Source organism: Thermoplasma sp. (assembly GCF_008709555.1).
Classification (GTDB): Archaea; Thermoplasmatota; Thermoplasmata; order Thermoplasmatales; family Thermoplasmataceae; genus Thermoplasma.
The window spans coordinates 24,809-140,151 of sequence record NZ_VYIJ01000001.1; the positions used below are offsets into that span (position 1 = coordinate 24,809).

Annotated in this window: 114 protein-coding genes, 1 tRNA gene and 1 pseudogene (1 of these 116 cut by a window edge); 68 read left to right on the forward strand and 48 right to left on the reverse strand. The window is 46.3% G+C overall.

The genetic code is table 11. The features are described from left to right. Positions 1 to 247: 247 nt before the first annotated feature. The 3 genes from F6Q11_RS00130 to F6Q11_RS00140 form a co-directional block, all read right to left on the reverse strand. Positions 248 to 1,618, reverse strand: a complete 1,371-nt coding sequence (locus tag F6Q11_RS00130; protein WP_297025650.1) for a signal recognition particle protein Srp54 — start codon at positions 1,616 to 1,618, stop codon at positions 248 to 250. Positions 1,619 to 1,766: 148 nt separating this feature from the next. After that, the gene (locus tag F6Q11_RS00135) at positions 1,767 to 2,555 is read right to left on the reverse strand and encodes a biotin/lipoate A/B protein ligase family protein (RefSeq protein ID WP_297025652.1); all 789 of its coding nucleotides are present in this window, start codon (positions 2,553 to 2,555) and stop codon (positions 1,767 to 1,769) included. Beyond that, entirely contained in the window at positions 2,555 to 2,815 is a 261-nt protein-coding gene (locus tag F6Q11_RS00140) for a lipoate protein ligase C-terminal domain-containing protein (protein WP_297025654.1), read from the reverse strand. The genes F6Q11_RS00135 and F6Q11_RS00140 overlap by 1 nt, the downstream gene beginning before the upstream one ends. A 476-nt stretch (positions 2,816 to 3,291) precedes the next feature. Here F6Q11_RS00140 and F6Q11_RS00145 point away from each other — a divergent pair, with 476 nt between their 5' ends. Continuing rightward, positions 3,292 to 4,290: a tyrosine--tRNA ligase gene (locus tag F6Q11_RS00145; RefSeq protein ID WP_297025655.1), complete on the forward strand. Its 999-nt coding sequence runs from the start codon at positions 3,292 to 3,294 to the stop codon at positions 4,288 to 4,290. Between the two features lies 1 nt (position 4,291). Here F6Q11_RS00145 and F6Q11_RS00150 read toward each other — a convergent pair whose 3' ends face one another. Continuing rightward, positions 4,292 to 4,438, reverse strand: coding sequence for an AbrB/MazE/SpoVT family DNA-binding domain-containing protein (locus F6Q11_RS00150; protein WP_297025657.1), 147 nt, complete (start codon positions 4,436 to 4,438; stop codon positions 4,292 to 4,294). A 191-nt stretch (positions 4,439 to 4,629) separates the two neighbouring features. On the opposite strand from F6Q11_RS00150, the gene F6Q11_RS00155 reads away from it, so the two are divergent. From F6Q11_RS00155 to F6Q11_RS00175, 5 genes are all read left to right on the forward strand, one after another. Then, a complete protein-coding gene (locus F6Q11_RS00155) occupies positions 4,630 to 5,802 on the forward strand; it encodes an MFS transporter (RefSeq protein WP_297025659.1) in 1,173 nt (390 codons plus the stop codon). Positions 5,803 to 5,831: 29 nt separating this feature from the next. Continuing rightward, positions 5,832 to 6,407, forward strand: a complete 576-nt coding sequence (locus tag F6Q11_RS00160) for a hypothetical protein (protein ID WP_297025660.1) — start codon at positions 5,832 to 5,834, stop codon at positions 6,405 to 6,407. Continuing rightward, entirely contained in the window at positions 6,400 to 6,951 is a 552-nt protein-coding gene (locus F6Q11_RS00165) for a hypothetical protein (protein WP_297025662.1), read from the forward strand. The genes F6Q11_RS00160 and F6Q11_RS00165 overlap by 8 nt, the downstream gene beginning before the upstream one ends. Before the next feature lie 152 nt (positions 6,952 to 7,103). Continuing rightward, positions 7,104 to 8,141 carry a cell division protein FtsZ gene (gene ftsZ / locus F6Q11_RS00170; RefSeq protein ID WP_297025664.1) on the forward strand — a complete coding sequence of 346 codons (1,038 nt, stop codon included), beginning with the start codon at positions 7,104 to 7,106 and terminating at the stop codon, positions 8,139 to 8,141. 37 nt (positions 8,142 to 8,178) lie between these two features. After that, on the forward strand, positions 8,179 to 8,853 hold the full coding sequence (locus F6Q11_RS00175; RefSeq protein ID WP_297025665.1) for a chlorite dismutase family protein: 675 nt from the start codon (positions 8,179 to 8,181) through the stop codon (positions 8,851 to 8,853). Here the strand turns inward: F6Q11_RS00175 and F6Q11_RS00180 are convergent. Continuing rightward, positions 8,803 to 10,248: a THUMP domain-containing protein gene (locus F6Q11_RS00180; protein WP_297025666.1), complete on the reverse strand. Its 1,446-nt coding sequence runs from the start codon at positions 10,246 to 10,248 to the stop codon at positions 8,803 to 8,805. The two genes, F6Q11_RS00175 and F6Q11_RS00180, sit on opposite strands and share 51 nt — an antisense overlap. Continuing rightward, the gene (locus F6Q11_RS00185) at positions 10,245 to 11,315 is read right to left on the reverse strand and encodes a hypothetical protein (RefSeq protein ID WP_297025667.1); all 1,071 of its coding nucleotides are present in this window, start codon (positions 11,313 to 11,315) and stop codon (positions 10,245 to 10,247) included. Before F6Q11_RS00185 ends, F6Q11_RS00180 begins: the two co-directional genes overlap by 4 nt. 58 nt (positions 11,316 to 11,373) lie before the next feature. Between F6Q11_RS00185 and F6Q11_RS00190 the strand changes: the two genes are divergently transcribed. Both F6Q11_RS00190 and F6Q11_RS00195 read left to right on the forward strand, forming a co-directional pair. Beyond that, positions 11,374 to 11,817 (forward strand): hypothetical protein, encoded by a 444-nt coding sequence (locus tag F6Q11_RS00190; protein ID WP_297025668.1) that lies wholly within the window; start codon positions 11,374 to 11,376, stop codon positions 11,815 to 11,817. After that, positions 11,789 to 13,624: an APC family permease gene (locus tag F6Q11_RS00195; RefSeq protein WP_297025670.1), complete on the forward strand. Its 1,836-nt coding sequence runs from the start codon at positions 11,789 to 11,791 to the stop codon at positions 13,622 to 13,624. Before F6Q11_RS00190 ends, F6Q11_RS00195 begins: the two co-directional genes overlap by 29 nt. Positions 13,625 to 13,653: 29 nt before the next feature. On the opposite strand, the gene F6Q11_RS00200 is transcribed toward F6Q11_RS00195, so the two are convergent. The 3 genes from F6Q11_RS00200 to F6Q11_RS00210 are packed head-to-tail and all read right to left on the reverse strand — an operon-like array spanning position 13,654 to position 16,101. Further along, a complete protein-coding gene (locus F6Q11_RS00200; RefSeq protein ID WP_297025672.1) occupies positions 13,654 to 14,064 on the reverse strand; it encodes a hypothetical protein in 411 nt (136 codons plus the stop codon). A gap of 28 nt (positions 14,065 to 14,092) precedes the next feature. Beyond that, entirely contained in the window at positions 14,093 to 14,590 is a 498-nt protein-coding gene (locus F6Q11_RS00205; protein ID WP_297025674.1) for a TIGR00725 family protein, read from the reverse strand. A gap of 8 nt (positions 14,591 to 14,598) precedes the next feature. Continuing rightward, complete coding sequence (locus F6Q11_RS00210) at positions 14,599 to 16,101, reverse strand: thiamine pyrophosphate-binding protein (RefSeq protein ID WP_297025675.1); 1,503 nt, start codon at positions 16,099 to 16,101, stop codon at positions 14,599 to 14,601. A gap of 208 nt (positions 16,102 to 16,309) precedes the next feature. On the opposite strand from F6Q11_RS00210, the gene F6Q11_RS00215 reads away from it, so the two are divergent. Next, positions 16,310 to 17,023 carry an alanyl-tRNA editing protein gene (locus F6Q11_RS00215; protein ID WP_297025677.1) on the forward strand — a complete coding sequence of 238 codons (714 nt, stop codon included), beginning with the start codon at positions 16,310 to 16,312 and terminating at the stop codon, positions 17,021 to 17,023. 148 nt (positions 17,024 to 17,171) lie between these two features. Here F6Q11_RS00215 and F6Q11_RS00220 read toward each other — a convergent pair whose 3' ends face one another. Together F6Q11_RS00220 and F6Q11_RS00225 are read right to left on the reverse strand one after the other, a co-directional pair. Beyond that, positions 17,172 to 17,351, reverse strand: a complete 180-nt coding sequence (locus F6Q11_RS00220) for a DUF1059 domain-containing protein (RefSeq protein WP_297025679.1) — start codon at positions 17,349 to 17,351, stop codon at positions 17,172 to 17,174. Between the two features lie 113 nt (positions 17,352 to 17,464). Then, complete coding sequence (locus F6Q11_RS00225; RefSeq protein WP_297025681.1) at positions 17,465 to 18,574, reverse strand: hypothetical protein; 1,110 nt, start codon at positions 18,572 to 18,574, stop codon at positions 17,465 to 17,467. 106 nt (positions 18,575 to 18,680) lie between these two features. Between F6Q11_RS00225 and F6Q11_RS00230 the strand changes: the two genes are divergently transcribed. Together F6Q11_RS00230 and F6Q11_RS00235 are read left to right on the forward strand one after the other, a co-directional pair. Beyond that, entirely contained in the window at positions 18,681 to 19,139 is a 459-nt protein-coding gene (locus F6Q11_RS00230; RefSeq protein WP_297025683.1) for an archaellin/type IV pilin N-terminal domain-containing protein, read from the forward strand. A 60-nt stretch (positions 19,140 to 19,199) separates the two neighbouring features. Beyond that, entirely contained in the window at positions 19,200 to 20,204 is a 1,005-nt protein-coding gene (locus tag F6Q11_RS00235; RefSeq protein ID WP_297025685.1) for a pyridoxal-phosphate dependent enzyme, read from the forward strand. On the opposite strand, the gene F6Q11_RS00240 is transcribed toward F6Q11_RS00235, so the two are convergent. Continuing rightward, on the reverse strand, positions 20,170 to 20,553 hold the full coding sequence (locus F6Q11_RS00240; protein WP_297025687.1) for a winged helix-turn-helix domain-containing protein: 384 nt from the start codon (positions 20,551 to 20,553) through the stop codon (positions 20,170 to 20,172). The genes F6Q11_RS00235 and F6Q11_RS00240 overlap by 35 nt on opposite strands. A gap of 231 nt (positions 20,554 to 20,784) precedes the next feature. Next, positions 20,785 to 21,294, reverse strand: a complete 510-nt coding sequence (locus tag F6Q11_RS00245) for a MogA/MoaB family molybdenum cofactor biosynthesis protein (RefSeq protein WP_297025689.1) — start codon at positions 21,292 to 21,294, stop codon at positions 20,785 to 20,787. 66 nt (positions 21,295 to 21,360) lie between these two features. Here F6Q11_RS00245 and moaC point away from each other — a divergent pair, with 66 nt between their 5' ends. From moaC to F6Q11_RS00265, 4 genes are all read left to right on the forward strand, one after another. Beyond that, positions 21,361 to 21,792, forward strand: coding sequence for a cyclic pyranopterin monophosphate synthase MoaC (gene moaC / locus F6Q11_RS00250; protein WP_297025691.1), 432 nt, complete (start codon positions 21,361 to 21,363; stop codon positions 21,790 to 21,792). Positions 21,793 to 21,945: 153 nt separating this feature from the next. Continuing rightward, complete coding sequence (locus F6Q11_RS00255) at positions 21,946 to 23,535, forward strand: B12-binding domain-containing radical SAM protein (protein ID WP_297025693.1); 1,590 nt, start codon at positions 21,946 to 21,948, stop codon at positions 23,533 to 23,535. Between the two features lie 39 nt (positions 23,536 to 23,574). After that, the gene (locus F6Q11_RS00260; protein WP_297025695.1) at positions 23,575 to 24,408 is read left to right on the forward strand and encodes a vWA domain-containing protein; all 834 of its coding nucleotides are present in this window, start codon (positions 23,575 to 23,577) and stop codon (positions 24,406 to 24,408) included. 4 nt (positions 24,409 to 24,412) lie between these two features. After that, positions 24,413 to 25,108 carry a hypothetical protein gene (locus F6Q11_RS00265; protein WP_297025697.1) on the forward strand — a complete coding sequence of 232 codons (696 nt, stop codon included), beginning with the start codon at positions 24,413 to 24,415 and terminating at the stop codon, positions 25,106 to 25,108. Here the strand turns inward: F6Q11_RS00265 and F6Q11_RS00270 are convergent. From F6Q11_RS00270 to pyrH, 3 genes are all read right to left on the reverse strand, one after another. After that, positions 25,092 to 26,321 carry an RIO1 family regulatory kinase/ATPase gene (locus tag F6Q11_RS00270; RefSeq protein WP_297025700.1) on the reverse strand — a complete coding sequence of 410 codons (1,230 nt, stop codon included), beginning with the start codon at positions 26,319 to 26,321 and terminating at the stop codon, positions 25,092 to 25,094. The two genes, F6Q11_RS00265 and F6Q11_RS00270, sit on opposite strands and share 17 nt — an antisense overlap. Before the next feature lie 32 nt (positions 26,322 to 26,353). Beyond that, positions 26,354 to 27,124 carry a nicotinamide mononucleotide deamidase-related protein gene (locus F6Q11_RS00275; protein ID WP_297025702.1) on the reverse strand — a complete coding sequence of 257 codons (771 nt, stop codon included), beginning with the start codon at positions 27,122 to 27,124 and terminating at the stop codon, positions 26,354 to 26,356. 282 nt (positions 27,125 to 27,406) lie between these two features. After that, complete coding sequence (gene pyrH / locus F6Q11_RS00280) at positions 27,407 to 28,096, reverse strand: UMP kinase (protein ID WP_297025704.1); 690 nt, start codon at positions 28,094 to 28,096, stop codon at positions 27,407 to 27,409. A 261-nt stretch (positions 28,097 to 28,357) separates the two neighbouring features. Between pyrH and F6Q11_RS00285 the strand changes: the two genes are divergently transcribed. Both F6Q11_RS00285 and F6Q11_RS00290 read left to right on the forward strand, forming a co-directional pair. Next, a complete protein-coding gene (locus F6Q11_RS00285) occupies positions 28,358 to 28,984 on the forward strand; it encodes a hypothetical protein (protein WP_297025705.1) in 627 nt (208 codons plus the stop codon). Then, a complete protein-coding gene (locus F6Q11_RS00290) occupies positions 28,981 to 30,513 on the forward strand; it encodes a glycosyltransferase family 2 protein (protein ID WP_297025707.1) in 1,533 nt (510 codons plus the stop codon). Before F6Q11_RS00285 ends, F6Q11_RS00290 begins: the two co-directional genes overlap by 4 nt. 96 nt (positions 30,514 to 30,609) lie before the next feature. Here F6Q11_RS00290 and F6Q11_RS00295 read toward each other — a convergent pair. Then, a tRNA-Pro gene (locus F6Q11_RS00295) sits at positions 30,610 to 30,682 on the reverse strand. A 362-nt stretch (positions 30,683 to 31,044) separates the two neighbouring features. Here F6Q11_RS00295 and prf1 point away from each other — a divergent pair. The 3 genes from prf1 to F6Q11_RS00310 all read left to right on the forward strand — a co-directional run bounded on the left by prf1 (position 31,045) and on the right by F6Q11_RS00310 (position 34,491). Further along, the gene (prf1, locus tag F6Q11_RS00300; RefSeq protein ID WP_297025710.1) at positions 31,045 to 32,289 is read left to right on the forward strand and encodes a peptide chain release factor aRF-1; all 1,245 of its coding nucleotides are present in this window, start codon (positions 31,045 to 31,047) and stop codon (positions 32,287 to 32,289) included. A 4-nt stretch (positions 32,290 to 32,293) separates the two neighbouring features. Then, positions 32,294 to 33,187: a PLP-dependent cysteine synthase family protein gene (locus tag F6Q11_RS00305; protein ID WP_297025711.1), complete on the forward strand. Its 894-nt coding sequence runs from the start codon at positions 32,294 to 32,296 to the stop codon at positions 33,185 to 33,187. Between the two features lie 74 nt (positions 33,188 to 33,261). Continuing rightward, the gene (locus F6Q11_RS00310; protein ID WP_297025713.1) at positions 33,262 to 34,491 is read left to right on the forward strand and encodes a glutamyl-tRNA reductase; all 1,230 of its coding nucleotides are present in this window, start codon (positions 33,262 to 33,264) and stop codon (positions 34,489 to 34,491) included. Here the strand turns inward: F6Q11_RS00310 and F6Q11_RS00315 are convergent. From F6Q11_RS00315 to F6Q11_RS00335, 5 genes are all read right to left on the reverse strand, one after another. After that, the gene (locus F6Q11_RS00315) at positions 34,394 to 35,143 is read right to left on the reverse strand and encodes a metallophosphoesterase (RefSeq protein WP_297025715.1); all 750 of its coding nucleotides are present in this window, start codon (positions 35,141 to 35,143) and stop codon (positions 34,394 to 34,396) included. The genes F6Q11_RS00310 and F6Q11_RS00315 overlap by 98 nt on opposite strands. An 80-nt stretch (positions 35,144 to 35,223) precedes the next feature. After that, positions 35,224 to 36,363, reverse strand: a complete 1,140-nt coding sequence (locus tag F6Q11_RS00320; RefSeq protein ID WP_297025717.1) for an LUD domain-containing protein — start codon at positions 36,361 to 36,363, stop codon at positions 35,224 to 35,226. Further along, positions 36,360 to 37,262, reverse strand: a complete 903-nt coding sequence (locus F6Q11_RS00325) for a (Fe-S)-binding protein (RefSeq protein ID WP_297025718.1) — start codon at positions 37,260 to 37,262, stop codon at positions 36,360 to 36,362. The genes F6Q11_RS00320 and F6Q11_RS00325 overlap by 4 nt, the downstream gene beginning before the upstream one ends. Before the next feature lie 127 nt (positions 37,263 to 37,389). Next, entirely contained in the window at positions 37,390 to 38,544 is a 1,155-nt protein-coding gene (locus F6Q11_RS00330) for a (Fe-S)-binding protein (RefSeq protein WP_297025828.1), read from the reverse strand. Further along, complete coding sequence (locus tag F6Q11_RS00335; RefSeq protein WP_297025719.1) at positions 38,525 to 39,925, reverse strand: FAD-binding oxidoreductase; 1,401 nt, start codon at positions 39,923 to 39,925, stop codon at positions 38,525 to 38,527. The genes F6Q11_RS00330 and F6Q11_RS00335 overlap by 20 nt, the downstream gene beginning before the upstream one ends. A 233-nt stretch (positions 39,926 to 40,158) precedes the next feature. Here F6Q11_RS00335 and F6Q11_RS00340 point away from each other — a divergent pair, with 233 nt between their 5' ends. Together F6Q11_RS00340 and F6Q11_RS00345 are read left to right on the forward strand one after the other, a co-directional pair. Continuing rightward, positions 40,159 to 43,527 carry a hypothetical protein gene (locus F6Q11_RS00340; protein ID WP_297025720.1) on the forward strand — a complete coding sequence of 1,123 codons (3,369 nt, stop codon included), beginning with the start codon at positions 40,159 to 40,161 and terminating at the stop codon, positions 43,525 to 43,527. Between the two features lie 121 nt (positions 43,528 to 43,648). Beyond that, entirely contained in the window at positions 43,649 to 44,122 is a 474-nt protein-coding gene (locus tag F6Q11_RS00345) for an HAD family hydrolase (RefSeq protein ID WP_297025721.1), read from the forward strand. On the opposite strand, the gene F6Q11_RS00350 is transcribed toward F6Q11_RS00345, so the two are convergent. From F6Q11_RS00350 to F6Q11_RS00360, 3 genes are all read right to left on the reverse strand, one after another. After that, positions 44,096 to 45,418 (reverse strand): tRNA(Ile)(2)-agmatinylcytidine synthase, encoded by a 1,323-nt coding sequence (locus F6Q11_RS00350; protein ID WP_297025722.1) that lies wholly within the window; start codon positions 45,416 to 45,418, stop codon positions 44,096 to 44,098. The two genes, F6Q11_RS00345 and F6Q11_RS00350, sit on opposite strands and share 27 nt — an antisense overlap. 3 nt (positions 45,419 to 45,421) lie before the next feature. Continuing rightward, positions 45,422 to 46,198 (reverse strand): polyprenyl diphosphate synthase, encoded by a 777-nt coding sequence (gene uppS / locus F6Q11_RS00355; protein WP_297025723.1) that lies wholly within the window; start codon positions 46,196 to 46,198, stop codon positions 45,422 to 45,424. Between the two features lie 65 nt (positions 46,199 to 46,263). Next, positions 46,264 to 46,725 (reverse strand): hypothetical protein, encoded by a 462-nt coding sequence (locus tag F6Q11_RS00360; RefSeq protein ID WP_297025724.1) that lies wholly within the window; start codon positions 46,723 to 46,725, stop codon positions 46,264 to 46,266. A 103-nt stretch (positions 46,726 to 46,828) separates the two neighbouring features. Between F6Q11_RS00360 and F6Q11_RS00365 the strand changes: the two genes are divergently transcribed. Genes F6Q11_RS00365 through pheT form a run of 4 tightly spaced genes read left to right on the forward strand, consistent with a single transcriptional unit; the run spans position 46,829 to position 50,266 of the window. Then, positions 46,829 to 47,224, forward strand: a complete 396-nt coding sequence (locus F6Q11_RS00365; RefSeq protein ID WP_297025725.1) for a hypothetical protein — start codon at positions 46,829 to 46,831, stop codon at positions 47,222 to 47,224. Further along, the gene (locus tag F6Q11_RS00370; protein WP_297025726.1) at positions 47,224 to 48,204 is read left to right on the forward strand and encodes a MarR family transcriptional regulator; all 981 of its coding nucleotides are present in this window, start codon (positions 47,224 to 47,226) and stop codon (positions 48,202 to 48,204) included. Before F6Q11_RS00365 ends, F6Q11_RS00370 begins: the two co-directional genes overlap by 1 nt. Positions 48,205 to 48,255: 51 nt before the next feature. Next, positions 48,256 to 48,612, forward strand: a complete 357-nt coding sequence (locus F6Q11_RS00375) for a type II toxin-antitoxin system ParD family antitoxin (protein ID WP_297025727.1) — start codon at positions 48,256 to 48,258, stop codon at positions 48,610 to 48,612. Between the two features lie 22 nt (positions 48,613 to 48,634). Beyond that, on the forward strand, positions 48,635 to 50,266 hold the full coding sequence (gene pheT, locus F6Q11_RS00380; protein ID WP_297025728.1) for a phenylalanine--tRNA ligase subunit beta: 1,632 nt from the start codon (positions 48,635 to 48,637) through the stop codon (positions 50,264 to 50,266). Here the strand turns inward: pheT and F6Q11_RS00385 are convergent. After that, entirely contained in the window at positions 50,251 to 50,769 is a 519-nt protein-coding gene (locus tag F6Q11_RS00385) for a gamma carbonic anhydrase family protein (RefSeq protein WP_394349631.1), read from the reverse strand. The genes pheT and F6Q11_RS00385 overlap by 16 nt on opposite strands. A gap of 105 nt (positions 50,770 to 50,874) precedes the next feature. On the opposite strand from F6Q11_RS00385, the gene F6Q11_RS00390 reads away from it, so the two are divergent. From F6Q11_RS00390 to F6Q11_RS00435, 10 genes are all read left to right on the forward strand, one after another. Then, a complete protein-coding gene (locus tag F6Q11_RS00390; RefSeq protein ID WP_297025730.1) occupies positions 50,875 to 51,618 on the forward strand; it encodes a flagellin in 744 nt (247 codons plus the stop codon). Between the two features lie 65 nt (positions 51,619 to 51,683). Further along, entirely contained in the window at positions 51,684 to 52,121 is a 438-nt protein-coding gene (locus F6Q11_RS00395; RefSeq protein ID WP_297025731.1) for a flagella accessory protein C, read from the forward strand. Then, positions 52,118 to 52,780, forward strand: coding sequence for a FlaD/FlaE family flagellar protein (locus tag F6Q11_RS00400; RefSeq protein WP_297025732.1), 663 nt, complete (start codon positions 52,118 to 52,120; stop codon positions 52,778 to 52,780). Before F6Q11_RS00395 ends, F6Q11_RS00400 begins: the two co-directional genes overlap by 4 nt. A gap of 151 nt (positions 52,781 to 52,931) precedes the next feature. Then, a complete protein-coding gene (locus F6Q11_RS00405; protein ID WP_297025733.1) occupies positions 52,932 to 53,183 on the forward strand; it encodes a hypothetical protein in 252 nt (83 codons plus the stop codon). Next, positions 53,183 to 53,626, forward strand: a complete 444-nt coding sequence (locus F6Q11_RS00410; protein WP_297025734.1) for a flagellar protein G — start codon at positions 53,183 to 53,185, stop codon at positions 53,624 to 53,626. Before F6Q11_RS00405 ends, F6Q11_RS00410 begins: the two co-directional genes overlap by 1 nt. A gap of 4 nt (positions 53,627 to 53,630) precedes the next feature. After that, positions 53,631 to 54,302 carry an ATPase domain-containing protein gene (locus tag F6Q11_RS00415; RefSeq protein WP_297025735.1) on the forward strand — a complete coding sequence of 224 codons (672 nt, stop codon included), beginning with the start codon at positions 53,631 to 53,633 and terminating at the stop codon, positions 54,300 to 54,302. A 5-nt stretch (positions 54,303 to 54,307) separates the two neighbouring features. Next, the gene (locus F6Q11_RS00420; protein ID WP_297025736.1) at positions 54,308 to 55,915 is read left to right on the forward strand and encodes a type II/IV secretion system ATPase subunit; all 1,608 of its coding nucleotides are present in this window, start codon (positions 54,308 to 54,310) and stop codon (positions 55,913 to 55,915) included. After that, complete coding sequence (gene flaJ / locus F6Q11_RS00425; RefSeq protein ID WP_297025737.1) at positions 55,905 to 57,560, forward strand: archaellar assembly protein FlaJ; 1,656 nt, start codon at positions 55,905 to 55,907, stop codon at positions 57,558 to 57,560. The genes F6Q11_RS00420 and flaJ overlap by 11 nt, the downstream gene beginning before the upstream one ends. Before the next feature lie 96 nt (positions 57,561 to 57,656). Then, positions 57,657 to 61,259: a lipopolysaccharide assembly protein LapB gene (locus F6Q11_RS00430; protein ID WP_297025738.1), complete on the forward strand. Its 3,603-nt coding sequence runs from the start codon at positions 57,657 to 57,659 to the stop codon at positions 61,257 to 61,259. After that, positions 61,246 to 61,824, forward strand: a complete 579-nt coding sequence (locus F6Q11_RS00435) for a site-2 protease family protein (protein ID WP_297025739.1) — start codon at positions 61,246 to 61,248, stop codon at positions 61,822 to 61,824. The genes F6Q11_RS00430 and F6Q11_RS00435 overlap by 14 nt, the downstream gene beginning before the upstream one ends. 10 nt (positions 61,825 to 61,834) lie before the next feature. Here the strand turns inward: F6Q11_RS00435 and F6Q11_RS00440 are convergent, their stop codons facing one another. From F6Q11_RS00440 to F6Q11_RS00450, 3 genes are read right to left on the reverse strand one after another with little or no spacing between them, the layout of a single operon-like run. Next, positions 61,835 to 62,902: a glycosyltransferase family 2 protein gene (locus F6Q11_RS00440; RefSeq protein ID WP_297025740.1), complete on the reverse strand. Its 1,068-nt coding sequence runs from the start codon at positions 62,900 to 62,902 to the stop codon at positions 61,835 to 61,837. Beyond that, positions 62,899 to 63,165 carry an elongation factor 1-beta gene (locus tag F6Q11_RS00445; RefSeq protein ID WP_297025741.1) on the reverse strand — a complete coding sequence of 89 codons (267 nt, stop codon included), beginning with the start codon at positions 63,163 to 63,165 and terminating at the stop codon, positions 62,899 to 62,901. Before F6Q11_RS00445 ends, F6Q11_RS00440 begins: the two co-directional genes overlap by 4 nt. 5 nt (positions 63,166 to 63,170) lie before the next feature. Continuing rightward, entirely contained in the window at positions 63,171 to 63,338 is a 168-nt protein-coding gene (locus F6Q11_RS00450; protein ID WP_297025742.1) for a zinc finger domain-containing protein, read from the reverse strand. A 184-nt stretch (positions 63,339 to 63,522) separates the two neighbouring features. Here F6Q11_RS00450 and glmM point away from each other — a divergent pair, with 184 nt between their 5' ends. Beyond that, positions 63,523 to 64,866: a phosphoglucosamine mutase gene (gene glmM, locus F6Q11_RS00455; RefSeq protein ID WP_297025743.1), complete on the forward strand. Its 1,344-nt coding sequence runs from the start codon at positions 63,523 to 63,525 to the stop codon at positions 64,864 to 64,866. Positions 64,867 to 64,871: 5 nt separating this feature from the next. Here glmM and F6Q11_RS00460 read toward each other — a convergent pair whose 3' ends face one another. Then, positions 64,872 to 65,477, reverse strand: coding sequence for a CDP-alcohol phosphatidyltransferase family protein (locus tag F6Q11_RS00460; RefSeq protein ID WP_297025744.1), 606 nt, complete (start codon positions 65,475 to 65,477; stop codon positions 64,872 to 64,874). A 105-nt stretch (positions 65,478 to 65,582) separates the two neighbouring features. Then, positions 65,583 to 66,050 carry an adenylate kinase family protein gene (locus tag F6Q11_RS00465; protein ID WP_297025745.1) on the reverse strand — a complete coding sequence of 156 codons (468 nt, stop codon included), beginning with the start codon at positions 66,048 to 66,050 and terminating at the stop codon, positions 65,583 to 65,585. Between the two features lie 34 nt (positions 66,051 to 66,084). Between F6Q11_RS00465 and F6Q11_RS00470 the strand changes: the two genes are divergently transcribed. From F6Q11_RS00470 to F6Q11_RS00485, 4 genes are all read left to right on the forward strand, one after another. Continuing rightward, entirely contained in the window at positions 66,085 to 66,216 is a 132-nt protein-coding gene (locus F6Q11_RS00470; protein WP_297025746.1) for a hypothetical protein, read from the forward strand. Positions 66,217 to 66,492: 276 nt separating this feature from the next. After that, on the forward strand, positions 66,493 to 67,758 hold the full coding sequence (hemL, locus tag F6Q11_RS00475) for a glutamate-1-semialdehyde 2,1-aminomutase (protein ID WP_297025747.1): 1,266 nt from the start codon (positions 66,493 to 66,495) through the stop codon (positions 67,756 to 67,758). Continuing rightward, entirely contained in the window at positions 67,755 to 68,642 is an 888-nt protein-coding gene (gene hemC, locus F6Q11_RS00480; RefSeq protein WP_297025748.1) for a hydroxymethylbilane synthase, read from the forward strand. Before hemL ends, hemC begins: the two co-directional genes overlap by 4 nt. Beyond that, positions 68,639 to 69,310 (forward strand): uroporphyrinogen-III synthase, encoded by a 672-nt coding sequence (locus tag F6Q11_RS00485; protein ID WP_297025749.1) that lies wholly within the window; start codon positions 68,639 to 68,641, stop codon positions 69,308 to 69,310. The genes hemC and F6Q11_RS00485 overlap by 4 nt, the downstream gene beginning before the upstream one ends. Positions 69,311 to 69,312: 2 nt before the next feature. Here the strand turns inward: F6Q11_RS00485 and pyrI are convergent, their stop codons facing one another. Genes pyrI through F6Q11_RS00500 form a run of 3 tightly spaced genes read right to left on the reverse strand, consistent with a single transcriptional unit; the run spans position 69,313 to position 72,587 of the window. Then, positions 69,313 to 69,768 carry an aspartate carbamoyltransferase regulatory subunit gene (pyrI, locus tag F6Q11_RS00490; RefSeq protein ID WP_297025750.1) on the reverse strand — a complete coding sequence of 152 codons (456 nt, stop codon included), beginning with the start codon at positions 69,766 to 69,768 and terminating at the stop codon, positions 69,313 to 69,315. 1 nt (position 69,769) lies between these two features. Beyond that, on the reverse strand, positions 69,770 to 70,687 hold the full coding sequence (gene pyrB, locus F6Q11_RS00495; RefSeq protein WP_297025751.1) for an aspartate carbamoyltransferase: 918 nt from the start codon (positions 70,685 to 70,687) through the stop codon (positions 69,770 to 69,772). Positions 70,688 to 70,742: 55 nt separating this feature from the next. Next, complete coding sequence (locus F6Q11_RS00500; protein ID WP_297025752.1) at positions 70,743 to 72,587, reverse strand: magnesium chelatase subunit D family protein; 1,845 nt, start codon at positions 72,585 to 72,587, stop codon at positions 70,743 to 70,745. Between the two features lie 254 nt (positions 72,588 to 72,841). On the opposite strand from F6Q11_RS00500, the gene F6Q11_RS00505 reads away from it, so the two are divergent. Continuing rightward, complete coding sequence (locus tag F6Q11_RS00505; RefSeq protein WP_297025753.1) at positions 72,842 to 74,095, forward strand: FAD-binding oxidoreductase; 1,254 nt, start codon at positions 72,842 to 72,844, stop codon at positions 74,093 to 74,095. Between the two features lie 75 nt (positions 74,096 to 74,170). After that, positions 74,171 to 74,938 (forward strand): DedA family protein, encoded by a 768-nt coding sequence (locus F6Q11_RS00510; protein ID WP_297025754.1) that lies wholly within the window; start codon positions 74,171 to 74,173, stop codon positions 74,936 to 74,938. Here the strand turns inward: F6Q11_RS00510 and F6Q11_RS00515 are convergent. Then, entirely contained in the window at positions 74,930 to 75,226 is a 297-nt protein-coding gene (locus F6Q11_RS00515; protein ID WP_297025755.1) for an antibiotic biosynthesis monooxygenase, read from the reverse strand. The two genes, F6Q11_RS00510 and F6Q11_RS00515, sit on opposite strands and share 9 nt — an antisense overlap. Before the next feature lie 204 nt (positions 75,227 to 75,430). Between F6Q11_RS00515 and F6Q11_RS00520 the strand changes: the two genes are divergently transcribed. Continuing rightward, entirely contained in the window at positions 75,431 to 76,117 is a 687-nt protein-coding gene (locus F6Q11_RS00520; protein WP_297025756.1) for a bifunctional 2-polyprenyl-6-hydroxyphenol methylase/3-demethylubiquinol 3-O-methyltransferase UbiG, read from the forward strand. Between the two features lie 46 nt (positions 76,118 to 76,163). Here the strand turns inward: F6Q11_RS00520 and F6Q11_RS00525 are convergent, their stop codons facing one another. Both F6Q11_RS00525 and F6Q11_RS00530 read right to left on the reverse strand, forming a co-directional pair. Continuing rightward, a complete protein-coding gene (locus F6Q11_RS00525; RefSeq protein ID WP_297025757.1) occupies positions 76,164 to 77,411 on the reverse strand; it encodes an MFS transporter in 1,248 nt (415 codons plus the stop codon). Positions 77,412 to 77,618: 207 nt separating this feature from the next. Beyond that, positions 77,619 to 78,785, reverse strand: a complete 1,167-nt coding sequence (locus F6Q11_RS00530; RefSeq protein ID WP_297025758.1) for an acetyl-CoA C-acetyltransferase — start codon at positions 78,783 to 78,785, stop codon at positions 77,619 to 77,621. 335 nt (positions 78,786 to 79,120) lie between these two features. Here F6Q11_RS00530 and F6Q11_RS00535 point away from each other — a divergent pair, with 335 nt between their 5' ends. From F6Q11_RS00535 to F6Q11_RS00575, 9 genes are all read left to right on the forward strand, one after another. Further along, on the forward strand, positions 79,121 to 80,101 hold the full coding sequence (locus tag F6Q11_RS00535; protein WP_297025759.1) for an actin-like protein: 981 nt from the start codon (positions 79,121 to 79,123) through the stop codon (positions 80,099 to 80,101). Positions 80,102 to 80,108: 7 nt separating this feature from the next. Further along, positions 80,109 to 80,417 (forward strand): hypothetical protein, encoded by a 309-nt coding sequence (locus F6Q11_RS00540; protein ID WP_297025760.1) that lies wholly within the window; start codon positions 80,109 to 80,111, stop codon positions 80,415 to 80,417. A 179-nt stretch (positions 80,418 to 80,596) separates the two neighbouring features. After that, a complete protein-coding gene (locus F6Q11_RS00545; protein ID WP_297025761.1) occupies positions 80,597 to 80,944 on the forward strand; it encodes a DsrE family protein in 348 nt (115 codons plus the stop codon). Positions 80,945 to 80,954: 10 nt separating this feature from the next. Further along, positions 80,955 to 81,782 carry a sulfite exporter TauE/SafE family protein gene (locus tag F6Q11_RS00550; RefSeq protein WP_297025762.1) on the forward strand — a complete coding sequence of 276 codons (828 nt, stop codon included), beginning with the start codon at positions 80,955 to 80,957 and terminating at the stop codon, positions 81,780 to 81,782. A 359-nt stretch (positions 81,783 to 82,141) separates the two neighbouring features. Further along, positions 82,142 to 87,214 (forward strand): ATP-dependent helicase, encoded by a 5,073-nt coding sequence (locus F6Q11_RS00555; RefSeq protein WP_297025763.1) that lies wholly within the window; start codon positions 82,142 to 82,144, stop codon positions 87,212 to 87,214. Between the two features lie 146 nt (positions 87,215 to 87,360). Next, positions 87,361 to 87,804 carry a universal stress protein gene (locus F6Q11_RS00560; RefSeq protein ID WP_297025764.1) on the forward strand — a complete coding sequence of 148 codons (444 nt, stop codon included), beginning with the start codon at positions 87,361 to 87,363 and terminating at the stop codon, positions 87,802 to 87,804. A 30-nt stretch (positions 87,805 to 87,834) separates the two neighbouring features. Continuing rightward, on the forward strand, positions 87,835 to 88,062 hold the full coding sequence (locus F6Q11_RS00565; RefSeq protein ID WP_297025765.1) for a 30S ribosomal protein S17e: 228 nt from the start codon (positions 87,835 to 87,837) through the stop codon (positions 88,060 to 88,062). 43 nt (positions 88,063 to 88,105) lie between these two features. Beyond that, positions 88,106 to 88,495, forward strand: coding sequence for a hypothetical protein (locus F6Q11_RS00570; protein ID WP_297025766.1), 390 nt, complete (start codon positions 88,106 to 88,108; stop codon positions 88,493 to 88,495). 97 nt (positions 88,496 to 88,592) lie between these two features. Further along, positions 88,593 to 88,784, forward strand: coding sequence for a hypothetical protein (locus tag F6Q11_RS00575; RefSeq protein WP_297025767.1), 192 nt, complete (start codon positions 88,593 to 88,595; stop codon positions 88,782 to 88,784). Positions 88,785 to 88,804: 20 nt separating this feature from the next. Here F6Q11_RS00575 and F6Q11_RS00580 read toward each other — a convergent pair whose 3' ends face one another. From F6Q11_RS00580 to F6Q11_RS00600, 5 genes are all read right to left on the reverse strand, one after another. Beyond that, a complete protein-coding gene (locus tag F6Q11_RS00580; RefSeq protein WP_297025768.1) occupies positions 88,805 to 90,718 on the reverse strand; it encodes a helicase HerA domain-containing protein in 1,914 nt (637 codons plus the stop codon). After that, entirely contained in the window at positions 90,715 to 91,644 is a 930-nt protein-coding gene (locus tag F6Q11_RS00585) for a hypothetical protein (RefSeq protein WP_297025769.1), read from the reverse strand. Before F6Q11_RS00585 ends, F6Q11_RS00580 begins: the two co-directional genes overlap by 4 nt. Continuing rightward, entirely contained in the window at positions 91,641 to 91,916 is a 276-nt protein-coding gene (locus F6Q11_RS00590; RefSeq protein WP_297025770.1) for a hypothetical protein, read from the reverse strand. The genes F6Q11_RS00585 and F6Q11_RS00590 overlap by 4 nt, the downstream gene beginning before the upstream one ends. A 77-nt stretch (positions 91,917 to 91,993) precedes the next feature. Then, on the reverse strand, positions 91,994 to 93,328 hold the full coding sequence (purD, locus tag F6Q11_RS00595) for a phosphoribosylamine--glycine ligase (RefSeq protein ID WP_297025771.1): 1,335 nt from the start codon (positions 93,326 to 93,328) through the stop codon (positions 91,994 to 91,996). A gap of 121 nt (positions 93,329 to 93,449) precedes the next feature. After that, entirely contained in the window at positions 93,450 to 94,001 is a 552-nt protein-coding gene (locus F6Q11_RS00600; protein ID WP_297025772.1) for an SMC-Scp complex subunit ScpB, read from the reverse strand. Positions 94,002 to 94,312: 311 nt separating this feature from the next. Between F6Q11_RS00600 and F6Q11_RS00605 the strand changes: the two genes are divergently transcribed. The 8 genes from F6Q11_RS00605 to F6Q11_RS00640 all read left to right on the forward strand — a co-directional run bounded on the left by F6Q11_RS00605 (position 94,313) and on the right by F6Q11_RS00640 (position 103,871). Then, entirely contained in the window at positions 94,313 to 95,677 is a 1,365-nt protein-coding gene (locus F6Q11_RS00605) for a cytosine permease (protein ID WP_297025773.1), read from the forward strand. 76 nt (positions 95,678 to 95,753) lie between these two features. Then, a complete protein-coding gene (gene dcd, locus F6Q11_RS00610) occupies positions 95,754 to 96,257 on the forward strand; it encodes a dCTP deaminase (RefSeq protein ID WP_297025774.1) in 504 nt (167 codons plus the stop codon). A gap of 517 nt (positions 96,258 to 96,774) precedes the next feature. After that, entirely contained in the window at positions 96,775 to 97,272 is a 498-nt protein-coding gene (locus F6Q11_RS00615; protein ID WP_297025775.1) for an acyl-CoA thioesterase, read from the forward strand. A gap of 209 nt (positions 97,273 to 97,481) precedes the next feature. Continuing rightward, complete coding sequence (locus tag F6Q11_RS00620; RefSeq protein WP_297025776.1) at positions 97,482 to 97,739, forward strand: UPF0147 family protein; 258 nt, start codon at positions 97,482 to 97,484, stop codon at positions 97,737 to 97,739. A 378-nt stretch (positions 97,740 to 98,117) separates the two neighbouring features. Beyond that, positions 98,118 to 98,480 carry an ArsR family transcriptional regulator gene (locus tag F6Q11_RS00625; RefSeq protein WP_297025777.1) on the forward strand — a complete coding sequence of 121 codons (363 nt, stop codon included), beginning with the start codon at positions 98,118 to 98,120 and terminating at the stop codon, positions 98,478 to 98,480. A gap of 124 nt (positions 98,481 to 98,604) precedes the next feature. After that, positions 98,605 to 100,602 (forward strand): hypothetical protein, encoded by a 1,998-nt coding sequence (locus tag F6Q11_RS00630; RefSeq protein WP_297025778.1) that lies wholly within the window; start codon positions 98,605 to 98,607, stop codon positions 100,600 to 100,602. A gap of 148 nt (positions 100,603 to 100,750) precedes the next feature. After that, entirely contained in the window at positions 100,751 to 102,298 is a 1,548-nt protein-coding gene (locus F6Q11_RS00635; RefSeq protein ID WP_297025779.1) for an aldehyde dehydrogenase family protein, read from the forward strand. A 43-nt stretch (positions 102,299 to 102,341) separates the two neighbouring features. Then, positions 102,342 to 103,871 (forward strand): oligosaccharide flippase family protein, encoded by a 1,530-nt coding sequence (locus F6Q11_RS00640; RefSeq protein WP_297025780.1) that lies wholly within the window; start codon positions 102,342 to 102,344, stop codon positions 103,869 to 103,871. 27 nt (positions 103,872 to 103,898) lie between these two features. Here F6Q11_RS00640 and F6Q11_RS00645 read toward each other — a convergent pair whose 3' ends face one another. Continuing rightward, entirely contained in the window at positions 103,899 to 104,528 is a 630-nt protein-coding gene (locus F6Q11_RS00645) for a translation initiation factor IF-2 subunit beta (RefSeq protein WP_297025781.1), read from the reverse strand. A gap of 178 nt (positions 104,529 to 104,706) precedes the next feature. Between F6Q11_RS00645 and F6Q11_RS00650 the strand changes: the two genes are divergently transcribed. The 3 genes and pseudogenes from F6Q11_RS00650 to tnpA all read left to right on the forward strand — a co-directional run. Beyond that, positions 104,707 to 105,117, forward strand: a complete 411-nt coding sequence (locus tag F6Q11_RS00650; RefSeq protein WP_297025782.1) for a ribbon-helix-helix domain-containing protein — start codon at positions 104,707 to 104,709, stop codon at positions 105,115 to 105,117. A gap of 38 nt (positions 105,118 to 105,155) precedes the next feature. After that, on the forward strand, positions 105,156 to 105,860 hold the full coding sequence (locus F6Q11_RS00655) for a hypothetical protein (RefSeq protein ID WP_297025783.1): 705 nt from the start codon (positions 105,156 to 105,158) through the stop codon (positions 105,858 to 105,860). Positions 105,861 to 106,053: 193 nt separating this feature from the next. Then, positions 106,054 to 106,314: pseudogene (tnpA, locus tag F6Q11_RS00660) on the forward strand (IS200/IS605 family transposase); the annotation flags it as partial. Positions 106,315 to 106,430: 116 nt separating this feature from the next. Here the strand turns inward: tnpA and F6Q11_RS00665 are convergent. Beyond that, positions 106,431 to 106,862, reverse strand: coding sequence for an Lrp/AsnC family transcriptional regulator (locus F6Q11_RS00665; protein WP_297025784.1), 432 nt, complete (start codon positions 106,860 to 106,862; stop codon positions 106,431 to 106,433). A 132-nt stretch (positions 106,863 to 106,994) separates the two neighbouring features. Between F6Q11_RS00665 and F6Q11_RS00670 the strand changes: the two genes are divergently transcribed. Continuing rightward, the gene (locus F6Q11_RS00670) at positions 106,995 to 107,939 is read left to right on the forward strand and encodes an asparagine synthetase A (RefSeq protein ID WP_297025785.1); all 945 of its coding nucleotides are present in this window, start codon (positions 106,995 to 106,997) and stop codon (positions 107,937 to 107,939) included. Positions 107,940 to 107,948: 9 nt separating this feature from the next. Here the strand turns inward: F6Q11_RS00670 and F6Q11_RS00675 are convergent, their stop codons facing one another. Together F6Q11_RS00675 and F6Q11_RS00680 are read right to left on the reverse strand one after the other, a co-directional pair. Next, positions 107,949 to 109,349, reverse strand: a complete 1,401-nt coding sequence (locus F6Q11_RS00675; RefSeq protein ID WP_297025786.1) for an MFS transporter — start codon at positions 109,347 to 109,349, stop codon at positions 107,949 to 107,951. 7 nt (positions 109,350 to 109,356) lie between these two features. Next, positions 109,357 to 109,779 carry a cyclic nucleotide-binding/CBS domain-containing protein gene (locus F6Q11_RS00680; protein ID WP_297025787.1) on the reverse strand — a complete coding sequence of 141 codons (423 nt, stop codon included), beginning with the start codon at positions 109,777 to 109,779 and terminating at the stop codon, positions 109,357 to 109,359. Between the two features lie 225 nt (positions 109,780 to 110,004). On the opposite strand from F6Q11_RS00680, the gene psmB reads away from it, so the two are divergent. The 3 genes from psmB to F6Q11_RS00695 are packed head-to-tail and all read left to right on the forward strand — an operon-like array spanning position 110,005 to position 114,302. Continuing rightward, the gene (gene psmB, locus F6Q11_RS00685) at positions 110,005 to 110,640 is read left to right on the forward strand and encodes an archaeal proteasome endopeptidase complex subunit beta (protein WP_297025788.1); all 636 of its coding nucleotides are present in this window, start codon (positions 110,005 to 110,007) and stop codon (positions 110,638 to 110,640) included. Positions 110,641 to 110,681: 41 nt separating this feature from the next. Beyond that, the gene (locus F6Q11_RS00690) at positions 110,682 to 112,601 is read left to right on the forward strand and encodes a beta-CASP ribonuclease aCPSF1 (protein ID WP_297025789.1); all 1,920 of its coding nucleotides are present in this window, start codon (positions 110,682 to 110,684) and stop codon (positions 112,599 to 112,601) included. Between the two features lie 39 nt (positions 112,602 to 112,640). Further along, entirely contained in the window at positions 112,641 to 114,302 is a 1,662-nt protein-coding gene (locus tag F6Q11_RS00695) for a hypothetical protein (RefSeq protein ID WP_297025790.1), read from the forward strand. A 19-nt stretch (positions 114,303 to 114,321) separates the two neighbouring features. On the opposite strand, the gene fsa is transcribed toward F6Q11_RS00695, so the two are convergent. Both fsa and F6Q11_RS00705 read right to left on the reverse strand, forming a co-directional pair. Beyond that, positions 114,322 to 114,993 carry a fructose-6-phosphate aldolase gene (gene fsa, locus F6Q11_RS00700; protein WP_297025791.1) on the reverse strand — a complete coding sequence of 224 codons (672 nt, stop codon included), beginning with the start codon at positions 114,991 to 114,993 and terminating at the stop codon, positions 114,322 to 114,324. Beyond that, positions 114,977 to 115,343: the 3' portion of a transketolase family protein gene (locus tag F6Q11_RS00705; RefSeq protein ID WP_297025792.1), read on the reverse strand. 584 nt of this gene lie beyond the right edge of the window; the window shows 367 of its 951 coding nt (coding positions 585-951); its start codon lies off the right edge, out of view; it ends in the stop codon at positions 114,977 to 114,979. The genes fsa and F6Q11_RS00705 overlap by 17 nt, the downstream gene beginning before the upstream one ends.

Sequence of the window (115,343 nt, forward strand, 5' to 3'; positions counted from 1 at the left end):
CGAGCAGGTCCTAACAACGATATCGGTGGAGGCAATACTCAAGGCCATAGCTGAAAAATATCCAGAGGTCGTGAAGGAACTGGAAGACCTCATCTAGGTTTTTAAAAATTTTAAGAATCAAGCGAAGAACATTTCCATTATTTTCTGAGTATTTTTCAACTCAATATCCTGCATTTACATTATCCTTCGGTTTTCTCACAGCGATGATCCTATGTACGTTGATGATTATGGTTGGCCTTTCCAGGGATCATTCCTTTATACCAAGATCCTCCAGTCCGAAGTTTCCCGATCTGAAATTGGACTGCAGCATCTTTTTCAGGCCACGGTTCCCCTTCATCATCTTCATGTTGTTCTTCATGGCCTTGAACTCCTTGAGCAGCATTCTCACATCTTCCTCTCTAACTCCTGCTCCCCTGGCAATCCTCGTTATCCTCTTGGCATTGATTATCTCTGGGTTTTCGAGCTCCTCAAATGTCATGGAATCCATTATAACCCTGTACATTCTGAGCTTATCCTCGGCGCTCTGTATCTTCGAATCATCAATCTTCTGTGAACCAGGTATCCTTGCAAGCGGTAGCGCATCAACGAGCTTCTTCATGAGCCCGGGCTTGGAGAATTTCTCCCAGACATCGTACATGTCCTTAAGGTTGAATTTGCCGGTCATCAATTTTTCAAAGGATTCTTGTGCCTCCTCTTCGGTTATTTCAGCCTCCTGAACCGTTTCGAACAGGGATTCTAGATCGCCCAAGCCAAGAAGCCTGGACAGGAATTTCTTTGGATCGAATACCTCCAGATCATCCATGTGTTCGCCTGTACCTATGAAGTATATTGGCACATGTATCTCAGCCACGGCGCTTAGGGCTCCACCTCCCTTGGCTGTCCCATCCATCTTTGTTATTACTATGCCCGTTACGCCGATCGCATCATTGAACGCCTTGGCCTCTGGGCCAGCCTGCTGCCCCATGGTGGCATCTATTATCATAAGCACTTCGTCTGGGGCGATCGCATTCTTTATTCTCTTGATCTCGTCAAAGAGTTCGGCATCCATGGAGTCTCTTCCGCTGGTATCTATGATCTTAACGGGCACATCTTTTAGCTGTTCAAGACCGCGCTTTATCAGCTTCACAGGATCCTTTTCGTTCTGGTCCCCATAGAATTTCGCATTGACCTCCGACGCGATCTGTTTAAGCTGATCATAGGCCGCATACCTGTGAACGTCCGCAGCTATCAAACCTGAGTTCAACCCCTTCTTGGCGAAGAAGCGGGCGAGCTTGCCGGCTGTCGTTGTCTTACCGTTTCCGTAGAGACCAACGAGCATTATCGTTTGAGGCTTCAGCTTCACGTTTGATGGTTCTCCCAGTATCTTCAGCAGCTCTTCATATATTATCCGGACCATGTAGTCCTGATGGGCCATCCCAGCAGGTGGCTTCTCCTCAAGAGCACGTCTTTCAAGTTCTTTGGTAACCTGAATGACCGTCTTTACGTTTACATCGGCCTTAAGAAGAATGCGTTGCAGATCCTTCGATACCTCCTTTACGGTATCCTTATCGATATAGGTAGATCCCGTGATCTTTCTTATCGTTTCACGCAGAGAGGCCGAGAAACTTTCAAGAACCATATGTATCCATATCGATCTTTGAATATTTAAGTTATCCATCCCTGTTCATAATGATGCTGGAAATGCGTTTGGGCCATTTCCAACAAACATCAATACGGTTATATCCCCATAAATATATTGGAGAAAAAATCATCGTTATTGGGGCAGATCAGACTACCTCTTTCCTTACAAGTCCCATGTTCCATTCTTCTGTGCTGTATTTTCTGTTGAAGAGATCATGTGCCATCCTTTCCTCACTTTCCGATATGGTGTCCTCAACGAAATCTATGTGGAGTGTTTCTGAAAATCCTTTTATAAGGGCATCTCTGACGTCATCTATAGATACATCCACGAAATCCGTTATGTTTGCCACTCTTTCTCTGGTGCTCTTGGCGATCTTGTCCCTGAATTTCTCGTCCGGCACCTTTAGGACAGCCGATAACATATCCAGATTCGTGTGGACAAGCATAGCCGCATGCCACAGTTTGGCTCCCTTCCTCATGGCTCCAGCTGCACCCATTATCTTTTTCTCGCCAGCCATTATGTCGGTCTTCTTGTTGACAGGGATCGATACGTCGTTGAGTTCGCCGGGCCTTGCGTCCAGGCCTATGATCTTAAGGGACTTCACGACGGCCTCGTTCATCATCCTGAACATGGATGTTATATCCATATCGTCGCTGGAACGTACGACTGAGAAGTTTAGATCTCCGAGATCGTGATAAACCGCACCTCCACCTGTGTAGCGTCTGGCCAGCATTATCCCATTCTTCCTCATGTAGTCAAGATCAACCTCCTCCTCCGCGACCTGGAAATATCCTATTATGACTGATCGATCATGCCTGTAGAACCTCAGTATGGGCTTATCACCATACTGGAAGCTCCGGTATATCGCTTCATCATAGGCTAGGCTCATTCGCGTATTGCCTAGGGTTTCAAGTAAAAGAAGTCTGCCCTCCATCACATCACCTTCAGTGCCTGAACAAAGTCCTCGGGATCAACCCCCGGGGTTATAACACCCAGATCATAAAACCTCTTTACGACCTCCTGTATATCTTTGATGCTCGTTCCTCTCAGCATATCTTCAAGGCTGGTTATGGAATCCTCAGGGAACATGAAAAAATCACCTGATATATGAATATCCGTTATCCTGTCTCCATCCACGTCCATCGTGACTCTTATGAGTCCCTTCTTTGCCTTCCAGTTCTTGCTGTATCTCATACGTTGAACTGAATCGCGTTTCATTTATTACTGTTTCGACACCCGTTGAGATACAGCTTGTGAATACATGTGATCTACTCCTCAGCTGAAGCTTCGGATTTTCCTGCTTCAGCGATCAAACTCGATGTCCATACAAAAAGATCGCAGTTTTCCGTCATTGGAAACCTTATTTGGATCCACATCTGGAAGCAGGGTTACGGATGTTGCGATCTCCGCAGGCGTTGATTCGGATTTTACCGATCCTACTTATGTATCACACCACTTGGTCTTCGTGGAGGATACAAGAAAAGGTAGATACATACTTTATGAATATTTCCGTTGAGGGGAGTCCGTGCATCTCAGACCGAGGAGAGTTTTACTGCCTTCCTCAAACCCATAACCCTTCTATAAATTATAGGTAGGCGTTAAGGCGGATGGCGTCTGCGCATCTCTGGATCATGTAACATTTATTAACGGCACCAGCGATAACCGATGTGATGCATTTAATCGATAAGATCAGCAAAAATACCCGTGAGATCGTTACGAGGGATGATGCGGAGAAACTTGAAGAGAAGAGGGGGATAAAGTCATACATAGGTATAGAACCTTCCGGGATTCCGCATATTGCCACGGCTGTGATGTGGCCAAGGAAACTAGCGGAGATCCAGCATGACATGAAGATCACGGTTCTGCTTGCAGACTGGCACGCGATGATAAACAACAAGCTGCATGGAGATCTCGAACTCATCAGGAAGGGTGGTGAAATTCTCAGGAGAACCTTCATGGCGGAGGGCTTGACGGAAGCTGATTATGTCTGGGCATCGGATCTTGTGAGTTCATCTGAATACTGGAGGATGTTCATAAATACGGCCAAGAAGAGCACCCTCAAGCGCGTCATAAGGGCCCTTCCCATAATGGGCCGTAGCGAGACGGATGCCGAAAAGGATTTCAGCATGTACCTTTATCCGATAATGCAGGTTACTGATATATTCTATTTAGACGTCGACGTGGCCTTTGGCGGTATGGATCAAAGGCATGCACACATGCTGGCAAGGGATATCGCGGAGAAGATGAAGAGGAAGAAAGTAGTATCAGTCCACGGTTTTCTGCTCAGCAGCCTCAAGGGAAACACCAGGATGGATAATTTCGTAAAGATGTCAAAGAGCGATCCGAATTCAGCGATACTTGTTACCGATGATCTCGAACATATTGAGAAGAAGATAAACGCTGCCTACTGCCCACCACAGCAGGTCGAAGGAAATCCTGTTGCCGAGATAATGAAATACATAATCATACCATACTATGAAAAGGATATAGAGATATCTGGAGCAAACGGAAAGATCCAGGTTGATGGTGTGGAAATGTTTGAAGGATCGTACCAGAAGGGCGATATTCAACCGCCGGAATTGAAGCACACAGTTTCCACTATACTTGATGAGATGATTGATCCTGCAAGGAAATCCTTAGAAGGGATAGATCTGTCAGAATTCCAGTGACTCATTCTATCTTTTCTATCGTGACCCTTCCGTCGTCATCGAAAAAGCCTATGATATCCTCTGGCTTGATATCGAGCCTCTGTATGACCTTCTTTGGTATGGTTATTCGGAGGGACGAACCCCTGCTCGACACATGCGAAACATCCATTAATTTTTTTACCGTAATTAGATATCAAAGTCTTAATATTAAGATTTTTTCATTTCTGTAAAAATTCAATATTTGAAAAAAATGGAATAATTGTTAAAATACAACTTTACCCACGAATTAAAATGTTTTAATAACGTAATTACATATTATGGCAGCAAACGATATATCTACACGCTGCATAACCTACCGCATTGAGGAGGCACTCTGATAACAGTAATTTTGGCGCAGTGATGCGGGACAGGAACGCCAGTCTCATAGGTATTATAGAGGGGATGCGAACCTTCTCCGCCTTCCTGCCTATCCCTGTGTTTTCACTATATGCATTCAGATACACAAACTCTGGAATTCTAGCCGGTATTGCACTTGGAATTTATGGAATCGCGATGATCTTTTCTCAGATATTCATGGGAACGTTATCTGATACGATTGGGCGGAAGAATGTATCCATTATTTCATCAATTCTGTTTTCGATCGGAAATCTCATATCATGGCATCCGATGGATATTCAGATCTTGATATTTTCCAGGTTTCTGGCAGGGCTTGGTGCCATAAGCTCTCCATTGATGGCGCTCCTGAATGAACGTGCAAGCCCTGAAAGAAGGACGGCATATATGGCCTTTGTAGGTACATTCTCAGGTATCGGCATCGTCATTGGCGTGATAGCAGGTCCTGAGCTTTCTAATTCTCTTGGAATCAATGCTATATTTCTCATATCTACGGTTCTCGGTTTAGTTTCTATACTTCCAATATGGTTGCTGTGCGAAGGTGATCCTGTGATTAATAGGCACCTCAGAATGAGAGGCGATTTGCCTTTCACATTCTCTTCATTTGTTTCATCATTTTTGCTCTTTGCCATATTTTTCTTCCTTCCGATTTACTGGAGTTCAGGAACACGGGTTATATCATATGGATCTTTCATTATATTATCCCTCATCCCAGCTGGCCTGATAGGTATATTCATCAGCATCAGAGCTGGAATGAGAGTGCGTATAGCGACAGTCACGCTGATACTTTTTGCCATATCCGCTGTATCAATGTTTTATTTCAGTGGATTTCTGTATTCCGTGATGATCGGTTTCTTTGTATTTGCCATCGCATACACCATATTCGAGATATCCTTCATTCCCCTTCTGATCAGGGATCAAAGTGGTGATTACGGCTCGATCATAGGCTTCTTCAACGGAGGAAGATACGCTGGAGAATTTGCTGGATCTCTGGCCATGGGCACTCTATTCGTTAACTCTAGAATTTTTCATGGTATGCATGCACTTCTTCTTGTAATTATGCTTATGATTGCATTTTCAATATTATTACTGAATGTTAGATATTCCAAATATGGCAATGTGTTCAATATACACAATTAAATTTAAATAGCCACCTATGATCAAGTTCTATGAATTACAAGAAATTAATTCCTCTCATAGCGGTTGCGCTCCTTCTTCCGACGGTCGCAACGGCCGCCGTGATAGTTTCAGATAGCTATAGCGTAAGCATTAACACGACGACTAATGGGCTTTATCTTGCTCCAGGGCCAAATTATGATACCGCAAAAAATGCAGGATACATTTATGCACCGGTAATCGGATCTGGCAATACCGCTAATATAACCAGCGGATCCCAGATAATGTTGAATTACACAAAGTACTCTGGAACTGACTTCCTGATGAACGTGCTTGAGATAAAGGATCTCGGTGTCAACGGTGTGCTGTACCTCAATGGCAGCCTTCCATCTGGAATATCGATCTATGTAAGCAACAACAGTCAGTCTCACCTTTCATGGAGCAGCGAAGGTTATTCGGTGGTGAATGCCACAACTGGTGCTAGCTCTCATGAATCCCCCTATGCTCCTGGCGATCAAATTACACTGAGTGCTGGTCATGTCTATTACATAAGCTTCGTCATAAATGTGATTGGAATATCTTCCTCATCAACGTCTTCAACACTGTATCTGAACTACGCCTATGATTAGATATCTTCTCGTGGCCATCATAGCAATCTCTTTGATGGCCCTTTCCATTTCCGGGGCGATGCCGCCGATAGCTGTATCTAATGAATACGAGATGCCAGTCAATGCCCTTTCGGGGAAGGTCTATCTGACGTATGGCCAGAACATAGCAATATTTGGAAACATATCGGTGAACAATACCGCAAATTCATCAACTATAGGCAGTGGTTCCACAATATATCTGAACGCTTTTCATTTTTTTGGTTCCTCTATACTTTACGTGTTTGATGCTCTTCAGGTGAACGACTCCTTGCCCACAGCATATCAGGCTGTTCTTTGGATAAATGGATCTATACCATCGGACATCTTCATATTTGCCCAGAATAATACCTCAACTTACATACTTTCAGGAAATAACAGCTTCAATCTTTCAGTAAATGCCACAGTATTTTTCAGTTTTTATGCCATATCTACCAATGCTGCTCCCCAGAACTTCACTCTCTATTTCAGTTATATAATAGATGGTGAAATAGTAATCGAATACACCTATAACTTCGTAATGGATTGAATGATTTCTGATCTGGCAGTTTCTCGCCGACACGACCAGAATGAAAGAGAAAATCGAACATATGATGAATGGATACATTATTATATGGGTATGAATGCAGGATTTTCATTTTCAGCAAAAGAATTATTTACATAAGGGATTATAGTAGCCATATGGTCGACCAGAACGAAAGCACTGAGGACATCTGGACGAAGGACGAAGACCTCACAAGGATAATCGAAGACCGCAATTTCAGGATAAAGGTATTTGGGTTCGGAGGTTCAGGTTCGAATACGATCAACAGGCTCATGAGGGAAAATCTTGTCGGAGTAAAGCTCATCGCATGCAATACAGATGCTGCGCATCTTCTCCGTATAAGATCTCATGCGAAGATCCTTCTCGGAAAGAATCTGACAAGGGGCCTCGGCGCGGGTGCAGATCCAACCATAGGTGAAATGGCAGCGAAGGAGTCAGAGAGTGAGATCCTCAGGCACATAGACGAAACAAGTATTGTGTTCATAACGGCCGGCTTCGGTGGTGGTACCGGCACGGGTGCAGCTCCGTACGTTGCCAAGCTTGCAAAAGATCGTGGCGCCCTTACCATAGCCTTCGCTACCTTGCCATTCAGTTCAGAGGGTTATGTGAGAATGAAGAATGCAGCAGAGGGCATAAGGAAACTGGTCAAGAACAGCGATGCCGCCATCGTCATACCCAACGACAAGCTCATAGAGAAGTATAATGATGTACCCGTGTACAAGGCATTCAAGTTCGAAGATGAAGTGATAGCCACTGGAATAAAAGGTATAACGGATCTCATAATGAACACGGGCACCATAAACCTCGACTTCAACGATCTGCGGAAGGTCATGAAGGATGCTGGCTATGCTGCGATAGGAATGGGATCATCGAATCAGGCGGTCAACGACAGGATTGTTGAGGCGCTTGAGAGAGCCCTGGATTCTCCGTTCATGGATTATGATATATCGCATGCAAAGGGCGCAATAGTAAACGTTACAGGTGGTAGGGATCTGCAGCTTCAGGAGGCCCAGCAGGCTGCCGACATGCTCAGGAAGAAGATATCCAGGGACGCCACCATAATGTGGGGTACGGTTATAGACGAGAATATGCGCAGCGGTGTTCGTATTCTCATAATAGTCTCCGGCATAAGGCCCAACTTCAAATTAGATCAGGATCTAGAGGAGGTAAGATGATAGGTTAATGATAATTACTATAATGTAATATCCATTCATGTCTGAAATATACACATCTGTTGTTTCCTACCGCCTTCTCGAAGGGAGGGAATACAAGGAGGCAACGGTCAGATTCATAGATAAGGGCATAAGATCGATTGCTGAATTCTTTTCTGCAGATCCCGGCTTTATAAATTTCCACCTATACCGATCCTACAGGACCGATTCCGACATAATATTCTGGTACTCAAGCAGGGATCCGGATCTCATGATTCTGGCAAAGGACAGGGTGCAGTCCATCATGCGTCAATTTGCATCTCCGGCGTACTCTTCCATATCCATATATGATGAAAGCCCATACAATGCCATGAACAAGAAGCTCGAGGACAGCCTCAAGCTTCCTCCATTGAGGTATTTCGTGGCCTATCCCATGTCCAAGACACCGGACTGGTATCTTCTGGACTTCGATACGAGGAAGGATATAATGCACGAGCACGTCAAGATGGCTCTGAACCATCCCGATGAGAAGGGAATAAGATCATACACGACGTATTCATTCGGAATAGGAGATCAGGAGTTCGTTGTTTTATACGAGGTACCTGACATAGCTGCGTGGTCCAGGGTGACCGAAAAACTGAGGGAGGCCAGGGCAAGGAAATGGATAGTTAAGGAAACACCGATACTACTTGGCAGGCTGGTCGATGCCGCCGAGTTTACCGGATTCATTTTCTGATACCATCTTTTTTATATCTCTGAACGTGGAATAGTAGGCTTTTATACCGTGGTTCCTTAGTACGGAAGCCACGTAGGCGCTCTGAAGGCCCATACTGCAGTAGATCACATATGTCCTGTCTTTATCGCTGATGTCCATGGCTTCACGGATCGTCATGTTAATAGAATCAGGTACGTGTTCCTTATCATACGCGGATCTAGGCCTAAGATCGATGACAACCGCATCTTTAGGCAGCGATCCCTTCAGCGAAAGGTCTGAACCGACCATCCCGGTGAGTCCATCAATATCGTAGGATCTTATGCTGCTGAACAGATCCTCCATGTCTATGGCCTTCATATCCTCGTCGATGTCCTCTGGCCTGGATCTTATTATTGGATGGGATGCAAATAGGGAGCAGAACTCTCCCATATTGACCTCCGGGAACGTTCCTATTCTTCTCGCGATATCGACAACTTCGTCCTTGTCCATGCCTATGAGGGGGCGGATAACAGGAACGCTGATACCGTTCTCTATGGATCTGAGATTCTCAGCGGTCTGCGATGAGACCTGCCCCAGAGACTCTCCTGTGACTATCCCGTTGTACCCATTCTCAAGTGCAAGCTTCTCCGCAAGCCTGTATATTACCCTCTTGAATGTGACGTTGGAGTACCGTGTCTTTCCCTCAACCACCATGGTGCGTATGAGCGACCTGCAGTCCGCAATGAATATCCTTGGTTTTTTGTATGGGGCCCACCTTTCCACAAGCTTCTTCACAACATCCACGAATGCCTTGAGATCCACAGGATAAGAGAGCGAGCAGAACAGGATATCGCAGGGTGATCCGCGTTTCATCACCATCCACGTTGCAACCGGAGAGTCGATGCCACCAGATACCAGTGCGATGTATTTGCCCTCGGATCCCAGGGGCAAGCCTCCAGGTCCAGGTATCACGTCATGATAGAAGAAGACGTCCTTTCCGAGGATATCGGCGTGTATCCATATGTCAGGATTCCTGAGGTTGACGCCCGCAGATTTATCGTAAAGTGCATCGCCTATGGATCTCTCAACATCAAGCGAGGTGAAGCTGTGTGTGCCTGTTCGGTTGCATCTTACTCCGAACGTCTTTCCACCGACCTTTTCTCCATAGAGATCTGAAGCGATTTTCCTTATGTCTTCAAGGGTTTCAAAGCGAAAACGATTCACAGGAGAATACGATTTTATGCCCATGATGTGGCGCAGAGGCCCATCGTCTTCCGCATCTACAAGGATATGGCCGGACATCAACCTGCAGTTTGATCTCATCCCTCCTATCTCGTAGTATCTCGTTATATTACTCATGAGGATATTTTCCATCCTCTTTCTTTCTCTCTCGCCCTTGAGTCCTATCTCCGAGTATCTGACCATGTAGAGGGTCATTGCGTTACACCAGCTGATACCATGAGATCCTGGATTATGCCCGGATTCACGTTGGCCAGCCTCGTCTTGAGATCCTCTATTGAAATGTGTCCATCTGAGATCAGGCCCTTGACAAGGTAAGAATATTTCTGGAAGACGTATTTGACAAGGGGCAGTAAATCGCTCTTCTCAAGCAGATTAGTGTCGCCTATGATCAGGGAAGTAACGGTCTTCTTTCTGGCCATGAGGTTCTGCATTATTCCCGTAATGTATGATGATATTGATCTTATGGTCTTGTAATCAATGTACTTGGACAGGATGGGATCGCCGTCGACATTCACCTTACCAGAGTCATCCTTGTAGTCTATGCGTATCATATCCGGATTATCCACGGGATAGAAGAACGATATCTGAGAGAGCGTATCCTCGTTCTCTATCATGACGCTTATGTACTTAGGACTGTACTCCACATACGATAATATGTACTTGTCCAGTTTTTCGTAGTCCACCGATACCTCAGAACTCATCAGGGATCTCCCCTTTCTGACCGGTATGCGTATTCCTTTGGTTATGGACGACATATATACGGTATCCTTAAGCTCCGGCACAAGGCTGCAGTTCAGCGAGAACTCATAGGATATGTTGTCGTCGCACCTGTATACGGCCCTGGCCTGATAGGAACCGCTTACATGGTTAAGGTAAACTGTGTAATCTATTATGTGGAACGGATCCTGTATCATGAACAGGCTCAGGCTTCCGATGGATCTGTTAAGATCCCCATCCATCTTCTGTTTTATGGCGTTCTGATCGTCCCTGGCCCTGGCCTCTATCTTCTCCTTTATCTGGGATACGGCAAGCGAAGCGAATTCTATTATCTTATTCTTAACATCTGATGCGTCAACTCCGGTCTGCGAGAAATCGAAGTTCTGAACCGTGTTCTTTATTTCAAGTACGAAGTTATCCGCTATCTTCTTTCTGTTATCAACGAGGATGCTGAAATTTTCATAATCTCCCTTACCCTTCCTGTAGTTCTCCATGTATACGAGGGCATCTATGAGGTTTGATATTGATTCTGCAGTTATAGCCATGACAGTCAGTTTATTCAAAAGTATTATAAAGCAATATCTCAATAATGAAGGGATCTTTATGGCAGACACACTTGACAAGGCGATAGATGACACGATCCTGCAGATAAAGGCGCTCATGCTCATCGCTGGAAATGACAGATCTGCACAGGCAAGGATAAGGGACAGCATATCCAACAGCAGGGATCAGTCGGTCATGGAGTTCAGGCAGATCGTCGGACAGGAAACCCCGGGTAGAGAATACCTGTATGCTGCCATAGGTGAATTCATCATATCCTCATTCCTCATACTCCTCTCCGCCATGATAATGACCCCAGCTCTGGCCTCATTCGTGAACGCAAATCTTGTATCTAAATATCTCAACAGCATCGCCGTGAACATAGTGGCACTGGATGCCGTGGGATACGCTGAGGTGATCGCGATGCTGCTCTTGGCATTCTTCATACTATTCCTCGGTCTGCACACCATAAGGTTAGGTGCAGAGAAGACAGCAAGGATATGGTGAACCGATGTTCAGGAGATACCGGAAGATCACCTTATTCACAAAGGCATTCTCGACAGCAGTTGGCGTCTTCTTCCTCTACTCGACCATATTCTATCTGATAACCTCGAACCCTCTGCTTCATTTTTCTTTTGGATACATCGTCGTCTTCTTTGCAGTAATAGCTTCCCTCGTGCTTTCATCCATACTGATAGCAGAGCTACCATCGGTATACAGAATAAAATTCCGAAAGCCGTCGCTGAAGGAGACAGGAACTCCGGTATACGGTTTCTTCACGCTCTTCGCCATCGGGCTTGGCACTACGATAGGATCTCCGCTTTTCATACTCATACCCGAAAATATCTATGAATACTTCATAGTGTCAATAGCTTCTCTCATTCTGGCGGTGATCATGTCGTACCTTCTCGCCTACCTTTACGACAAGATGCATATCTATTCCCTGGAGCACGACCTGAATGCGCTTGGTGGGCCTTCATTCATAAGGACAGCCTACGGAAGACAGAGCCTGAGATACTTCATATCAAGGTTTTCCATGTGGATAGCCAATACTTCGCTGGCGGCATTCTCAGTCATCTATTTTGTAGAGTTCACATTCAACGTCATCTCTCCACTCCTTTCAGAGTTGGGTCTGCCGCCCTTATTCAGGGATGCGTCGGTTGCCGCCGCCATCCTTTTCATGATCGTATGGTTCATCATAAATGCGTTCTACGGCAAGAAGTATATGAAGGGCATCGGAGTCGCTCAGATAGTGTTCCTGATCATAATGGTATCCATAATATTCATCGATGCGATCGATCTTGGGTTCAGGCATTCATGGAACCTCACCGGGCTCCTTGTGTTGCATGCCGGTGCTCCGGAGCTCATACTGATAAACACGGGCTATCTCTTCATACTTTTTTTCGGATTTCAGGAGATACAGGTTATGGTTCGCGATTCAAAGGATGTCTCCAGAATACCAGTCATATCAGCTATAACAAAGAAATCCTATCCAAAGAAGAGATACATGCCCTATTCGATGTATGCCACCATAGCCGGCGCTGGCTCCATACAGGTGTTGTACGCTCTTGCTGTATTCTCCATACACGCCCCTTACTCTGCTGTTGAAACAGCAGTCATACCCGCAATATACATTGCTTCAGTGTTCCAGAACAACCTATGGGCGCTGGCCATGGCAATATCATTCCTTCTGGCAACCGTGACAACGTTCGTCCCAGCGTTCATGGCCGCCTCCAGGCATCTAAGATCGCTTGCAGAGGACGGCATATTCCCACAGTCCTTCTCAACACTGTCATGGGTTTTCACCTTCGTGCTGATACTCTTCATGAGTCTCGGTGGTACGGGGTTCCTCGTAAACATAACGGACTTCATGGTGCTCATTGCGCTCTCGATCATAGCCCTCTCCGCGATAGCGCTTCGCGACAGACACCGCTTTGACCATGTTGCCGGAATATCCATCCTTACGTTCATCATGTTCATGGTTGGCGCAGTTAGCATATACTTCAACGACAAGTCGGTGGTCATTCTTGGGATAATGGCTATCGTTGCAGCTTATCTCCTGTACGATATACTGAGGCTATCCTTGACAGGGATGGAGATCTTTGGCTTCACCCTGGGCATCATGTCCCTCCTGCCTCTGCTTATATTCAGGACAGAGGCCTCGCCAACCGTCAGGATAATAGGTAACATCATCATAAGATCTCCATACAACCTTATATACATTCAGCTGTCTCTTCTGACAATGACTGCGGTGCTCATCCTGAACTTTGTGCTTCGTATACGTCTGCAGTCAAAAAATATTAACCTCACATGAACACTGATCGATCTAGAAGGAAAATCTGATCAACCAGATCCGGATTCACCACGCCGTTTCTCCGTTGAAGAGAGAAAGTAGAGCGAGACAGCCAGTGAGACTATTACTATTGCCAGTGCGGAAAGCGAGAAGATATCCTTGATCCCTGTGGATATGTCAACAATTATTTCCCTTATTATGTATGATAATCCTGCCTCCACCACATGTCTGAGGCCAGAAGGGCTTCTCACAACGAAATCGTGGGCACCGAGGTACAGCTCCAGGAGAACCAGCGCAAAGAACGCATTCTCCACCAGCGAATAAGAGAGCGCCTCAAGTCCATCCATTCTCATCAAATATATGTCATATATTGCATAACCAACATCGAGAATGATGCTGAAGACAAGCAGGGCTTCTATTATATAACCGAATACCTTTATGATGATCGGAGTGACATCCACGTTGGATCATCTGCAATTCGATTATAAATTATCTTTCGTTGCTCTCGTCGATCTGTTGCCATTTCTCTCCGAGTGAGATCGCAAGATCCACGGCCTTCTGCGGATCTGGCTCCACGTAAACATGGCCTTCCTTTTCCTTGGTTCTTGGTATGTTCAGCGGATAGATGGAGACAACATCCTTGCCTTCAGATATGGCGAATGAGGCTTCAGAAAGGGTTCCAGCGGATCCGTCGATGGCTATTATTGCCTGTGAAGCCCTGATGATCAGGAAATTCCTCATGTACCCCATGCCCGTGGGCAGCGGTATGCTTATGTACCTGTTTGCCTCGGAGGCATCGTAACCCGGAAGTATGCCAACAACTGTACCGCCCCCATCACGGACGCCGTGGGATGCGCACTCCATTACGCCGGTCAGGCCTCCGCAGATCACTATCACGCCTCTCTGGGCCAGTATCCTCCCCACATTATAGGCAACTTCACACACATCGTCATGCACGCGGCTTCCACCTATCACACCTATGTTCATGCTATCACTCAGAAGAGATCGGGAATTTCGTTATCCACATCAAGCACAAGAACCTTTGGGACATCACCGTTGGAGATCCATTCAAGATCCCTCTCGTCTGAATAGTTCCGCACCTCTGCACCGAATCCCTCGGCCGTTTTCTCTATGCTGAAATTGAACCTGAGAAAATCCCGGTTTTCTACCCCATATCCGAATGTTCTGGAATAGCTCCTCAGTATGTTGTATCCATTGTTCCTCAACACTATGAACTTAGCAGGTATGTGGTATCTGAAAGCCGTCCAAAGGCTCTGTGGCGTGTACATGAAGGCACCATCACCTATTATCCCAACGGTCTTCCTGTTTGCTATGGCCACAGATACCGTTGCCGCATCGCCCCAACCAAGGGGCCCGCCGCGGGAGGTGTAATAGGTTTTTGGGCCATCGGCAAAGAACTTCCTCACGGAACCTGAAGCCGTAACAGCTTCATCAACTACAGTGTACCCTTTGAGATGGCCATGTATCGTGGCTATGATGTCCTCGTATACGAGTTTCTCATTCAGAACATCGGGAACAAATTTTTTCTTCTTCTTCGCATACTTTACTGCCATAGAGAGAAAGGATTTGGGATCGGATACGTATGTTTCGCCTATGTAATGACCTGATCTGGTAGATATGAAGATGGATCTGTCCATAAACGATGGATCCTCTCCAGTGTATGGGTAAACGAAGATATCAGATCCTACGAAGATTATCAGGTCGTATGGCTTGAGTATCCTGTTCATTGCGGAAAACGCAGACGGAAGGTCCTGTACATAAAGATCGTCCTTGTAGTATGACGAGGATTGGGCCCATGGCTCAACATAAACCGGTACGTTGAGGGCATGAGCGAATTTCCGCGCCTCCTCCATGGCACCGTACATATCTATTTCAGATCCGAACACGATTGCGGCCCTTTCGGCTGAGTTCACGCGATCCATTATTTCCCTTATCTCGTCATCCCCAATGCTCACCACCGGATGCGCCTTCACCGATGACCATATTGGATCAGCCTCCTCGTCCATTACGTCCATGGGGAATGAAATAAAGGTGGGCCCGAAGGGCGGCGTCATGGATATCTCGTAGGCCCTCTTCATTGCCAGAGGTATCTCTTCCGGCCTTCTCACCTCATAGGCATATTTGACGTAGTTGGACACGAGGCTGATCTGATCCCCGGACAGCAGTGGATCGTAGTAGAGATGCCTTCTGTCCTGCTGCCCCGCCGTCACTATGACTGGTGAATTGTTTTTCATGGCTGAAATTATGAAGGCCATGGAATTCGATATACCAGGAAGTGAATGCAGATTCACTATGGATGGCCGTCCGGTGTACTGGGCATATGCATCGGCCATGGCCACGGAGATCGAGTCATGAAGCGTGAGCATATAATCATCAACATAGGAAAGCATGGGTATCTCGGTTGTCCCTGGATTCCCGAACAGTGGATGCAGGCCATTCCTTTTCAGGAACTCTGAAAATATCTGTGAAGCCTTCATATCTATGCTTATGTTTTTTATCTCATATTCTTTTTGTGATAGACTGTATATATCATTCATGTAAAATATCGTCATGCCATCAACATGCCGCTCATGCCTTCATGATCCTGAGAATAAATTATAGATATTTCATCCGTAATGGTATGCAAGTCCATTTTTTTAAAGCATGAAACAGATAATATTTAAACAGAAAGCTATAACGGAACCTATGAAGACAAAGGCGTTATACCTGGACGATTCATACGCAGTGGAGGGTACGGGAACTGCAATCTTCGTTGAGTTTACTGATATGAAGGTTGATCAATCAATCTTCTATCCAACAACTTTCGGAGAACCGAACGATACCGGTAAGGTGTTAATCGATAACAAGGAATACCAGATAGTGGATACGATCTACGATGGTGAATACGTCCACCTGATCTCCATGGATACGTATCCGCAGGACATCGCAGGCAAAACCGTGAAGCAGAAGATCGATTGGGAAAGGCGTTACATACACATGAGGTTCAGGACAGCGCTAAGGATAATCTCCGGCCTCGCGTATCAGAAATGGAAGGTGCCATGCCGCGTGAACGAGACGTACGATGACAGAGCCTGGATAGACATAGAAAAGCCGGATATAACGGAAGAGGAGATAAATGAAGTCATGGCTGAAGCCAACGAGATTGTTAAAAGGAACCTTGATGTAAGGTTCAGATATATTGGAATAGACGAATTCAACAGGAACGAGGACCTCAAAAAGATGTCCGTGCATGATGCATACGATGAGGACAGGATCCGGATAATGACCATAGATGGACTTCCAGATCAGCCTGAGTTCGGAGTCAACGTCAAAAAGACTGGAGAGGTCGGGCAGATCAACTACAAGACCACGAAGCTCAAGGGAAAAGTTTCCAACAGGATAAACATAACGCTTCAATGAATCAATGCTACTTCATTGGTTAGGACTGCCAGCTTCCACGTTTGCATAGGAAAATAACTCAATTTTGGAGATTCCCTTTTCGAATCAAAATCAAGAAATTATCAATATGGGATATTCTGGTCTATCTGCAAAAAATAAACATCACTTTTTAGGGCTTTTCCTTCACTACCTCAAGTATCTTGTTCTTAATATCATCCGTGAAATCGTAGATGTTGTGTGCATATCGGAAGTGCATCTTCACCATTGGTGGTATGTCCTCCTTCCTCTCCTCCTCGAGCGTGTAGCTGCAGTCGAAGCCATAATCCCTGCATCTGAATATGTACGTCATATCCTGAACATCCCCTGTGAATAATTAATTCTTTTGTTTGAGATCGTCCAACGATGATGGAATGCCATGGACTTCTTCCGGGATATCTAAGATCATGGACAATACCATAAATCTCAGTATGTGTCGCTGCCGGGATAATGATCGTGAACCCTCCCATAGATGTCGATCTTAATATTGAAGGGACCCACATCATCTGCGGCAACAACGTGGTGGCAATGGTCGCATTCGAGATTCATGTTATCCCTAACATGAAAGACTATACCACCGCACTCAGGGCACGAGCTCCTTATGAAGAGATCTTCAGGTTTAAGTAAAGGTACATGAACTTCCCTTCTCATCTCCTGGGAAGACCTTTCCTTTTCCTGTTCAGATCTCTGCTGCCTTATCCTCCTCTGCCTTGACTCGTTCTCCAGGAAGAGATAATATATTCCAACGGAGGCCCATGCGAACAGGAATATTGTGAGAAGCAGCGAATAATCAGGCACTCTGGATGCAAGGACGCTCAGGAAACTCACCATGCTCATTATGAAGTTTGTCAGAATTGCCCTCATCAGTCCAAATTTCAGGTAGATTATCGAAACCATGAATGTTGTGACGTAGGCCGATATCACGTAGTATATGTTCTGGCCAAGGATAAGGTAAATTATGGCAGCATACGTCGCAGTTCCTATGGATATGGCGCCAACAATGTTCCAGTTCAGATCCTCGCTTCTTATCAATACCCTAAGCTTCTTTGAGGCGAAGCCATAGATGAGAAGAATAATTGAGATGGGTATTATCGAGAAGATAAGCGTTTCTCCAGGTACTGAAACAAGGTAGTAGTACACCTGAATGAAGTCTGGCAATTTGTTTATGCTTGTGATGCCGTAAGACGGGTATATACTGGATATTATGAATGACAGGATGAGATCCACAAGAACGTATATTGCCAGATACCAGAAGTATCTGCCATTCGCTTTCTTCGAGAATGACGTAGTGTAATCCCTGCTGAAACTAATGAGTGAGACCATGCTGGCAAACACGAGTATGATGGAAACTGCGATCATGAAGAGGAAGAAGGGGGCCGTGGCATGGAATGAAATGAAGGCGTAATCCGAAACAGGCACCGCAGATAGATCCGGAATTTTGCGTATCATGTCCGGCAGATAGTAAAACGTGAAAGCCAGTGCAATGGCTATGCCAGCACCACCGAATATCAGGCCCGGCAGATCCTTTCTATCCATGATATATCGTATATTGGAAATTCGCATTAAGATTTATCGGAATCAGTAACTGCGAAATTCGGATCAAGCGAAGCAATGATTTTAAACACACGGTCAATCTGAAAACATGCATGATAAGGCCGTTTCCCCGATCATAGCAACGATACTCCTGATCGCGATAACGGTCACGCTTGCGGCTACCTTTTACACCGAGGTGACACCATACTTTACACAGAATCAGTATTTCACCCCTCAGGCACAGATTCAAGTGATCAGCGAAAACCATACATCTGATTACAGGTATTACATATACGTGTCATACTTTCCGGAGTCGCTTCCAATCCGTGAGGTCGATATAAGTATCATATCTAACGGCACAGACATATCAACAAATCTTGCTTCTATTTACCCTTCCTCTGTTTTTAACACATCTGGAATAAGCATGAATATGACCATATACACCGAAGGCCAGGAATTCAACGCAGGATCTTACATATTTATAAACATATCAAGTCCAATTTCGTATCTGGCATTCGTCGATGTGGCCACAGGATCGAATATAGTTACGTTTTCGTCCGGACAATGATTCGGACGACATTTATCTATTATGTTTCTATGACTTCATATGGATGTGCCTGCATATTGCATGGTTTGCGGAAATAAGAGGAGTGGGGAAGAGCTGAGATGCAACAGATGCGGATCGCCCTTTGAGATCCGCACGGAATTCCGTTACAGGGACAGGATTGCTGACAACTTTCCCTACATAAAAAGCATCGTTTCACTTGGAGAATGCGAAACGCCGGTGTTTCATGCCGATGGTTTTGACATGAAGATCGATTACATGCTTCCAACATTCTCATACAAGGATAGGGGCAGCAGGGTCCTTATCTCACATATAGCTGACATCAGGGATTCCGAGGGTATCACGAGGATATCTGAAGATTCATCTGGGAACGCCGGTGCCTCGATAGCCGCATACGGATCGGCTGCAGGACTGGCCGTTGACATATATGTTCCAGAGACCGTGGCCGGTAAAAAATTCTCGCAGATACAAGCATACGGGGCACACGTCATAAGGGTCAACGGCAGCAGGGAGGACGTACAGGCCGCTGCAGAGAGATCGGGCTCCTTCTACGCAAGCCATGTCCTCAGGCCAGAATTCAGGGACGGCATAAGAACGCTGGCCTATGAAATATTCAGGCAATTCGATCGGATGCCTGAGAACATATACATTCCTGTTTCGGCGGGCACGCTGCTGCTTGGGCTGTACTCCGGATTGAAGCACCTCATGGATTCTGGGGAGATAGACCATTTGCCGCGCATAATCGCCGTTCAGACCGAAGCTGTATCTCCATTGTGTGCAAGGATCAATGGGAAAACGTACGATCCAGACAACAAGCTCTCTTCGATAGCTGACGCACTTGTCTCCAGAAGGCCGATCCTCATTGAAAAGATGCATCAGGTGATCTCCGATCACGGTAGATGCATAACCGTAGATGATGACGAGATAATGGATGCAAGAAATAAGCTTGCAAGAAAGGGTTTCCTGGTGGAATACAGCTCAGCCACTGTATATGCTGCATTCAGGAAAAAACCTTTGGAAAAAAGCCTGCTGGTTATGACTGGGTCGGGGCTGAAGAACGATTCTTGACCTGTTCTTTCTTCTCCTTCTTCAGTTTCTCTATTCTCTCCTTTTCCTCTCTCACTCTTATGGCCTGCCCCACGAATTCTCCCTCGTTGGTGAGAATTATCTTCTCACCGAGCCTCTCCTTATCCTCCATTGCAAAACCATAATCAAAGAGGTTCTTCAGAACAGCCTCAGGATCCTTAACGCCGCTCTCATTTTTGACCCTGTACAGTGGAACCTTTCCGCCATGGTTCTTTATGAACATAAGAAGCTTGACCTCATCATCGGTCATATCGTAGTTGTTCTCCAGTTTACCCTTTATGACTGGCTTGTTGAAGGGAGAACCCTTAACCAGCACCTTAGACTCCGCCACCTCACACACCTCCTTCGATCCTTGATCGATCATGCATATCGGCAGAGGCCGAAAATCGCATGATATATATATCAAATTTTCTTCTAAAGCCTTAAAGTTATGGATATCAGAATTGATATCGTTCGATCAAGTATTAATCTTTGCCTGTTATCAGACAGCCATATCAAAGGCATCAAAAAGAGTATATCATCTCCACATCCATCATCGTTGAAATTCAATGTTATTTTTAGTTCATTCCTTTCTCGTTTCATATATTATATGATCTATCATATCAAGTATGATGTCCGCCCCGATATCCTGGGCCTTTGGTGATCCTGGAAGAACGAAAACTGGTTTACCGAAGACTATGAAAAGGTCTGCCGATGACATGTAGGCGAAAATCCCTGCCTGATCCTCACTCCTTCGCCGGAAAATCTCACCAAATCCAGGTACTTCCTTATCTGATACCTTTCTAATCGTTACGGAGGTGAGATCGTACCTGCTCACACCTGTGCCCCCGTTGTACACGAACGCGTCGAATTCATTGAAGTCCCTGAAAAGTTCAGAAAGTATCTGCACAGGGTCATCTCTGACGATCGATCTTGATGTGCTGTATCTCTCAAAACGTTTTTCAAGTATATTTCCCGATTCATCAGTTTCTGACGTTCTTGTGCTTGACACGGTGATTATCTTTATCCTCAGGTTGTAATGGGTTTCACCATGGTGTGGTTTCTGATCCATGTTTCCATATTCCTTCCGCATAGATATCAGTGTTGAATACATGGATCCGGATCAAAAAGCTAAATCCCTTCAACACATGCAAGATATATGATCAACATCTCGGAAAAGGCAATCAGTTCCAGAACTGCCACGGCGAAGGGCAGGATACACCTGAAGAAATCTACGGTGCAGGCCATCAGGGACAGAAAGGTGAAAAAAGGCGACGTACTCGAGGTGAGCAGGGTTGTTGGTACGCAGCACGCAAAGGACACATTTCTGCAGATACCATACTGCCACAACATACCGATAGAGGGTGTGGATGTGGATTTCGTCGTAGGAGATGATTATGTAGAGGTTTCGTGCACGCTAACAACTACCTATAAGACGGGGATAGAGATGGAAGCCATAAGCTGCGTGTCCGGAGCTCTGATCAATATATGGGATATGGTCAAGTATCTTGAAAAGGATGAGGGCGGGAACTATCCAGAGACCAGGATCGAGGATATACACGTTGTTGAGAAGAGGAAAACGCCCATCTGAATGGATCATAATATTTTTTTCGAAAATGCTTGAAAAATGCCATTCATAGCAATAAGACTATATATAGCAAAGTGCTCTGTTTTTTAGGCAAAATGGGCTGTTTGTAGCACATATTGTCAGCAACCCATATATATTCTGATGAATTATTGAGATATGAAAGTTTTACTGATAAAGCCACTTAACCCAACCGGCAGCGGATATACCACAAAATTTGGTTTTCTGCCGACTCCACTTGGTCTTCAGGTGCTCGCAGCCCAGGCTAGGGTCATAGGCATCAATGATGTTAGAATAGTGGACATGGAGGCAGACAATCTGACCCTCGATCAGATGGTTGAATATGTGGCAAAATGGAGACCAGATGTTATCGGAATAACACTGCATGCAACCGCTGCCCATGCATTCTCTCAGGATCTTGCGAAACGCATAAAGGCGATATACGATCCTCTCATAGTTGCCGGTGGGCATCAGGCAACGTTTGTACCCGGCGAGCTTCTTGACAACGGTTTCGATGTCATAGTTCTTGGAGAGGGAGACGAGACGTTCAGAGATGTGTTGGAGCATTACAGGGAGAACATGGATTTCTCCGATGTACCAGGCATAATATTCAAGATGGGATCTATGAAGATCAGGACGGAGAAAAGAGAGCTCATAGACGATCTGGACAGGCTCCCCATCCCGGCATTTGATCTCGTAGAGAAGGAGAGATACACATTCAAGGTTTTCGGCGAGGGCAGCGTCGCCACGGTTGAAACGGCAAGGGGATGCCCGTATGCATGCGATTTCTGCTCCGTGACGCCAACTTGGGGAAACAAGTGGAGGAACAAATCAAACGAACGCATAATGGAGGAACTTCGCATAGTCAAAAAACTGGGCTATAAATGGGTATTCTTCACGGATGACATATTCGTGGTATACCCCAACGTTGAGCAGCGATCCGATCTTTTCGACAGGATAATTCAGGAGGATCTGGATCTGAAATTCATAGTTCAGATGCGGGCCGACGTTACATCGAAGAATCCTGATCTCATAAGGAAGGCAAGCAGGGCAGGGCTCACCATAGCTTTTCTCGGAATAGAATCCGGAAGCGAGGAGGTGCTGAAGGCGATGCACAAGGGAATAATGACCTCGGCCTCGGTCAACGCAGTCAGGGTTCTGAACCAGAATAACGTTGTCGTCCTTGGAGGTATGATGCTTGGCGCTCCGTACGAAAGCCTAAGAGATATGCTTAAGACCATAAAGTTCTCCAGGGTTCTTGCAAGGGCAGGTATAGATGCCATCCAGATAAGCACATACACGCCGCTTCCGGGTACAAGGATATTCCTGGATGCGCTCAAGAAGGGGGGCATATTCACCCTCGATTGGTCTAGATATGATATACTGACGCCTGTCGCGAAAACGAAGGTCAATCCTGCGATAATCCAGGCCCTCACGGCTTACGGCTACTACTCATTCTACGCCTACAAGTGGCTCCATGACAGACTGCACGAAGTTAAGGCCATCGGCTTCAAGGATCAGATAATGATGAATGCCCAGAGGTTCATAGTCAGAATGATGCCATCATATGTCAAGGACATATTCAAGCTTCCGTCTGACATACTGAAAACCGCCATCATGTACAGGGACGGGATGAAGAAGAAGATAGTGTCGGATGATCGCGTGAGAGAACTAATTGCGGACTCAAGTTCCATTGTGTACAGGGAAACAGACGTAAAAAATCCATACTTTAAAATAAAAACAGAGTGAAACAAAATATTTATTAATGTATGACGTTTATTTATAGCAATGTATGACGCGGAGATAAGCAGGAGGAATCCGGGCCTCTTCATCTTTCTCATCGACCAGTCCAGATCGATGATAAGAAAGATGGCAGGTGGCAGTGAGTCCAAGGCAAAGGAGGCAGCTGATGCAATAAACAGACAGATTGGTGAGCTCATAATGCGCTGCACCAAGAACGATGGTGTCCGTGATTATTTCTACGTTGGTGTCATAGGTTATGGCGGGGAGAAGGGAAAGGCTTCCTATCTCCTGGACGGTGAGGTGGTTCCGGTTTCCAGGCTGGCAGAAAATCCGCTCAGGACTGAGAAGAGGATGATGAAGGTACCCGACGGATCCGGTGGAACAGCGGACGTTGAATATGAATTTGGGGTTTGGTTCGAACCGGTTGCCAACAGCGATACTCCCATGGTACGGGCGATGAACATGGCAAAGGAGGCCATAGAAAGCTGGATAAGCGAACACCCATCATCCTATCCACCCATAGTGATCAACATAACCGATGGGCAGTCGACGGACGGAGACCCGTATCCTGTTGCCCAGTCCATCATGGAGATGGAGACAGAGGACGGAAACCCATTGATATGGAACTGCCATGTTTCCACTGAGAACTCAGCTCCACTGTCATTTCCGTATTCCGAAAACCAGCTGCCGAACGATATGTATGCCAGGTCTCTGTTCAAGATGTCCAGCGTGCTTCCAACCAAGTACATAAATTACGCAATTGAGACGTTTCCCGACATAAAGGATGGTTCAAGATCCTACGTGTTCAACGCTCAGCTTGAGCAGATGATCGAATTCATAGACATAGGAACAAGAGGCGCCATAAGTTCAATGGAATGAACGGATGATAAGCGTATTCCACTACCATCAGCCAAAGCTTGGAAACAGCGAGAGCGAGTATGAGGATGCGTTTTCCTATGATGTCGGCAGAGGTCTTTTCGCCATGGCTGATGGTTCATCCGAATCTGTGTTTTCCAATGAATGGGCGAAGTCTCTTGTCGATACCTTCGTATCCGGAAAGCACGATATGAAGCTGGACGATATGGTGGAGACTGCGCTTGGCATGTGGCGATCGAAGCTCCCATGGAGCAACATGAAATGGTTTGTGAAGAACAAGATAGCAAGAGGTTCCATGTCAACATTCCTTGGGCTGGAGATTCAGGACGGTGGATTCAAGTCCGTTGCAGTGGGCGATACGTGCCTCTTCATAATAACCCCAGAGGGCATGAAGAGCTTTCCGATAAAAAATGCATCAGAATTTGGGAACACGCCGAAGCTCATATGGACCGGCAACCCCCTCCTGAGGACGAGGCGATCCGTGAAGTGGGCAAACTACATGGAGGGCAGATTATCCGAAAGCGATATCCTGATCATGGCCACGGATTCACTGGCACACTGGATGATCAGCAGGGCTAAGCAGAGCCCATGGAAGATGCTGATTGATCATTCCGAAAATGAGGGCGAATTGATAAGCGGTCTGATAAATTCAGGTGAGATGAAGAACGATGATGTTACATTCGCAGTCATCTCGCTGAGATAGCTTTCCGCAGATCTATGCCCCTATCGCTTGAGGATCCCAGGGCTTTTATCATCATGGAGGCAAGCTTCCATGATTTTCCACCCATGGACTTTATGTAAGCGAATACCTCTGACTTTTCCGGATTGAGGAAATCGGCCTTTCTGAAAAGAAGGGCGTCTGGATCGTCACCGTTGAACTTCCACGCCTCCGGCCTCAATGAAAGCACGTATAGTGAGGTATATATGACAAGCGCGGAGAAGTCATCCATATTCTCTGAGAAGTCCGATGGCTTCCTGTCAGGTCTCTGGAAGTTTTCGTGCCCGTTCTCGCTGGACGGCATATTCTTCAGAGCAGGGACGTACATGCCATCGTAGTCCACGAATATGACCCTCCCGTTGCTTATCAGTATGTTATCGCAGGAGAGATCGCCATGCGCCATCTTGTTCATCTTGAGTTCCATCACCATGTTCAGGAATTCACCAGCTATCCTCCTTATCTCTCTTCCATTGTCTATATTCTTCTTCAGAAAGGTATACAGGGAATCGCCATCCACCCAGTCCATCTTAAGCACGGGATAGTAAAGAGAGGGATCCTTCATGGTCCTCACACCATTCTCTATGTATTCGAAGTGAACGATGCATGGTATATTCTTCCCCTGGAGATGTCTACCAATTTCGAAGTAACGCCTATGGAGATCTGAACCCTTAGTGAAGCATTTTATTGCGTAATAAGCCCCGTTATTCTCAAGCTTGAATATTATTCCATAATTTCCCGAAGAGTAGATGGTGTTTCCGGCCATCTTAACGTTTGGGTTCCTTATTATTCTGTAACCGCTAAGTTCTCCGGACAGGGAATAGGATGGATTCTGAAAAGCCTGCGCATAATCGAATTGGCTTGGCCATTTCCTGATCTCTCTGAATGTAACGGTTTCTTCTGATTTTTCAGGCTGCACCCTCTCATGAATGGCCTCTTCCTTCTGATCGGTAACTTCGGACTTTTCTGATTTCACCTCGACGGTGAAGTAGGATGATACGAATATGTAGGCAAATACTGCAGCTATAATGATGATAAGATACAGAATTATATGGGTTGATGCCGCGATCGCCAGAAGTTCAAACCTTGCAGGTGCAAGGATAAAATAGCCTGCGTCCATATAGGCGACGAAGACATATACCGCAGTAAACATGGATACAACCGAACCGAAAAGTGCTGCGATCCTTACCTGCGGTCTCAAATCAGGAAATTAAGTTAGAATTGAATTTAAAATTATCGTTTCACCGTTCCTCCGAGCTTAACAGCGTATTCTCCTGCACGCGATATTGCATCCCTGATCTTCTTTTTGAGCGCAGCCTCATCCTCTCCGAAACCGGATATCTCTATCTCAAGCTCAGGATTCTTCACCTCAACGTTTCTTGGATGGCTCTTTACGTATATTCCATCGAACTCCTTCATGATCCTGTCAACGTATGGAGCGAACACACTCTCCATAACACCGGATATGATCACGGACTCATCGTAATAGTGCATGTCAGGTAAGCGAATCTCGTCCTCCATGGCTTCAAGCAGCGCTTGCATCTCCTTTGGTACACCGGGCAGAATGATGACCTTCTTTCCCTCCATGTTGCATAGAAGTCCCGGTGCTGTCCCGACTGGATTCTCAACCGGCCTGCATGTTTGAGGCATCTTTGCCATCTTCAATCTTTGCTCTGTAAGGTCTGATGTGCTGTATTTCTTCCTGATCATCGATAGAGCATCTTCGTTTATCACCAGATTCTGCCCGGTGCATCTGGCGAATCCCTCCACGGTCATATCATCGAAGGTTGGGCCAAGGCCACCTGAGGATACGACTATGTCCGATACATCAAGCGCGGTTCTGAAGGCCCACCCTATCTCATCAAGCTCGTCCATAACTATGATGCCGCGTTTAACCTGGTAGCCATGATATGTCAGGAAGTTCCCTATAAACGCTGCATTTGTATTTACTGTCCTACCCTTGAGTATCTCGTTGCCCACGGTTATGATGCTTGCTGTCTTCAAAATGATCAACCCCCATATGACATCGCGTCTTTGAGTTTAACCATAACGCTAGCGTTCCGAATAGGACAGCAGATCCAAATTGAATCAATGATCTATAAACGGTCTTCAGTCAACAGAAAACAGTTATTTTAGTAGATCGCCAGATGATGGCAACGAGGTAAGTATGATCTTTATACCAATGAAAGACAGACGGTCAGGATCCGGAAAAAAATCGAGATAGCCCAGAAAATCGAGTTGGGGTATATATCATGCACGCTGATCCTGCGGAAATATTATTGTCGATCAGGACTTCTGATCATCGTCTATGAATGTGGAAATCGCCCTGTCACCCTTCAGTATCTTTTCTAAGTTGTCCAGATCCCTAGAGGTAACTATTACCCTTATCCTTGATCGCATCGCTATGCTCAGGGCCGTTATATCCATAAATACGTTTGGGCCTGCGCCAGTAGAGCTCTTTGTTGAGAGCGCTATGGCTTCTCTGTATCCTATCCTGTCGAATCGCTTGGCATTAGCGAATCTGTTCGGATCCATGTCATAGACCCCATCAACGGATGTTACGTTTATGAGTGTTTTAGTGCCGCTCCTCTCGCAGAGCAATGCAGCAACGGTATCTGTGGTGTGGCCAGGTTCTGTGCCACCCATCACAACGAAACGATAGCTGTTCATGAGGTTGACAGCCTCTTCCACGGTGAACGGGATCATTGGATTCGATCCCTGGATTAGGCTTGCCATTGAGAGTGCATTCATCCTTGTTGCATAGATGCCTATCTCGTCCAGGACGTTTTCATTGACGTTAAGCTTCCTCAGAACGGATATATACGACCTTGCCGTTCTGCCTCCGCCTGTGACTATACCGATCCTCCTGTACTTTGAGGATTCAAGAAGCTTGGCAAAGCTCTTCATGTAATCGGCATCTATGGGATCGCCGGATATCACAGACCCACCGAGGGAGATCACTATGGATTCGCTCACTTCTATCGTATGGTGATGAAATACTGATTAAAATAGAATTGCTGTCCCCATTCATGTAGAATTATTATGTGCATGGAGAAAACAATAAAATTCAATATCTTCATGCATTAGATATTGTAATTAGCTAGTTGCAAGGTTCATAGAATAAAGAGGATCAAAGGCTTCAACTAAATGACAAGATCGCTAAAATATATTTAAAGAAGGAAATCCATTTGATGCGTGAAAATGATTAAACCGCCATATTGCTTTGAAATGGGGATCATGGTCTCAGAAAACGATGGACGGATGGATATAGGAACAGTCAGAAAGAGCAGTTTTATAGGCCATCCGCTGGAAGTTCTGGGTGATACCTATGGCGTATTCGAGCTTCTGATGGATACAAGCAAAATCAAACCGATACTTTCAGGCATGCTTTGTTCCCAGGAATACTGGCAGCAGAAGTCCAGGTTGCCGGTAGTCCTGTCCACATTTCCATTCTCCACTCTTGCCAGGGAGATCAGTTCATCCTGCCCAAGCACTCCGTTATATCAAATAGGAAATGTTGAACGAATGGTGGTCGGCGATTCCAGGCATGCCATGAACCTGGGCGACCAGCTTGCATTCGAAATCTTTTCTACAGTTATGCGTATAAGCGACATGGATATATTCCTTCTGGGCGCTTCAAATCTGTATATATCAGATCGAAAGGGATTCCAGAGGGATTTCACTGATGTATTCTGGAGTTCATTCATCTCCTCACTGCTTATCCGGAATGATAGGATAAGGCTCTTGGTTCTCAGTAGAGGTGGTCTGAGATATGTCGATGATCTCCTCACGGGATATATTGTGGCTAGATTGCGCATAGAGGTTTCTGATCAGTCTCTGATGACGAGGCTGATATACCTATGAAATTGAACTATCAGGTTGTATACTTTGCCTTGTTCTTTATTGCACCCGCAGTGCTGGCGTATTTCACATCAAGTAATATATATGTCATACCTCTTGTCTACGTTTTTTGGCTTCTCCTGGCGGTTTCGCTTGCCACGGTGATCATATTCCAGTGGCAGATGTTCAGTGCCGATAAATATTCTGCAAGATTGTTACACAGTGCTGCAGGTGCCCGTGTGATAAGTTTTGTCGTGAGCTATAACGAAGATGTCAGGATGCTCACGAGGACCCTGATTGCCGTCAAAAAGGCGAATATATACGGCGAAACATGGCTGCTGGACGACTCAACGGATCAGCACACGGTTGCAGATCTGACCGAAATATGCGATCGCCTCGGGATAAGGTTTGTGCACCGCGATAATAGGAGGGGGTATAAAGCTGGTGCGATAAATGACGCGCTGAAGCAGATAGATGATTCCTACGAGTTCCTAGCGGTATTTGATAGCGATCAGAGGCCAACCCCAAAATTCTTCAATGGGGTGATCAGCTACTTCGATCGTAAGATGGTTGCCGTTGTTCAGATGCCTCAGACATATACTGCCATTTCGACAGCGATCAGCGAATCAGCCTTCTTCCAGCAGGAGGTTTTCCTTAGGAAGATCATGAGGGCCAGAAACGGTAGATCTGCCTTCATTCTGGGGTCAGGTTTTGTTGCTAGAATATCGGCGATAAGATCCGTCGGGGGCTTCCGTGAAGACATGGTTACGGAGGACCTTGCCACATCGTTGTTGCTTCAGAGCGCTGGATGGGAGATAATTTATGTTGATTCCACGGACATCTGGTATGGCAGGCCTCCGGAAACAATAAGCGCATACCTGACACAGCAGGGAAGATGGTCACTCGGTGGATTCCAGGCGCTCAGCCTGATACTCAGGCTCAGGCTGAAGCCCCCCGTTTACGCTGAGTATATGGCGGGTTGGCTCTATTGGATGTGGGTTGGGCCAATCAGATTGATATCGATGATCATACTCATACTGTTTCTCGATTTCAGGCTCATTACGGTGATGATAGATCCAGTGTTCTTCATATTATTCTACTTTCCTTACTTTATATATTCAATGTTATTTTATTACTATACGGCATCAGATGGCCTCATGAACTATGGAATGAGAGGATTTTTCCTCCATCAGGGGGCTGAACTGTTGCTCATGTTCACTGTAACATCATCATTCATATCATGGGTCCTCGGCAGGAAAAAAACCTTCAAGGTAACGCCAAAAGGTGTCAGAGGTACCTATTCATTCTGGCAGGCGTTGCCCATGATATCAATGGAGCTCCTAATGACCAGCGCGGTCTCCGCGGGTCTCATCTGGATCAGAGAAACGGTTTCAAGACTTATGCAGCTGGCAATAGCAGTGAATATATTCTTCGCGATCTATCTCATACCATTCATGATCGCAGCCAGCGTAATACTTTTCACAAGCAATTACAGAGGAGACAAAAATGAGATAGCCTTAAATAGAATCGATACTGTTGATCGAAGCGCTTGAGGCGCTAAATTTCTTTCCGGTCTGAATAAGAAAATATCCGAGCCATTAGAACATATGGGAACGTCAGTAGGTAAAGCATAACATAGCCGTGACGGATGGGGCCGTCCGGATTTGGACCGGAGTTTCCAGCTCCCGAAGCTGGAAGGATACCAGGCTACCCCACGGCCCCTGTCCCATCCGATCTGAGGCAGAACCGATATTTTGTCGCTGTGTTTAAATTTTATCATAAGTCACCGATGTCCACACCCACACACATCTCATTCCGAGTTTGCCTGGAGCATCATGATCGGAGAGCCAGGACACGGTGAAGACGATGCGAATTCATCATAGAAGAACTATTATAGTTTAAATTAATATCGAAGGGTATAAAATGAATCAATCACGCAGAAATTTAATTTTAAAAATATCGAATACGGGTTTCCGGACACACAGGATCATCCGGAATTTGAGTGCATGTTTTAACCCGGTTCAGCGCCTGAAAGTCGTCTGCTGTGTAGCTGAATGACTTTCGTATTGGAGAGGGTGTTATTTATGGAAGATGATGAGCAGATAAGGAGATATGAATTTAAGCGTGCTCTGGAGGAGCTTTCAAAACTGCATGGACGGGGAACGGAGCTCATATCGCTTTACGTACCGCCAGATAAGCAGATATCAGATGTGGTGGCATACCTTCGAGATGAGTATTCAACGTCCTCTAACATAAAATCAAAATCTACAAGGAAGAACGTTCTTGCGGCCATTGAGTCCATAATGGCAAGGTTGAAATACTACAAGACCCCGCCTCCAAACGGTATGGTCTTCTTTGTTGGTCACATTGCGACCAGGGGCGATCAGACCGAGATGTACACCAAGATAATCGAACCACCGGAGCCAATAACTACCTTTATGTATAAGTGCGATTCCGAATTCCATCTGGAGATGCTCAAGACCATGCTTGAGGAAAAGGAGATATACGGTCTCATCGTCATAGACAGGAAGGAGGCAACGGTTGGCTTCCTCAACGGTACCAGGATCGAGGTCGTTGACAACGTGCAGTCCCAGGTTCCAAGCAAACATCATCAGGGAGGTCAGTCGTCGCGAAGGTTTGAAAGGCTAATAGAGATTGCTGCGAACGAGTTCTTCAAGAAGGTTGGAGAGATAGCAAACAATGCCTTCATGCCAAAGATAAAGGATATCCGAGCTATATTTCTTGGGGGTCCTGGAGCCACAAAGGAGTACTTCTTCGAGAAGGATTACCTCAGAAATGAGATAAAGGACAAGATAAAGGACCTCTTTGATGTGGGTTACACGGACGAATCTGGTCTCAGGGAACTAGTGGAGAAAGCCTCTGAATCCATAAAGGACATGAAGATATCCAAGGAGAAGGATCTCATGAACAGGTTCCTGCGTGAGGTGCGCAAGCCTGATGGCGGCCTTGCAATATACGGAGAGCAGGCGATCAGGGATGCCCTCGAGCAGAAGATGGTCGATCTGCTTTTGATATCTGAGGGACTGCGAAGGGTGAGATACACCTACAGATGCCCCACTTGTCAGACGGAGATCACACTCAATGAGGAGCCCAATGAATGGCCTGTGTGCGATAAGGACGGTACGCCAATGGAACTAGTTGCAGAGGACGATTTCATCGAGGATCTCTACAGACTCGCCAAGGAATCCGGAGCCCAGGTTGAGATAATATCGGATCAGAGCGAGGAGGGCAAGCTCCTAAAGCAGGCCTTTGGAGGCATGGCGGCGGTGCTGAGGTTCATAAGGAAAGACAACGTCCAGATAACGTGATCGCATGATAGGGAGCAGTGCAAGATCGGAGATAGACGGTCTGATCGATTCGATGCACCGTATTGGTATAGGCAATACGCCATTCACAGAGGTAGACGCCGGGATATATGCCAAATTAGAATGGAGGAACAGGTTCGGTTCGATAAAGGACAGACCTGCATTCTTCATGATATACTCAATGAAGGAGTCCGGGGATCTTGATGGAAAGACCATCATAGAAGCATCCTCCGGTAACACAGGTCTGGCTGTTTCTGGAATTGCGAAGATGCTTGGCATACAGTCTATTATAGTTCTGCCGGAGAATGCCAGCGAGGTTGCAAAGAGATCCATAAGGGAAAATGGATCTAGGATAATAGAGACGCCGGCGGATATGGGCACGGAGGGATCCATAAACAGGTTGAAGGAGATGGTCTCGCAGGGAGATTGCGTATGGATAAATCAGCATTCCAACCTCAGGAACAGCGATTCTCATTATTACACGACAGCAAGGGAGATGGAAGAGTCCGGTGGAATCCCATCAGCCATAGTTGCGGGTATAGGCACAGGTGGAACCATAACGGGAATAGCAAGGTACTTCAAGGAGATCGATCCAGAAATAAGGGTGATAGGCGTACAGCCGGCAGCCGGTTCGCACATCCATGGCCTGAGAAATGCCTTTTCTTCCAAGTACAGGGGCATAATAGACAGGTACGGTGATCTCATAGATGAGGTGTTATACGTGCGTGAAGAAGATGCGGTTTCTGAGCTGAAGAGATACTATGAGAGGACGGGCCAGCTGATAGGGATATCATCCGGGGCAAACCTCTTCGCCTCCAGGATGCTGCACGAGAGGTACAGGAAAATATTCACTGTTTTTCCAGACTCAGGTGAAAAATACAGGTCAGAACTGCCTCTCTGATCCCAGGAAAAATTTTTTTAATCCCTGGCCAATAAATACAACCATTTAAATCGCAGATCACAATCATGGACAGAATGCAAATACTCACTCTCATTTCGTGGGATTTCAAAAGAAATAAAAACTTCTTTAATCAAGCCGTTCTCAATCCCTATGAGTACTGGTCTGGCATACTAGAAAGGAATGGCATATCGACGTATGTGATACTTTTGACCTGCAATCGGGTGGAGATATACCTAAGGTCGGGTTATCCTGAGGATCTCGATGGACTAAGGCCCAACATATTCCATGACGAGGAGGCTATAAGGCATATAATGGAGGTTTCGGCCGGCCTTGATTCGATGTCTCTGGGTGAGAGTGAGATACTGAAGCAGGTCAAGGATGCATACGATCTTTCCGTCAAGAATGGGAAGACGGATAAGGTTCTATCGCTGATCTTCCAGAAGGCGATATCAGTTGGCAAGAAGGTTCGTTCCGATACCGATATATCGAGAGGAAAAGTATCGGTACCTTCCATCGTCTACGATATACTCATCAGCAGGGGAGTCTCAAAGGTTTTGCTCATAGGGAACGGGATGCTTGCTGGGGAGATAGCCCCGTATCTCAGCGAAAAGTTCGTTGTCACCGTGGCCGGGCGCAACTTAGAGCACGTGAAGGAACTGGCATCGAAATATAACTACAGGTACACATCCATAAATGACCTGCATGATCTAATGGAGAAGCATGATGCAATAATCGCCGTAACCTCATCGAAGACACCGATAATCAGGGCAGATGATCTGATCGAAGGTAAGATCTACATCGATCTTGGGAATCCACGCAACATAGAGGGGAGACCTGGGCTAGACATCATAACGATCGATGACATCTACTCCATATCCAGCAAGAACGGTTCCATAAGGGAGACCAGTGTAGACGAGGCCAGGAGGATAATAGACAACGAGATGAGATCGCTTATGAACAAGATCAAGGACATCATGATAGATGAGATATTCGCTGATTTCTACCGCTTTGCGGCCGTTGTCCAGAGGATGGAGGTGGAGAAATTCAGCCGCATGCACCCGGAGATCCCAGCATCAGACCTTGAGGCATTCGCTCACTCAATGATAAACAAGGTCATGAACATACCTGTGATGACGCTGAAGAGCGTTGCCAGATCCCAGGATAACCAGGACTTCAGCAGAATATTCTCAAGGTTCTACGACAACTTCAGTGATCTCGTATCTGCTGCTCTCCAGAGTTATGAAGATCATCAAGATACCCAAAGTCTACGAGACCGAACTCGTCAGTTATTGCAAAGATCCTGAAGCATGACGGCTTCATGCCCCTCAGTGACGGCGTGAAATGCTCCTCGCTGAGCAGGGACTGCGAGAGATCGGTTCCTGACGAGAAGAAGCTCATCGCCGGCGTTATGATCACGTTTCGCTTGAAGTTGAAAGCAAAAGCGGGCAGCTTGTATACACCGCCCACGCGATCCCTGAGCACGAGCGATGGATGCTCATGCCCGAGTATGGTGATCTTTCTTGTCCCCATATCCCGGTCTCCATGGTATATGAAGTATCTGTCGTCCTCGTAGAAATCCATCAATCCGATGTTCTTCTTTGACAGGATGGTCGCAAGGTAGTTGTCATGGTTGCCCCTGATGAATATAAGATCGCGGTCGTCGTACCTGTCTATGAAGTGTAGTACGTCAGTCCACTCGCTGGGCAGGTTCTTTGAAAATTCCTGCTTGAAATCTCCGTTGATTATTATCTTCTGCGGGCTGTACCTCTCGATGATCCTGTCCATTATCGATGTCACGTGATCCCTCTGTATCCTCGGGAGGAACAGACCATGAAGGTTCATCTCCTCCTCATAGCCTAGATGCAGATCGGAGACAACTACAGCCTCTATATCGCTCAGGTAGACGCAGTAGAGGTCTGTGAGAAAAACACCGTCAAGAATCTCTATCTCGCGCATCTCAATCCTTTTGCACCCCCATGCGGGAGGCATACATTACTCTATCCCATGCCGAGAGTTGAGGAGTCTAAAAATACGGGTCATATGGATTTAGACCCGATATATTTTATGTATTTTATGACCTCTGGTATGTTTATCCTCATTGGACAGACCTCCTTGCAGCCTCCGGAATGAACGCAGTAGGATGCAGGCCATGGATCTTTGTTGGTTATGTAGTTCCACATCACGCCCGTAGGCCCGTTGTATGGTGACTTTGTTGACACCCAGTCCTTTCCAAGCACACGGTATATGGGACATGAGAAGTAGCAGCGACCGCATTTGATGCAGAGAAGGGCCTCCTTCAGCTCCTCGTCCCTGCTGGCATCCATCCTCCCATCATCCATAAGTATGAGGTGGAAGTTCTTCGGTCCTGTTGCAGGCGAAACGCGTTTCAGTTCGATATCGGCGGTTGAGCTCGGGCCGGCTGTTACGTTTATATATGTAGGCGGAAACAATCCTGCGTAGGCTGACTGAACCATAACCTCGTCCATGGCATCCCTGAGCGTCGGAACGATCTTGTCGATGCCTGTTATTGATATATGGGTCTGCGGCATCACGGTGTCTATCCTTATGTTGCCCTCGTTCTCCACGAGAGCTATCGCGCCGGAGTCCGCTGCCACGGCATTCGCCCCAGTTATCCCTATGTCTGCCTTGACATACTTTGACATGAGGAACTTCCTGACTGCGGCGACGACGTCCTCTATCTTCGAGTTCTCATCGATGCTCGGGTCGATCTTCTTCACAGCCTTTGCCGCATCCTCCCTCGTCATGCCCAGTGCGGGCGCCACTATATGCGTAGGCCATCCCTTCGATATCTGTATTAGGTACTCGCCAAGATCCGTTTCCCACACCTCGTTGTGCCTGGATTCAAGGTACTCCCTTAGGCCGATCTCGTAGGCCACGTTTGTCTTGGAGAACACGACGATTTTGTCCTCTCCAACGATCTCGCCCGCGATCTTCCTGGCATCGTCCTTGTCCTTCGCCAGGTAGGCATGTCCGCCAAGGCGCTCGACGTTCTTGATAGTCATGCTTACGTATGAATCCAGGTTTTCAATCACCTTCATCTTCTGGTCCCTCAGATGATCCGCGAGTTCAGCTATGTACGGATACTCCTTTAATATCCTCTCTACCTCCATGTAATTGCCGCCGGATACCGTTGATATGAGATCCACCCAGTTCATTCTATCACCTCAGCTATGTCCTTTATGCTGCAGTACGGTTCGAGGTTGACGTAGCATAGGGGGCACGCTACCAGCACGTCCTCATACACGGACTTAAGGGATGCAGCCCGGGCCTTTGCTATGCTGTCGCTTAGATCGGCATTTAATGGTCCCACAGGGCCACCACAGCAGAATCCGACACCTTTACCGGTTACTGTGGGATCCTCTACAAGATCGACACCGGCCGACTTCATCTTATCCCTGATGGTATCGTACATATCCAGGAACCTTGAATATAGGCATGAATCGTGCATGACGAACTTTCCCTTGCCCTTCACCGTTCCTATGATGGATAGATAGCTGTGGAACGGTATATCGAAGTTTATGTATTTCTTCAGGTTCGTGAGGGTATTTGTGGTGTGGGGATCCACCGTTATTATCTCCTCGACGCCCCTATCCCTGAAGAATCCAAGAACCTTCTTGCCGTATTCCTTGAACTCGTCAAGGAAGCCAAGCTCGTAAAGAAGCGATCCGCTGTACGGCTCATCCTCATACAGATACCCCACATCTGCCTTGACCCTGGATACCATCCTGTACACATTCTGAAGTATCCTTACCGATCGATCTATATCCTCGTCCTTTGGTTTTATCAATCGCGATCCTATGGATGCGAGGATCCTTGACTTTCCCAGCGATCCAAGGGTAGGTACGTACTTCTCGTAGGATTTGAAAACGGAAGCCATCTGGTACATGTATGAAGTGTATAATATCACTCTTCCACCCTTAGGTATATTCATTCCGTTGGCCCATTTCACGGCCAGTTTCTTGTCCAGTGGGAAAGGGGTGTAATCCTCCATGAGGTTCCTGTAGAGGATGCTTTTGATGAGGGCTTCCTGCTTCCTCACGCGATCTTCGTCCAAAACATCACCGCCATGATATGATCAAAGGTCATAATAAAGTATATTATGGAAGAGTCCAGGCAGCATCATATTTTCGGTATATCCGCGCGTCCGATCATCCATGCACGGGCCATGGTCATCGACCGGCTCACCTCGATCCGCTGGACCGGAGAAGCACCTCTGATATGTCGATCACGCTGTCGTCCTTTGCAAGGTTTGCATAGCATATCGGGCATGCGGTTACGATGGGGAGGCCGGATGACTTGAGCTCCTCGAACCGCCTCAGCGATATCCTATCCGATATCTCAGGAAAGAGCAGTTCATCCGGTCCACCACAGCATCTCGTTGGATTCTCCTCAATATTCACATCGAAGACCTTCGAAACGTAGCCGTTGAAGTCGAAGTACCTCGAGAAGTGGCATGGTGCATGCACCGCGTATCTGTCCGGTACCTTAACAGTCTCTATCAGATCCATGTAGTACACGACTTCGAACTCGAAGTCTACGTATTTTGGGTATATGTATTTGAGTATCTCATAGGTGTGCGGATCTATGGTTATTATCCTGCGCACGCCGTGAGATCTGAAGATCTCGGAAACGTACTCCGCGTATTCCCTGAACTCCCTCTCGAAGCCAAGGTCGTATATGAAGGTGCCTGGATACGGCTCTTCCTTTCCCAGGTACCCAAAATCAATGCCATTCCTCCTTAGAAGTTCCACAATGTTCCTCAAGTACCTGTTCATCCTCTCCATCATATCTCTATCGTAGAGGTCACGGAACATGACCGTGAACGATGGGTGTCTCCTCATGAACGAGGCCAGGCTCTCATCGTAATGCCCGAATATCCTTCTTATCTTTCCGAACTTGCGGAGATAGGCCATCAGCTGGTACATGTTGCCCGTGTAGAACAGCGTCTCCATGGATCCGAATTCCATGCCAGACGCCCAGTCTGCGCACCTCTCCCTCACACCCAGCGGATTGCGGAACCTCATGGTAAATTCAACGATCATCTTTGCTATCTCCGGTGCCTTCCCATTTTTCGCTAAGATCATTCTACCGATCTCGCTGACCTTCCCGGCGTTCACGCCTGCAGGGCACACGCTCAGGCATGCATAACAGTCAACGCATGAATAGAACGAAGGAGAAGGATCGATCTCATCGTACCTGTAAAGGAATTTCGCAATATCGACGCGACCTCTTGCGCCCTTTGAGGAAACGAAGTCAGCGGCCGGAAGTGTTGGGCATACAGACTCGCAAAAGCCGCAGTTTATGCATTTGCCAGCTTCAGCTATCAGATCCTGCATCCTGTTCAAAGATATTACCTCTGTTCAGTATGTTCTTCGGATCGAACAGGTGTTTGATGGACTTCATGAGGTCGAGTGTGCGCATGTTGTCGTTGTACCGCATCTCCTCTATCAGGAGCTTCCTCTTCTCGATGCCGATCCCATGTTCCGCGGAGACGCTTCCTCCGTGCTTGACAGCGATCATGGCCATGTCCATCATGAACCTGTTGACCCTCGCCATGGCCTCTTCATCCGAAAGGTCTGCGAATATGTTAGCGTGTATGTTGCCATCCCCTATGTGTCCGAAGAGAGCCGACCTTACACCATCGCCGTCCCTTGCCTTCTCTATCTCCTTGAGGGTCGATGGCAGTTCGGAGACCGGGACGACTATATCCCCTATTACTATGTACTCATTCTCATTCTTCCTCAGCCTGAGTATTGATGCATAGAGTCCTTTTCTTGCGAGATATATCCTGTTCATCTCTTTCTCATCCGTCGTGCTCCACGTTTCTATTGCATATCTCTTTAGTATGCTCTCGATCTGATCCTTACGTCTCTGTAGGGTCTCCACGGGTCCGGATGCATCGACGATGAGTGCGTAATTCGTACCATCAGGATACGTTATTGCTTCTGGTACGGAATCAAGCGATATCTTATCCATGAATTCGGCCATTTCCGGGATGGTGTGCTCCTTTATCTCCGATATGGCCTTCCCGGCATCATCGATTGTACGGAAGAACGCAAGTATCCTTGCTATGCGTTCTGGCTTCGGCCATATCTTGAGGTAGGCCTTCGTTATTACGCCCAAGGTACCCTCTGACCCTATCATCAGCGCGGTCATATCGTAGCCCGCCGATCTCTTAAGCGTCCTGTTCCCGAACTTGACAAGCGTACCATCTGCCAATACCACATCGAGGCCGAGCACCCAGTCCTTGGTAACACCATAGGCAACGCCCCGAAGGCCACCAGCATTTGTAGATATTGAACCGCCCACCGTGGCGGATCTCGAACTTGCAGGATCAGGTGGATAGAAGTGTCCGTATCCATCTAGGAAGCGCTCCAGGTCGTCAAGTCTAACGCCAGGCTCCACTATGACGCACTTGTCGTTGAGGTTTACATCGATTATCCTGTTCATCCTCAACATGGATATCACGACGCCGTGGCCCTTGAGTATAGATGATCCGGTCAGCGATGACCCACCGCCCTTGACGACGACTGGAACCTCGTACTTATAGGCCAGCCTCATTATCCTCTGAACGTCTTCGGCGGATCCTGGAAGCAGCACGGCATCGGGCATCTCGCCAGTGAAATATGAAGCATCGTTCATGTACGGGATGAGATCCTCCTTTCTCGTTATGACGTAATCGCCGAGAAAGGTCCGGACTTCCTCTATAAAACCCATGGGTAATCATCGTGAAGGCAGTAATATCTTTTTTTATCTGTAATTTTATGAGAGGTCTGTAATTATGATGTGGTCTTTTTTGGCGGATAGATTGAAGAAACATAAATAACAGGATGAAGAACAGATCTCGTATGAGGGCTGTTCAGTATGTTGCAACTTTAACTATATGTAAACCTTTTTCACATTAATAAAATATAAGTAAAATCATAAATGTATTGCGCACATCGGCGCATATGTGCAGAACGCCCGGCATACTCATAGTTTTGCTCCTTCTGCTGTCATGCTATTCAATAACGGCCTCCAATGCGCACTCGATCAATATGGGAGATCCAGAGACCCACTCCGACTACTACTGGTATGGAAACATGACAATACAGCATAATGAATCTCTCAATATAATAAACGAAGTTTTCTTTCTATTCGGTAGATCCATTGCCATCTTCGGGAACATGAGCATACAGAACTCAACCTTGATCCTAAACGATACTCAGATTGAGGTTATGGGAGGATTGTTGTTGCTTAAGAATTCCACCATAGAAGGTAATGGGTCCATATCCCTAAATTCATCAATTTTTAGATCCGAGAATTCAACACTTTTCAAGGGCTATAATGGGTCGCTAGCAGCTTCACATTCATCCGTATATTTGATCAGTTCCTATATTTCCGGTCAGTCGACGTCAAAAGAATTCAATTACACAACATATAGATATTATAATGACAGCTATCAGCCAGGAGGAAAGGCGGATCTGAGCAGTGAGGCAGAGGCCAATGGTTATGCTTACAAGCTTGATATATCGGTTGAATATGAATACGCAAATACGAGCAATCCGGCCGCATTATATGTGGAGGATGAAAATGAATCCCAATATCTGCACTTAAACGGATCGAAAAATATTATAACATCAAACTTCACCATCCTTCTCGACTATCCTTCAACCGATCCAGTTCCAGAGATATACGTGGACAGTAATGAGAGCGATCTGGAGGTCTATGGTATAAATGTTCTTGCCATAGCCAACGATACATATTACCTTTTTGGACCGGATCATTTTGATCTGTACCTGAAAAATAGCACGTTGTACAGTGTTGCTTCTGAATTCGAATTGAACGGAATACCACTGTATCTAAATGATGGCCTTCTGAGTCCAGAGGCCACCGGCATATACCTGTACCATTCTAAGGCTTACATAGTAAGCAGCGGATCCTGGATGACGAACATAACGCAAATACCGTTCATCAGTTTCATGTCTGAAGCCTACTATTACTCGGCGGTGAATATCACTTACATGTTGGATGACCGCACCTATAATTACAGCGGCCAGGTTTATTATGCAGACGGAGAGGAGATAGGGATTAATACCACTGCATGCGATATTGCGAATTCGGTTTATCACTCGGCATCGGTGCACATTGTACCGGTTTGGTTGTTCAATGGAACGATGCAATACGATGGAAACTATGAGATCGATATATACAACAGAACGGAGTACTTTTCATGCGATCCATTTCCAGATATGGGCGATCAAATGCACAAATTCGTGGGTTCGGTAACTCTACCGCAGGTAAGCATCAGCTTGCCATATCTGCTTTACACTGGCGTAAATGAAACGATAAATATCACTCTGGAGTCAACATATGCAAACGTCGCCGAAGCATCAATTGAGGTATACCTGGTAAACAATACATCAATCATACATATTTTCAATCTGTCCATAAACGATCTGCGAGTAAATTCTCCTGAAGAGATCACGGTTGACCTCGGTCTTGATGTATCGCCGGGCGAATATCAGATATATTACAAGGCGAGTGGATCTGGGATGATTTTCTCAGACCAGTACAGAATGATATTGGTTGAGGATCATGTCAACGTCCTGATGCATTGGATCTATCATTACATCATCCCGTTCCACAGACTGTATTTCGAACTTATGCTTTTTGATGCTTCATCGTACTCCTCGATAAATAACATCAGTATGCAATTCATATCAGAAGATAATTTATCTATCTGGAGGAATATAACCGTAGAGGTCGATCCTCTTGCATACTGTAATGAAACCTTCTTGATAAACTCGACCGGTAATCTTACGTCCATTATGATAAGGATGATGTACAATAGATCGATGATGAATTATATTCAATTACAGTCTCAGAACATAACTTTGCTCCCCGTATTCGATCGATACGACGTTAATATCGCGGTATATGGTATGCAGATATATCCCATAAACATCAGCCTGGATGGTTCACAATACACCATATTACATAATGACACGGTGCTGGCTCTGCCAAACGGCACCTATAGCGTTGTTGCAGGAGGAATGAATGGATATCATGTTCACATGCAGAGAAGCTTTGTTGTGAACGGCACTGGCACCGCATTAAATATTTATATCTCTAGGGCGCTTTACACGATCTCGTTCATATCAAACCTGAAATCAGGGTTCAACGTATCAATAGATCAAGAACCATGCTCCTCGAATAGCGTATCGCTGCCAAACGGCACCTATGTTCTCGTGGCCTATCCACCCCCTGGATATGATTGCCTATCTCAGAATATAAAAGTCAGCGGAAGCAACATGACAATATTCCTGAATTTTAAGCATGCGGTTTACAGTATATCCATAATCATCAATGGATCGGCCATTCCTCAAGAAGTCATGATCAATGATACGATGTACACTGTGTCAGCGGCGACGAATGTCTCACTGGATTCCGGGGTTTACACGGTAAGAGGCCTTAACTCGACGTACCTGAGAACCGATTTCAATGAGACCATCGATCTGCTTTCCAACACCACACTGTATATGATGTATTACAGGCCTTATTCTAGAATCGAGATCAATGCCCTAGGCTATAATGGATCATTTTCACTGCAGTTCAACTCGTCTCAGTACATCGTACATTCCGGATCCATGATTAAGGTACCATTCGGGTTCTATGCTGTGAGAGCGAAGAATGTGTCGGACTATTCTGAAATTTACGGTGATACGATCAATATCAAGTCCCCATCATTAATAATTAACATAACGTTCAGCAGACTTGAATTCATGGTCAATATAAGTATGGATAGGCCGGCCAAGATCGTCTTTGGAAACATGACCAGATACGGTCAGAACATTAGTGTTCTGGAACCAGCAGGGATCTATTATCTGTCCATCTCCAGACCAGGTTATTATCCATTAGATGAACGCATCATAGTTGACTCTAATTTGACACTGAACCTAGATCTCACAGAGATATATTACAGGATAGCAATAGAATCTAACGTTTATTCTTTCACAATAGTGATCGGAAATTCCACTTTTTATGCTTCTGGTAACAATTTAACCTTATACTTACCGTACGGAAAGAACATCATAACACTTCTCAAGCACGGATACAGCGATAACCGCACCACGATCTATGTTTCCGGTAATGATACGGTCTTTCTGAAGATGCACAGGTTATCATCAGAGGTCATCATTGCCCACTTCATCAGGAATAATTATCAAACGATCATTACGGTTTCAGTCCTGATGGTTGCAGCCTATTTGGCCTTCCTGAGGCATCTGCGTATTGTTGGTCGGAACGGTGGACCAATACGTCGTGATGTTAAGAGATAAAACACAATAAAAAACGATATATCCTCATTATGCATCAAAATGAGACGGTTAGCGAATTCGTATTCGCCTGTCGGCCATATCGAATGATTCCAAGCAATGTTGGAGTGAAGAGGATGAGTCAATGAAGATAATCCATCAGAAGGACGGGCAGTTGCTCAAAACAGTGTTCGTTGACAGAGATGGTACCATAAACAGGGATTGCCCCTACTGCCATAGGCCTGAGGATCTCCATATCTACGAGGATACCGTGGATCTGCTCAGATCCTACCAGGATAAGGGTTATCGCATAATCATAGTGACGAATCAATCCGGTATCGGACGCGGGTACTTTTCGCTTGACGAGTTCAGGAATTTCAATCAGGCCGTTGTCGATAGCCTGAAACATCGTGGTGTTTTTGTTAGCGCGACCTATTTCTGTCCTCATCGGCCGGATGAGGGATGCTCCTGCAGGAAACCAGGCCGCGGTCTCATAGATGAGGCCCTTTCGGATTTCCGTGTCGATATGGCCGGTTCGATCGTGATCGGCGACAGGGAAGATATTGATGGCGATCTCGCCAGAAAGGTCGGGCTACTCTTCAATCTGATCAGGCACTGATCCTTTCATGAATCGTTCTTCGATTTCAAAGGGCATGGATAGGTGTCTCCTTGCAACAACAGGAACATCGTATCTGCCAGGAGTTATGTTTCTCAGAACCTCCACGAAGTCCCTGGATCTGTACCTCTTCCCGCATCTCGGGCATCTAAAGTCATTGCGTCCCTTTGATACCGTACGGATGCTGCATGATGAGCAGACCGGATTCTCCATGCGGTATACCCTTGCCACGGAATGCACAATCATCTTCTCCACGTTCAGGTTCCCGTTCACGTACGAACCATAGAAGGTGACTAGGTCGCCGTTCTTCAGCTTTGAGAAAACGGAACGGAATTCCTTCGTTGGCTCGAAGGCGGCCGCAGTCAGGTATCTATCCCTGTAGGAGAATTTCAGGAAGTAATGCCCGCCGGGCACCGATATTGGGTCGGAAACCACGTATCCCCTGAGTGCATAGGAATGAAGTTCTTCGATCCTGTCTGGATCCTTTATTATATGGTCGTCGGTCGCCTGATTCGTCCTGAATACTATGCGACCATCATGTTCAATCTCTCCAGCCTCGTTTATAGCATCCGAGGCTTCCATAAGCGAATGCTGGTTGAAACCTCTTATACCGTAGATCACCGGCGTCTTTGGATGGGGAAAGATGGCGGCATACTCATTCCTTAGGTCAACGTTGTTGAACGTCCCCTCAAAACCGTCGGCCATGGACGCCAGCCTCATCTCCTTTTCTTTATCCATGGGAACGGGTACCGGATACCTGTATTCCAGGATCTCATACGTGTATCTTTCAGATGGCCATGCGAGGGCAGCAGCCGACCCCACTATTCCATGCCCCTCCTTCATTTTGTAAAAGGACGCACCGGAATTCGTTATGAACCTTTCAGCTTCTGAAACTGGTATTTCCTCCTCAAGAGCCCTGCGGTAGAAGGATGTATCCAGCCTGTGATCCGAGATCACGATCCCGGGATGTGTGCTGGGGTAGTCCGCCACCGCATACTCTTCCACCAGGTTCTTCGCTATCTCCATGAGATCGAAAGTGTCAACGGTTCCGCTTTCTTCTTCATAGGACATCACGGGTTTACCATGCACCTCTCCTATCTTCTGCGATATTCCCCTACCGTGGCCCAGCCTCAACACGACTGCTCCGTTCCCCCGCGTCTTGAACCTTATGTTCGGGTTGAGTCTCACAAGGTATGGATTACCTATGAGATCCAGTTTCGACTCCTCTATCATCCGCATTACCAGGTAGGTTGTGCACATACGGTCAGGAGAATCGGTATCGTCAATGGCGATAAACATACACTACCTCCCGAACCTCCTCTGCCTCCTCTGGTACGAGTATATCGCCCTGAGAAAGTCAAGCTTCGAGAATTCAGGCCAGTATACATCAGAAAAATATAGCTCGGAATAGGCACTCTGCCATAGAAGGAAGTTGGATATTCTCTCCTCACCGCTTGTCCTCAGTATGAGATCCGGATCCGGTATCCTCCCGTCATACAGGTAGGCCCTGAACTTGTTCTCATCCAGTTCGTCTATATTGATCTTACCGGCCATGGCATCCTTAGTTATTCTCTTTATGGCATCAAGGATCTCCTCCCTGCCGCCATAGCCAATGGCGAGATTTAGCTGGTAATTGCTGAAATTCCTCGTGGTCTCCTCGACGACGTGTATGGTCTGCCTCAGATAGGCAGGAAGTATGGACAGGTTCCCTATCACCCTGACGTTTATCTTGTTTTTGTAGACACGTTCATCTCTGAGAAGGGATTTGAAGGCGTTATCTATGAGATGAAAAAGGAAATCGACCTCCTCAGCATTTCTGTGGAAGTTCTCGGTTGAGAAGGCGTAGAACGTTACGATACGTATATCGAGTTCCATGCACCAGTCCACGACCTCCTCAACCTTCTCCTTTCCCTTTACATGACCTTCATTTTCAGAGATACCCACATTCCTGGCGTACCTCCTGTTGCCATCGGTTATTATTCCGATATGGCGCGGTCTGGGATACTTCTTTACCTCATCCAGAAGAACATTCTCGTAGACCTTTGAGGCCAGATCCCCCAGTTTATTGGATACTCTCATGAACAGCGATTATGATCATAAACGACTATATAGGATTATGTGAAATTCAAAAAAAGAAGGTAGGATTACTCCTGTACGATCTCATCCACAAACGTTGATATCTTTATGACGGTGGTCTTTTTAACCGTTTTTGGTATCCTGAGGATCTTCACGCCGTCGATGAAGGCAACGTATTTCGAGAATTCCTCATCCGTGATATTGCGGAAGATCAGCTCGTCTATGTTCCTGAAGGCAACCTTCTGTCCCAGATCCTTAAGATCGTCCGCTGTGATCTCTAGCTTCTTGAAGTTGTCTATGTATCTCGGTAGTGCACCCTTTGCGCCCTCGATGAAGCTCTGGGATATGTTTCTTACCCCCTCTACTGTCCCAAGGAATGTCCTGTAGGCATCGTTGGTGATCTCGCCTATGGTCTTTCCGGTGTGCTTCGCAAGCTCGCTCACGTTTCTGTAGACATCATCCCTGATGCCCTTGACCGATATGGTTATTTTCTTTGTTTCTTCCTCATCCCTCTTTTCCTTTTCAACCATAATTCAATATGGTTTACCAGTATATAAGCTTACTGGTAATTTGGATTACCAGTAAACCGGAGATGTGAGAATGGTTATATGCCATGCTTCTGTTAACCTGGATATGAAATATGCGATTAGAGAGTACAAAGGAAAGAAGGTGGATCTTGCAAAACTCGCAAAGACCATAGAGGATTACTTCAAGGAGGAGAATTTTATCACGCAGTCCAACCAGCACCCAGATGGGTATCTCATACAGGCGAAGAAAGGTGGTATCTTTCGGACGATCTTGGGCATGGATCGCGCCTTCACCATAATAATATCCGGATCGCCGTCTGATTTCCGCATCCAGATTGGCCTTGGCAAGTGGCTTCAGGATCTGGGCGTTGCCGCGATTGAAGCGTTCTTCATAACGCCGGTGGTAGCCTTCATCGAGGTTCCAGAGTCGCTCTGGTCATTCGAGCTCGAGCATGCTCTCTGGCAGTTCATAGAGACGCAGATAAACCTCGGCATACAGTAATGTCCCTCAGAGACCTGATCATCCGGGAGCTGAAGAAGAGGCAATCCGTGGGCATGGACCAGTACGAGATAGAGGAATTGATGGGTTTTTCTAAGTCCACGGCCTCGGAGACACTGTCGAAGCTGGAATCTGAAGGATTGATAGTCCGGCAGGAAACGGCTGGGCGATCGAAAAGGGTCTGGCTCAGGGAGTATTTCCCATACCGTGATCCGGGGATGATAAGGATAGGCTGCCTCAGATCCACGGAGTATGCAAAATTCCTCAGCGTAGCCATGGACTATGGCGAAAAAAAGGGCCTTAAGATAAGTGTGAGATTCTATGACGAGGCAACCGAGATACTGCAGGATCTCGCATCAGGCACCCTTGAATTCGGCCTTGCACCAATATTCACGGAAACACTGTTTGCCCTTTCCAGCCATGAGATCGTCATAGTCGCGCCGGTGGCATCCGGCGGTTCCGGCATATTTGAAAATCAATCAGCTGCAAACGACCTGGTGGCAACGAGCGAATCGACCTCAATGATGCTTCTTGCCAGGGAATTTCAGAAGAAGCGTCGAGACGTGAAGATAACTGTGTTCAGCGATCCCATAAGGGCGAGAAAAAATTTCCAGAATGGCGATTTCAGGTATATTGCAATATGGGAACCCTATGCATCATTGATAGGCGGCAAAATGGTATACGATTTTTCAGAACTCATGGATAGCTTTCCTTGCTGCGGCATAGCGGTATCATCGAATCGATCTGCCGATAAGGACATGAATAATCTGTTAAGGGCATATGCGGATCAGAATGTGGAGATCAGGTCTGACGTTATAGATATGCTATCAAGGGCAACGAGATGTGGTAAGAGGGCGGTGCGTAATAGCATAAGCAGCTATAATTTTCAGCTGAAATATGACATGCAGACTGTGGTTAAATATATGGATTTCATAGGATATCCGGTTGCGGACGATGCTATTAAAAAAGTATTTTTACTATAAAAATGAAATTATTACCATGCAATTGCAAAAATTTATATTCGATTATTGTCTATGTCAGACATAGGAGGTAAAGATAGGTTGAATGACGAAAAGAGGGTCACGGTCAGGCTGTCCAGGTCAATGGTAGACGAAATGGAGAGTCTGGTGAACAGGGATGAATACGAGAGCGTTTCTGATCTCGTCAGGAAGGCTGTTGCAGCATTGCTTGAGTCACGTGGCGTCAACAGCGACTTCGTACCGGTACAGATACTTGTTCCAAAGAACCTCGTTGAAAAGTTGGGCAAGGATTCAACAAGACCTGTCAATCTTAGCCTCGACGAACTCTCGTCCCTCATACTCGATAGGATAAACGGTCTGACGGTGAGGGAGACGATAAAGAAAATAGTGCACGAAGAAAACATTAAATAAATTCCTTGTCTAACGCACCTCGATGGTTGTAATCAGGGCCCCTGTCGATGATCTGGAGAATAGATTTGGCAGGGAGATCGTTGATCTTATATTTCGTTATGGTAGTGTGATAGGTTATTCCGTTGATCGGGATAAAGAGATAAAGATAGAGTTCAATCCAGACAGGCCGGATCTCTTTTCATTTCCCACTCTTGTGAAACAGGTAAAGATATTCTTCTACGGAGACGTAGAAATACGGAAACCGCAATCGGTTGACGAATCCATAAGAGTATCGGTTTCACGGGGTGTTAGGGGCATCCGACCATATTTGTCAACATTTACAGCGGAAGGATCGTCCATAGGGGATTATTTTGACGATCTCATCGGATATCAGGAGGTTCTCCATGCGTCGATCGGGAAGGACAGATCGAAGATGGCCATCGGCATCCATGATCTGGAGAAGACCGGAAACAGAATATATTACACCACTGTGCGCAGAAATAAGGGGATGCAGACCTATGATGGCATGGAGGGAACCGTTGAATACATAGTGAAGAACCACGAAAAGGGCTTTATATACGGTAAACTCCTGCCGAGTGATGAAAGATACGTGGCGATAACGGACGCTGAAGGAAACATACTATCCCTGCCTCCGATCGTCAACAGCCATAGATCAAGAATAGATCGGGAGACAAAGAAGTTCTTCATAGATATAACAGGTACCGATATCAATTCAGTCAAGTTTGCACACCATCTTCTTTCAAATTTCTTCTCGAGTCTGAAATACAGGATAAGGGTACCGATTATTGAGGGCATTCCCTCTTCTGAGATCGAGAGCATAAGGTCGTTTGACTTCCGGTTAATCAGGCCGAGACGGAGAAACGTGGAGAGATTCCTTGGACAGAAGATGGAGGATCAGGATATCATCGTGCACCTCAGGAGGATGGGATACGTTGCCGAACCTGGTTCTCCTGAGATAGCAGTTTACGTGCCAGGCTATCGTGTCGACGTCATGGGTGAGATGGACATCATAGAGGACATATTGAAGTCAATAGGAATAGAGAACGTATCGGAAAAAAGGATATCCATAGGAAGATTTGGCAAGCCATTCTACATGAACGAGGTCAAGAACCTCGTTAGGGATGTGATGATAGGCCTTGGTTTCCAGGAGGTGATGACCTTTGTATTGTCTCCCGCTTACTATATGGAAGGTTATACGGGGGGAACGAGGGTCCAGAACCCAAAGAGCGAGGATTACTCGGTGCTGAGGGATAAGATATACCCCGACCTCCTGGATCTACTGGCAAAGAACAAGAAAAATGGCCTTCCACAGAGGATATTCGAGATAGGCGAGAAGATGGTCGAAGGTAGGCAGAGGACCGCTCTGTCATGCGTCATAGCGGATACAAAATCAGAGTTCTCAACTGCGAAATCATACATGCAAGCATTCCTGATGAGGTTCACGAAGGAGAACGTCAACATAGTTCCGGAAGGCGTTTATGGTGCCATTGACGGAAGATCTGGTTCCATAAGGATCGGGGAAAATAAAATCGGCGTAATTGGTGAGATACATCCGGCCGTTCTGGAGAGGTTCTCATTGGTTGTTCCTGTATCCTTCTTCGAGATAGATCTGGACATGCTTCAGCATGTTGAAAAGGATCAGACCCGCCTGTAACGATCAAGCTTTCCGCTCATGTGCAGTTCCTTGAGCTTGAGATAATCCTCTGCGTTTGCCTTGATATACGCCATCTGATCCTTGTTAACCTTGACTACCTTTGCTGGAACGCCGAGAATCAGAGAATATTCCTCTGATTCAAAATTCTGCGTCACGACTGCGCCGGCCCCAACTATGGAACCAGTTTTAACGTGCGATCCATTCATCAGTATTGCACCCATGCCTATGAGTACGTAATCGTCAACGGTGCACCCATGCACAACGGCATTGTGCCCTATGGAGACGTTCTTTCCTATTTTAGTAGGAAATCCTGTATCGGTATGTATCGTAACGTTATCCTGCACGTTGGTGTTGTCGCCGATGGTTATGGAGTCCATATCCGCTCTGATTACCGTACCATCAAAAATTGAAACGTTATCGCCGATTTCCACGTCGCCTATTATGACAGCAGTTTCAGCGATGTAGACATTCTTTCCGATCTTCATGTCTGGATATTCGTTCATCATTTTTAGACTTCTGCAGTTCTGTTTTACCTACATAATAGTGTACGATAATCTCTGCAAAAAAGAAGTATATTTATACCTCTGATCGAATGGATGAGGTGCTAGATGAATAAGCTCTTAAGGAAAGTGCGAAAGGTGTTCAGCCTTAAGGCAGATAACAAGGCTGAAACTGGGATAGGCACACTGATCGTTTTTATAGCCATGGTTCTCGTGGCTGCAGTGGCTGCTACTGTCCTAATACACACCGCAGGAACTCTGCAACAGAAGGCAACGAGCACGGGCTCGCAGACGACGCAGCAGGTATCTACAGGCATTCAGGTTAACAGCATATTCGGGCTGGACTCGGACAAGGCTGTACCAACGCACGGAGTCATTGAATGGATGGCTATACAGATATCAGTTACCGCAGGTAGTTCATCGATAAACCTTGCGAACGTAACCATATCTCTTACATACCATGGAGTATCGGCTTCTCTGACATACGTTGGCTATGAGAATATAAGCGTTACATCGGCTAAGGACTTCGTGTACGGGTTCAACTCAGCAGTTGGCGGAACTAACAACGTGTTCAACACATCCTACTTCAGCACAATAAATGGAACGACCAATGGATCAAAACACTTTGCCATACTCGTACTCAGCGATCCTACCAACTCACTGACAGCTCAGTATCCAGTGATATCATACCAGGACCAGGTAGATCTACTAGTCAACGTCAGTGCAGTGTTTGGAGGAATATCTGAGGGCCAGGCGGTAGTCGGTCAGGTACAGGCTCCAGTTGGATCTCCAGGTGTGATACAGTTTACTGCGCCAGAATCCTTCGTTTCGGATGTGATACAGCTTCAATAAATATAAGTTGAAGCTGTATTATATTTTTAGTGACAGCTATGGGTCTCTTGGACAATGTAAAGAAAATGGTTAAAAAGGAGGCCACAGAAACCCCTCAGCAGACCAGTGATGACCAGAAGCAGGTACAGTCCATACACGTGACCAATGGAATAGATCCGAAGGTCATAGACGCGATGAATGAGAGGATGACCAAGATCGAGAATGATCTGGGAAGGATCACAGGAGAGATGGAAGGCCAAAAGAAAACTCTCAACGATATAAAGAACGAACTTGAAGGAATAAAGGAGAATGTGAAGATGGTCGTCTCACTCTACGAACTGGTTTCACGCGATTTCAACCCCTTCATGGACAAGACGCCGGAGGAGATACGGGGAATCACGGATACTCTGGCGGATCAGGTTAACAACGTGAAGCAGTTGGTGGAAGCCGCAATAAAGGATCTAAGAGAGCTGTATGGCGTACCTGACATAGACCAGTTCATACAGATGGAGGAGAAAAAATGATCAACGACTCATTGAAACCGTACCTGGAGGAAAAGCTGGAGGGCGCCAGGAAATCTGTGCCTGGTTTCGCGCTTGAAGAACTGAAGCAGAAGATAATATCTTCACCTATCCAGTTCGGAAAAAATGACATAGACGACCTGGTCTCAAACCTGCTCAAGCGATACGAACAGACCAAGGAGAACTCGCTGATAGGAAAGATCGACTCGATCTTCAAGGAGATATCGGACATAGAGAAAGTGATGTCATCAAAGCAGCCGGAGACTGCGCAGCCGCAGGCTCCAGCTGAGAAACCAAAGAGAAAGGCGAAGCTGGAGGTCATCGGAGATGATGTGGTATCGATAATGGTATCATTGAGATGGCTTGAGTTCCTGCTGGACAACTATGGTCCTGAGAACACGCTTGACGTATTGGACTACTACGAGAGTCTTGGCTGGATATCGGCAACAGTGAAGGAGCAGATGATGAAGTATGCAAAGATGACCGGAGTCATGAACCCGGCACAGGAGTACAAGATAAAGCCATCGATACAGGACCACATCATAAACATGCTGTTCATAGAGAAGCTGAGAGGCGAGGAGATCAACAGGGATCTCATAGAGGCGCTCGAAAGGGAGTTCAGAACAATAAGAAAGGGAGTTGACGAGCTGTATGGGATTTAGCTATACAGTGGCGGCGGTAATAATGCTCTCGTCTACTCTAATTTTTTTTGGAATAGTTTACACTTCATATGTTCAATCCAATGAGAATATAGCGAATGCAAACCAGAAGCTTATCAAAAATATATATGATCTGGAAAATACGCATGTTTCCGTGATCAGTTATTATTACAATTCAAGTTCATCATTATTCATCGTGAATCTGACTAACAACGGAAGCCAGGTGTTCAATATGAGTCTAGCCAACGTCTTGGTTAATGGGACGCTTGTAAAATTCAATGCATCCAGCGAGTTTCTATTCCCACTTCAAACTGTTTCCGTGAAATTCAAAGAACCAGCTGGGACATATTCGCTGGAGATAGTCATGCCTGACGGCTTCGAGATATTCAGGCAGGTGGTGTCCTGATGGCTTCAACTGCAGTATCAGAGCTGGTATTCTTCATAGTGACCCTTCTCATAACGGCATCTGCGGTGGCAGTGCTATCTGATCAGACGTTCCATCTCGTGGATGGGATGCAGACTTCATCGCAGAAAACATCGGATATGATACAGGAGAACTTCGCGATCATAAACGATCCTACACAAATACCTTATAATGGTGGTTACGTATTTTATATAAAGAATACGGGAAGCGTTTCATTCGCATTCACAAATACATCCGTCTCGGTGCTGATCGATGGAAACATGGTAACGGGTTCATACGTTCAGTTTGAAACGCCCGGCGGTACTGGTGTGCTCTATCCAGGGCAGGTCGGCGAAATAGTGGTCAATGAGACGTTGAGTGGATACAACAGCATCACCGTTTCCCTCTCCAGCGGCGTCTCCCACCAGCTGGAATTTGAGGTGTAATGCTATGTTCTTCAGCTTCAAGATCGATGGAGATGAGCTTGACAAGAGGATGGGGGGTGGCGTATACGTTGGCCAGCTCTTCACCATATTCGGCGACAACAGCGAAGGCAAGACTCTTCTTTCGCTCAGGCTCGCCTATGGATTCCTGAAGAACGGGATATCCGTATCATACGTTTCATCTCAGATGCCGGTACGTGAGTTCGTATCGTTTTCGGAAGCCCTGGGTTACCCAGTGCTGAACTCAGTGATATCGGGCTCCATGCTTTATATAACACCCGTATTCATACTCAGGCGGACGAGGAAGGCAAACCTTGATGAACTGATCAGCAACGATCGCATAAAGGAGAAGAGCGTTCTCATAATAGACTCGCTTAATCCCGGCATGTTCAGGGACTTCGAGATCAACTCCTACATGGAGAGGCTCAGGAAGTTTTCCGAGAATAGAGTTGTCATAATCACGGCCAACCAGGCAAGCATGGATGATGCAACTGTGCTTCGGATGAACCAGCTGTCCACGACCATAGTAACGCTGCATTCAAAGGAGCTTGGAGGCATAAAGAGACATTTCATAGATCTGGTAAAGTATCCCATGGTTGTAAGATCGATCCAGCAGAGCATTCCGTTCAGGGTTGAGCCCGGGCGTGGCCTGATAGTTGAGATCTCAAGCGTATCGTGATGATCATGGAGAAGGGAGTTGTTTCAGACAGCTATGAGGTTGCGATATCGAGGAATCCTCACCTCGCGGAGTATCTGTCCAGATACAGGAACGAGACGGGAAGAAGTCCATCCTTCCTGGTGAACATAGACAGCTCCCTTAAGAGCCTCGCCCATGTTGATGTTATATATCCAGTTGGGGACCCGATCTTCATACATATCTATGAGAAGGGGAAGGAGAGGCGATACAAGCCCATAGAGCCACTACTGAAAGGCGAGGAATTCGATTACATGGATGCCATCCTCGATATAATAATGACCAGGGCCTCTGAATATCCACCAGCCGAGAACGAGGAAGAGCAGGAGAAGAACATAGAGGATGTGTATAGGAAGACCGTGTCGATCGGTTCCAACAAGATAAGGAGGAGCAGTGTAACGCTTGAAAAAACCCTGTATGATAAGATGCTCTATAACGTCAAGAAGGAGATAATAGGGCTTGGTCCTCTTGAGCCGCTGATAAGGGATTCTCACATAGAGGATATCAGTGGAATAGGTCCTGAGGATGTCTACATAGTGCACAAGATATTCGGGTCGATGCCAACTGACATAACATTTGGCAGCATGGAGAGGCTGATGAGATTCAGCAAGAGGCTGTCAGAACGTGTTGGTAGACCGGTCAGCGACAAGAGGCCAATCGTAGATGCAACGCTGCCGGATGGATCCAGGCTCTCTATAGTATACAGCACGGACATATCGCAGAGAGGCCCGAGCTTCACAATTAGGAAGTTCTCCGAGATTCCGTTAAGCATACTCAACCTAATCAAATACAATACAATGTCCTATGAGGAGGCCGCATATCTATGGCTCGCACTGGAATACGGCCAGAGCGTATTTGTCTGCGGTGAAACAGCGAGCGGAAAGACAACGGTAGTCAACGCTATAATTCCATTTATAAGGCCTGAATCTAAGATATTCAGTGCTGAGGATACCCCTGAGATCAGGGCTCCGCAGAAGGCTTGGCAGCAGCTTGTTACGAGGGAGAGCGGCGCGGAGGAGAGCCGAGTAACACTGTACGATCTCCTTAGAACGGCTCTGAGATCCAGGCCTAATTACATAATTGTGGGAGAAATAAGGGGCGCAGAGGGCGCAATGGCCTTTCAGGCTATGCAGACAGGCCATCCGGTTATATCGACCTTTCACGCCTCATCGGTAAAGAAGATGATCCAGAGATTCACAGGAAATCCGATCAACATACCAGTGACGTTCATGGACAACCTGAATATCGTTTTGATACAGCAGGCTGTTTACGTTGGTGGAAAATTCCTAAGGAGGACAACCAGCATAAATGAGATAGAGGGATACTATGAGGATCTTGGTGGTGTGGCTACTAGAGCAGTATTCGAATGGGATCCATCAACGGATAGGCATATGTTCAGAGGAATGAACAACTCATACATACTGGAAGAGAAGATAGCGAAAACAGCTGGTCTCGTGGATACAAGCCTCATATATAATGAGCTCTTCAGAAGAGCAAGGATACTGAAGGATCTGGCCGATCAGAAGATCTTCGATTACTACCAGGTCTATGAAAAGATTAAGGAATTCTACGAAGGGGCGTTCGCAAATGGATACTAAGGTTAAGAGAGGATTCTGGATAGGCATAAACTATTCGAAGACCGATCTATCCATCATAGCCGGATCTGCGGTAATGTCAGTAATGTTCTATCTGGTCTACGACGTAACAAAGAAGACGGTAATACTGCTTCTATTCGCGATGCTTGCTCTGGGATCTGCATTCTTCTTTCTGAAGCCGATCATAGACAGGGACAACAAGAAGAACGACATAAACTCGAACATTCCATTCTTCATCACAGCGTTTTCCTCTTTGGCAACGAGTGATGCCAACATAATCGATCTCCTCGATATACTGTCAAAGAAGGAGAAGTTGGGATACCTGCGCAAGGAGCTTGAAAAGATACTGAACCTTGTAAGGAACTGGGGCATGGGACTTGCAGAGGCCATGACATTCGTGGCTAAGAGAACGCCGAGCGATATATTCTCCGATTTCCTTACAAGATTCGGACATGCCATAGACAGTGGTCAGGATATACAGGAATTCGCACGAACTGAGGTATTCAGCACTATGAACAGTTTTGAAACGGCATATACATCTGCACTCTACAGCTTCGATCTGTACAGGGACATATACGTATCGCTGCTGCTATCGTTCGCATTTCTTATCACGTTCATAATGATTATGCCCATCCTCATACCCATAAACATAACGGTTGTACTGAGCCTGAGCCTCCTAATGGTGGCGCTCGGCGAATTTATGTTAGTGTACGGGATAAGCATTGTGTTGCCGAAGGACCCGCTGTGGCACAAGACTGGCATAAAGACGGATACGGACATAAAGATGAGGAACCTGTTCTTGATATCGGTCACAGCTTCCATGCTGATCTTTATTGTTTTGGATGTTACAAAGCTGATCTACAGGATACCTTTCTATTTCACTTTCGCCATAATAGTAAGCCCGGTGGCCTATCCTAGCTACGTTGGATCGAAGATGGAGCGCGAGGTGCAGAAGAAAGACGAGATGTACGGCAGCTTTATAAGATCTCTTTCAGGATCTGCATCTGCGAGAGGAAACCTTTTGATCGATGCGCTGAAGGCCATAGTGATGCACGACTTCGGGATACTTTCAAAGGATATTGACAAGCTTTACAAGAGGCTACTATACAGGATAAACTCCCTGAAGGCATGGAAGATGTTCTCGGCGGACACCGGTTCACACCTCATAGAAATATACTCTGAGACATACGCAGAGAGTATAGATTTGGGAGCGGATGCCCTCAAAAGTGGAATGGTCGTATCTGAGAATTTCGAGAAGATCGTCGGTCTGAGAAAGAGAAAGCATTCGTCCGTTACAAGTTTCGTTGGTATAATGTATGGTATAACGGCTGGACTGGCCTTTTCGCTTGCCATCTCCTTTGGCATACTTAAGATAATAGATGGCATATTCTCCGGCTTTAACCTGTCATCGCTTGGTGTCACCGGCATATTCCTCGCTCCACCGTCCTCATCGGTGTACCTGATCGAGGTATTTCTAATGATCATCCTTTTCGTTCATTCGTTTATTGGCGGAGTTTCACTTAAGGTCTCTGATGGTGGGCGGATACTCCACGGTCTGCATCACACTGTCCTGATGATATGGATAGTTTCGTTCGTGGTATACGGAACACTGCAGATAACAACGATTCTTCTGTCCTCAACAGTCTGATCGATGATAGGACATGGGAATTAAACTTCCAAATTTTTGCAGAATTGCGGGGCGATCAATACAATTTTTTATATATATTGAACTATTCTTGAAAAGATGGCGGATCCCAAACTGACAAAGGCTCTCGTGATGAAGATGAATGCGATCATCACGGAGAAGGATCCAGAAAAGAAGAAGATAAGGATCGCTGAACTGATAGAGGATCTCAAGGCAGCGGATCTTACACAGGTAGATAGAAACGACGTTGATCCATTCATCTCCGTGCTTGTCAGGAACATATCTGACAGCACACAGATCCAGGAGATAATACCATACCTTGAGATGATATCTCCAGGAAACAAGAGCATAGCCGAATCCAAAGTGCTTGAGAATTATAGCGCCGGCAATTACCTGGACGTCATACGCCTTGTGACGTCGGATCAGTACTTCTGCGATGTTGAGAACATCGTGAATCTCGTCATATCAAGCGCGGATCATCTTGAAAAGTATGACAGCGTCGCATTATTTCTTTCCAAATGCGGCAGATACGACGACAGGATAGCTGCTAAATACGCAGAACGTGATAGGAATGACTCGACGACGGATGATATAATCGATAACTACGAGAAGCATGATGACTGCAGGGCGATAATCAGCTTTCTCAGGAACGTGCTCGCATACGAATACTCGGAGAAATACCTGGTCAAGATTATTGAATGCGGTAAACGCGTCGAGGATAATGAATCCATAATATACGCCGTTGATCTTGCCGAACCTGACAGGATTGAAGATGCTGGGGCTTCCCTTGTTCTGGCCAGTACAGCCCTCGATCTTGGGAAATACGAAAAGGCCAGGCAGATCGCCGATAGGGGCCTGAAACTGGATCCTGGAAATTACGACCTGAAGCTTGTGATGGCTAGATCGCTGTACGGGATTGGCAGGATAAACGAGAGCCTTGATTTCTACAGGGATGTTTGCAGTTCACAGCCTGAGAACAGACAGGCGGTTTATGAGATGATGGATATCCTGTACAACCACGGACGAACCAAGGAATATGCGGAAACTCTCACAAAGGTTAACAGGGAGAACTTCAGGCCAGAAGATTATATAAGGATATCCAGTCTGGTGAAGGAATCTGGAGACGTTTCCGGATCGGTTAATCTGCTCAAGGAGGCTGTATCAAAGTTTCCAGATAATGCCGATATAATGAAGGCATACGCTGCAACTATGAGTGATATAGGGAACATGGGCGAAGCCTTTCAGGCCTACAGGCATCTTATAAGCATAAGACCAGAAGACGATTCTGTCGATTTCGTGATGAGATACCTCTTCGACCGCCGCAGCTACGAGGATATACTGGAGATCTACGAATCGCTGCAGAAAGAGGCACTGAAAGAAAAATACATCGGCCTTGCTGCAGCATCGTACATCTACATGGGCTATATGGACGATGCCGTGAAAATGAGCAAGGAACACAGGGAAATACTGGACGATCCATATTTCGTGGACTCCATACTCTTCTCCGTTAGGGACAAGGATCAGGTTGAAATGCTCATTTCAGCCGGACTGGAGAACACCTATTCAAGCGTGTCCCTTGACCGGCTGCTTGGAAAGGAGATCAGGGGCGTTGACTACATCCTGGAGTATGCATCAAAGTCATGCTCCAGGTCCATGGCGTTCATTGCGGCAGAATCCGTATTCAGAAAGATGCACACTGTGCCCGATAAGATAAAGACGGCTCTATCCACAAAGTGCCTGGAAGAGGTCTACGACATAATGGTGTCCATGCAGGGCATATACACCAAGGAAAACATCAAGGTCTTCGAGGATCACCCTAGGTACTTGTATCCTGCCATAGATACATTCATAACCGCCGGTCTTTACGATGATGCATACAGGATGATCAACAGGTATGAGGGGACAAAGGACGATCCATTTCTTGACTATGAATATGCCAGGCTCATGTATGTTATGAATAGGTCAAAGGACGCGATCAAGCTGGTACGAAGGGCCAAGGAGGCGTTTCCAAACGTTGATTTTTACCTTCTCTCAATAACGATCGATGAGGATTCCGTTGTTGACGACATTTCGGCCATACTCGATCTTGACAGGAACGCCGTACCATACAGGATAATACGCGAGAAATACCTCGACAACCATAACATAATGTCGGGAATAATATCGCTGCTCCACCAGAAGAATTTGCAGGATCATGAGGTCATGCGGCTGGAGAGGGATTATCTCTTCCGCACTGGAAAGAAGGAGGAAGCCATCAATGTGTCTGCTTCCCTGATAAAGGAATCCAAGGACGATGAGGATCTGCGCGCGCATTTCTCCATACTGAGAAGTATAAACGAGGACTCGGCCGCAGATTTTTTGCTGCATCACATGGATAAATTCGGAAGCATGGATGACCTCAGAGAGGCAGCCCACTCGCTCTACAGGAGAAGGAATTTTGAAGATGCCATAGCCGTCTACCGTGTGATGATAAGCAGGGGTGCAAATCCGGTTCAGTTTCCAGAGTACATAGACTGCCTGATAGAGGCCGGAAACTATGCAGAGGCCGATGATATTATCTCAAGGTTGCCATCGGTGATGCCGGTCACGATAAAATTCTATATCAGAATGGGAAAGACGGACAGGGTAGTAGAATATCTGAATTCGAAGGGCGAAAAATCGCCGGATGATATAAAATATATAGCAAGGGTCGGTTGGTCCTACGATGACATCAGGGAGGCCTTCCTTAAATACTATGAGGAATCTGGCGACCTCGTTGCCGGGAAGGTAATAATGGAGAAATTCAAAAATGAGGGGAGATACCAGGATGCCCTCAGGATAGCGTCATACCTCTACGAGAATTACGGAGACGCTGATGCCGGCATATCCTACGTGGATCTCTTGAGGATAACTGGCGACAGCGAGAGGGCGCTTCAGGTGGCGGAGGATCTCGCATCGCACTGCAGCGGGAATGCATGTGTGGAGGTGTACCGCAGGATATACGGCATACTCTACGATATGAAGAGATATGGCGATATTTTAAAGATGTTCAGGAAGAGGAAGGATGCTGATTCCAGCATCATACCATTCGTCGTGAGATCCTACCTCGCCGAGGACGATGTTGATCAGGCTGAGGAAACACTGTCGCAGTACAGCCTGCCGGAGAGCGTGAAGAATTCTCTCATGCAGGCAATAAACGAGAAGCGCTATCTTGACAGACTCTCGAAATACACGTCCCGTATACTCACCATTGAGTTCAAGCAGGGAAGAAAGTTATCACTGGGTGAGATGATCTCCAGGGCAGATGTCCCAGATGACTTTACCAATGATATCAAAGCCTTCTTTGATGACGATAAATATCTGGGTTCGCCTAATACTGAATATCTCGAAAGGATATCGTCCAGCGTGATAAGGAGGATAGCGGAGAAGGAGAAGATACATTCCTCAGATGAAATATACATCCATACCATATTCGGTCACCTTGATCCAAGGGATCCTGTGATGGCCAAGAACCTCTACGTATACATCAGAATGGCCATAAGAGGAGAACATGCTGAAACCGAAGAGATCAGGGAGATGGCCGAGAAAGCGATGGCAGACAAAGTCGAGGAGAACGAGATCGAGATAATAAGAAAATACGGCGTTGGCATAAAAACTGCGGCGGCCGTTGTTAGAATGATGAAGCATATGAAGGAGAGAGGATACCAGAATGTACAGACATGATATTTCGAATGAGGAGAAGGACATAGCGGTATCGGTGATCGCGCTTACTGCAGCTTTTGCTATAGCAAATAGGTTCGCCTCGCCATACGGCCCGTTTTTCATACTAGCAGTCTCGTTTCTTGTGGCAGTGACGGCTTTTCTCATGCACGAGCTCTCCCACAGATACGTGGCCAGATCCTATGGGGGCATAGCGTACTTCAAGATGTGGCCGGCCGGCCTGTTTCTTGCCCTCGTAACGTCCATATTCGGGTTCATATTCGCGGCTCCTGGAGCGGTGAATATAGGTGGCATATACCGGAAGGATCAGATTGGAAAGACGGCCCTGGCCGGGCCAGCCATGAACATATTCCTTGGCATACTGTTCTACGGCATAGCGTTCTTCACGCTGATCCCCGTTGCCGCAGCCATATTCAGGTATGTGGCTGAGATGAACTTCTGGTTTGGGTTCTTCAACCTGCTGCCCATACCTCCGCTTGACGGCTACAAAGTCTTCACATGGGATCTATACGTTTACATAGTATCCATAGCAATAGCCCTGGTATTCGTTGTTCTCTTCGTTTTCTGATTTCACCGGATCATTTTTCCGCAAATTTTTGAAGCTCGTAGGTATTCCCACGCCATGTTATGTGTTTCATCCCATGCGCAGTCAGCAGATTGGCCATGTATATGAATGGTATGGCCATAAATATGACGGCGAAGGACGGTCTCTTTATTACCGCACGATCGTACATCCTGTAGATGCCGATCACCTTCGGAGTCAGAAGGTAAAGGAATACCGGATTCAGCGTGGCCAGCACTATTGCCGAGATGAACAGGAGTATGTCCAGAGAATAAAATACCACACCGTAGCGGAAGACCTTCGGCGATGCGCTTATGGATAGTGCCGTCTGCCTGTTTGACCATTCCCAGAACTGAGGCCAGCTCTCGGGGCTGTACACAACCGGCCTGGACTCCCTAACATAGGCGATCCTCAGCCCCTTTGATTTGCATATTGCCGTGAGTGCAGAGTCGTCAGAAACGCTCTCTGAGAAGAATGGCATGGACGAATCAAGGAGGTTACGCCTGAATGCCAGCGATCCGCCCCAGCCAAATCTCGTGATCCTTGACTCCATGAGGGACTGGCCAACGGTGCCCCAGACCGCCTTCACGCTTGACGCCAAGCCGCCCACCGGATGGAAATAAGGGAAGGTTGTGGAGATGCCAACATGATCATCAGAAAGCAGGCATACTAGGTGTCTGAGCCAGTCACGTTTCACCCTGATGTCGGAGTCCGCTATCACATAGACATCGTAATCTGGATGCGCCTTCAATGCGGTGGATATTGCTCTGACCTTTCCGCTGCAGGTGCTGCATTCGTAGTTTGACAGCATATATGGAACTCCGACCTTCTTTATATACTGCAGAGAAGGGTCTGAATCTGAATCAACAACCGTAACGTAGTCTGCCTGAATATCCTGATCTATTATGGATCTCAGGTTTTCCTCAAAACCATAATCTAAACCTCTGCATGGTATTATGACGAGAATCCTGTAGGATACTGATCCATTGCACGCTTCATCTCGATCCTTGTGGATACCGATGTAGGAAAAACCAAATGCTATTAGTGTCAGAAGAGATATGAAAATGAAAAGAATCAGATTCATATTAGAGAAACATTTTCAGTGCTTATCTCGCCAACCCCGTCTATTGCCGATATCTTATTCTCAACGCTGTCGATCTCACCTTCCCTGTCCTGCACGATTATCTCCAGCTTTACGTATTTCAGGCCGAAGCCGATGTCCACCTCTTCCATCCTGTTTATGGTGCAGAGGCCAGCTATGCTCTTCTTTACCTGATCCTCGAGAGCCGAGATATCAACATCCGTATCCTTGGGGAGGATCTTGAGCGAAACGAGGACGTCTCCCATCTAGATCACGGCCCCTGAAAACCGCAGTTTTCACAGACATATGGCGTGGAATGCTCTCTGCAAGTTTTGCACCTTCCTATTACCTCATTTCCACAGTTCGGGCACAGGAATACCGAATAACCTTCATCTATGAGTCCAACACCGCATGATGTACAGGTTTCCTTATATACCATACTCGCAGATATCATTCTCCTATATTAGGTTACGGCATCTCTCATCCTTGACACGGATAGGGAATGCTGTATCCAAGGCTGTTTCTAGCGAGTGTATGAGCTCGGAACAGAACACATCAACCGATACAATGGAACAGCGTATCAGCGCCCAATCATTTTATAGGGGATGGCGTTATTCTTGATCATGGCTGATCAGAGGCTCTTCGGCACCAATGGAATAAGGGGAATACCAAACGAAGATCTCACGCCTGATTTTGCGTTGCGTGTGGGCAAGAGCATAGGAATGTTCGTTTCAGGTGAAGTGGCCGTGGGAAGGGATACAAGGATCAGCGGTGACATGATAATGTCATCGGTTAATGCAGGCCTCATGGCGACCGGACATGACATAATTGACCTTGGTATACTGCCCACCCCCGCCCTTCAGTATTACTGCAAGACCCATGGTATATATGGCGTCATGATAACCGCGTCCCACAATCCGCCCCAGTATAACGGCATCAAGGTAATAGACAGGGATGGCACTGAGATAGAAAGGCCATCTGAGGAGAAGATAGAGGGCATATACGGCGGCAATTCTTTCAACATGGTCAAATGGGAAGGGGTGGGACGATTGCGCCATGTGGATGACGCCATCGATCAGTATATAAATGCCGTCTTGTCCAGGGTTGACGTTAAGAGGATAAGGGAGAGGAAATTCAGGATACTTGCGGATACCGGCAACGGCGCTGCCTATTTCTCGACCCCAAGACTTCTTGAAAAACTGGGCTGTACTGTTGTTACGCTGAATGCAAATCCGGACGGCAGATTCACCTCCAGGAACGCCGAGCCGAAACCGGAGAACCTCAGAGATTTGATGTCTCTGATGGCTGATGGAAACTTCGACCTGGGAATAGCGCATGATGGCGATGCCGACAGAGTGGTGTTCATCGATGAAAGGGGGGAGTTCATAGATGGAGACAGGAGTCTGGCCCTCCTGGTAAAGAACGTCGCGTCTGCGGGGGACATAGTGGTGACGCCCGTCAGTTCATCTGACGCCATATCTGACGTGTGTGCATCCGTGGGCGCAACACTCATAAGGACAAAGGTCGGTGCGCCAATAGTTGCGAGGACGATGATACAGAACGGGGCGGTCATAGGCGGAGAGGAGAATGGAGGTGTCATATACGGAAAGCATCAGTACTGCAGAGACGGAGCGATGACTCTATCGTTGATGCTCGATCTCATGGCGAGGAGCAACAGGAAGATATCGGAGCTCGTGCGCGAACTTCCACAGTACTTCCTGGACAAGCGGCAGGTCGAAAGGACGGTTGACTGGACCCTGCTGGAGAGAGAACTGCGCAGGGGCGAAAAGGTCGACACAACCGACGGCATCAAGATCATGAAGGAGGACGGTTGGATACTTATAAGGCCGTCCGGTACAGAGAGGATACTCAGAATATACGCGGAATCGACAGATATGGCGGCGGCAAGGCACTACGCCGATCAGTATGTGTCCAAAATAAAGGACCTCCAGGAGAAACTGGGATGAAGATCTCAGTTTCCGGAGAGCCTCCTATATATTATGAAGAACCGCTGTATCACTGTGGCTGTACCGAATACACCGAATATTATTAACATAAGATTTGTGGGTGTCAGGTTCATCTGCGGTATATGGTAGAAGGTTGCAACAAATATCTGAATTATTACGAAGATAATCATTATGACGAGCCTGTCAGCACGGCCCATTATGCCCGCGTACAGACGGTTCAGTCCCAGGGCCTGTGCCTGCGTTCCCAAATAGCTGGTCATCAGTACCCCGATGAGGGCGAAGAGACCCAGATAGACATTGCCATATCTGCTAAAGGCAAAGCCCAGTATGAGGAAGACGTCTGCGAAGCGGTCGAAGCTGTGGTCTATGAAATCCCCGAGCTTGGAAGAAACGCCCTTGATCCTGGCCAGTTTGCCATCAACGGCGTCAAACAGCGCGGATAGTATAACCATTACAAGCGTGATGGCAGGATAACCAAAAAAATAGACCAGTCCTCCTATACCGGCTAAAATGAGAGAGAGGAGCGACACTGTGTTCGGGTTCCACCCAATGAAGGCCTTCGAAATCGGCGTCAGGATTGCGTCAACCTTGTTTCTGTAAGAGTCCAGCATTTCCGCACAGCTTATCCATGAACATGGACTTCAATATATTATTTCCGTGAAGAGAATACACGATAATATTGACATTTCAAATTGATTCGGCCTTTTATCATGAAATTAGACCTTATCTTGGATTATTCCGAGGATCTTTGATATGGTTGCTTGCAGATCCGTATTCCTGATCCGGAATATCCTTGTGGCAGGCAGCCTATCAAGGCTCTCCGAGTATATGATATCCGATCTCTGCGCATCTAAGTTCTCCTGGATCTTCTCAGGAGGGTAGGCGCGTTCAGCCATCCTTTTCCTGAGTACTGCTTCATCAGCTTCCAGTATTACGACGATATCGCATGGCAGGAGATGTGAGTAATGCGCAGCCACGATGCCTGAGAAACCATCTCTCAACAAACCGTCTGAGAGGCAGTCCACATCAACCTCATCGCCTGAAAGGCATCCGTATCTGGCTGCAAGGGTATTTCCCTCTACGCACAGGTATCCCATATTTCCGATGATGCTGCATACCGTACTCTTTCCCGTACCTGGGATGCCGCTTATGCAGATTAGCCTCTTCCTAACTGTTTCCTTCATCTTGCATAGTCACCGTTTGCGGAGAAATTATGCCATGCCGTGCAGTGAGCTGCTCCTCGCTGAAGCTTCGGATCTTCCTGCTTCATCCACCAAACTCGATCCAAATACGACCGGATCACAGTTTCCCTTCATCGGAAACTCTATTTCGATCCACGTCTGGAACTAGGTTTAGCGAGGTTGCGTTATCCACAGGCGTTAATTCTGGCTGCACCAGCACTACCTAGGTATCACACCGCTTGGTTATCGTGGAGGATACACACTTTAAAAATATTTCCATTGGAGGAATAGCGTGTATCTCATCGCTGAGGCTGTTGAGACCTACAGCCTTCTCAGAACACCTAACCTTCCTTTAAATATATTATCGCCAACCGATGTAATGATCCCTAGGGTATGGATACATTGCAATACAAATGAGTTAAATCGATAATTGCGATGATCGGCCATGGGTTCAAAAGATCTCTTTCAGGCAGGTTCGTCTCTTTTCCCGATGGGTGTGAATTCCCCCGTCAGATACTTCAGGGATTATCCGTTCTATGTTGATCATGCAAGGGGATCGAGGATATACGATGTTGACGGAAATGAATACATAGACTACTGCCTGGCCTATGGTCCGTCCATCCTTGGGCATGCCGATCCGGATGTCGTGCATGCGGTCATTGATCAGGCAGAGAAGGGTCTGATCTACGGTGCACCGTCGGAGTCTGAGATAAGGCTAGGAGACCTCATAAGGAGGTCATCCAGAAACATAGAGATGATGAGATTCGCAAACTCCGGAACCGAGGCAACCATGCATGCTATAAGGCTTGCCAGAGCCTACACAGGAAGAAATATAATAGTGAAGATGGAAGGGGGGTTCCACGGCGCTCACGATTACGCACTCATAAAATCTGGAAGTGGCACGTTGACCTTCGGTTCCCCGTCTTCACCGGGTGTACCGGAGGAAGTCGCCAGAACTGTTGTGGTGGGAAGATACAACGATGAAGAGAACATAAAGAGCATATTCAACCAGTACGGAAACAGGATCGCTGCGGTCATAACGGAACCGATAATGGGCAATGTAGGCGTTATACTTCCAGATCCAGGTTTCATTGAATTCCTGCGCGAGATAACAGAGAGAAACGGGTCTCTTCTGATCTTTGACGAGGTCATAACGGGATATCGCTTTGCCTTCTCACCGTATCAGGATATTATTGGGATCAGACCGGATCTGACCACCATGGGGAAGATAATAGGCGGAGGCATGCCCATAGGGCTTTTCGGCGGATCATCGGATATAATGAAGAGAGTGTCACCTTCAGGCGACGTCTATCAGAGCGGGACATTCTCAGGAAACCCGGTCACGATGGCTGCCGGCTATGCCGCGCTCAAGAAGCTCCAGGGCATGGACTATTCATCGATCATAAACAGAACGAAGAAGCTGATGGAAGGCATAGACGAGGTGCTGACCAAACACAGGATAAGGCATGTAATTAACGGATATGGTACCATGTTCCAGTTCTTCTTTGCTAACAGCGCAGCGAACTACGATGAGGTGATGAAGGCTGACAGGGATCTCTACTTCAGGATATTCAAGGCCCTGATGGGTCATGGCGTGTACATCCCGCCGTCCCAGTTCGAAACAAACTTCGTGAGCTTCTCGCATTCTGATGATGATATAGAGAAGACCATAGAGGCGCTGGATGCATCTGTTGGAGAGGTCATGGGATGAGGACGATAAGGCTGGGTACCAGGCCGAGCAGGCTGGCCGTACGGCAGGCTGAGATGGTGGCTTCTGCGATCAGAACCGCCGGATACGATGTGGAGATAGTCAGATATACCTCAGAGGGTGATTCTGATCTGAAATCACCACTGTATTCCATAGGAAAGACCGGCGTGTTTGTGGACAGGCTCAATGCCATTATACTGTCCGACGAGATTGACGCTGCAGTCCACAGCGCGAAGGATATACCATATGAGATCGATGAGAGGCTCAGTATATCAGCCGTGATGCCGCGCGGCAGATATGAGGACGCCATGGTATCTGACAGACCGATCCAGGACCTACCAGCCGGTTCGGTTATAGGCACATCCAGTTTAAGGCGAAGGTATCAGATCCTATACCAGAGGAGCGATTTGCGCGTCGTCAACTTACGCGGAAACATAGACACGAGGATCGAGAAGATGAGGACAGAGGGCATGGCCGGCATGGTCATGGCGCTTGCGGCCATAGAGAGGCTTGATCTCAAGGTCAAGTACTGGCCAATGGATCCAGAGAGGTTCGTTCCGGCCCCAAACCAGGGCATCATAGCCGTGGTCTCAAAACGTGGATCCGATGTTTCGGAGATACTTTCAGGCATCAGCGATAAGGCAACATTTATGGATATGATGGCCGAGCGGCTGATAACACAACGTCTCAGGCTCGGATGCTCGACTCCAGTTGGCATTCTGAGCAGGCATACAGAGAATGGAATGCGCATTCTAGCACAGTTCTTCTCCATGGACGGTTCCGATATGATGATGTTTGATCAGCACGTGGACGGCCTGGATGATATAGATGATGTGGTCTCGTATATAAAGGGCAATATTCCAGAGGAGTATGGGTACAATATATGAGAAAGTATGTTTTATCCACAAGGCCTGAGGAAAAGGCAAATACTGTGGACGGCGGCTGTTTCAGCGTTCTCAACGTACCGGTCACTCGGCTGGAGCCGATCGATATTGACTACGACAGCGTCATTGGTCAAGATGTGGAATGTTTGGCGTTTACCAGCTCCTATGGGGCAAGGCTTTTCTTCGAAAGGGCTTCGAGGAAAAATTTCGGATATCTCGGTATAGGAAGATCCACATGCGAAGAGATCAGAAAGAACGGATATGATTGTGAATATCCAGAGAGGATGGATTCGGAGGGGCTGGCAGATCTGATCCTGTCTCGGTGCCGCAACGTGAAGGTGGCGCTGATAAGGAGTGAAAACGCCAATGAGATAGTAAATGAAAGGATCCGCGGACGTATCGATTTCATAGATATCAGAAACTACCGGGTCGTGCCAACAGGCATCGACATCGCAGCATATCTCATGGACGAAGGATGCCTGGGCATCATAGTCACTTCCTCGATGGAGGCGAGGATCTCCATCCCCGCCATAAGGGCTTCAGGCAGGCCGGTTTTCTCAATAGGAAGCGTTACGAGCAAAACCCTGGAGGAGGCGGGAATACATCCCACCATCTCCGGCAATTCAGATTTCGAGGATCTTGTTGAAAAAATAAGGAGATATATCTGCTGATCTCAGCTGAAGATGTCCTTCTCACCCATCGTTCTCTCACAGTACACGCACCTGATCACGAGGGGATGTTTCGAGACGATCTCGAACTCAGACTCAACAGGTTCATGCGTGTTTGTTATGCAGTTCTGGTTCCTGCACTTCAGCACACCGATGAGCCTTGAGGGCAGTTCTACCTGGAATTTCTCGCTTATCTCATAGTTTTTGATTATGCTTATGGTGGCGTTCGGTGCTATCAGTGATATCATGTCCAGTTCGTTTCTGTCAAGGAATCTGTTCTCTATCTTTATTACGTCCTTGAAGCCCATCTTGCTGCTGGGGACATGTATCGCAAGGCTGACCGTGTAATTGACATCCTCGTGCACACCTAGAATACCTATGACTCGTATCCCCTTACCTGACGGTACGTGATCTATAACCGTTCCATCCCTTATCTTTGATATCCTCAATGTCTTTTCCATTTCAATCACCCAGTATGCGGTATATGAGGGCCATCCTTACGGGTACGCCGTAATATGCCTGTTTGAAGTACCTTGCCTGCGGGAGCTCGTCCACCTCCGGCCTGATCTCATCGACTCTTGGAAGTGGGTGCATTATTATGGCATCTTTCTTCATCTTTGACACGAGATCCCCGTCAACAGAGTAAGAACCTATTACGCTTTGGTACTCGTTCTGATCGGTGAACCTCTCTTTCTGTATCCTTGTGACGTACAGTACGTCGGTGTCGGCTATGACGCTCGAGAGATCATCGTACTCCTTTATCCTGCTCCTGTCGCCGATCTTCGTGTAAACGTACTCCGGGAGCCTTAGGATCTGCGGGCTCACGAGATTTATCTTGACATCGTATTTTGAGAGCGCTATGATCAGCGAGTGTATGGTTCTTCCATAGCGGAGATCGCCGACCATCGTGACGACCTTTCCGTCAATGGATCCGGTCTCCTTTCTCATCGTGTAAAGATCGAGAATGGTCTGGGTAGGGTGCTGACCGGATCCGTCGCCTGCATTTATCACAGGCCTGTTGGCAAACTTGGATGCCAGCCTTGCAGCCCCTTCCAGCGGGTGCCTTATCACTATTATGTCAGAGTATGATGAAGCCATCCTTATGGTATCAGCCAGCGTCTCTCCCTTTGCCACTGAGCTCGTCTTCACATCCGAGACCGTTATGACTGACCCTCCAAGCCGGTGCATTGCGCTCTCGAACGATAACCTCGTCCTCGTACTGGGTTCATAGAAAAGCGTGGCCATTATCTTGTTTCTGAGAAGATCGGTGCTTCCCCCCTTCTCGATCGTCCTTAACATTGAATCCGAGAGATCGAAGAGATCGTTGAGATCATCGCTGTCCACATCTTCGATTGAAACAACGCTTCTGTTCTTCAACATCCACTGGACATAAACGGCGAGTTAAAAATGTTATCTCGAGATACCATCATCCATTTCAGAATCTCCTGTAACCAGAGTAAAGGCCAATCCTGCCCTGTCCATCCATCTCTATGAGGCGTCCTCCGGAATACCTGCATATTTCCTCATTGTACGATGGCATGAATTTCTCGCTGCCCATTGTGGATGAGATCAGGAACAGATCGCTTCTAGTACCCAGTTTCGTTGACCACTCCTTGATATCACGTGATACATCGCTGCCCAGCGGTACATTTGCACGGCCATCGGTGATCATTATGGATACTGTCCTCTGCCTATACCTGCCGGAGATATCGTACATCATCTTCAGTGCAGCCGGTATGGGTGTCTTGCCTTGCGGAACTGTTCTGGATATCTCCCTCTCTATGAGTTCCAGGTTTCTGGTCGGTTCAACCATGAGGTGGCTCTCATTCCCATAGAAGGTTATATACGAGAGTTTAACGCGCATTCTGTAGGCCGATTGCAGGAACGATCTGGCTATACCCCTTGCCAGTGCTATCCTGTGCATGGTCTCCATGGACCTGCTGGCGTCAACCGCAAGTATAACGGGTATCGATGCCCTTGATCTGGACGCCACAAAGGCAAGATCATCGTACCTCATCCTCCTATGCCCGTTCATTATCATACGGATAAGGCTGGATCTATAATCGAAGTGTTCTCCAGGCCTGTTATGATCGATGACCCTGAACATGTCTGATGAACCCGTTCTCCCGCTCCTGTTGGAGTCCTCTTCGAATGCAGCCGAGACCTCAGCGCTCCTCTCCTCACTGTCGCCGCGTTCCGACCTCACATCTTTCCTGCCGCTGGATTCCTGGCCCTCCTCGTATCCGCTGTTCGGCCCGGCCTCTATGGAGCTCGTTGACAGATCCCTTGACTCCCTTTCTATCGTGCCCTTTATCATGGCACTGTCCTTCACCCGGTGCTTCAGTACGAGGTTTAGGGCCTCCTTTACATCGTCCAGGATCACGTAGTCTCTCCCGTTGTATGCTGCTATTGCCTTGGAAGCCTTGACTGCAGTGATCATTGCCCTGTTTCCAGCCTGCAGCTTAAGAACAACATCTGCGATGAAACGCTTGAGTTCACCATCGATGTTCACGCGCTTCAGGATCGATCTTGCCCTGATTATCCTCTCCCTTATCTCATTCTGGATACCCTCGTATTTCCTTCGGAAAGCCAGGGGGTCCCTGTCGAATTCCTCAACCCTGTTGGATATCTCTATGAGTTCATCTGGATCGGACGGTTGCGTTGCTGTGACGGACAGGCCGAAACGATCCTTCAGCTGAGGCCTCAGATCACCCTCTTCTGGGTTCATTGTTCCAATCAATATGAACCTGGCAGGATGAGTCACGCTTATACCCTCCCTCTCCACAACGTTTATACCAGAGGCAGCTGAATCGAGAATTGAATCAACAACCGAATCATCAAGGAGATTTACCTCATCTATGTATATTATTCCCCGGTTTGCCTCTGCCAGCAGCCCAGGCTGCAGCGCACGGAGGCCCTCATCTATGGCCCTCTTCAGATCGAGGCTTCCTACCACCCTGTCCAGCGTTGCTGTCACGGGCATGTTCACGAAGGGTATCTTCCTCCTCTCCGATACGATTGAACCCTCCCTGTACTTCTTCAGGCATTCATCGCACATGGATCCAGGATCATGCGGATCGCACTTGAAGGGACAGTCCTTGATCACATCTATGTCGGGGAGCAGGTCCGTTAGAGCTCTCGCTATGGTGGATTTTGCCACCCCCTTAGGCCCCATTATGAGGACTCCACCTATACGCTGATCGATTGCGTTCAAAATAAGCGCCATCTTAAGATCGTCCTCATCAACAACCGCACTGAAAGGGAACAGAATCTTCTCCATCAGACACCCCAGATCAATATTGCAGCGCTAAGGTTCTATCCTGGTATACCCCATGCGCTGTTCAATCCTATCCAGATATGGTATATCTAAATTGCTGTTTCATGTCCATGCAGAATAGTCCTTCCCTGGTTCCTTATTTCTATGCTGGTTGCGTTGAACGAAATGAAATGTCGATGGCATGCGAAGCGTTGATTGTAACGGATAGCGCAGGGGTGAAAAATAAAGTGTTTATCCTGAGGTTCGATTCCCTGGACATGAAGTATGATGTTGCCATCATAGGTTCAGGGATCGTCGGTCTTTCCACAGCTTTCCACCTGTCGGAGAAGCACAGCGATCTAAAGATAGCCGTCATAGACAAGTTTCACACCTACGCACAGGGCAATACCGGCAAGAGCGCTGCAGGTTTCAGGGATGTCTTCTCATCTGATACAAGCTTCAAGCTCTCTTCCTCTTCCATAAGGTTCTACGATCATGTTCAGAGGATACTGGGAATAGATCTTGGCATGAAGCATGTTGGTTATCTCTTCCTGATGGATAATGAATCTGCATCTGAGACTATGGAAGAGATCGGCAGGAAGACGAAGATAGAGGAGATAGGCCTGGACAGACTAGCAGATCTTGGGATATCAGTCAGACCAGATGCCGATGTCAAGGACGTTATGGGGCTGGATGATATAAGGAAGGCCTATCTCGCGCATAATGCAGGCATAATGGAACCGGATAAGATAGCGGCTTTTTATTACAACCAGTGCGTGAACAGAAACATAGATTTTCTCTTCGGTACCAATGTGCAGTCTCTGAACCTTGTTCCGGAGAAGCCGCTTGACTATCCCGGTGAACCGTTCATATGGCAGGACAAGACCATAGGGAGCATCAACACGGACAGGGGTGAGATAAGCGCCGATACCTTCGTGCTTGCAACGGATGTCTGGACTAATTTTCTGACCGATCCTGTGGGAATAGACAGCCATATAAGACCCAAGAAGAGGCAGCTATTCAAGATAAGGAACGAATTCATAGAGGCCATTGTCGGCAGAAAGGTACTGTCAACAGAATCATTTCCATTCACCGTATTCCCAAAGGGCGTGTACATAAGGCCTTCCCCTGCGGAAAGGACTTTCTGGGCCGGAGTAGCCGATGATATAGGGCGGGACTTCTCGTTCGTTGAGGATCCGCAGCCGGAGCCACATTTCTACACATACAACGTGTATCAGGTTCTCCAGGCATACATGAAACCGGTGGCATCTGCATCGGTTACGGGAATGTGGGCAGGTTATTATTCGTATAATACGATCGATGGTAATCCATACATATTCAGAACCCTGAACCTGATAGTGGCAACAGGAACAAGTGGAAGTGGCATCATGAAAGGGGATGCCATTGGCCGCGTTGCCACAGCTCTATACGATGGGGAGGAGAAGGCAAAGTTGTATGATGGCATGCGCATAAACACCGCAGACCTAGGTGTGAAGAGCAGACACGTGGAGGAAGAAAAACTGGTTTTATGAAATTTATACGAAATATGTGGTCAGATCTGTCCACACAAATTTTTATATCGTATATTCCAATCGGTCTTCAGGAATATGGAAAAGAGTGGTATGAAATTTGACGGTTACTTCAATCTTTATGGTGTAATAATTTCGCTTATCCTTGTTGCGATTACGGCAACTGAGATATTCGAAATTGTTGAGCTGCCATTTGAAAAGATCCTATCAGACATAAGCATTGGTTCGCTGTTCAGCTTCTCGGTATCGATTGTCTCAAAGTCAGGATATCTCGGTGTTTTCGGCCTTATGACGCTGGAGAGCACCTTTGTTCCGGTCCCAAGTGAGGTAATACTGCCGCTGTCTGGATACTTGGTTTACATGCATACCTTCTCATTTCCAATGATAGTTGCAGACGCGATAGTGGCCTCAATGGTTGGTTCATTCATTGATTACTACCTTGGTCTTTTTATAGGCCGTCCAATAATAGTGAAGATCCTCGCTCTGTTCTACGTGAAAGAGGATTCCCTTGTAAAGGCAGAAAACTGGCTTGACAGGTGGGGGGCAAGCTCCGTGTTCTTTGCTAGGTTCATACCGGGCGTCAGGAGCCTCATATCAATACCGGCGGGCATGCTGAAGATGAAGGTATGGGTCTTCGCTCTTATGACATTTCTTGGGTCGATTATATGGTCAACGCTGCTGGTCTACATTGGCATGAAAGCAGGGCCATACTGGTCATCGGCTGTACACAGCTTCAGCGTGATACTGGATCAGGTGATAATAGACGCGGTGTTTGCAGCATGTCTTGCCTACATAGGCTATTTCATATATCTGAAAATAAGATCGAGAACGAAACCATCATATTGAGGTTTCGTTCATGAATATTCTGTTCTTTGGCATCTCTTCCAGAATTGATTTTCCGTATTCCGTCGTCTCCTTGAATGGTCTGCTGGAAACAAATTCCTTGAATTTATCCAGGCTCTCCCACTCAGTAAATATCATGTACTGCTGAGGGTCATTTACGTCCCTGTAAAGCTTTACCTCCTTTATGCCCATGCTGGAACTCTTCAGCATGGCCATAACGCTGTTGAAGGTCCTCTCGAACTCTTCCTCGTGTCCTTTTTTTACCCTGTAGTAGAGACCTACGTTTATCATGTTTGCTTAATGCCATCTTTTTATAAATAGAGTTTCATATCAGCGATTACACCACATTTTTGATCATCGCTAAATAGGCTGCTGAAAATGCTCTACACGAAAGGATCATCGGTTGAATGAAATGCAAGATTCAATCTTGTCTTCATAATTATAGCCAAATCCCGATGAATGGAAATCATTTTGAGTCATGCTTTGATCTTAACGATGATGGATGATTCAGAGGATGCGTTTGGTCATGCCCTGAAAGACTATCACCTTGGAAAATGTAGCTATGAGATGGTTGAAACAAAGGATGGCAAGATAGATGTGACATCGATATCATACTACTTCAGAGACTACGATGATTGGCCAGCCATGGAGAGGGAAGCGATAAGGTATGCTGGAGGTCGCATTATAGACGTAGGTGCCGGGGCAGGAAGGCACTCGCTCTATCTTCAGAACCATGGATTTGACGTGACCGCTTTCGATGTATCGCCTCTTGCCGTGGAGGTGATGAGGGATCGGGGCCTGAAGAACGTTAAGCTTGCGGGAATAGATGAAATCGATGGAGGGTGGGAAACCATGATCCTGTTGGGCAACAATTTTGGATTGCTGCGAACTATCAGAGAAGCCCATGAATTCCTCCGGCGGTTCTATTCAGAATCGTCAGAGGGTGCAAAGATCATAGCGGAAACAACTGATCCAATCAGTGCAGGCTTTCATGCGGAATCAGGCTATCCCGGCGAACTTGAGATCAGGATCACGTATGAGCGCTACCGTACCGGCTGGTTTAGGTATCTTCTGGTGGATAGAGTAAAACTTGAAGAGATTGTCGATGGTACGGGATGGCACATAGAAAGCATCTTCGATATGAATGGCGTTGATGTATACTGTTTCGTGCTTTCGAAATGACAAGAACTTAAAAATTAAAAAAAAGTTCATATATAAAAATACCGCATCAGGCGGCAGTTGCATCAAGTCTAGCGTTCTTGCTCTCTTTTCCCAAGAACCACATCACTGCGGTCAACGGAAAGATTATCAGCACGAGCAGAAGCATTGAGTAGGAGTAGTTGTCGTGGAACATGGATGACACGAGCACCTCTATTGTGGACGCGGTAGACGCCACCATGACGCCTATCATATAGGCCACTCCAGGTATTGTTGCTCTTGCCTCCGCTGGAGACCTCTCGTTCATGTATACGCCAGGCATTGCCCATGCACCCTGAACGATGAACTGCATGATGACAGGAGCCAGAAAGGCCATATAAAGCAGAGAGGATCTTCCGAATATCTCTGGAAATGCCCAGAGAGGTGATATGGCTATACCCACCAGCAGGAAGGCTATGGCGTTCCACCTTCTTCCGAGTCTGGTATTCTGGGATATTATTCCCGATATGACACCACCAACTATGGCGGCAGCGTTGTAGGCTATGGCTATGGATGCCACATATGTTGTACTGAAGTGTAGCTGATGTTCAAGGAAGGTAGGATAGAGATCCTGGGTGGAATGCGAAACAAAGTTCATACCGATCAGCAGGATTGATAGATAGATGAAGAGCTTCCAGTGTTTTCCGATGGTGGTGAATGTCTGCCTGAATGAAGCCCGCTTCTTGAACTCGTTGTATACGGGGCTCTCCTTCGTTGTTATCATTATGTAGATCACAGCAATGGCAGGCAGGGCGGCAAAATAGAACATAGGCCTCCAGCCAAATCTCGGATAGATGAACAGGTATACGATCGCCGCCAGAAGATATCCGGTTGGATATCCACCCTGAATGAGTCCGGAAACCCATCCGCGTGCCTTTGTCGGAAGGGACTCCATGGCAAGTGCGAAGCCTGAACCCCACTCGCCTCCCATGCCAAAGCCATATAGGGCTCTCAGTATGAGAAAGACAGTTATAGTTGGCGAGAAGGCAACAAGCGTATCAAAGAAGGCCAGAAAAATAAGGCTGATCACCATGGTAATCTTTCTTCCATATTTGTCTCCGACCGGGCCGAAGAAGAGCGATCCAAGGAACCTCATACTCAGCGTGAGGGTGATACTGAGCGTTATCACAACCAGTGCAACATTGAACGTCTTCGCTATGGCCAGCATCACGAACGTGATGAGAAAGAAGTCGAAGGCATCTAGGGACCATCCCAGATACGTGGCAACTATGGTGTGTGCCTGTGATCTGGTGATATGCTCATTGACATTAGCTTCCATGGGAAGTATAAAATGATGTATGTATAAGAATATTTCACTTGAGTTTCATATAGATAATATTGAAAATCATGAGGATGAAATCAATATATTACTGTGCCATTATGGCTTCCCGATAGAGATGATAATTTACGTCGATGTCTCTAAATATATGAAAAATAGAAACTAAATGTGAACATGATCCTTAAAGAATAAGGTTCCTGGCGGTTTTCATTCAACCATTTCAAGCGTAAGCGTGTGTGCACCGCCTCCGCCATGGCATAATGTCGCCAAGCCAGTCTTCATATGCCTGTGTTTCAATGCGTTTATCAGAGTCACTATGATCCTAGCGCCGCTGTTTCCGATTGGGTGTCCTATGGCAACGGCACCGCCGTTCACATTGAATCTGTCATTGTCTATCTTGAGCTCATTTCTAACTATCACTGAAGCTATGGAGAAAGCCTCATTGTGTTCCACAAGATCGTAATAATCTATGGTTTTATGCTGCTTCTCAAGGAGCTTTCTTGTTGCGGGTATCGGTGCTTCAACGAAATCCAGCGGGTCGAGGGAAGCCTGATCATATCCAGTGATCCTTGCTATCGGCTTCAGGCCGTATTCGTTGATTGCCTTTTCGGAGGCTATCATCAGTGCTGATCCACCGTCAGAAAGCTGAGCAGAGTTGCCTGCCGTGAGTATTCCGTTCTTATCGAAGGCCGGTGGGAGCCTCGCAAGATCATCCATGGTCGTTTTTCGTATACCCTCATCGCGGTCAAGTCCCTCAAAGGGTACTATTTCATCAGCGAATTCTCCAGACTCAGTGGCCCTTATGGCCCTTTCATAGCTCTGTACAGAGTACTCGTCGGCCATCTCCCTTGTAATTCCGAACTTCTTTGAGGTGCGTTCCGCGGATATGCCCATGTGTTCAAAGTAAAAGGCGTCCAGCAGACCATCAGTGAGCATTGCATCATCTATCCTATAATTCTTGTGGAGCAGGTGCTTTGGACCCCATCTTAGGTCCGCGGGTAGAAGAAAGGGAGCATTGCTCATGCTCTCCATGCCGCCGGCAATGACGAGATCTCTCTCACCAAGGGCGATCTCTCTGGCTGCACTCTCCACGGCAAGCATACCGGAAGCACATACCACGTTAACGGTGTATTTCAGAACTGAATTTGGAAGCCCACCATGGAATGCCGCCTGGCCGGCCGGATTCTGGCCATTTCCCGCCTGAATCACGTTGCCCATTATGACCTCTTCAACGGATCCCACATCTACGTGAGTCTCATCTATGACAGCCTTTATTGCGGCGCCACCCAGCTGTGGTGCCTTTAGCTTAGAAAAGGAACGACCGAACTTTCCTATGGCGGTTCTCTTTGCGGCCACTATATATACGTCTCTCATATTCTAAAATAGCTAGGCAATTAATACACTTTTAGTTGTGCATATTCATGAAGCGGATCAGCATGTATGATCATATATGAATTATCTGATAGAAAGGATAGAGCTGCGTCTGGATAAAATAATCTTGTACTGTTTTATAGCCATGGAAATTTACATCAATGATGTCGAAGAAAGGAAGAAGCGCAACTGTACAGATTCAACATTCTTTCAATAAAAATTTCCATCCGGAAAAAAATTACAAAATATCCAATATTTTCCAGTTTATTTCGGCATTCTGATCGAATATAAGTTTAAATCATGGACAATGTTAATAAGGTAATGTCAAAGGTGATGCCTTGGTAGTTGTAGGATTGGATGTAGGTTATGGTGATACGAAGGTAATAGGGGTTGACGGTAAAAGGATACTGTTTCCATCCAGATGGGCAGTGACGGAGACCGAGAGCTGGGGTATAGGTGGAAAGATACCTGTACTCAGCACCGATGGTGGCCAGACAAAGTTCATATACGGTAAGTATGCAAGTGGAAACAACATACGTGTTCCGCAGGGAGACGGCAGACTCGCGAGCAAGGAAGCCTTCCCGCTCATAGCGGCCGCACTCTGGGAATCAGGCATACATAATGACGGTAGCCCAGTCGATCTTGTAATAGGTAGCGGTACACCTCTGGGAACATTCGATCTGGAAGTTAAGGCCGCTAAGGAGGCTTTAGAGAATAAAGTGCTGACCGTGACAGGTCCTGAGGGTGAGGTCAGGCAGTTCAACATAACCAGGCTGATAATGAGGCCGCAGGGTGTTGGAGCTGCGCTTTACCTGCTCAATCAGGGAATCATCGAACAGCAGCCAGGTTACGGGGTGGTCATAGATGTGGGTTCAAGAACGACCGATGTCCTTACCATAAACCTCATGGATATGGAGCCTGTTGTGGAGCTGTCGTTTAGCCTGCAGATAGGTGTGGGTGATGCCATATCCGCGCTTTCCAGGAAGATAGCCAAGGAAACGGGATTCGTTGTTCCATTTGACCTGGCTCAGGAGGCGCTATCGCATCCGGTTATGTTCAGACAGAAGCAGGTTGGAGGACCAGAGGTTTCAGGTCCGATACTCGAAGATCTTGCCAACAGGATAATAGAGAACATAAGGCTCAACCTCAGGGGAGAGGTGGACAGAGTGACCTCGCTGATACCGGTCGGCGGTGGTTCAAACCTCATAGGCGATCGTTTCGACGAGATCGCGCCTGGCACATTGGTGAAGATAAAACCAGATGACCTCCAGTTCGCAAATGCGCTGGGATACAGGGATGCGGCGGAAAGATCGATGTAGATAATGCATGACAATACGAATAGTCCTTGACCTGAGCGATGAGGAGAAGAAGATAGTGGATCTGATAAGGATTCAGGGAGAGACATACGTCGATACAATCAGAAGGATCATCGAGGACTATTACGAATACCAGCTGGTCAGGGACGCAGTCAATAAAATATACGAAAAGCTTGGTCTTTCTGAGAAGAAGGCCGAAGCATCCGATCCTCCGGCAAACGCCCCCGCCAAGAAGGAGGTGGCGATCAGTACCGGGCATCCAGTGAGTGTGACGAAGATAGAGGAGCTTAAGAAGAATCTGGAAAGCAGATGGAAATAGGCTTTTCAGTTTTTCATTTTTCATCGTTTCTCTTCATATAGTTCTCTGCGATATCTTTTCGTTGTTGAAACGTTAACTTTAAGTTTAATGAAATAATACCGGCTTAAATCATGTCTATGTAAGAAAAATCACGTACATGATAAATAAGATTAAATGTAAAAAAATATGATGGTGAGAACATGGCGAAGATGCTGGTTATGGTGATCACTGGCAAAGAAAACATAAACACTGAGATGGTTGCATTCAATTTTGCCATTAATTCAGTGCAGAATGCAAAAGCCACAGTTGAGATGTTATTTCTGGGTAGGGGCGTTGAGGCGCTGTTCAAGAATCAGAACAACTCAGATTCCTTCTTTGCGCAGGTGCAGAAGGCCAGGTCGTTGAATATAAAGCTCACGGTATGCTCCGTCAGCATGAAATCGCTTGGCGTAACGGACGATATGATCTTTGAGGGTATCGATAAGGTAATGGGCGGTGTTGAAACGGCTGCCAGGATCGATGAGGGATACCAGGTAATAACGTTCTAAGCTGATGGAAATGGACATAACTATATTGCAGTATATATTTTCGGTGATATCTGGCGTGATAGTCGGTTTCTCTCTGGGTCTGATAGGTGGCGGAGGATCCATACTGGCTATACCTCTTCTCATCTATTTCGTGGGTATCAGGAACCCGCATCTGGTCATAGGGACGACTGCACTAGCAGTTGGTATAAACGCGTTGATCAACGTATACAGCCATCTCAGGAAGAAGAACGTGAACCTCCGCACGGGAGCCATCTTCACGGTCTTTGGTGTCATCGGCGTTCTAATAGGAACGACACTCGGCCTAATAACACCTGGTGGCAAGCTCCTCTTTCTCTTCTCATTCCTGATGATGATAATCGGTGCCTACATGTTCGTGACCAAGTGCAGGACATGCAAGAACTACGATGCCATACCAGGAAACGCGAAAAACCAGGATGATCCTCCTGATCCACCAAAGAAGGGTTTCTGGCAGAAGACGAAGCTTGAAATCTTCGGTATACTAGCTGGATTCGCCTCCGGGTACTTCGGTATAGGTGGCGGTTTCCTAATTGTTCCAGCTCTGCTATACTCAGCAGATATAACCATGAATCTCGCAGTGGGTACTTCGCTGCTATCCGTGGGCACGTTTGGGCTTGTCACTGCTCTGAGATACGGCATAGCGGGGAAGGTTCTCGTCCCAATAGCGTTGCTTTACGTCCTTGGCGGCATATTCGGTGGCTTTGCAGGCGCAAGGCTTTCTTCGACCATGAAGAGATCCACGCTGCGTAGGTTCTTCTCGCTGATAATAATAGTTGTGGGTATATACATGGCCATTGAATCCTATGCAGCAGTGTTCTGAGGGTATTTTTTCCCTCTTCCAATTCTTTTTTAAAGATATTATGTGTTTGAGGGAAGCAGTAAATCCCCATCTTCTGGCATGAGATGCACTGACTTCTCTAATCGATATGATCATTGTTATGAACCAAATAAAGAAGATATGTCTTATAATTGTAATGCTCGTTCGTTTCTTGTCCAAGCCTGTGGATATCGCTACAACACGATCGTCCATTATATATCTATACAAGCAGGTGTCCCTTCGCTGAGATGGATCTTCGATACCTTAGCATAGGAATGGCTCACCAAGCATCGGTAATGAAATATGGAATCACACGGCTCAACTTTTTATAAGATTATAACCTATAGTTAAGACCAAATAAGATGGAATCAGAAACCAGGCTATTCAGGATAGAGGACTTCTTTCCGTTTCTGGACAGGCACGTATCGAAATGGTTTGACAACAACTATACTTCGCTCACGGAACCACAGAAATACGCCATACCACTGATACATTCCGGAAGCAACGTTCTTGTTTCAAGCCCGACTGGAACGGGCAAGACGATGACAGCGTTTCTCACCATCATAAACGAACTTGTTTCACTTGCTAAGGATGGGAGACTGGAGGATCGTGTGTACTGCGTATACATAAGTCCACTGAAGGCCTTGGCGAACGACATCAATAAGAACCTGAAGTTCCCTTTGGACGGGATATACTCTGTCATGGAATCCGAGGGTATCAAGGTTCCAAGGATCCGCATATCTGTGAGATCTGGAGATACAACAGAAAGTGAGAGGCAGAAGATGGTGCGGAAACCACCGCACATACTCATAACAACTCCAGAATCATTCTCTCTGGCTCTTTCTTCGCCCAGGATGAGAGACAACCTCAGAAATGTGAGGTACGTCATAATAGATGAAATACATGAAATTTCATCCACAAAGAGGGGAAGTCTTCTATCTGCAAATCTTGAGCGCCTAAACATGATCGCCCCTGGCGTAATAAGAATAGGGCTTTCTGCAACTCAGTCTCCAATTGAAGAGATAGCGAAATATCTTGTGGGATTTGATGGAGAAAGGCCGAGACCATGCCAGATAGTGGAGGTGCGCGGAGAAAAACACCTTGATCTTCGTACAATAACGCCTGTTCCAGACCTCACGAGGGTCAGCTATGAAGTCGCCAACGACAGGATGTACGATATCATAGCGGATCTCGTGAAACAATACAGAACCACGCTTATATTCACAAATACTAGGAGCGGAACAGAACATGTGGCTATGAGGCTCAAGAGTAGGGGCATAGAGAGCCTTGAAGCGCATCACTCATCCATGGGAAAGGATCAGAGGCTTGAAGTTGAAAACAAGCTTAAGAATGGAGAACTGAAGTGCGTCATAACCTCCACCTCGCTGGAACTCGGTATTGATATAGGATTCATCGATCTCGTCATTCAGATAGGCAGTCCAAAGTCTGTCAGCAAGGGTCTTCAGAGGATAGGGCGTTCCGGACATGGTGTGGATGAGCTCTCCAAGGGCATATTCATAGTATTCACGCTCGACGATCTCGTCGAATGTGCCGTCTTGACGAAGGCCGCATACAGCAGGCAGATAGACAGGGTTGACATCCCTAAGAACCCGCTCGATGTCCTCGCACAGATTCTGGTGGGAATGTCTCTGGAGAGGGTGTGGAAGATTGAAGAGGCCTACCAGGTGCTCAGGAATTCATACACGTTCCACGACCTTAGTTATGATGAATTCATGATGACAATGGATTATCTCTCTGGAGAGCTTGAGAGCCTGTCGATTTATCCTAAGATCTGGGTAGATCGTGATGCAGGCACATTCGGTAAGAAGCGCAGCACTAGGATGATATACTTCATGAACGTTGGAACCATCCCGGATGAGGCAAATTACAAAGCAATAAATGAGAAGGGAAAAAATGTCGGAGAGCTCAGCGATAAATTTGTCGAGCGCTTGAAGTCCGGAGACGTCTTTGTACTCGGTGCAAGAACATACATATTTGAAAAGACTGTCAGGAACAGGGTCTATGTCAGATCCGTTACAGGCATGAAGCCTACTGTACCTTCATGGACCGGCGAAATGCTTCCAAGAAGCTATGATCTTGGCGTTATGATAGGGGAGTTCAGGAAGCATATCGCATCCATGATCGAAGCGGGCGAAGACCCAACGGAGATGCTAATAAGGGAATACCACGTTGATGAAAACGGAGCACGCAGCATAATATCGTACATAAAGGCGCAGATGGATTATGGCGTACCAACAGAGGATCATGCCCTGATAGAGGGTTATCAGGAATCTGATGGAGTGTACGGACTTATATTCCACGTTCCCCTAGGGAGAAAGGTAAACGATGCCCTATCGAGATCATATGCCCTTGCAATATCTAACAGATACGGTTCCAACACGCGTATCACCATAACTGATGATGGTTTCATAGTCTATACGGAGCGGAAGATACCGATCGATGAAGCCATAAGAACGGTGAATTCTTCAGATTTCAGAGATCTGGTGCGAAGATCGATAGCCAATACTGAACTCTTCAAGCAGCGTTTCAGGCACTGCGCGGCCAGATCGCTCATGGTTCTGCGATCCTACAAGGGTTACGATATATCCGTGGCTAGACAGCAGCTCAGGAGCGACAGACTGCTGAACGAGCTTCAGAAGCATGAGGGCTTCTCCATCATCAGAGAAACCTACAGGGAGATCATGGAGGATCTCATGGACGTCCCGAGGGCCGAACAATATGTCAGATCCGTAATGGATTCAAATTCATACACAGTGAGGAATTACACCAAGGAGACGAGCCCGTTCTCATATGGCATGATAATGGCCGGGTCATCCGACATAGTCATGATGGAGGACAGGTCAAAGATGCTCCGTGATCTGCAGAGCAGGATGCTTGAGAAGATTTACGGTGGGGAGGCCATACATTTTCTATTCGAGAACCAGAAGGATGTCGAGGACTATTTCAGAAAGAAGATACCAGTAGTGCATGATGAGGAATCGCTGATCAGGTTTGCAAATCATTTTCCGTACATAGATGTACTAAAGGATCGCTACAACTCACCCTATCAGCATGCTGAAGGAGAGGTTAAGGAACTGGTGGAAAAGGCGATCGAAGATGGAAAGATCGTTTCTGCATATGTACGGGGGCTCGTATGGACCTCTTCAGATAACTATCCCATACTGTGGACACTGTTCAGGAAGAGGATCGATACCAGCGATACTGAAAAAGAAATACTTGATCATTGCACCGGGCGATCATTCTCCGAACTCAAAAGCGATCTGAATTTCGATGAAAATAGCCTCAAAAATGCGCTTACAAAGTTGGAGTCAGCCTATCTCATAAGAAGAAAGATGAAGGATGGGATCACCGTTTTCCACAGAAACGAAGGCGAATTTTCTGTTGACGTGGACTCAGCTGCAAGGCGTCTCATTGAACTGACGCTATCATCCTACGGGCCACTTACTATCGACGAGATAGATATCAAGATACCTCTGGGACGGGAGAGAATAGAGGCCATATTGAAGGCCATGGTAGCTGAAGGTAATGTGATCTATGATTATATAACACCCGTATACAGCAAGCAGTACATGCTTTACTCGGATCTTAAGTCGCTGACCAGCGTGGAGGATATAACGAAGGTGAGACTCTCTAGGATAACCCGGAAGGTAAACGATCCACTCGAGTACTTCGATGTCTATGGCTTCGCATTTGACGTTGAGAACGTGAATGCGCGTCTCAAGCGCGGAAGGATAGATAGCTTCGAGGATCTTGTCAAAAGCGGACTCGTGATCAGAGGGCATTTCATCAAAAATAAGGTCACGTATGCGTCCAGATGGTTCATAGACACCTTATTCAGCCTGAGAGATCACACGATCAGCGCTGAGGAGAGGATCGTATTGAACTCCGTGAAGGATGGCATAACCAGCGAGAAGATAATAGCGGAGACGACCGGCATGGATAAGAAGATCATCCGCCAGATAGTGAGATCGCTGGAATACAAGCTTGTCCTGTCCAGAGACGGCGATTCGATAAGTCTCGTAAATGCACAGGACATAGGCTACGAGAGGGCACTACGCACAATCATAGAGAGGTTTGGGCCCCTCACCCATGACGAGATAAGGCGGTTTTTCTGGTTCAATCCTGATCTAAGATCCCTAAGCCTGAACAGCGTGTTCTTCAAGGGAGATCTCTACTATTATACAGATAGATCCAAGGAAATTCCTAGTACATCAATAATCCCCGTCATTGACCCTGTGATGATGTATCTCCAGATTTATGTGGAAAACATCGACTATAACAGGATACTCATTGTCGACGGCGAGGAGGTAGCCACTTTCTATCTGGAGGAGAAGGACGGCGTTAGATGGATAAGTGATCTGTCTTCAACCGGAACTTACGATGAGGTCGTGAAACGTCTGATGGATGCCTACCAGGATGGCTGGATCGTGATAATGGCAGGCGCATCGGCTGGACGTGCAACGGCTGAACCTGTGACGAGGCCAGATGGTCTCATCATAAACTATGACGAATCACAGATGATGGGCCTAGCAGTGAAGCTGCTCAGGAAGAAGGAGAAGAAGACGAATCTATACGAGCTTCTATCAGAGATATATTTCGGAATAAGGGACTCGATGGAAGCCCAGAGATATGGTATTTCAGAAATGAATGTAGATAATTACTATGAATCTTCGCTGCTGTATCAGTTCAATGGGCCTTTCGACAAGACCTCCATGGCCACTAGAGAGATAATATCCATCTACAGATCGGTGGCTGACCGAAAACTGGACAAGGATGCAGAGGCGGTGATGAGATCGATAATGGTGCTTGAGGAGGCCAGTGAAAGGCAGATAATGGCCAACGTTGATCTGGATCAGCGTGGGCTGAAAAATATTCTCGACTCCCTGTACAGAGACAGGTACATCGCCAGAAATTACGAGAGGAAATACGTCGCCATACCACAGAAATACACGCGTGATGAGGCCATAAGGCTCCTGGCATATTCTGTGATACGCGATATAGGCATGATAACTCCATCGAGGTTCTCTGCTATGATAGGCATCGGTACGGACGAATCGTTGAGATTCCTCAATGATGTCGAGGGATGCAGGAGGTACTTCAACCTGAAGACAAAGGAGGTCTATTTCAGTAGAGGAGATCTTGCAGCAGAATCTGCACGCGATCCGATCGAGGATGCCATATTCTCATCAAAGGACATACTTTCCCTCATCTATGGTGACTACCTCAAGATGATCTTCGGAACGGGATACGATATGTTCTATTTCGATGGAAGATCATTTTCTGCAGCGCTTTCAGTCCAGAGAACGGTGAGACATCTCAGGCTGAAGAAGTTTGCAGGTGACAGCTCGCTGATCACCAGGATAGGCGAAAGGATAAGGGAGCTCGGTTACCTTCTATCGATCCAGAATAAATGAAAAGGTCAAGATATGAACTAGTTAGATCCATCATGATCGCATCTCATGCATCTTGGGATGAAACGCTTGCAATGACTATGCTTCACATGTCAGATTAGGCAATTCCGTCTGGATAAATTTATATATATCCACATCTTTAATAATGTATGAGAGCTCTGATAGCATACGATGGCAGTGAAACAGCTCAGTGCGCACTGGAGTTCGCGTTGAATCTGAAGAATTCAATAAACAAATACCTTGTACTTTATGTCATCCCCCAGATAATAGGTACGACTCCAACATACGATACATATGTACCGGAATCCATGTTCGAGGATGAGAGGAAGAAGGCTGAGGATGTGATAGAAAAGGCCAGGAAGATCGTAGCAAACGAGACTCTTGACATAGACTTTCAGATCGTAGACTCAGGAACAAAAACTGTTGCGAAGAAGATCGTTGAGGTTGCAGAGGAGAATGGCGTGGATATCATAATAACGGGATCAAGGAACCTCAAGGGCCTGACCAAGATAATATTGGGATCGGTCAGCAGTGAGCTACTCAAGCTCAGCAACGTTCCTGTTATGGTATGCAGCACCAACGCCTGCAAGTGATCTTTTTATATAGCTTATCTATGTGGGAGCATGGGAAGTATCAGACCATTCAATGTCAAGAGGACTGCGGAAGAGCTTGCAGATAAATTTCCAGATGTATTCAGCGATAAATTCGAGGAAAACAAGAAAAAGCTTGAGAAAATGATGCCGAACGTCTCTAAACGTACCATAAATATGATTGCCGGATACATAACAAGATATTCTGTGAAAAAGAAGGAGAAAGCCAAGAGGGAGATAGAAGAGAATTCACTCAATTGATTTTCGTTATCCTGGTATTTTCTTATTCTCCTGGCAGTGATCCATGGATAGGCATAAGGTGATAGAATTCCTGGAGAAGAACGCACACCTCTTCGATGTTCAGGATGCCCGTGAATTTATAGATCAATATTTTGGTGTAAGCTTTTTCAAGGATATATTGGATATAGACACCGATGGCGAGTATTCGTTCATATCTGACGTGACTGGAATTATCGGGGAGAGGTCCATAGACAGAGAGGACAGGGTGATACGATACAGAAAATTCTGGGTAGGCAACAGGATAATTTTCACCCTTTGGAATGATGAAATAGAAAAGTATGCCGGTCTCATTGCCGTGTCCGCAAAGCTGAAATTCATATTCTGCAGGATACAGATTACGCGATTCGGAATAGAGGGAAGTCTGGGGCTCAGAGGATTCATAGAACGGTACTGATTTCCCTGTTCAATTGAGGAAACCTCGACCTGTCATGATGAGAAGATCGAACTCGCAAAGAGTTAAATTTTTAAGATAGTTCATAATGCTTGCGTGGATGGTTAACTGGGTAAGGGGTATTTCAGCAGCCTTATTGTTCATAGGTCTAGCGTTCTATCTGTCATGGTCTATTCTGTATGATACCTGGTTCGATATTGGTTTATATTCATTCACCATAGTCCTGGTGGTCTTCGGTATACTTGGTATAATGCTGACCACAATAAAGGATGAAAACGAAACGACCGCATAACTATACACGTATAATCAATATCAAGAGTCGTCTTCGCCCGTTATGAGAAGTTTCATATATTTATCACCGTAGGCATAATAGCATTCTGAAAAATTGCGGTTCTTTCCTCCTGCCAGCTTTCTCACATCGTCTTCTTCCGGAATATAGCGACGTATCTCGTCCGCCGACATTGCGGATCTGAAGAAGAACCTGTGGACGCTGTTCTCCTCGATGGTCATCCCCAACTTTATATCGCTGATGCTCTGCGTTATTATGAAAACCGAAGTTTCAAAATGTCTGGAGTGCCTCACCGTATTCTCTACGATCCTCAGTGCATCATCGTTTCTCAGCACCATGTTCGCCTCGTCTAGCAAAATTGTTTTGCGTCCATCAACCCGCGACATGAACTTAGATATTGCCTCTGCTATGGCGATGCCATACCTGGCGTCCTTCTCTGCTTGCACCAGATCGTACTTCACAATTAACACGTCGGGTGATCTCATATCGGTATCTTCCCGGATGGCGGTTTCGTTGAAAACATAGAGATCGATCTCAATGCAGGCATCCCCGTAGTCCGCACAGTGATACTCATTGAGCGGATCGAGTATCATCAGTTTTGAATACCTTTCTCTGTAGACCCTCCTGGAGAATATCTTTGCAAAATACGATTTACCAGATCCAGTTTCCCCGGTGACTATGAAATTGTAAGACGTGTGGGAAAAATAGTCCAGATATATGGGTTTGCCTGTATACTCATTGATTCCCAAAAAGATTCCCGCACTCTCCTCTGTGGAGAAGTAGGCCGGAAAGAACGAGCCAATCGAGGGCAGATCCATTGGATACGGTATGTTTTCTTTGCTAAGGTCAAAGAAATTTTGGACAGACCGCCCTGCCCTGAAACTGACGTTCTTTACCTTCATTCCTGCTATTTTGAGCCCCCTGTCCAGCTTGGATATCTCGCGCGTCAGTCCATATGGCGTATTGTTCATAACAAGGAAATCCAGGCCGCATGTGAATACATCCGGATTCTCCTTTCTCGATTCGTTGGAAAGGATCTCAGCCGATCTCATGACCGATCTCAGGTATTCGGTATTCTCCTTACGGCTGCTCCTCTGCCCAAGTTCAAAGGTCAGGTCGGCGATCTTTGCCGCTGCCGTCCTTACAAGCGCTTTTTTCTCCATGCGCCTGGCGCTGAACTTAATGGCCGTGTTAATATCGCTAATCTCCAGAGCCTCGCAATAGGATGGAAATATATCTTTCTCGGAGTCCACTAGGCTGAATATCGATATGTTTCTTTCACCAGAAATGTAATTATTTCTTGGATTCATCTTCTTGCCCGGGAAGAGACTCCCTATCAGTTCAATATCATCGTCGCCGATGCTGAAGGTTAGTCCAGATCTGTCATCCCCCATCAGGAGGTTTCCGGTCGATCCGATGAGATTTTTATCCTTTTTTTCTTGGTGCCATAGCAGGAGGTATGTGGTATAGTACACCTTTCCACTCAGGTTCGGTAGAACGTCGGCTCTGTCGGCTGCATGCGGTATTGAATACGCAGTTACATTGAATCCGGAGTCAAGAATACCAGTTATGAAGGAAGAGATGGCTGAGAAGCTTTCAGGATGGTTATCATAGGCGGTGTTTAGTCTGGCCACAACCGCAGTTGTTCCTTGCACGTCGATGATAGTGCGATCTCCTGATCTCACGATCTTGGGCCGTGCTACTCTGACTGGTAATATGCCATGCACCCATGCGACAATGGTATTCCTGGTTTTTGCCCGAATGATGATGATGTATATCGGGACCGCAATGACGGCGTACGGCCCAAATAACCTTATGAGGATCAGAAATGACGATCCCGAGGCTATCAGTGCAAGCAGTGTTGTCATCGGTATGCCATAGTATTCAGGTCTGTATGCAAGCACGTTTCTCAGCACCGTTCTCTGGTTGCGATTCAATTCGATTCTCCCCTCCTGTAAGATGCTTCATTCGAATACACCTCACTCCAGTCTATCCTTCTACCACCGGAGACCACGGTATCGATCTGCCCACCTATGAAACCGCTGATCAGACCAACAGGTATCCTTAAGGGCTGCATCCTTAGGCCTTCGTTCCTTGTCCAGATAAAGATAAGTGATGGTATTGCTGGCGCCAGCAGGAAGAAACCAAGTTCGAGAACAGGATCGTATGAAAATATGCTGGCTAGGATCAGATCCATGATCACCGGAACCGGTAGAAAGTTCAGCTCTAGAAATGTGGTTATGGAACGAAAGAGGTATTCCTGAGTCTTTCCAGTGAACGCTATTGCGGCAAATACCGGTATGATCATCATGAGGAGGAGTTCTGCCGCCTCCCTGAATATCAGTTCGGCAAGCAGGGAGCTCATGGCTATGAAGTAGCTGGTCAGATAGAGAAAGACGATGACAGTTGACGAAGAATCCGTCCCGGAAGAAAAGTTAAGGATACCCGTGACGCTGAATACGGAGTACCAGTTTATGCCGGGATAGTTCCATAGATACCTGAAAAGATATTCGGAAACCAGCGTCAAATAGGTGAGGGCCCTGAAGGTGAATGCAAGTGCAAGAAATGGTATGAGCAGGTTCATAAGCGCGCGTGTTGTCCTGAAGTTCAGCAGGGACGATCTCATCGCTATGATAAGGGAGAAAATGATAAGAGACACTGGAATTATGCTCTCATAGACCAGATCTGTTATATGCATATACAGGGACAGGTATTCAGGCCCAGGATCAAGTATTATGCCGTAAGAATTCTTCGGATCAAGGCCATAGCAAACTATCAGGTGCCATACCGGATCAAGCACCGCCAGGTATATGGCTACAATGCCCCTCAATAAATCGTACAAGAGGCTTGAGATTCCGATCATGATCCTGTTATTATATAATTGAATATGGCGTAGAGAAGGCCACTCACAGCAAGTACGTATATGAAAGTCCCTATGGCGGCATTCTTCAATCTTGTCCTGGCGATCATTCTCTTATTCTCGTCTGTGCTGAAAAATTCAAAGGCTATGGGTATCCAGAGCAAAGATATGAGCACTGCCGAGATGGATATTGCTATCTCGTCTATCCTTGAGAGCACGTTGGAGATATTGTTCCCGCCGCTTGCCAGAAAGGGGATCAATAAAATAAGTGCCATATATGTCAATAATTAAACTATATATAAATTTATACTTAATAAATGAAATGTAATTGTTTCAATTATTACAATTTTGGTCATCTTTGTATTCGAGTGAATTTCTCATCGCCCAGGAGCGCCATCGATTTCCGGATCTTTGATTCAATGAATTCCGATCTGCCTATGTCTTTCCTCACGTAATAATTGCCTTTGACATGAGCTATGGATGAATCAACTATATCAGAGGCCTCCGGTATGCTCTCGGCCTTCGCAATTATTGCCAGGGATCTGGAGGTGGTTTGCTTGAGTCTATACATATCACCGCTTACGGATGCGTACAGGACGTCAACTCCGTTTTGGAAGATCTCTCTGTCCAGCTCTATCTCACCCGGTTTTGGATCGGATCCATAGCCTACAGGAACGATGTATTTCAGCACCGTGGCCTTCTTCTCGAATATCTTGTCTCCCTGGAGGTTTCCGTCATATATCTGATGCAGTGTCTCGACGAAGTCGCTCTTCAGAAGCGAGAGCACATTTATTCCCTCCGGATCGGCGAACCTTGCGTTTATCTCTATTACCTTCACTCCGCGCGGGGTATCCATGAACTGCCCGTACATTACACCCTTGAACGGAGTATTCTCTGAGTTCATAGATCTAACGATATCGATTATTATGTGTCTTGCCTCCTCCGGGGCCCGATCGCTGAGGAAAGGCAGCGTGAACGTCGAATCGGATATAGACCCCATGCCGCCCGTGTTTGGCCCGGTATCACCCTCGTACGCCCTCTTGTAATCCTGTACTATCGGCATGAATGAGGCGTTCTTCCCGTCCACGAACGCCTGAAGACTGAACTCCTCCCCAACCATCTTTTCCTCGATGAGCACGACACCGTCCCTCCTAAGAACTTCGAGTGCATAGCTTCTTGCTTCTTCGACCGTCTTCAGCTGCTCGCCCATAACCTTTACTCCCTTTCCACCTGTCAGTCCAATTGGCTTAACTGCAACATCATGGTCTAGGCTTCTGAAAGCTTCGTTTACCTCCTCCTCGCTAAAGCATTCTTTGAAATCAAGGTTCCCTGGTATATTGTGCCTCTTCATGAGTTCCCTCATGAACATTTTTGAGGTCTCAATCCTTGCCGCCTCCATGGTAGGCGATGCAACCGGAATCCCGCGCTTCAGGAGGTTGTTGACCAGCGGTGTGTCAAGGACTGGATCGGGCCCTATGAATACGATGTCAACGGAATTGTCAACTGCAAACTCCTCTATCTTCCTGTAATCCAGTTCATTCGCAATAACATACTTAGAAGAAAGAGATTTTATGGATGGGTTTTCATGCCCTATGGCCGAGATGAGTGTTGCTCCTGACCTTGTTATGGCTCTTGCTATCGCATCCTCCCTTCCACCGCTGCCAACGAGCATAACCTTCTCTGTCATATCATTTCACCATTGAATTGCATCATACAATGAAGCAGATCCTCAATTCATCTTTTCATATATTACACATTCGATCCGGATGACCTCGCGTGCAACGATGGAACAAGCTGATCCAAAAGCATCATTCCTGTTGATTCGATGCACTACCGTCATCTCCGGATGATTTGTTAGCTATCTCGCTTCTTATCCTCTTTGCGAATTCCTCTTTTGAAATGCCGAAGTAGCTTTCAAATTTCCTTCCCAGTGTGTATATTCTGGAATTTCCTCTGCTAACGGATCTCACAAGACCCATGTCCTCCAGATGCCCAAGAATCTGGTCAGTTCTCTGGTGCGCTATCTTCTTTATCGCAGTAAGGCTAAGCCCTCTCTCACTTATGGCTATATTGGCTATCACCTTCATTTCAGATCCTGAGATATCTGGAGGAGAGACAGCATAGGCCTCAGAAAAATACTGTGATTTAAGCTGTATTCTGTATTTGTATCCATAGGAGGCCACTTCCAATGCTCCATCCCTTTTCTCGTAATCCCTCCTGAGGTCCATCACGGCCCTTCTTACTATCAAAGGATCAACTGAGAGTATCTGTGAGATCAGTTTGATGCTCACTGGTGACCTGCTGGAATATAAAATTGCCTCTACCTTTCTGATTACCTCACCATCCAGATCCAGACTCATATGATCTTCACCCTAAAATTTCGAATTGGATTGAGATGCCCTAAATGCGGAACACAGTCAAAATATGCCTCGATCCTATCATCATTCCTGGCGCTCATGAAAGAGGGCTCATGGCGTGTATTCTTCTCACGAGTAAACATAGATGTGCGGAAATTTATGCCGTCGGAATATATGAACCTTCCATTTCTAATGTGTAGGCCAAAAGATTAACCATGTTATCAAGAAAAGTTCGAATTCGGATCGAAAGATCTTCGTGGTTCTGCTCTGATAGTAGATAATAAAATTTATTAATGATAGCGCACTGCTGAATTATGAATGCCGAACACAAGTTCGGATCTGATATAGAAAATTACAGTAATTTAGGGAATGAAGCTGATCTTGCGAATGACAGAAGACCATCCACCATGTTCTACATATGGTTTGCCTCTAACCTTACGGTGGGTGACTTTGCGGTTGGCTTTATTCCTGTATACCTTGGCCTCCCTCTGATCTATTCTGTATTGGCGATTGTTATCGGTACGCTTGCCGGCGGTGTCATGCTCGCGTATATGAGCCAGCTGGGGGCAATCTACAGGGTTCCACAGATGTACATGGGGAGGGTGCCATTTGGTTCCGTTGGAGGTTCGCTCTTGTCCGTGCTGCAGTGGGGAAATACGGCAGGTTGGCTGACCGTTAACGTGATTCTCGCATCGCTGGCCATATATCAAATAGTCAGGATACCATATTATTTTATAGTTCTGCTGATCGTCGCAATAGTGGCTTTAACAGCGATAATAGGCTACCGGGCGATAAGGATCCTTGAAAGATCTATGTCGTATGTTCTCGGGATCCTCTTCGTTTTCCTTGTGCTGTTTCTGCTGCATTCTCACGCTACCATATCTTACCAATACACGGTTTCATTCAATATACCGGCTGCGTTCGGAATAACGTTCGCCTCAGCATTCTCGTATATAATGTCCTGGGGTCCATACGCTGCGGATTACTCCAGACACGTATCATCGACAAGAGGTTCGAAGCTGATATTCCATTACACTCTACTTGGCTCAGTGATTGCATCGATATTTGCTGAGATGGTGGGCATTATGGTTTCCGCGGCTTCAGGAAACCCTTCTGGATCTCCTGCCGCCGATCTTGCCAAAGTGATGGGCAGATATGCAATGATAGGCTTAGTAGCGCTGTTTCTCGGCGGTATCTCTGCTAATGCCATAAACCTCTATTCTAACTCACTGGCATTCCTGTCCATAGGCTTCAAAACACGGAGGTGGGTAGCAATCGTCGTGGCATCGGTATTCTCCTTTGCTCTGGGCATAGTGGGGTTCTTCAGGTTCTACGGTTTCTATGAGACGTTTCTATTCATACTCGATTACTGGATAACACCATGGATAGGCATAATGATAGCGCATTTCTTCGTTCTCGCAAGGCTCGGGCACGCAGAGTTTGAAAGGCTTCCTAGGCTGGTGAAACCAGGTATATATGCCTACATAATATCTATAATAATATCCATACCATTCATGTCTCCAGCAGGGATAATAAACATGCCCATTGCCACTATTCTCCATGGTGTTGACATAAGCTATTTTGTGTCATTCTTTTCTGCCATGATACTCTACATCTATTTTTCGGAAAGGTTTAGAAACGAGGCCGTTTCCAGCTCCGTTTCAGGTACGACAAGATGATGAATACAGGTCGATAACTGGACACTGCCAAAAACGGAAATCACATTTATCTATTTATGATCGGATAACCGTCATAATGATATTGAACGATGGTACAATAATGAGGATGGTAGGCGAGGGATTTCTCATCTCTGAAAATTTTGATGCAAGCAGCCTTACACCCAATGGGTATGATCTCCGTGTTGATGTTATTGACATCCAGGGCAAGCAGTGTACGGAATGCGAGATCAAGCCAATGAGGCATTTTCTTGTTTCAACAATAGAGATATTGAATATGCCGGAAGACACGGTTGGTATGATATGGACAAGATCTACCTTTGCTCGCAAAGGGATAATTGGATCGTTCGGAGCAATAGATGCAGGATACCATGGCAATCTCACACTTTCCTTCTTCAATGCTGGAATTGGTCTGAATCTGAAGAGAGGTGAGAGGATTGCACAGATCGTATTTATGAAGATGAATGAGAATGCAGAGAGGCCATATCACATGAGATCAGGCAACTATCAGCATTCTCGCGGACTGGTCAGGGAACCGCAGGCTTCAAACAAGGACGGAGACCACAATCTCCCGTCGCAATGAAGCCCCTACCTTTAGTGTGGATAGGGATTAACCCTTCAGTTCAAACTTTCTTCCCAGCTAAGAACGGGAGGAGGCACTCACAGATACGTTCATCAATTTCAATGGGGCCTGTGATTAAGTTTCCAGGACAGCCTCTGGAAGGAAATTCTACAACAGGAATTTCATGCATGGAATCGTATATAGAGACAGGGTTGCAGTCAATCAGCCTGTTGTGACGATTACTATTTTCGCTCATTCGATCCTCCCAGCTGCAAGATCTGATGCTTTAGCAAGGAGCAGCTGACAAATAGAGATCGATCGCTGAAGAATAGGATGTATTATTCATAAGGATTCCTTTTCATTTCAAGTCTCTTCTATTTTTCGATACATCATTCAGTTCACGGTCATGGCAAATGATTACAGGAAATCGTAATTATCGCATTCAGGCTCATTTAGGATAATCTGTTTGATCATATCTCTTCGATTCTTGTTCAAAATTGTATGGATAAAAATATAAATTATGCAATGATAGGGACTTATGGAAACCAAGAAGCCATCGGAATCTGAAACATTCGTTGAGAGGATGGTTCTGCCCGAGGATATGGATATATACGAATACCTGTATGGCGGCAGACTCATGGAATGGATTGATAACTGTGCATCGATAGTTGCAACAAAGCACTGCAGGAAAAGAACGGTTACAGGAAGCATTGACTCGCTTTTCTTTCTCCTGCCCATACACTTGGGGGATATGGTTATCCTCCATGGCTACATAAATTACACAACGAAGTCAACCATGGAGATAGAGATAGATGTCATAAAGGAGGAAGGTCTGACAGGAATAAGGAGATACGCCACAAAAGCCTATCTAACCTATGTCGCCATAGATTCAGATGGGCGACCAACAGAGATCCCTCAGATTGTGCCTGAGACGGATGAGGAGAAGAAGAGATACCAGGATGCAGAGAAAAGGGCTGAAGAAAGAAGAAAACGCCTGGAATCAATAAAACAGCAGCTGGCCACAATGGTCCCATGAATGAAGCCTGCGTTATTATTCCTGGACATGACATATTAGGTCTGATCTATCAACATAAGGAAAGATGCTGTTCGGAGAATGTTTCCATTGAGAAGTTTTATATTTTTTCATGGGATTCGCCATCCATATCCGCCTCAATATAAACATAAGTGGACTTAAGGTTGAAAAAACAATATGGGCGGGTAACGAAGAAATGAGGGGTGGTTAGGGTGGATCAGAACCTTTTCAATGAAGTGATGTACCTCCTGGATGAACTGTCTCAGGATATAACGGTTCCAAAGAACGTCAGGAAAGTTGCTCAGGATTCAAAAGTAAAGCTGTCTCAGGAGAACGAGAGCCTTGATCTTAGGTGCGCCACCGTTCTTTCCATGCTGGACGAGATGGCAAACGATCCGAATGTCCCAGCGCATGGGAGGACTGATCTGTACACGATCATAAGCAAACTCGAAGCTCTATCTAAAAGTTGAATTTTTATATTATGCCACGGCTGATCTCGTATCTCAAAGATGGTATGATGATCCTGGATAGACTAACCACGCTTTTTTTATTGTAGTTTCTCTATTTTCCTTTGCATATCCTCTACGCTTACCAAGTGGTGTGATGCTTGAGTAATATTGGTGCATTCCGAACTCACGCCTGTGGACATCGCTATTTTGGCTTGTCTGGATGTCCGGAGAGGCAGATGTCCCTTCGGCGGGAGGAAGCTCCGAAGCTTAACCTGAGATGCAGCTCACATTTGCCATTTGTCTCCATGAGAATGGTAAATCGATGGGACGATCAAAAAGTATATATACACCATTATTTAAAAAAGCTAAATATTTATAGAAATATAATATTATGGTACGATGAACATGGTTCTGAGCGAAGATGCTGAGAAACTGGCAAAATATCTGATGATTGCAGATATTCCAAGGAGCGTCGCGTATACCCTTGTATACATGAGGGACAAGGACGAAGTAACCAGCGTTGAGATAGAGAGAGAAACCGGACTCAGACAGCCGGAAGTCTCTATCGCCATGCAATGGTTGCGCAGGAAAGGGTGGATCACTAAACGGAACATGAAAAAGGAAGGAAAGGGCAGGCCCATCCATGGATACAGGCTTTCCAAATCTTTCAATGAGATCCTTGAGGAGATCATACAGGACCTGAGCAAGAAGATCAACGAAATAAACTACAATATTGAGCAATTGAAGAATTACAGGAGATAATCTTCAGATCACTATTTTTATTTCATATGTATTTTTATATTAGCATGGTCGTATTCTTCTTCGACGCATGAAATTCCAATTTTACTGAGAAAATTAATTAATATAGAATGCGATCCTCATTTTAATGAACCGAAGGATAGTCTCAGCTCTTGGTGTTATCGCTATTGCAGCGCTTATCATAAGGCTGATACCATCCTTGACCAGCTATGGCTGGGGCAATGACTTCGGCATATATTATTACATAACGCAGGACTATGTTAAATCAAGATTGCTGGTCATAGATGTACCTTCGCAGTGGGGTACATCAGGTTACGGTTCATTTCCTGTAATGTACTGGGTAATTTCCCTGATCTACTTTGTCACAGGAATAAAGTGGAATATACTGCTCAAGTTTGTTCCACAGTTCTTCGGCGCGATGACGGTGATCCTCATATTCTTCATAACGAGGGAGATAACCAGAGACGACAGGATGGCTCTTGTGGCCGCGGCGTTCCTCTCTGTAAATCCGGTTCAGGCCTACCAGACCTCAATATCATCTATACTTGTTTTCGGTCACTTCTTTGGGCTTCTGACCATCCTTTCTCTGTTTGTGTCGTTCAGAAAGAGGTATTTTATAATACCTACATCGATATTTTCAGTGTTTCTGGTGATGTCTCACCAGCTTTCAACATTCATGTATCTGCTTGAGATCATAGGAATCCTCGCTTACTACAAGATATCTAAAGGTTATGTCGAAGAAAGATACAGGCACTTCCTATTCGGTTTTTCCGCATTCATGTTTGTATATTGGCTCGTAAACGTTCCAAACACGAAAGGATTTATAACAGGCGGTGCTGACGGCCTCCCATGGTATGCGGTTATTGCCATTTATTTTGCCGTCATATACATGTTCTTCAACCTGCCTGGAAAATACATGACCGTTATCAGGAACCTGATCTTGAAACTGAAGCCCATGGATAAGAAGATAACTGCTCCGATCACCGTTGCTCTTTCATTTCTAGTGCCAAGCGTCGCGGTATTGATCTATCAAAAATACATAGTGAACCTGAGCGGTTATTCGTTCTTCGTGTTCATACCGGTTCTGCTTTCGGTCAGCATAGCTGCCTATGGATATATCGTGGTCTGGAAGAAGTATAGGATCCTGCTGGGGATGCTATCACTCCTCCTTATTGTGGCAATATACGCTGCCATGACCATGAGCGGTGTACTGCTGCCAGGAAGATTCTTTGAGTATATATTCGAGATACTCTCTATTTATGATGGCATCGCCATAGTCAGCTATCTAGACTCCAAGAAGCCCAAGGAAATAAAGATAGAATACAAGATCAAATCAACGAAGCCATCCCCTGTGGTGGTGGGCCCATCGTTCGGAATAAACGTTACGGCACCATCGATCTATTACTATCCATCAGGAACCGGATACGAGAGCACGAAGTTCTACTATCAACGGAAGAGGTACAGTGCTTCGCAGATACTGATATCTGCAGTCATGATAGTGATCATAGTCGGATCCGCTGGATCAGTTTATCCGCTCGGTCATGTCGTTGTGCCGTCTGGTACTCAGGCAATATCGTATCAAGATTACTATGCTATAGAATGGATAGACTCGCATGCAAACGCCAACTACAGCGTGCTTTCTGATCACAGGCTCGGGTTGCTCATCGAGGCCGACAACATAAGCGATCCGTTCGAATACGCATCATTCATATGGAATTCCACCGACTACCCAATAATAGTGCAGGAACTATCAGGGCATTTCACAAACCACACCACGAAGCCAATCGAATTCATCCTCATTGATAATTACATGTACACAGACGGTGTCTGGGGATACGAGGGTGCCGTCAATCCGGACAGGCCTCCCATCAAATTCACCAACGAGACATTTCTTAAATTCATGTACGAACCGTTCGTGCCTGTTTACTTCAACTATTCAGCTGATAAAAGCCAATGGGCACTTATAATAGAGGTGAACTGGACATATATAGACGATCACTATTCAATGAATGTTAGCGCTCCGCCGATCGTGCATACGCCGGTATCCTCCAACGTGGTTTTCGTACTGAATACAATAAATCCACAGCTCATAGTATCTTACAGCAAATATGATCAGTCATCCTGATCTTCAGATTATGGGCATCGAATTCTGGTGAAGGACGATCTGAACATTATCTGATTTTTTCCCTCATGCCTCAATGTATATAGATGTCATAGAAAGTATCTGTCTAGCATTCTGCAAAATAATATGTATTGTTTTGCAATAATATGCTATGCCATTCGAAAATGAAAACACCTATATCAGGATGGTAGAGGCAGGAAAAGAGGACGAATTTCATAGGAAGTACGAGGAAGCACTCAAGCAGGTGGAAGTCTATTTCCACAAGGAATATCCGAATATCATAGCCGATGACGTCGTTGAGAGCAAGAAGATAAAAGACATAAGCCCGATCGATGGAAGTGAAATTGCAACATTCCAGCTGGCGTCTGATGAATCCGTCAAAAGGGCAGTAGACATGCTTCATCGGTCTTACAAGGATTGGTACAATCTCGGCTACATGAAGCGGGCTCTCACATTCCTGAAGGCAGCAGACATGCTTAGCGATCAGAAATTCAAGTTTGCAGCCATACTCACATACGAGAATGGTAAGAACAGGTATGAAGCCATGGGGGACGTTGACGAAGCAATAGACTTCATGCGCTTCTATGCGATCAACCTGATAGAGAACCAGGGCTTCATCAAACTCACGGGTAAGGCTTACAAGAACGAGGAATCCATGAGTGTGATGAAGCCTTATGGTGTATTCGGTGTCATATCTCCGTTTAACTTCTTCTCCATAGGCGTAGGAATGAGCTCTGGGCCACTCGTTACTGGAAACGCGGTCATACTCAAGCCCAGCAGTGATATACCTCTGTCGCTGTACCTCTGGGTCCGCCTAATGCATGAGGCCGGTGTTCCAAAGGAAGTGCTGGCTTACGTATCTGGATCGGGCAGCGTCGTCGGAAGGCATATCGTTGAGAACAGAAATGTGGCCGGTATAGTTTTCACAGGATCAAGAGAGGTCGGGCTGGACATACAGAGGAAGTCCATAGACAACGGTCCTAAAGTCGTAATCACTGAGATGGGTGGAAAGGACGCCATAATCGTATCAAACAAGGCCGATCTGAACAAGGCCGTGGAAGGTGTAGTGAGGGCAGCATTCGGCTTTGCAGGGCAGAAATGCAGCGCCTGCTCGCTGCTCTACGTTCACAAGGATATCTACGATGAGTTCATGAAGCGCCTGAAGGAGAGGACTGAGCAGATAAAGCCAGACGATCCTAGAAAGAAGGAAACTTTCCTCAACCCCGTCATAAACAAGGAGGCCTATGATAAATTCGTATCTTTGAAGGCTGAATACAATAAAGGCAAGATACTCACCGGTGGGCACGAGTTGAAGAGGCCGGGATTCTATGTCGAACCAACCATAGTCACAGATCTGCCTAGGGATGCTTACATAGCCAGAAATGAGATCTTTCTCCCAGTACTCAGCGTGTTCAAGTGCAACAGCGTGAAGGAAGCCATAGATGATATAAACAGCATGGATTACGGCTTGACAGGCGGTATATTCACCGAGGATCCGAATGAGATACAGTACTATTTCGACAACGTGGAGGTCGGTGTCCTGTACGCCAACAGAAAGAGCGGTGGATCTACGGGTGCCATGGTTGGATCGCAGCCATTCGTCGGCTGGAAGCTCAGCGGTGTCTCAGGAAAGGGCACAGGGTCATTCTATTACCTCATGCAGTTCCTGAGAGAGCAGGCACAGACCATAGCACACTAAAAGCATGAAATAATTTTATTCTCTTTTTTACATACCCCTAGCGTTGTTAAGCAGGAAGTCGCCGATCATCGTCACTGCAAATATAATCAACGCCATTGCAGGGTATCTTGGCCTTTTCTTCATCACGAGGTACGTTGGCATAATCATATGGGGATTCGTCGCCTTCGGTATGGGGTTCACAGGCATTTTTTCTCTGGCGACAGAGCTTGGATTCAGCTCCGCTTACACCAAGAGCGTCTCAGAGGGCTATGACGTCCGGGATGCAACAAGCACATTCTTTGCGGTCAAGCTGATGCTGGCCGTTATATTTGTTATCATCACGCTCTCCGCGCTCACTGTATGGACTGATGTACTGCACAGGGGTTTTCAGAATCCAGTGGAATACTGGGTCATAATAGCGCTGATACCTTATTATTTCTCCGGTACTCTGCTTTCGATACCCAGATCCTATTATTCTTCCACATTTTCCCCATACAGGCAGGTTCTCCCATCAATAGTTGAGGCGCTTTCGAGAAACAGCCTCTTCATTGCCATAGGTGTGGTCTACTACACGCATATATGGAGGCTACCTGATGCAGACATCGCAATAGTCATAGGATCTGTTTATTCCCTCACATACACCGTATATTTCCTGTTCATGATGCATCTGGGTAAGCCATGGCATTTCCAGAAGCCAAGCATCTCTACGTTCAGATACTTCGCCGCCGTTGCAATACCGCTTGCCGCAACCACCGGAATTGCCACAATAAACGGAAATATCGATAAGGTCATCATACAGTTCTACTGGCATGCCGATGCAACCAGTGCTCTTTACACCTCACAGATACTAGGTACTGCGCTGATATCATTCTCCGGCGCGATAACAGGCTTCTTTTTGCCCATATTGGCGAGGAGGCACAAGAAGATCGACATGACGTATGATTCTTATGACCTTGAAAAATACGTATCTCTGTTCATTCTTCCATTTGTCATAATACTGGCAATGTTCTCCATCTACTTCCTCAACATATTCAGCGCAGGATACAGGAAGTACTCCGACATACTGGTCTTTGTCGCTCTTGGAAACTATATTTCGATAATAACGTCGCCTTTTACCTCAGCTGTCATAGCTTCTGGCAAGACCTGGAACATAGCCAAGATAACCACGCCGTCCATAATAGCAAACATCGCTCTTAACTTCCTTTTTGTCCCCCGATCCGTTTTCGGATTCACTGGTTTATCAATGGGCCCAGCAGGCACAGTATTTGCATCATTTCTTACGGCGTCTGCGGATTACGTGATATACCGCTACCTGTACTATCGTGTTGAGGGCTGGAACGACGTGACAATACTCAGGCAGTTGATACCGGCTTTAGCTGAAATAGCGGTTGGATACGTCATAATAAGGATGATAAAACCGTATCCATTCATCGAGCTCTTGGGATCATCTCTACTGCTTCTTCTTGTTTTCTTCCTTGTTGCCATTGCCATCGGAGAGATAACTGGTTCAGAGATACTGGAGTTCCTCAAAAACCTGAATCCTGTAAATATACCAAGAAACATAAGAGAGGAGAGGCAGACCGATAAGAAATGAGAAATATAGGAGAATCGATCAAACTTCCTATTTCTTCTCCTGTTTGTCCCTCTCTATGATCTCGCCTATGGCCACATCGTTCTTTACCTTTTTTATGCGTATCTTTACGGTCTCTCCCTTCTTGGCACCGGGGACGAATATGGTGTACCCCTTATAGGTTGTCCTGCCCTCACCGGAACTGCCAACCTCGGTTATTTCTACCACGTATTCCTTTCCCTCTTCCACGGTCTCATCATCCTTGACCTCCCTCACCGAGTGTATGGGATGCTGCGCACCGCATGCCTTGCATACGAGGAGAGAGATCCTTCCTGACTTCTGTATTTCGGTATCCAGCGACCCGCACTCGTAGCATCTGACATACGTGTTTATGTATTCGTTCATCTTGTCTAGGAGTTCTTCGAGCGTCAGTTTACGATTTATTATCAGTCTCCTCCCGTTCTGAACAATGTTTGTACCGAATTCTCTTGTGAGGAACTTTATGATGTGTTCCGGGTCCCTGTTTATGATATCCACTATGTCCTGAAAATTCCTGATTATCGTGGCCTTGCCTTCCCGGATTATCTCCGGATCTGGTATCTTCAGCCTGTCAATGTTCTTCGTTGAACTTGATAATACACCCTTTGCCTTTTCAAGGAGTTTTTCATAATCATCGGTCATGTATGACGTATGCTAACGTTCAATATTAATTTGAAGATTACTGCAGGATGCCTCCTCAGATCGTGTGCATTTATATGCAATAATTAAATACTAATAATACATGATAAATGTACAAATGTCAGTACATGGTAGAAAAATTAATATAGTATCTGCATTATAGTTTTATGAGGAGTTGAAATTGCTCAACAAAGATGTCAAGCTCACACTGCGTATATCTGAGGAAGACATCAATGAAATAGATAACTTCTTGAATTCTTATCCTGAATTCGGCAGCAGATCCGAATTTATCAGGCATGCCGTGATGTCGTACATATCAAGCAGGAGGGTTTCCGTTGTCAGGGATCAATCTCAGAGCAGTTCTGATCTCGATCTGGATGAAAATACTGTCAATATTATAAAGACTGTCATAGAGAAAGGCTTCTTCAAGTCGGAGAGGGATCTCATAAGCGCCATAGTCAGGGAGTATGTGGACGTGTTTCTGCTGGACTTCGTTAAGAGAAAATCGAAGAACATGAAAGATCTCATGGGCGAACTCTCCTCGTTTGAAGGAATCAAGCACAGTAATCTGGAGAAGAAGAATGGAAGGTGATCGATATACAAAAGCGTTTCGAGGTTTTCGAAAGGAGCATGGATTCCCGTGCGAGCCTGGCTGAACTCTACTACCGGCAGAAAGCGAACGTTGCCGTAGTCTCGATAGGCAATGCCGGCTTCAGGGTTGTTAAGAAGATGAGGCCCATAGAGGTGAAGAACGTTGATACCTACGCGATAATACAGGATAGCAATCAGCAGAGTCATGCCTATGACGGTATGGTATCGGACGATCGCGGAGAAATTAAAATTTCGCTTTACACGCTGAATTCAGAGAAAAATCCGTTCCTCAGATATACGTCGGGTCCAATTAAGATATTGAACGGCGTTAACAACCGCAAAGAGGATGAGGATATGTTCATGAGGATCGCCGATAGTGCAGTAGCTTTCGTTATAGTCAGCGGATTTGGTGGTAATTTCTCGCAGGCTGTACATCTGCATCTCCTTGGTTGTCTCAACGCCATGGGGAAGGAAACGCTGAACGCGATCATCATACCAGGCAGATATGAGGAAAAACGCAGGCAGAAGGCGATATCTGGCATAAAGAAGCTTGAAAAGATGAATGTACCATACGTAACATTTGACAATGAGGATCTAAAGGAGTCCATAGATACGGCGGTGATAACTGAGAGAATAGATGCAGTCAATCTCAGGATAGCGGATAGCCTTGACGAATACATATCATCTATTTCATCCTCTATAGACCGGCTGAAATACAATCTCATTGAGGATATAAGGCGTTGATGATCCGGTGCCTTTGGATATAATGATCAATTTTTTTAAAAGTACGATAAATCCGAAATTGTATCGCTCGGCAATCTCAGTATCGAAACGTGAGTATCTGATTACAAAGATATGACCAGGAAAGTTCAGAACGTCAGCGAGGAGGTGAACTGCGAGAAGTATATAAATAGAGATGGTAGAATGTTTTTGAAAGATGGAAAAAGTCAACAAGGAGAAGGAATACCACCATGAAAGTCATATAGTGTACAGTTGTCAGTACCATGTGATATTTTGCCCGAAATATAGGAGAAGTGTGCTTGATCCACCAATTGATGGCAGGTGGAAACAACCCATCATTGAAGGGTAGGATGATTATGGGTATAAGGTACTTGAAATGGAGGTGATGTCAGACCACGTCCATCTCCTTTTAGATGCTAACACGAAGATGTGTGTGTACTATGTTGTGAATATAATTAATGAAAAATAGGGGTTTGGTGGAAGCTTTAGGTCTCAACACTTCAAAGAGGAGTAGATCACAATAGCGCGATATTCAGAAATGGAATATATGACCTGAAATAAGGAAGAAGGTTTTCACTTGACCTCTGAGAACACGGTTATTGTCTGTGCTCTCTCCACGCCAGGCATCTCCCTGAGTTTGTCAAGGACAAAGTTCCCAACGGCCTCGGTGGATGACTCTCTTACCTTTATGAGGATATCCCATTCACCGGCTATTATATAGACATTTTCCACGTCCTTGAAGTTCGCTATCTTTGCTGCAAGCTCGCGCTGCGACAGTCCATCCTTTGGCGTGTACGCGACCAGTATGAAGGCAACAACAGGGACACCCAGTGCCTTATAGTCTGGAACTATGGTGAACTTTTTTATGATTCCGGACTTTATCATGTTCTGCATTCTTTCATATATTGTTACACGTGGTATATCCAGAACGCGCGACATATCTGAGATCTTGTCCCTCGCGTTATCCATGAGGTAATTCAGTATCTGTATGTCTTTTTCGTCCATGGTACAATGATAATAAATGATTATTTAAATTTAGTCATAATGTCTATATTAAGAAATTGATGTTGACGAACATGAACAAAACGTTGATTAAAAATTAACAAAATTCATAAATCTTATCCTGATAGGTTCTGTATGGAATCTGGAGAAATAAATGCACTCGTTGAAGAGATAAGCGATCATCTGGAAAAACCGGAGCTATACCATGCACTGAAGGTGCAGAGTTCCATTAGATCCATAACTTCTGAGTTTTTGAAGGAAAGAGGGTTCATAGAGGTACCGCCGGTCATAATATCTGTGCTCACAGATCCGCTGAACCATCCGGTCTTTGATCCAACGATCGATTATTACGGATACAGGTACTCGCTCACGAAGAGCATGATATTCCACAAGCACCTGCTGACAAAGCATTTTGACAGAATATTCACGTTCTCTCCGAACATCAGGCTTGAGGAGCAGGATAAGGTTAAGACAGGCCGGCACCTGGCGGAATTCACCCAGCTTGACCTTGAGATGAAAGGAGCAAGCAGGGATGAGGTCATTGGGCTCGGCGAGGAGATGATAATAGATCTCTTCAGGAAGATAAAGAAGACTAACGGAGAGGATCTGAAATTCTTTGGAAGGGATCTCGCAATTCCGTCAAGGCCATTCAAGAGGATAGCATATCTGGATGCATACAGGCAATACGGCGAGGACTTCGAACACATACTTTCAAGCGAGATGAAGGAACCGTTCTGGATAGTTGATATACCACTTGAGAAAAGAGAATTCTATGATAGGGAGGATCCGTCAAGGCCAGGTATTCTGGTGGACATGGATCTCATATATCCAGAGGGTTATGGTGAGGCACTTTCAGGTGGCGAAAGGGAATATGAACTCAGCAGGATCATAGATAGAATACACAGAAAGGGGCAGACAGAGGAACAGTTCAAGTGGTACATAGAATTTGCCAGGGAAGGCCTGAACCCTTCTGCTGGTTTCGGTATTGGAATAGAACGCCTGACGAGGTTCATATGCGGTCTTGAAAGGATAGAGGATGCCCATCCATTCCCAAAAATTCCGGGGCACCTATCCCTCTGATCCTTTTTATCATTGATGATTTTCCATAAGCTTTTCAGATAGCACAGTGAATAGAGCCAGAAGGCTTGCTGCGCCAGATACGAGAAATGTTATGGAGATCCCGTTCAGGAAACCTGATTTCACCGCTTCGAAACCAGGTATCTTTATACCAAGGAAGGCAGAGCTTAGAGCCGTCTCTGGTACGTACAGAGCTACTATTGTGAACACCATTGACATACCTATGACTGATCCCAGGTTCAGGATGACCGTCCTTATACCGGCAGCAGATCCTCTCCTGTCTGGAGGAGCGGATGACATCAGTATGGCATTGCTCGGAGTATAGAAAAGCCCAATCCCGAATCCGACCATAACAAGGCCGATGTAGAATGGCACGTTTACGGATCTGACCAGCGAAAGAACTATCGACCCAAAGAAGGAAAGAAACAGACCCGCATATATCAGATGCGATTCCATTCTCCTCGTATTGATGTTCCCGACGAGATAGGAAGAAAGGCTCAGCGATACGGCATATGGTATCACGATTATACTGGATCTCAAAGGCGAAATACCTAAAGGACCCTGCAGCATTATTATAACTATTAGAAGAGCAGAATACCTCGTTATCGAGTTGAGAAACGTCGCTATTGACTGTGTGGCAAATGGCCTTAACCTGAAGAGGGAGATGTCGATGAGCGAATCATCCCTGCCCCTCGACATCAGGATGAAAACTATCAGTGAAACCACTGAGACCACGAGGAATATGACATCCACTGGATTCAACCAGAGATCCGGCGGGGCGAATGTTAGATAAACAACGATGAACACTATGAAGATCGAGAAGAACACGGCAGGCTTCCAGTTTATACTCACCCTGCGCCTCTCTATCTCCCTTAGTTTCAGCGACATAACGTATCCCACAATGCCGAAGGGAACGTTGAAAACGAAAACATATCTCCAGTTTATGGCTGTAAGCAGGCCACCCACAAGAGGGCCTATGGCAGTCGCAATCCCTATCACAAGGCTGTTTGTACCGATGGCCCATTTCAGCTCGTCCTGCCTGAAAGCATCGGCTATTATCGCCAGACTGTTAGAGAAGAGCAGTGCACCTCCAAGACCCTGGAGAACCCTTGCTACCAGCAGCAGAGGGGCATCAGGACTGACCGCGGCCACAGCCGATCCAGAGATGAAGAAAAGATATCCCAGGGCGTAGAGCCTGTTTCTTCCCACAAAATCAGAGTATCTTCCGAACAGTGGAGCACCGATGGTCATTACAAGCGGATAAACGACAAGGATCCATATAACATAGAAGAACGTGGTATGCAGTGATATCATTATTGTGGGCAATGATATCAGAAGCGACGTACTGTTGATCACAGCAAGTAGCGATCCAATGCTCGTGACAGTTATTGCAATCAATTTATATGAATCCATTTGAGGGTCAGAGGTTGCCGAATCTGGATATTATGTCCGAGATGCTATCCATGTAGTCTTTGAATATCCTGAGGATATCGCGAGATGTTATCACGCCAAGGAGCTTGCCGTTCTTCATGACCGGGAGTCTCCGGATACCATTCTTGGCCATGATCTCGGTAACCTTGAATGTTGGTGTGTCTGGATCTATGGATATTATGGGCGAATTCATTATTTCATCGATACGGACTTTCCTCGGGTCTCGGTCTTGCGCTATGATCTTGTTGATGTAGTCCCACTCAGTTACCATCCCTCTGATCTCTCCATTCTCTGCGACTATTGCAAAGCCAACGTGATCCTGAGCCATTATCTTTGCGGCTTCGTATGCAGATGTTTCGCCCGCCATAACCTTGTCGTATTTCCTCATGACGTCTGAAGCGTAAAGCACCATGTCGCAATATCACAATTCTGTATTTACAGATTTGTCAGATATCCAGGTTTTCAGATTGACAAGTGCTCCATTTTCATATTAATTCTGTGACACTGCAAATTGACGATGAGGCCGTATGTGGGATTTTCATTAAATATCAGAATTCAGTTGTCTGATGGAAACGATGGAAAACATTTAATATCATAGGTTAATTATGAGTTAGCCTTTTTAAAAGGAGTTGATGTTATGAATCAGACTTTAGAAACTGGTACAACCACTGTTGGTATCACACTGAAAGATGCTGTGATCATGGCTACTGAAAGGCGCGTCACAATGGAGAATTTCATCATGCATAAGAACGGTAAAAAGCTGTTTCAGATCGATACTTATACCGGGATGACAATAGCGGGGCTTGTTGGAGACGCACAGGTTCTCGTCAGGTACATGAAGGCTGAACTTGAGCTCTACAGGCTTCAGAGGAGAGTCAACATGCCTGTAGAGGCCGTTGCCACCCTTCTATCGAACATGCTCAATCAGGTTAAGTACATGCCATACATGGTACAGCTTCTCGTAGGTGGAATAGACACAGCTCCTCACGTCTTCTCGATTGATGCCGCCGGAGGATCAGTTGAGGATATTTATGCCAGTACAGGATCCGGATCACCGTTCGTCTACGGTGTACTCGAGTCACAATACAGCGAGAAGATGACGGTTGATGAGGGAGTAGATCTCGTTATAAAGGCCATAAGCGCGGCCAAACAGAGAGATTCGGCATCTGGAGGCATGATAGATGTCGCCGTAATAACGAAGAAGGACGGATATGTCCAGCTTCCCACCGAACAGATAGAATCCAGGATCAGGAAGCTCGGATTAATTCTGTAAAATCATCCAATATTTTTTTAAATTTTAAAGGTGTACGACCTATGGGTTTTCATGACTATATTGAAGAAACAAGGCATATATTTGACCGTCTGTATCCGGATAACAAGATAACGGACATAGACTATGAGGGTCCAACGATAGTAGTTTACACGAAGGATCCTGAGCTGTTCGCGAAGAGAGATGACCTTGCTAGGCAGATAGCCCAGGAGATCAGGCGCAGGATAGCCATTAGGCCAGATCCATCAATACTGCTGCCGGAGGATCAGGCACGTGATTCAATAGAGAAGATAATACCGAAGGAGGCAGGCCTTGAAGACATATACTTTGAACCAGATACCGGCGAGGTCATAATAGAACTGGATGAGCCGTCCATAGTTACTGCGCGCGGTACGGACTATGTCCAGGAAATAAAGAGCAAGACGCAGTGGTCACCACGCATAGTGCGGGCACCACCCATGTACTCCAGAACAGTCAAGGAAGTAAGGGAGTTCATGAGGGAGGTGAAGCAGGAGAGAAAGGAGTTCCTGCACAACCTCGGTGTTAAACTCTCAGGGCCACCTATGGTTGGAGAGACATGGGTAAGGTTGACGGCGCTAGGAGGCCATTCAGAGGTTGGAAGGAGTGCTACACTGGTTTCAACAAAGAATTCGAAGGTACTCATAGACTGCGGTATGATGAACGTCGGTCCAGATGCCGACCCATGGGATGCTGCACCATATCTCTATGTTCCAGAGGTACAGCCTCTTAGCACTATCGATGCCGTGATACTTACTCATGCGCATCTCGATCACTCCGGTCTGCTCCCCCTTCTCTTCAAGTATGGGTACGACGGCCCGGTCTACATGACGCCGCCCACCAGGGATCTTGCGGCTCTCCTTCAGAACGATTACATAAAGGTTGCCAGGATGGAGGGCGGAAAGGTTCCATACGAATCAAAGTACATACGCGAGGAACTGAAGCACACCATAACTCTGAGATACGGGGAGACTACCGACATAACCAGGGATATGAGGCTGACCTTTTACAACGCAGGCCATATACTAGGATCGGCCTCAGTGCATCTGCATATAGGCGACGGGCTTTACAACGTTGTCCTGTCCGGGGACGTTAAATTCGAGAAGACATGGCTCTTTAACCCGGCGAACAACAAGTTTCCAAGGGCTGAAACATTCATGACCGAATCGACGTACGGCGGACGCGATGATTATTCTTTCACAAGGGAGGAGGCAACGCAGACGCTGATCGATATCATAAACAGGACGCATGACAGGGGCGGATCAGTCCTGATACCCGTTTTTGCCGTCGGCAGGAGCCAGGAGGTCATGATAGTCCTGGAGGACGCCATGCGCAACGGCAGGATACCACAGATGGACGTTTACCTTGATGGTATGATAATGGAGGCAACGGCAATACACGCTGCTTATCCAGAATACCTCAACAAGGAGCTCCGCGAGGCCATAATGGTCAGGAAGGAGAACCCATTCCTGAGCCCGATATTTAAGAAGGTAGAAACGAGAGAGCAGAGGGAGGACATCTCTGAGAGCCCTGAGAGCAAGATCGTTCTCGCCACATCCGGTATGATGAACGGCGGCCCGGTCATGGAATATTTCAAGGCCTGGTCATCCAATCCTAAGCATACCCTGGTATTCGTCGGTTATCAGGCCGATGGTACGCTGGGGAAGAAGATACAGAGCGGCGCTCCAGAGGTAATGCTGTCTGACGAGGGAAAGAACGTAACCTATCCCGTGAAGATGGATGTCGAGACCGCAGAGGGCTTTTCCGGACATTCCACCAAGAAGCAGCTTCTGGCCTATATCGCAACAATGCAGCCAAAACCAAAGAAGATCCTTGTGAACCATGGGGACAATGGAAAGACAGCCGAGTTCGCACGTCTCGTGAGACAGAGATTCAATATAGAAGCTTATGCGCTTAAAAATTTAGAGACTATACGACTGTTCTAACGGCATAAACATTATATATACATATTTTAATGCACGACTATGAACATAAAGATAATAGTGATATCCGTGGCGATTTTTTCTGTCATGGGTTTCGCTCTGACCAGCATGGCTGCCACCAGTCCGACACCGACTGAGGTGACCGCTGGTAATTATACAATAAATATATTCAACAACAGTGTCATAAAAAATATAAGCTTCAACGGAACTTCCATAGTGAACTATGGAAAGGTATCCGGTAAGAATCTGTCAAGCCAATCAGGCATGATTGGCAACATGAACCAGTTCAGCGGTGTGTACAACCTCAGCTACATGAACACCGAGGACGGCAGCGGGCTACTGATGGCAACATATGGATCGACGGCAAGCATACAGCTGAATTTCACGGCGACTCCGAAGCCTCTGCCCATAGGTCATACGGATGATATGTCAAACTATGTTAATCTTTACTATGTTGACATTTCGGGATACAACTTTACCATAGCCTCAACAGTCGCTGCGACTGTTGCCGGAAGCAACTACACGTTTTCAGTTCCTTCGTCCTCATTCGTCAAGTATGTGATCGTTGCGATAGTGAGCAATAGCGCCATGAATAACATGTTCGATCATTTTGAGCATGAGATAAACGGATACAGATTCTCTTACGACAGTTCGACTGGTCTCGTAAATGGGAGATTCCTGAATTTCACATTCTACAGCTCAAATCAGACAATATCGAATTACTTCGATAAGCTCTCCAACATGACCATCTTCAAGAACATAACTGCAAAAGCAACAGGTAATCAGAATTTCCAGTTTTACACAGGTATGTATGTTGGAAACATATTCTACGATTCATCGGCCTATTACAGCCTGATGGTTCATGACAACCCGGCACTTCAGTCAACATTCATGCTTATAAATGGAACCATACACTTCAATGTTTCCAAGAACATGACCATAACACAGAAGAACTTCACATTCAACGACAGGTTTGATTACAGCGGAGAATTCGACAATCTATCCATGGACATGCAGCAGAGTGTCTACGGTGGCGGATCATTCGTGTTCCTCAGTGCTCCGCACTTCTACGGAATGATGACCTTCGCAGGGGCCAGGAACGTAATGGTCAACGGGACGGAGATAACGGCCAATACGAATGGTACCATGGTCGTTTCGTTTGTCTCTCCACCGGGCCTGTCCAATGGCGTGAAGCATTTTGCTCCCATGGCCTACGCTCTTGAGCACGGTAAGCTTGGTCTGCAGGTGGCCATAGAGAAGGTAAATTCAACGCTCAACAACATGACGCTTGATCTGAACACCTCCATAAGCGCCGTGATAAAGAGTGCCAGCTCGAGCGGCGTCGTGATAAATATTAATTCATCCGAATCCAGCGGTACAGTGATAGCGGTGTATGTGGCAAGCAACGTCATGAATGCATCGAAGCTTGTGGTTAAATTTGATGGGTCCGCGGCCGTACAGGTTTCTGCGTCTGCTCTGGTAAACGAGACCTCAACGACGACAGCATACTACAACGTGACGGCTGATGGCAATGGATCGCTCGTTATGATATACATACCGCACTTCTCGGACCATACCATAGAGATCGAACCATACGTCGCTACTTCGACGCCCGTATCTATGTATTATTACATAGCGGTAATAGTGGTGATTGTTGCCATAATAGCTGCAGTCGGATACGTAATGGTAAGAAGAAAACAATAATAAATTAATTTTTTATTTATTATAAAATAAATTTACCATCAGGAGAAACTTTTTTCCAATCTTCAAGGAATTTTGCTAGGCCTTCATCCGTTTTAGGATGCTTCATGAGCGATTTGAGGACAGCAAAGGGTACGGTCACCACGTCCGCACCTATCACGGCTGAACGCAGCACATGAACAGGGTTCCTGATGGATGCCACAAGTATCTGCGTCTTTATTATGTAGTTGTTGAATATCGTCCTGATCATATCTATTATCTGCATACCATCCTCTCCGATGTCATCAAGCCTCCCTACGAATGGAGAAACGTATGTAGCACCAGCCTTTGCTGCCAGAAGGGCCTGAATGGGATTAAACACAAGGGTACAGTTCGTGTTGATGTGTTCAGAACTCAACGTCTTTATGGCCCTGAGGCCATCCTCCGTCATCGGTATCTTGACCACAGCATTGTCGCCAAGGCCGTGTATTTTTCTTGCCTCCTCAACCATGCCCTCATACTTTGTGGAGACGACCTCTACGCTCACGGGGCCATCCACTGTCTTCAGTATCTCCCTTATTATGTCTCCGTATTTCTTTCCGTTGACGGCCTCCTTGGATATGAGCGTTGGATTAGTCGTTACGCCATCCACAATGCCCCAGTTTATTCCAGTGCGTATCTCCTCTATATTTGCTGTGTCAAGGAATATTTTCATAGTTCTTCTCCTCCAAGCAGGTCATAGCTTCGTTTATTATATCTTTAACATCCATGTGGAAGTATGAGAATAGCTCCCAGGCCTTTCCGGACTTACCGAATGTATCGCGCATACCTATACGCCTCACCGGTACCGGATAGTATTCCGAGGTCACCTCCGCAACACGGCTTCCAAGACCGTTATAGATGGAATGTTCCTCAGCCGTTATTATGTGACCTGTTTCCCGGGCAGCCTTTATTATGGCGTCCCTGTCTATGGGCTTTATCGAGGACATATTGATTACCCTGGCGTCGATGCCCTGTTTCTTAAGGGCCTCAGCAGCTTCGAGGGACTTCGATACCATAACTCCA

Excerpts from the sequence above, each read along its gene's own strand:
- F6Q11_RS00675 (WP_297025786.1), bottom strand. The coding sequence starts at position 109,349 with ATGGATTCATATAAATTGATTGCAATAACTGTCACGAGCATTGGATCG.
- F6Q11_RS00340 (WP_297025720.1), top strand. The coding sequence starts at position 40,159 with ATGTGCAGAACGCCCGGCATACTCATAGTTTTGCTCCTTCTGCTGTCA.
- F6Q11_RS00260 (WP_297025695.1), top strand. The coding sequence starts at position 23,575 with ATGTATGACGCGGAGATAAGCAGGAGGAATCCGGGCCTCTTCATCTTT.
- F6Q11_RS00390 (WP_297025730.1), top strand. The coding sequence starts at position 50,875 with ATGAATAAGCTCTTAAGGAAAGTGCGAAAGGTGTTCAGCCTTAAGGCA.
- F6Q11_RS00290 (WP_297025707.1), top strand. The coding sequence starts at position 28,981 with ATGAAATTGAACTATCAGGTTGTATACTTTGCCTTGTTCTTTATTGCA.
- F6Q11_RS00645 (WP_297025781.1), bottom strand. The coding sequence starts at position 104,528 with ATGACCGATGATTATGAAAAACTCCTTGAAAAGGCAAAGGGTGTATTA.
- F6Q11_RS00550 (WP_297025762.1), top strand. The coding sequence starts at position 80,955 with ATGGACATAACTATATTGCAGTATATATTTTCGGTGATATCTGGCGTG.
- glmM (WP_297025743.1), top strand. The coding sequence starts at position 63,523 with ATGGCTGATCAGAGGCTCTTCGGCACCAATGGAATAAGGGGAATACCA.
- F6Q11_RS00435 (WP_297025739.1), top strand. The coding sequence starts at position 61,246 with ATGTACAGACATGATATTTCGAATGAGGAGAAGGACATAGCGGTATCG.
- uppS (WP_297025723.1), bottom strand. The coding sequence starts at position 46,198 with ATGAGAGTATCCAATAAACTGGGGGATCTGGCCTCAAAGGTCTACGAG.
- F6Q11_RS00420 (WP_297025736.1), top strand. The coding sequence starts at position 54,308 with ATGGAGAAGGGAGTTGTTTCAGACAGCTATGAGGTTGCGATATCGAGG.
- F6Q11_RS00345 (WP_297025721.1), top strand. The coding sequence starts at position 43,649 with ATGAAGATAATCCATCAGAAGGACGGGCAGTTGCTCAAAACAGTGTTC.
- F6Q11_RS00505 (WP_297025753.1), top strand. The coding sequence starts at position 72,842 with ATGAAGTATGATGTTGCCATCATAGGTTCAGGGATCGTCGGTCTTTCC.
- ftsZ (WP_297025664.1), top strand. The coding sequence starts at position 7,104 with ATGGTCGACCAGAACGAAAGCACTGAGGACATCTGGACGAAGGACGAA.
- F6Q11_RS00225 (WP_297025681.1), bottom strand. The coding sequence starts at position 18,574 with ATGGATAGAAAGGATCTGCCGGGCCTGATATTCGGTGGTGCTGGCATA.
- F6Q11_RS00430 (WP_297025738.1), top strand. The coding sequence starts at position 57,657 with ATGGCGGATCCCAAACTGACAAAGGCTCTCGTGATGAAGATGAATGCG.
- F6Q11_RS00205 (WP_297025674.1), bottom strand. The coding sequence starts at position 14,590 with ATGAACATAGGTGTGATAGGTGGAAGCCGCGTGCATGACGATGTGTGT.
- F6Q11_RS00335 (WP_297025719.1), bottom strand. The coding sequence starts at position 39,925 with ATGGGTTTTATAGAGGAAGTCCGGACCTTTCTCGGCGATTACGTCATA.
- F6Q11_RS00655 (WP_297025783.1), top strand. The coding sequence starts at position 105,156 with ATGGATTCCCGTGCGAGCCTGGCTGAACTCTACTACCGGCAGAAAGCG.
- F6Q11_RS00160 (WP_297025660.1), top strand. The coding sequence starts at position 5,832 with ATGAATTACAAGAAATTAATTCCTCTCATAGCGGTTGCGCTCCTTCTT.
- F6Q11_RS00560 (WP_297025764.1), top strand. The coding sequence starts at position 87,361 with ATGAGAGCTCTGATAGCATACGATGGCAGTGAAACAGCTCAGTGCGCA.
- F6Q11_RS00670 (WP_297025785.1), top strand. The coding sequence starts at position 106,995 with ATGGAATCTGGAGAAATAAATGCACTCGTTGAAGAGATAAGCGATCAT.
- purD (WP_297025771.1), bottom strand. The coding sequence starts at position 93,328 with ATGACAGAGAAGGTTATGCTCGTTGGCAGCGGTGGAAGGGAGGATGCG.
- F6Q11_RS00285 (WP_297025705.1), top strand. The coding sequence starts at position 28,358 with ATGGTCTCAGAAAACGATGGACGGATGGATATAGGAACAGTCAGAAAG.
- psmB (WP_297025788.1), top strand. The coding sequence starts at position 110,005 with ATGAATCAGACTTTAGAAACTGGTACAACCACTGTTGGTATCACACTG.
- flaJ (WP_297025737.1), top strand. The coding sequence starts at position 55,905 with ATGGATACTAAGGTTAAGAGAGGATTCTGGATAGGCATAAACTATTCG.
- F6Q11_RS00570 (WP_297025766.1), top strand. The coding sequence starts at position 88,106 with ATGGATAGGCATAAGGTGATAGAATTCCTGGAGAAGAACGCACACCTC.
- F6Q11_RS00360 (WP_297025724.1), bottom strand. The coding sequence starts at position 46,725 with ATGGTTGAAAAGGAAAAGAGGGATGAGGAAGAAACAAAGAAAATAACC.
- F6Q11_RS00630 (WP_297025778.1), top strand. The coding sequence starts at position 98,605 with ATGAACCGAAGGATAGTCTCAGCTCTTGGTGTTATCGCTATTGCAGCG.
- F6Q11_RS00190 (WP_297025668.1), top strand. The coding sequence starts at position 11,374 with ATGGCAGACACACTTGACAAGGCGATAGATGACACGATCCTGCAGATA.
- F6Q11_RS00465 (WP_297025745.1), bottom strand. The coding sequence starts at position 66,050 with ATGAAGGAAACAGTTAGGAAGAGGCTAATCTGCATAAGCGGCATCCCA.
- F6Q11_RS00590 (WP_297025770.1), bottom strand. The coding sequence starts at position 91,916 with ATGGCACTTATTTTATTGATCCCCTTTCTGGCAAGCGGCGGGAACAAT.
- F6Q11_RS00365 (WP_297025725.1), top strand. The coding sequence starts at position 46,829 with ATGAAATATGCGATTAGAGAGTACAAAGGAAAGAAGGTGGATCTTGCA.
- F6Q11_RS00585 (WP_297025769.1), bottom strand. The coding sequence starts at position 91,644 with ATGATCGGAATCTCAAGCCTCTTGTACGATTTATTGAGGGGCATTGTA.
- F6Q11_RS00255 (WP_297025693.1), top strand. The coding sequence starts at position 21,946 with ATGAAAGTTTTACTGATAAAGCCACTTAACCCAACCGGCAGCGGATAT.
- moaC (WP_297025691.1), top strand. The coding sequence starts at position 21,361 with ATGATCAACATCTCGGAAAAGGCAATCAGTTCCAGAACTGCCACGGCG.
- F6Q11_RS00575 (WP_297025767.1), top strand. The coding sequence starts at position 88,593 with ATGGTTAACTGGGTAAGGGGTATTTCAGCAGCCTTATTGTTCATAGGT.
- F6Q11_RS00130 (WP_297025650.1), bottom strand. The coding sequence starts at position 1,618 with ATGGTTCTTGAAAGTTTCTCGGCCTCTCTGCGTGAAACGATAAGAAAG.
- F6Q11_RS00530 (WP_297025758.1), bottom strand. The coding sequence starts at position 78,785 with ATGAGAGACGTATATATAGTGGCCGCAAAGAGAACCGCCATAGGAAAG.
- F6Q11_RS00305 (WP_297025711.1), top strand. The coding sequence starts at position 32,294 with ATGATAGGGAGCAGTGCAAGATCGGAGATAGACGGTCTGATCGATTCG.
- F6Q11_RS00555 (WP_297025763.1), top strand. The coding sequence starts at position 82,142 with ATGGAATCAGAAACCAGGCTATTCAGGATAGAGGACTTCTTTCCGTTT.
- hemL (WP_297025747.1), top strand. The coding sequence starts at position 66,493 with ATGGGTTCAAAAGATCTCTTTCAGGCAGGTTCGTCTCTTTTCCCGATG.
- F6Q11_RS00315 (WP_297025715.1), bottom strand. The coding sequence starts at position 35,143 with ATGCGCGAGATAGAGATTCTTGACGGTGTTTTTCTCACAGACCTCTAC.
- prf1 (WP_297025710.1), top strand. The coding sequence starts at position 31,045 with ATGGAAGATGATGAGCAGATAAGGAGATATGAATTTAAGCGTGCTCTG.
- F6Q11_RS00320 (WP_297025717.1), bottom strand. The coding sequence starts at position 36,363 with ATGAACTGGGTGGATCTCATATCAACGGTATCCGGCGGCAATTACATG.
- F6Q11_RS00500 (WP_297025752.1), bottom strand. The coding sequence starts at position 72,587 with ATGGAGAAGATTCTGTTCCCTTTCAGTGCGGTTGTTGATGAGGACGAT.
- F6Q11_RS00375 (WP_297025727.1), top strand. The coding sequence starts at position 48,256 with ATGTCAGACATAGGAGGTAAAGATAGGTTGAATGACGAAAAGAGGGTC.
- F6Q11_RS00165 (WP_297025662.1), top strand. The coding sequence starts at position 6,400 with ATGATTAGATATCTTCTCGTGGCCATCATAGCAATCTCTTTGATGGCC.
- F6Q11_RS00235 (WP_297025685.1), top strand. The coding sequence starts at position 19,200 with ATGGTTTGCGGAAATAAGAGGAGTGGGGAAGAGCTGAGATGCAACAGA.
- F6Q11_RS00460 (WP_297025744.1), bottom strand. The coding sequence starts at position 65,477 with ATGCTGGACTCTTACAGAAACAAGGTTGACGCAATCCTGACGCCGATT.
- F6Q11_RS00265 (WP_297025697.1), top strand. The coding sequence starts at position 24,413 with ATGATAAGCGTATTCCACTACCATCAGCCAAAGCTTGGAAACAGCGAG.
- F6Q11_RS00370 (WP_297025726.1), top strand. The coding sequence starts at position 47,224 with ATGTCCCTCAGAGACCTGATCATCCGGGAGCTGAAGAAGAGGCAATCC.
- F6Q11_RS00385 (WP_394349631.1), bottom strand. The coding sequence starts at position 50,769 with ATGAACGAATATCCAGACATGAAGATCGGAAAGAATGTCTACATCGCT.
- pheT (WP_297025728.1), top strand. The coding sequence starts at position 48,635 with ATGGTTGTAATCAGGGCCCCTGTCGATGATCTGGAGAATAGATTTGGC.
- F6Q11_RS00400 (WP_297025732.1), top strand. The coding sequence starts at position 52,118 with ATGATCAACGACTCATTGAAACCGTACCTGGAGGAAAAGCTGGAGGGC.
- F6Q11_RS00690 (WP_297025789.1), top strand. The coding sequence starts at position 110,682 with ATGGGTTTTCATGACTATATTGAAGAAACAAGGCATATATTTGACCGT.
- pyrB (WP_297025751.1), bottom strand. The coding sequence starts at position 70,687 with ATGTTGAAGAACAGAAGCGTTGTTTCAATCGAAGATGTGGACAGCGAT.
- F6Q11_RS00485 (WP_297025749.1), top strand. The coding sequence starts at position 68,639 with ATGAGAAAGTATGTTTTATCCACAAGGCCTGAGGAAAAGGCAAATACT.
- F6Q11_RS00415 (WP_297025735.1), top strand. The coding sequence starts at position 53,631 with ATGTTCTTCAGCTTCAAGATCGATGGAGATGAGCTTGACAAGAGGATG.
- F6Q11_RS00395 (WP_297025731.1), top strand. The coding sequence starts at position 51,684 with ATGGTTAAAAAGGAGGCCACAGAAACCCCTCAGCAGACCAGTGATGAC.
- F6Q11_RS00665 (WP_297025784.1), bottom strand. The coding sequence starts at position 106,862 with ATGGACGAAAAAGACATACAGATACTGAATTACCTCATGGATAACGCG.
- F6Q11_RS00625 (WP_297025777.1), top strand. The coding sequence starts at position 98,118 with ATGAACATGGTTCTGAGCGAAGATGCTGAGAAACTGGCAAAATATCTG.
- F6Q11_RS00510 (WP_297025754.1), top strand. The coding sequence starts at position 74,171 with ATGGAAAAGAGTGGTATGAAATTTGACGGTTACTTCAATCTTTATGGT.
- F6Q11_RS00330 (WP_297025828.1), bottom strand. The coding sequence starts at position 38,544 with ATGCAGGATCTGATAGCTGAAGCTGGCAAATGCATAAACTGCGGCTTT.
- hemC (WP_297025748.1), top strand. The coding sequence starts at position 67,755 with ATGAGGACGATAAGGCTGGGTACCAGGCCGAGCAGGCTGGCCGTACGG.
- F6Q11_RS00565 (WP_297025765.1), top strand. The coding sequence starts at position 87,835 with ATGGGAAGTATCAGACCATTCAATGTCAAGAGGACTGCGGAAGAGCTT.
- F6Q11_RS00150 (WP_297025657.1), bottom strand. The coding sequence starts at position 4,438 with ATGGATGTTTCGCATGTGTCGAGCAGGGGTTCGTCCCTCCGAATAACC.
- F6Q11_RS00135 (WP_297025652.1), bottom strand. The coding sequence starts at position 2,555 with ATGGAGGGCAGACTTCTTTTACTTGAAACCCTAGGCAATACGCGAATG.
- F6Q11_RS00525 (WP_297025757.1), bottom strand. The coding sequence starts at position 77,411 with ATGGAAGCTAATGTCAATGAGCATATCACCAGATCACAGGCACACACC.
- F6Q11_RS00245 (WP_297025689.1), bottom strand. The coding sequence starts at position 21,294 with ATGCGGAAGGAATATGGAAACATGGATCAGAAACCACACCATGGTGAA.
- dcd (WP_297025774.1), top strand. The coding sequence starts at position 95,754 with ATGATATTGAACGATGGTACAATAATGAGGATGGTAGGCGAGGGATTT.
- F6Q11_RS00520 (WP_297025756.1), top strand. The coding sequence starts at position 75,431 with ATGATGGATGATTCAGAGGATGCGTTTGGTCATGCCCTGAAAGACTAT.
- F6Q11_RS00145 (WP_297025655.1), top strand. The coding sequence starts at position 3,292 with ATGCATTTAATCGATAAGATCAGCAAAAATACCCGTGAGATCGTTACG.
- F6Q11_RS00515 (WP_297025755.1), bottom strand. The coding sequence starts at position 75,226 with ATGATAAACGTAGGTCTCTACTACAGGGTAAAAAAAGGACACGAGGAA.
- F6Q11_RS00445 (WP_297025741.1), bottom strand. The coding sequence starts at position 63,165 with ATGGGAGACGTCCTCGTTTCGCTCAAGATCCTCCCCAAGGATACGGAT.
- F6Q11_RS00470 (WP_297025746.1), top strand. The coding sequence starts at position 66,085 with ATGCCGTGCAGTGAGCTGCTCCTCGCTGAAGCTTCGGATCTTCCTGCT.
- F6Q11_RS00450 (WP_297025742.1), bottom strand. The coding sequence starts at position 63,338 with ATGGTATATAAGGAAACCTGTACATCATGCGGTGTTGGACTCATAGAT.
- F6Q11_RS00175 (WP_297025665.1), top strand. The coding sequence starts at position 8,179 with ATGTCTGAAATATACACATCTGTTGTTTCCTACCGCCTTCTCGAAGGG.
- F6Q11_RS00410 (WP_297025734.1), top strand. The coding sequence starts at position 53,183 with ATGGCTTCAACTGCAGTATCAGAGCTGGTATTCTTCATAGTGACCCTT.
- F6Q11_RS00230 (WP_297025683.1), top strand. The coding sequence starts at position 18,681 with ATGCATGATAAGGCCGTTTCCCCGATCATAGCAACGATACTCCTGATC.
- F6Q11_RS00185 (WP_297025667.1), bottom strand. The coding sequence starts at position 11,315 with ATGGCTATAACTGCAGAATCAATATCAAACCTCATAGATGCCCTCGTA.
- F6Q11_RS00635 (WP_297025779.1), top strand. The coding sequence starts at position 100,751 with ATGCCATTCGAAAATGAAAACACCTATATCAGGATGGTAGAGGCAGGA.
- F6Q11_RS00545 (WP_297025761.1), top strand. The coding sequence starts at position 80,597 with ATGGCGAAGATGCTGGTTATGGTGATCACTGGCAAAGAAAACATAAAC.
- fsa (WP_297025791.1), bottom strand. The coding sequence starts at position 114,993 with ATGAAAATATTCCTTGACACAGCAAATATAGAGGAGATACGCACTGGA.
- F6Q11_RS00180 (WP_297025666.1), bottom strand. The coding sequence starts at position 10,248 with ATGACCCTCTACATGGTCAGATACTCGGAGATAGGACTCAAGGGCGAG.
- F6Q11_RS00540 (WP_297025760.1), top strand. The coding sequence starts at position 80,109 with ATGACAATACGAATAGTCCTTGACCTGAGCGATGAGGAGAAGAAGATA.
- F6Q11_RS00215 (WP_297025677.1), top strand. The coding sequence starts at position 16,310 with ATGAAGACAAAGGCGTTATACCTGGACGATTCATACGCAGTGGAGGGT.
- F6Q11_RS00140 (WP_297025654.1), bottom strand. The coding sequence starts at position 2,815 with ATGAGATACAGCAAGAACTGGAAGGCAAAGAAGGGACTCATAAGAGTC.
- F6Q11_RS00600 (WP_297025772.1), bottom strand. The coding sequence starts at position 94,001 with ATGAGTCTGGATCTGGATGGTGAGGTAATCAGAAAGGTAGAGGCAATT.
- F6Q11_RS00210 (WP_297025675.1), bottom strand. The coding sequence starts at position 16,101 with ATGAAGGCTTCACAGATATTTTCAGAGTTCCTGAAAAGGAATGGCCTG.
- F6Q11_RS00615 (WP_297025775.1), top strand. The coding sequence starts at position 96,775 with ATGGAAACCAAGAAGCCATCGGAATCTGAAACATTCGTTGAGAGGATG.
- F6Q11_RS00350 (WP_297025722.1), bottom strand. The coding sequence starts at position 45,418 with ATGTTTATCGCCATTGACGATACCGATTCTCCTGACCGTATGTGCACA.
- F6Q11_RS00680 (WP_297025787.1), bottom strand. The coding sequence starts at position 109,779 with ATGGTGCTTTACGCTTCAGACGTCATGAGGAAATACGACAAGGTTATG.
- F6Q11_RS00440 (WP_297025740.1), bottom strand. The coding sequence starts at position 62,902 with ATGAATCTGATTCTTTTCATTTTCATATCTCTTCTGACACTAATAGCA.
- F6Q11_RS00695 (WP_297025790.1), top strand. The coding sequence starts at position 112,641 with ATGAACATAAAGATAATAGTGATATCCGTGGCGATTTTTTCTGTCATG.
- F6Q11_RS00605 (WP_297025773.1), top strand. The coding sequence starts at position 94,313 with ATGAATGCCGAACACAAGTTCGGATCTGATATAGAAAATTACAGTAAT.
- F6Q11_RS00310 (WP_297025713.1), top strand. The coding sequence starts at position 33,262 with ATGCAAATACTCACTCTCATTTCGTGGGATTTCAAAAGAAATAAAAAC.
- pyrI (WP_297025750.1), bottom strand. The coding sequence starts at position 69,768 with ATGGAAAAGACATTGAGGATATCAAAGATAAGGGATGGAACGGTTATA.
- F6Q11_RS00220 (WP_297025679.1), bottom strand. The coding sequence starts at position 17,351 with ATGACGTACATATTCAGATGCAGGGATTATGGCTTCGACTGCAGCTAC.